This is a genomic window from Hornefia porci, assembly GCF_001940235.1.
In the GTDB taxonomy this organism is placed as follows: Bacteria; Bacillota; Clostridia; order Peptostreptococcales; family Anaerovoracaceae; genus Aminicella; species Aminicella porci.
Genome location: NZ_MJIE01000001.1, coordinates 2,014,562 through 2,129,904 on the forward strand (window position 1 = coordinate 2,014,562; position 115,343 = coordinate 2,129,904).

The following is a 115,343-nucleotide window of genomic DNA, read 5'->3' on the forward strand; positions in this document are numbered from 1 at the left end:
CTATGATTTTCTGTGTTGTGCTCCGCCAGGCGGTCGAGGCCCTTCTGCATGCCGTAGGTGAAGATGCTGGCAACGCCCAGGACCTCCGCACCGGCTTCTCTGAGGATCTCGACGGTTTCGCAGCAGGAGCCGGCAGTGGAAATCAGGTCCTCGATGACGACAGTTTTTTCTCCGGGAACGAGCTTTCCTTCAATCTGGTTGGTGCGGCCGTGATCCTTACGGCTGCCCCGGACGTAACCCATGGGAAGATTCATCAGGTGGCCGACGATTGCTGCGTGGGCGATGCCTGCGGTGCTGGTTCCCATGACCAGCCGGCAGTCAGGGTAGCATTCCTGAATGATGCGGACCAGACCCTGCTCGACCTTAATCCGCACGTCCGGCGCGGTCAGCGTCAGCCTGTTGTCACAGTAGATGGGGCTCTGAATGCCGCTGGCCCAGGTGAAGGGCTCCTCCGGCCGCAGAAAAACAGCTCCGATGGACAGCAGTCCCCGTGCGATTTCTTGCTTACTCATGTGTACTCCTTCCGTGTATCTGAATTAACAAATTGTCAGTCTTTCCTCTCGCGGGTCCGGCGCGCACTTCGCACATCCGTGCGAGCCCGGCGTCAGCCGAGGAAATCCGTCAGGCACCGCTCGTAGGCGGCGACAGGATCCTCCGCTTTGGTGACGGGGCGGCCTACGACGATGTAGTCGCTTCCGATTTCCCTCGCTCTGGCGGGAGTGGTAATTCTGGACTGGTCGTCTGCGGCGGCTCCGGCGAAACGGATGCCCGGGGTTACGGTCAGAAAGTCTTCACCGCATGCCTCGTGGATCACGCCGGCCTCAAGGGGTGAGCAGACCACGCCGTCCAGTCCGGCCTCTCTGGTGTTCCGGGCGTACTGTGTGACCACCTCCGCGATAGGCGCGTGGATCATCAGATCCTGTTCCATCGCGCTCTGGCTGGTGGAGGTCAGCTGGGTGACGGCGATCAGAATCGGACGGCTGCCGTCCGGACGGGTGAGGCCTCTGCGGGCGGCCTTCATCATTTCAATGGTGCCGGCCGCGTGGACGTTGGTCATGTCCACATCCAGGCGGGCCAGCGAGGCCATCGCCTTCTCCACCGTGTTCGGGATATCGTGGAGCTTCAGGTCGAGGAAGATTTTGTGCCCCCGCGCCTTAATCTCCCGCACGATGTCGGGACCTTCAGCGTAAAACAGTTCCATGCCGATTTTAACAAAGGGCTTCCGGCCGGTGAACCGGTCCAGGAAAGCCAGGGTTTCTGCTTTGCCCGGAAAATCGCAGGCGATGATGACGTCTTTGGCCATTATTCAATCACTCCTATTATTTCTTCAAGATTTCTGATATTCAGCTTTTCCATCACGGCAGGGAGGGTCTCGATGATGTCGGGGCAGGCGAACGGATCCACCAGGTTCGCGGCGCCCACCTGCACCGCCGTGGCGCCGGCCATCATCATTTCAATGACATCCTCTGCCGTGGAGACGCCGCCCATCCCGATAATCGGGATCCTGACTGCCCGCGCCGCCTGATACACCATGCGGACCGCCACCGGGAAGATAGCCGGTCCGGAATAGCCCCCCATTTTATTGGCCAGCACCGGTCGCCGGCGCTGAATGTCGATACGCATTCCCAGAAGGGTGTTAATCAGCGACAGACCGTCCGCGCCGGACGCTTCGCAGGCGCGGGCGATTTCGGCGATGTCGGTGACGTTCGGTGACAGCTTCATGAACACCGGTTTGTCCGTGACGCGCCGGACCGCCTTTGTAACCTGGGCCGCGGAAGCGGGATCCGTTCCGAAAGCCATTCCGCCGTTATGAACGTTGGGACAGCTGATATTGACCTCGATGATACCCACCTGCTCCTCCCGGTCCATGGCTCTCGCGCAGGTCACGTAATCCTCGACGGAGAATCCGCTGATGTTGGCGATGACAGGCTTGTGATAGATTTTCGCAAGCTCCTTCAGCTCGCGGGTGCAGACCTCCTCCAGCCCGGGGTTCTGCAGTCCTACGGAATTCAGCATTCCCTGCGGGCATTCCGCGATGCGGGGGAGGGGATTACCGCCCCGTTCCTCCGGCGTCGTGCCCTTGAATGAGATGGAACCCAGGATATCCAGGTCGTAGAGCTCCGCGAATTCCCTGCCGTAGCCGAAGGTGCCGCTGGCGGGGATGACAGGGTTGTCCAGGGTGAGGCCACAAAGATGAACCTGTGTGTTTACCATATGATCTCCTCCTTTTGCAGAACCGGACCGTCTGTGCAGATCCGCTTGTATCCGTATTTCGTTTTGCAGCTGCAGCCCATGCAGGCGCCGAAGCCGCAGGCCATGCGGGCTTCGAAGCTGAACTGTCCGTCGCCGCAGATGTCGTAAACTGCTTTCAGCATCGGCTCCGGACCGCATGCGTAGACGTAGCCGGTATCGGCGTCCGCGGCGGCATCTGTGACTGTGCCCCGCAGTCCTTCGCTTCCGTCCATCGTGGTGATGACCGGTTCAATGCCCAGGAAGTTGAAGTCCTTTGTCAGAATCACATCATTCTTTGTGTTGAACCCGGCGATGACCCGGGGCGTCATGCCCTCCTGCACCATGGCGCGGGCCAGCCCGTAGACCGGCGGAAGTCCGATGCCGCCTCCGATGAGGAGGGGACTGCTGCCGCCCTTTGTAAGGTCGAAACCGTTACCCAGAGGCATCAGCACGTCCAGCGATGTGCCCGGCTCGACGCGGGAAAGAGCCTCTGTTCCGGCACCCACCGTCCGGAAGACGATGGTGAGGCTGGCGGCGTCCCAGCTGGCGATGGAAATCGGCCGCCGCAGGTAAAAGCCCGCGAGGCGGATGTTAATGAACTGTCCGGGGGCGGAAATTTCCGTGCAGTTGCCGGAAAGCTTCATCTTATATATATTTTTCTGGATTTCGTTGACCGATCGGACGGTCAGATATTGCTGCTTCATTGTTCTACCTCATATACCGGCGTTCCGGCGCGGAAGGTCATCAGAACCTTCCCCTGAACCTCCCAGCCCTCAAACGGCGTGGCTTTTCCTTTGCTCCGGAAGTCTGCCGGGTTTATCACAAAGGAAGCCTCCGGGTCGATGACAGTCACATCCGCGCGGGCGCCGTCTGTGATGGGACCGCCCGGGAGGGGGAAGCGCTGCCTCGGCGCGAGAGCCATCAGATCGATTAATTTTTCTGTTGTAATGAGTCCGTCCTGCCGCACGAGCCGGCTGTACAGGACGGGAAAAGCGGTTTCCAGTCCGACGACGCCGAAGGCGCTGTCCAGGATTCCCCGGGATTTCTCTTCTGCGCTGTGGGGAGCGTGGTCGGTGGCGATCATGTCAATGGTGCCATCCGCGAGACCCTCCCGCAGAGCGTCCCGGTCGTCCGCACTCCGGATCGGCGGATTCATTTTGAACCGTCCGAGATCCTGCAGCTCCTCATCGCAGAGAACCAGATAGTGAGGACCGGTCTCACAGCTCACGTCCACGCCGCTTTTCTTTGCCTGCCGGATAATTTCCACGGTTTCCTTTGTGGAAATATGGCAGACATGATAAGCGCAGCCGGTCTTCGCCGCAAGCTCCACGTCCCGTTCCACCTGCCGCCATTCACTCTCCGAAGAAATTCCGCGAACGCCTAGTTTCTTCGCATAGACGCCGTCGTGGATCGCGCGTCCGCCCAGCAGGCTCTCGTCCTCGCAGTGGGCGACGATCATGCGATGCAGAGACTTCGCCAGCCGCATGGCCTCCTCCATCCGTGCACCCGACTGCACCCCCCTGCCGTCATCGGTGAAGGCGCAGACGAAGGGAGCCAGTGACTCCATGTCGGACAGACGGCTGCGGCCGTCCTGCTCAGCGGTGATGGCTCCGTAGGGAACAATGTCGATGAGTGAATCCCTGCGGATCAGGTTCAGCTGGACCTGCAGACCTTCCTTTGTTGAAGGCGCCGGATTCAGATTCGGCATGGTGCAGACGCAGGTATAGCCTCCGGCAGCTGCCGCCGCGGAGCCTGTGCGTATGGTCTCTTTATAAGAAAACCCGGGTTCACGGAAATGTACGTGTACATCCGCTAAGCCGGGAATAATGAGCTTGCCTTTACAGTCGATTGTACGGTCTGCGTGACGGAGGCCGGGTTTTTCAAAAACGAATGACCGTCCTTCTGAAATGAGAAGGTCCGTCCTCTGAAAACCTCTGTCACAGTATACGTTGCCGTTCGTCAGCAGAATTGCCATGTCGTGTCCTTTCTGTTCCGAAAAAACTCAAACTTTTAATTTTATATCACAAACCCGGGTCACTGTCAAGCCCTTCTGCAAGAAGAACTGTCAGCTTCAGGTGAACAGATTCCGGAGCAGGGGCAGCAGCGGGTTGTTGGTGTACATGCTGCCGGTCACAAAGGAACTGTCCAGCGTGCCGGACAGCGCAGACGCGATACCCGACGGGAACAACGCCATCAGCGCCAGCAGCATCGTCAGCGCCAGAAGAACATAGATGACGCCCATTCCGGTTCCGCAGACGACTCCCGTCAGCCGGTCGAAGAAGCGGCGGATCCCGTCATAGCTTTCCTGCGGGAAGATTTTGCAGAACAGCCACAGCAGCAGCTTCACCGCGGCGATGATTACAAAAAAGGACAGAATCGCCAGGACAATCTGAGTGATGTCCGAGGCTCCCGGATTGGAAACCATCTGGGAATTGCTGCTGATATAGCCGTGGAACACATCGTATACCGACTGAACCTGTGTGTGGGGGCTGCCGGCGGAGGCCAGCTTTTTCTCGAATATGCCGTTCAGAAAGCTCCCCGCTCCGGTGTGTCCGGTCAGGAGCCGGGTGGCGTTATCACAGAGCAGCAGTCCGACGACGATGCAGAGAAACCACTGAAGCATATTGATGACTGATGCCGCAAAACCCCTGCGACAGTAAAAGACTGCCGACAGAACGACGATAATACCCGCGGCGATATCCATAATCATAGGGCAGAGCCCTCCTTTTTTGTTTTCTTTACCGTATATGTTACTAAAAAACCATAAAAAAAGCAATGCCGTGTTGCTCCGTAATGCACGGAATTCTGTACAAAAACATCTTGAATACTGTATGGAAGTGTTGTATACTTTTTAGATGTATGAGTAAGTACGAATATATGAAAGAAGCTTTGAACGAAGCGGAGAAGGCGTTCCGGCTGGGGGAGGTTCCCATCGGTGCGGTGATCGTCCGGAACGGCGAGATCATCGCCAGGGGACACAATCTGACAGAGACCCGGAAGGATCCCACGGCCCACGCGGAAATGAACGCCATCCGCCAGGCGGCAGAACGGCTGGGAGGCTGGAGACTTCCCGGCTGCACCATGTATGTCACCTGCGAGCCCTGCGCCATGTGCGCAGGCGCGCTGGTCTGGAGCCGGATGGAGAAGCTCTGTATCGGCACGATGGATCCGAAGGCGGGCGCCTGCGGGTCCGTATTTGACATCGTGGAGGAACCGCGGCTCAACCACAATATTGAGGTGGAGACGGGCGTTCTGGAAGAGGACTGCTCCCGGATCCTGAAAGAGTTTTTTTCGGATCTCAGAAAATCAAGAAAACAGAATCGGAGGACTTTAGTATGAAAAGAACAGGCGCGATAGCGTGTCTTGCCGCGCTTATGGTAATGCTTGCTGCGACATTCAGTTTTGGGGCGTCATCGTTCCAGGTGACCAACACATACCCGAAGAACGGGGCGAAGAATACGACCAAGGACAATATGTGCGTCAAGGTCTACTTCAATCACGCAGTCGGAAACAAGGCCTCCAGGGCGGCGAACAAAGACAAGTTCAAGATTACAGATTCCACGGGACACTCCTATCCGACGCTGATTTATTACAACAGCAAGGAACCGAAATACGTTCTGATGCTGATTGACACCAATAAAGTCAAGACCACCGGAAAGGGCAAGAATACCATCAAGGACAACACCGTCTACACGGCCACCATTTCGGGAGATTTTGTTGACAACGACGGAAACAAACTCGGAAAAGACGTGAAGATCAGCTTCCGCACGATGAACCAGGGCCGCAACACAGTCATCTACATGGTCATGATGTTCCTGATGTTCGGCGGAATGATGGTATTCTCCATGCGTCAGCAGAGAAAGAAGAGCGACGAGAACGAGAAGGACGAGAAGGAAGAGCCGTTCAATCCATATAAGGAAGCCAAACGCACCGGCAAGTCCGTGGAGGAGGTTCTCGCCAAGCATGAGAAGGAGGTCGCCCGCAAGAACGCCGCTAAGGAGGCCCGCGCCAGACGTGACAAAGAGCTGGACGAGTACTACGCCAGAGAGGACGACGGCTGCTATCATGTAAAGGGTCCGCGGCCCATCGCTGCGGCAGGCTGCACCTACAAGACCGGACGGAAGGCTCTCGCTGAGGCGAAGAAGGAAGAGGAAGCCCGGAAAAAAGCGGAGCTGAAGGCTACAAACTACGGCAAGAACCCGAAAGGGAAAAAGAAGAAATAATCATGAAAGAGATTACAGTCCGGTCCTTTGCCAAGATAAACCTGTCTCTGGACGTGGGAGCCTGCGACGCGCAGGGGTACCATGAAGTGGATATGATCATGCAGCAGCTGGCGTTTCATGACGATGTGCAGCTGCGCTTCGTGAGATTTCCCGGCGGAAAGAAGGGCGATATCGGGATTTCTGTCCGCACCAACCGCTATTATCTGCCGACTGACCGGCGAAATCTGGCCTGGCGTGCGGCGGAGCTGATGATTGGCCGGTACGGGAGCTCCTGGGAATCCGGAAGGCTGGAAATCAATATTCTGAAGCGGATTCCGGTCGCGGCGGGACTTGCCGGCGGGTCCGGAAACGGAGCGGCAGTGATTCACGGACTGAATGTCATGTTCGGGTTGAAACTGACGCTGGGAGAAATCTGCAGTCTCTGCGGGGAACTGGGGTCTGACGTGCCCTTCAGCGCGGTGGGGCAGGCCCGGGGAAACAAAGGCTTTCCGGCCGCGGTTCGCCGCGATTCCATGGCGGCATCCTGTGTCAGGGCAACCGGCAGGGGAACTGTGCTGGAGCCGCTGCGGGGGATCGACCGCCCCGTTGTCATCGCGAAACCGGCGCTGAGTGTTTCAACGGCGGAGGTGTACCGGGGCATCGACAGCTGCGGTATTCCGGAGCGGCCGGACAACCGGAGACTCGCACGCAGACTTGAGGAGGACGGCGGCAGGGACGGGAGCGTCTACGAGGACTTCATCAATGTCCTGGAGAATTATACGCTCGCGGCCTATCCGAAGGTTGCGGAATTAAAAGAAAGAATGGAGCAGCTGCATCCGGAGAAGGCGCTGATGAGCGGAAGCGGTCCCACTGTTTTCGCAGTGTTCCGACGGATGGAGGACGCTCAGAAATCATGCAGGATCCTCCGGAAACAGGGGTATGAGGCCTACTGGACCCGGACGATGAAGTAAAGTGTGAGGGAAGAGAATGATAGACTTTGAATTACAGAACCACAGGCCCCTTCGGGAAATCGTGTACGAACAGCTGAAGCGGCAGATCCTGACGGGACGTATCGCGCCGGGCACCCGGATGATGGAGGTGGAGCTGGCGGAGGAAATGGGAGTCAGCCGGACGCCGGTCCGGGAGGCGACCCGTAAGCTGGAGAAGGACGGTCTGGTTGTAATCGAGCCGCGGCGCGGCGCGTATGTATCGGACATTTCGGTGAAGGATATGGTGGACACGCTGGTGGTTCGCGAGTCGCTGGAGGGTCTGGCGGCGGCGCTCGCCTCTCAGCGCATCACCCGGGAGGAGCTGGACAGACTGGATGCCATGACGACGGAATACAGCGATGCCATTGCTGCCGGAGATATGGAGAAGATCATCCATGAGGACGAGGGTTTTCATCGGACGATTGTTGAGATGTCGGGGAACAAAACCTTGAGCAGTCTCTTTGAGATCATCCAGGAACTGGCGCTGCGCTTCCGGTATCTGTATTACGATGATTTCACCCGGTACGAGAATATGCCGACCGAGCATATGAATATCGTTGAGGCGATTCGCGGAGGCGATCCCGAGAACGCCAGAGAGGTGTCCGACAAGCATGTCAAGAAGCTGAAGGATTTCGTCATCAACGAGGGGAAAGACGCTTTCCAGGAGCACAGTAAACGGTAAACTCCTGTTGTGAACCGGATAAGCCAACGCCTTATACTAACAAAAACCGAAAAATGAAGAGACCGCCTTCGGCAGCGGTCTCTTTTATATATATGACACGGTGCTCCACGGCAGCAGGTTTCGGCGACAGCCGAATCCCGGAGCACGGTTGCCGGCTTAATTGCTGGCGGAGGTCAGCCTGACGCTGACAGTATGTTTCTTACCGTCGCGCACGATCGTAATCTTCGCCTTGTCTCCGGGCGAATGTTTTTTGAGTGCGCTCTTCAGAGCGGTCAGACTGGACACAGACGTCCCGTCCACGGCCGCGATGCGGTCGCCGGACTCCAGGCCTGCGGACCGCGCATAAGCGCTGGTGACGGAGGAGATGTATACCCCCGCCGCATCATAGCCTGAGCTTTTCGCTTCGCTTTCAGAAAGCTCCGTTACCGTGACGCCGATGGCCGCGTCTCCGGATGTGCTGGAACTGTTTGAACTGCCGGAGCTGGTGCTCTTTCCTGTCTTGATAATCTGTTTTGCGATTTTCGCCGCCTTGTTGATGGGGATAGCAAACCCCAGTCCTTCCACATCCGAGCCGGAGGACTTCGCCACGACGATGCCCACCAGATTGCCGGAGGAGTTGAAGAGCGCTCCGCCGGAATTGCCCGGGTTGATGGAGGCGTCTGTCTGCAGCAGATTCAGCTTTTTTCCGTCAATCGTCAGATTCCGGTTCAGTGCGCTGATGATGCCGGTTGTGGCTGTGTTGCTCAGCTCGCCCAGCGGATTTCCGATCGCTACGACCTGGTCGCCCACCTGAAGCTTGGAACTGTTCCCGTAGGTGGCGGCGGACAGCCCCGTTGCCCGTATCTTCAGTACGGCGATGTCGTTGTCAGAATCGGTTCCGACGACAGTTGCCGTATAGGTTTTTTTGTTCTTCAGCGTGACAGTAACCTTGCTCGCACCCTCGATGACGTGGTTGCAGGTTATGATGTAGCCGTTGGACTGAATGATGACGCCGCTGCCGGCTCCCTTTGTGACATAATTCTGCGCCCACGCGTCTGTGGACATGGATTCTGTCGTGATGGACACTACGCTGTCGCTGGTCTTGGAGATGATGCTCTTGTAGGAGAGTGACTCCGTCGACGAGGACAAAGTGTAGTTCGTCGCCTGATTTGCCCCTGTTGCAAAATGATTGTCGTACAGCGCGATGCCTCCGACAGTGAGGAGGGAGGTGACCAGCATGGCCAGAATCAGGATGAGGACAAAGGCTTTTCTGGTAATCTGCATCGGCTGTGCAGCCTTCTTCTGCCCGCCTCCCGGCGGAACAGTGTAGCCGTAGTTGTATCCGCTGCCGTTTCCGCCGCCGTCGAATCCGCCGCCGTATCCGTAGGCTGTGTCGTTCCCGCCTGCTTCGGTGCTCCCGTAGGCCGCGGCGTTTCCTCCGGTTTCAGTGTACCCGTAAGCCGATGAGTTTTCGGCTGTGTTTCCTGCTGTGTCGTTCCAGTCCGTCCATCCGGAACTGCCCGCGGAATCGGTGTCCGGCCCGGAATCACCGATGCTCACGCTGCCTGCCGTATTTTCGACGGATGAGCCGAAGGCGCCGGCTCCCGTATCGGAGCCGGTCTCCTTAACACCGATGGGACCGGCATTTGTGCCGGAAAAAGGATCCGGCGCCTCGGACGGAGCTGCGCCGGCCCGGTCGGCGTCCCCGCTGTATTTTGTGCCTGCCGCGTCGGTCGTGTCTGCTGCGCCGGCCCGGTCGGCGTCTCCGTTATACTTTGTGCCTGAAGCTCCGGCGGAGACGGCATCCGAATCATGCTTTGTGCCGGAAGAGAAAGCGTCCGCTCCGGAATCCGTATTACCGGGGGACTGTGACGGTCCGTCCTGCCGGGGAAGGGTCTCCTCCGGGGACCTTCTGAATTTATAGTCATCCCATTTGTCCATATATGTATACCTCCATGAATTAAACGACAGTGAGATATCTGTGGATATTGCTGATGGTATTATACCACCCGATGGCTAAATTATGGGTCCGGTTCGTGTTTTTTATGTGTGCAAACCGTCAATGTTATGGTAAAATAAGTTGTTAAAGCAGCGTTATGACAGTGAGGTATCGAAATGAAAGAGATCATGCTGAAAATCGTCGGAAAGCAGTATTCCGGCGATGAAGCGGAGGAGCAGATGGAGTTTGTCACCGAGGGACAGCTCTATGAAAGAAACGGCGCCACCTATCTGATCTATGAGGAAAGTGAGTTTTCGGGATTTCCGGGCTGTAAGACCAGCCTGCGGCTGAAGGACGATTCCGTGAGGATGAAACGGATCGGCCGGGGCGCGGGATACGGCATGGAAATGGAATTCCGGAAGGGGCAGCGGTTTTTCGGCAAGTATGAGACGCCCTACGGCACCATGGACATGGAGGTTCTGACGAACCGCGTGGAGAACAATCTCTCTCCGGAGGGACTCGGCGATATCAGTGTGGACTACCATGTGAGCCTGGAGGGGATGGCGGAAGGCCGTAACGAGCTGCATATAGAAGTAAACGAAGCAAACAGTGGCAAATAGAGTTCTGGAGGAAAGATGAAGATCGGGTTCAGCGCAGAGAAGTATATTGAAGAACAGTCAAAATATATCCGTGAGAGAATCAGTCACGCCAGCGGCGAGCGGCTGTATCTGGAATTCGGCGGCAAGCTGGTGCATGACAAGCACGCGGCCAGAGTGCTGCCGGGCTTCGATGAAAACGCCAAGGTCAAGCTGCTGCAGCGGCTGAAGGACGAGGCGGAGATCATCATCTGCATCTACGCCGGCGATATCACCACCAGCAAGACACGTCATGATTTCGGGATTACCTACGATCTGGAGGTTCTTCGGCTGATCGACAATTTCCGCCGGTATGATCTGCAGATCAACAGCGTGGTGGTCACCCGGTATGAGGACGCGCCGGCGGTGAACATGTTCATCAACAAGCTGGAGCGCAGGGGGATCCGCACGTATAAGCATTTTTTCACAAAGGGTTATCCCACCGACGTGGATACGATCGTCAGCGACGAGGGCTACGGTGCCAACTCATACATTGAGGTGACAAAGCCTCTCGTGGTGGTTACCGGTCCGGGAGGAGGCAGCGGCAAGCTGGCCACATGTCTTTCCCAGCTCTACCACGATTACCGCCGCGGCATCCGGGCGAATTACGCCAAGTTCGAGACGTTCCCCATCTGGAATCTGCCGCTGAAGCATCCGGTGAACATCGCCTATGAGGCGGCGACCGCAGATCTGAAGGACGTGAATCAGATCGATTCCTATCATCTGGAGGCCTACGGCGTGCCCGCGGTAAATTACAACCGGGACATGGAGGTTTTCCCCGTCGTCCGCCGGATTATTGAGAAGATTACCGGAGAAGCTCTGTACCAGTCGCCGACGGATATGGGCGTTAACCGCGCAGGCTTCGGAATCACCGACGATGAGGTATGCCGCGAGGCGGCCTGTCAGGAGATAATCCGCAGATACCTTATTGCGAAGGTGGATTATAAAAAAGGAAAGATCTCCGAGAGTTCGCTGGAACGTTCGGAGCTGCTGATGAAAGAAGTCGGTATGGAGGTTGAGGACCGGCCCGTGGTGCTGCCGGCCCGGGAATACGCGGAGCAGAAACGGGAGTGCGATTCCCGGTACGAGAATGTTGTGGTCATGGCGATGGAGATGCCGGACGGGAAAATCATCACCGGAAGAAGCTCCCGCAGGATGGTTGCCGCAGCTGCGGTGCTCCTGAACAGCATCAAGTATCTGGCCGGACTGCCGGACGGAATGCTCCTGATTACCAAGCAGGTGTTTGACGCGATGCAGAAGATGAAGGATGAGGTGCTCCGGTCGGATCGTTCCTCTCTGACCTGCGAAGAGGTTCTGATCGCACTGACCGTGTCCGGAACGCAGAATCCGGCCGCGGAATACGCTGCCCGCAAGCTGGCAGAGCTGCGCGGCTGCAAGGCGCACTGCACCGCGATTCTGAGCGACCAGGATGAGCAGGTGCTCCAGTCGCTGGGCATCGATGTGACCTGCGATCCGGAGTATGTCACGACGAACCTCTATACGAACTGATGTACGGATATGAAGAGTAAAGCTGAACAGGCAATTGAAAGAATTTCAGAGATCCGCTATCCGCTGATCCTGCAGGGCTGCTGTATAGGCGTCCTTACGGGGATCGTCGTGTCGTTTTTCCGGCGGATCCTGATTGCTGCAGAGTCCCTGAGGGACTCTGTTTTGCGTGAGGCCGCCGGGGGAGCGGCGGAATCGGCGGGAATGTCGGGCGTGCCGGATATGCAGCCGCCCGGGACGGCGATAATGCAGCATCCCCGGATGGCGGTGCTTCTGCTGCTGGTTCTGGCGGGATGCTTTCTGGGCACCTGGCTCTGCGTGCGTCTGGTTCCGCTGTGCGCCGGCTCGGGAATCCCCCAGGTGGCGGGAGAACTGAGGGGACGGGTGTTCCAGCCGTGGTGGAAGGTGATTCCGGCCAAGATTATCGGCGGCACACTGGCTATTGGCGCGGGGCTTTCCCTTGGAAGAGAGGGACCCAGCATCCAGCTCGGGGCCATGGTGGGCAAGGGCTTTTCCTCGCTCATCGACCGCCTGGCTACGGAGGAGAAACTGCTGATGACCTGCGGTGCGGCGGCGGGGCTGTCCTGCGCCTTCAGTGCTCCGCTGGCCGGAGCAGTGTTTGCGCTGGAGGGCCTGCACAAAAACTTTTCCACTGACGTGCTCCTGGGGAGCATGGCGGCGTCCATCGCCTCAGACTTCGTGGCGTTCTATGTCTTCGGACTGACGCCGGTCTTCGACCTGAGCATCCGTCAGGCGCTGCCCCTGTCGCTGTACTGGACTCTGGCGGTGCTGGGCGTGCTGCTGGGCTTCTTCGGCATGATCTACGGAAAATGCATCGCGTTTACTCAGGATCTCTACGATTTAATCCCGTCGAAGGCAGGGCGTCTGGCGGTGCCATTTTTGCTGCTGATTCCCCTGGGTCTCTGGTACCCTCTTGCGATGGGAGGAGGATACCGGCTTGTAACGCAGGTGGCGGATGAGAAATTTGTTCTGTCGGCTCTGGCACTGCTTCTGGTGATGAAGTTCTGCTATTCGATTCTGAGCTTCAGCGCCGGAGCACCGGGCGGGATATTCATGCCGCTGCTGGTCATCGGCGGAGTCGCAGGAGGTCTGTACTTCACAGCGGTGACGCAGATCCTCGATATTCCGCAGTATTATATCGACAACTTTGTCATCTACGGAATGGTGGGATACTTCGCCGGAATTGTCCGGTCGCCGGTCACCGGCGTAATCCTGATTACGGAGATGGTCGGAGATTTCACCAATTTCCTCGCACTGAGCGTGGTGGCGCTGGTGGCGTACATTACGGCGGATCTCCTGGGGAGCGTGCCGATTTATCAGCAGCTTCTGGAAAGGATGCTCCGCGGAGATCCGGACTGCGGCATGACGGACCGTCTGCGCAGGAACAAGGTGCTGATTGAAAGCGACGTCTATATTTCCAGCGTCATGGACGGACGAAAGCTGAAGGAGATGAAGCTGCCCCGGGGCTGCCTGGTGGTCTCAGTACTCAGGGGACCGGAGGAGCTGGTGCCCGGAGGAGATACGGAGCTGAAGGGCGGAGACAGGCTGACAATTCTGTGCAGCCAGGGAAGAATGGATGAGGCGGACCGCGTTCTGAAGAAGCTGTGCCGCACGGAAAGGATACGATAATGGGAATCAGAGCAGATAACAGCAGAGCGGGTGATGAGGCGGAAATCCGTCTGTGGAGAGAGAAGAGCGGAAAGGCGCTTGACGAGCTCTGGAAACGATCCTGGATCCGGAAGGGAATCAGTCCCGGAGAGGGGCGCCTGAAGGAGCTGGAGCTGCAGCTCAGCGAGTTTGCGGAGCGCTGCGACATGATTGTACTCGCGGCGGAGGGGAGCATGGCCGCCATGCTCCGCGGAATGCTCCGGGCGCTGCCGCGGAACGGACGGAAGAAGCTCGCGGTTTTCAGCGGGACGCTTTCGGCCTGCTCGTACCGGCGGCTGTTCCGGGAAATGGAGAAATACAGCTGCGGCATGGTCGCCTTCTCCTGCGGGGAAGAGACGACGGCTCAGCGGACGGCCTTCGCGGCGGTGCGGAAGTTCCTGCAGGATCGGTACGGGACCGGGGAGGCGGAGCATCGCATCCGGATCGTGCTGAGCGGCGGCTCCCGGTATCTGGCGGAGGAGGCGTCTGCCGGCGGACATGAGATTCATCTGCTGGAGGAGGACGTCCGGGAGGCGGAGGCTTCAGGAACAGATGCGATGCTAGTCCCCGCGATTCTGGCAGGCGTGGACGTTTCGGCGTTTACAGACGGCTTCCGGCGCATGCTGGCCAGCACGTGGTGGGATCGGGACGCGGATCTTTACAGTCTTTATCTGGCGCGCTGCGGCGCTGAGGATGTTGTGTACTGGCAGGAGGAGCTGGCGGGCGCGGCGGAATGGCTCGCCGCCCTGCACAAAGCTGCGGGGATTGACGCGAGAGCGGTGTTCATGCCCCGGGAGGGGGATGCGCTCCGGGGGGACGTGTTTTGTACGCAGATCTTCTGTGAGGGAGAGGACGCCGACATCATGCTCCCGCCGTTTCCCGGCGCGGATCCGGACGGCTCACTGAACGAGATGGCGAGATCGTCGATGAGGACTTTGTGGAAGGAAAGGACAGGAACACTGATTACCCTGGACGCAATGACGCCCGGGGACTACGGGGAACTGCTCTGCTATCTTCAGATTTCCTGCGGAATAACCGAGTTTATTTTACAGAATTAGGGTTTACATTAGTTTGGAATGTGTTATAATTTAATTGCGACATAAAGTTAATTTTTTAACAGATTCGCCCAGTAAATATGTGTGATTAACACAAATATAGGAGGTTTTCTGAAATGAAAAAAATTGGTGTATTAGGAACGGGCACCATGGGTGCCGGAATCGTACAGGTACTGGCTCAGAACGGATATGAAGTGGTAATGAGAGCCAGACATCAGGAATCCATTGACAAGGGCATGGCCAAGGTTGAGAAGAACCTGTCCAAGCTGGTTAAAAAGGAAAAGATTTCCGAGGAGGATAAAGCTGCGGCTCTCGGCAGAATCAGCGGTTCCACAGAACTGAGCATCATCGCTGACGTCGATCTGGTAATCGAGGCTTCTACAGAGAATATGGAAGCGAAGAAGGCTCTGCTGAAAGAGGTTGACGAGCTGACCAAGCCTGAATGCATCATCGCGTCCAACACTTCCTCGCTGTCAATCACCGATATCGCAATGTCCACAAGCAAACCGGACAAGGTTGTCGGAATGCACTTCTTCAATCCTGTTCCGGCCATGAAGCTGGTTGAGATTATCAACGGACTTCTGACCTCCGAAGAGACCAACAAGACGGTTACAGAACTGTCCGAGGCTCTGGGCAAGACGCCGGTTCAGGTTAAGGAAGCGCCGGGATTCGTCGTCAACAGAATCCTGATTCCGATGATCAACGAGGCGATCGGAATCCTCAATGAAGGAATCGCATCCGCAGAAGACATCGACACCGCGATGAAACTGGGCTGCAACCACCCGATGGGACCTCTCGCTCTGGGCGATCTGATCGGTCTGGACGTCTGCCTGGCCATCATGGAAGTGCTGTACACGCAGTTCGGCGATCCCAAGTACCGTCCGAACATCCTGCTCCGCCAGATGGTAGCGGCAGGCAAGCTGGGCATGAAGACCGGATCCGGATTCTTCGATTACAGCAGATAAGAGTAGCTGAATAAGCAGATTTTACAGAGCTGTCGCTATGCGGCGGCTCTTTTTTATACAAAGAAAAATCTCCGCGGAGTGTGCCGCGGGGATGGGATCTGTGCAGCCGGAGCGGATGTCCTCATGGCGGGGAGTCCGCCGCATTCGGGTGTGTCCGCGTTCTACCTCGCATCCGGCGCCATCGTCATCTATTGCAGATGCATATACACGGAGGAGCGGAAGACCGTCCCGTCGGCATCGAACCGGGCGTCGCCGCTGTACATCCGGGCGATGCCCCGAATGGAGGAGAGCCCGATGCCCACCTCGCCGTTGTCCCGTTTGCCGGAACGGAACAGCTCGCCGGAGCGTTCCGCCTTCCCGTCGTAGCTGTTGTCCATCACGATGGTGAGGGTATTGAGATGACAGATGCTGTTCAGCGTGACGAAGCGTCTGCCGGTCTCCATGCGTTCACAGGCCTCCAGCGCGTTTTCCAGCAGGTTTCCGAACACCGCGCAGAGATCCACATCCTGAATCTGCATCGCCGTATCGTCCGCGGCAATCGCCAGATGCGCTTCGAACTCGATTCCCTGCTGTTCACAGGCCGATGCGTAGTAGGAGACAATCGCGTTAATCATCGGATTGTCGCAGTATGTGCGAACCGTCGAAGGGATGTGATCGACGAGGGAATCGATATAGCGGATCAGCTTCGCTGTATTGTTTTGTTCAGCGAGGGACTTTATCGCGATCAGGCTCTGACGCATGTCGTGACGCAGCGCCCGTGTCTTCCGCTCGTTCTCCATGATGAGCAGGGAGTGTTTCTTTTGTTCCCTGGCCTCGATGGTCATCATCCGCATATCCGTCTCCATCTTCTTCCTCTGCCGGCTGGTCATATAGAAATAACGGACGCTGAGGAAGCCGGAGTACAGGATGAATATCGTCATGCCCGCTTCAAAGAGCAGCGCATTCTGCCAGAGGAGGCGCAGATAGTAGTTCAGCGCTTCCAGCGTGGCGGAGGTGAAGAGAATCAGCAGTGAGAAGACGATGTGGAGAGAGTTGCTGTCCCGTTTTCTGCAGTATTCCCGGAGGCTGTGGAACAAAATATAAAGGAACCCTGTCGGGATGAGTATATGAAAGAACTTGATGCTCTGATACAGAGGAACGGTTCCGGTGAGCTGCAGCGTCAGAGATACGATGGGTGCGGCCGCGGCGAGGCAGTCCAGAGGAACGATGAGCCTGGCCCGTGTCAGGTCGAGGATGCACCGCAGGAAGCGGATGAACGGGATCAGCAGGCATTCCAGCCCCATGAAATCCAGAATATACAGCAGGGCCGGCTTGTCGAAGAGCAGGAGGGTCAGATTGTTCTCGCCGAGCTCCCAGATTCCGGCACAGAGGGAGAAGAGTCCGAGCCAGAAGACGGCGCGGATGTCTGATTCCCTGCGAAGCGCGGAGGCGGTGACGAGCATGACACTGACGCCGATGAAGATCTGCAGCAGGGCCAGCGCGAACGGAAACTGTCGGTCCTGACGCAGCACCGAGGTTACGGGACCGACCTTCCCGATTATCGGGGCGTGCAGCGCGATGTAGTCCCGGCCCTCCGGAGAGAGGTATGTAAGGGTGATCGTCCGTTCCCCGGCGTCGCTCGGCAGAGCCACAAAACGCACCTCCGTCGCGGGATCGCGCATAAAGGACGGGTAGTAGCTCAGGTCGCCCAGCTGCGCCAGAGTCCGGCCGTTGAGGGAAACCGTGAGCGGGCAGTAGACGGTCTTTACGTACAGCATATCCCGCGCCTCTGCGCGTTTCGGCACCTGAAAGGTTACAGTCACCTGCGTCCGGGCTTTTTTTGTCCGGATCGTGCACGGAAGCTGCATGTCCTTTGTCTTCCCGTTCACCGTAATCGTCACGCGGCTGATAACCGCCGCTTCCTTTTTCGGATATGACTCGAAGTCACGCTGGGGAGCCAGCGTGAGAATGATGCTCAGCAGGATCAGGAACAGAAGAACAGCCCGCAGTGCGGCGGAGACTGTCCGTATATTATTGCGGTTCAGACGGATTTTTTCTTGCTTTGCTGAAGAGGTGATTTTCATAGCGTTTCCTGACTTTCGGATAGATTTCCCTGCGAACAGGGACGTTCGTGCCGTTCTTCATGACGAGACACCGGAGCTCCGGGTTGACGGAGCGGATGAAATCCATATTCACACAGAAGCTTTTGTGGGTGCGGCAGAAAAGGTCATCGTCCAGCTGCAGCATCATGTCGGCGATTTTGCCGTAGACCAGAACAGATCGCCCGTCGCTGCACACGATGCTGACCTGGTGACGCTGCTGCTCCAGATACTGGATGTCCCGGAAGGGCACACGGATGGTTTCGTGATTTTTCTGTGCGTAAAGAGAAGGCGTGTTGATCTTCAACGTGCGGGCGAGATTCAGGATCTTTTCGATTTCCTCCGGCTCATACGGCTTTTCGATATAGCCGATGGCAGAGAGCCGGTAACTGTCCAGCGCGAAGTCCAGACTGGACGTGATAAACGCAACCGGAACGCCGGGATCCTTCTCACGGATTTTCGCGACGGCGTCGATTCCGTTTATGCCTTCCATATAGATATCCATGAGAATCAGATCATATGTATTCGCCGAGAATTTCTCCAGCAGATCCTCTCCCCGGCTGAAGAATACCGCCGTGACCGGCGGCGCCTGGATTTTCCGCAGTATTTCTTTCAGCCTTTTCTGTTCTTCCTCCTGGTCATCGCACACCGCGATCTTCAAAGCTTCCATTCAAAACCTTTCTTTATCTTCCTGATTTGATTTCTGACATCACTATCTTAAACGATGAGAAAAGACTTCGTCAATGAGATTTAAAAAAATCGGGCTTTTCCGGAGAGGACACGGCTCCGGAAGGATTTCTTCCATGCATTGTAATTGCTCTGTGAGCAGAAAACATATGCTTTGTCAAGTACGAATTATGTCAACGAAAATGGCATTTTTCGTTATTTTCATGCGGGTAAAAAAATAATAAAATCAGGTAAAAGAACTCCCGCAGCGATATGCGGAAAAGGAGAAACCGATCCTGCCCGCAGGTTTTGTGGCGGGAAAGAGGTTTTGGTACCGCATTTTCGGTCATTGGTTCCGAAACTATTGAAAATAAAAAGTCGACCGAGTAAGATAAAGAAAAAAATTACCGAATTATCCGCTTTGCCGCGCTCTCTGGTTCAGGGTGCGGATTCGGTTGAAAAAGGGCGGAGATGCGGGCTGCTGCAGACCGGCGAACTCACAGCTCACCAGCCTGCGGAATTAATATGAGCCACAGAACGAACTCCGGCAGCGCGCCGGGGATTCTGTGATATATATCGTTATTATTACCCGTTAATCGTTTTCACACATGAAAGAGAGGAGACATTCTATGAAAGCGTTGAAAACAGCCGGCAAACAGGCAGGAGTTGCTATCCTGGCCGTCATGCTGGCAATCTCGATGCTGACGATCATGCTGCCGCAGACCACATATGCGAACACAGCTCCGAAGCAGCCGGTCGCAAGCATCAACGGACAATCTGGCACTAATGTCAGTTTTGTTTACAGCGGGAAGACAAAGAAGGTGAGCTGGGATTCCGGCTCATACGAGAACGACCCGTCGATAAGTTATACTAAGAAAGGGGACACGACCGTTACGGACGAGCAGCCCACAGATGTAGGCAGCTATACCCTGAGACTGCATTTCCCGTCTGACCCGCTGGGAACGGTGACTTATGATGCGGTAACCGTGACGCAGGATTTCACAATCACGCAGGATACCAACACCGTGAGCGGACTGACCATGGCGGACTTCACATACGGAAATACGCCGGGCAAACCGTCGGCATCCTCCAAGTATGAGTCCGGCGCGATCACCTATGCATATTATGAGGATGCGGCCTGCACAGTTCCGGTCGCGATTTCCTCCACGACCGCCGCGGGAACCTACTATGTCAGGGCGACGTCAAAGGGCACCGATAACTACAAGAGCGACTCCGCGACAGCGTCCTTCAGGATCCTGAAAAAGAGCGCCGTGTCAGTTCCGGGAACGGTAACAAAGGATTACACCGGAGCGGAGATCACCGGTCTTACGGACAGTGACGCCTATACAGTCGCGAATGCGGTCCACACTGACGCCGGCACCTACGACATCACCCTGACTCTGAAATCAGGATATACATGGGAAGACGGATCCACCGATCCCAAGACCGTGAAATTCACCATCAACAAGAAGAAGGTGGCTGTGCCGACCGTCGCTTCCAAGGAATACAACGGCGAGGCGCAGAAGGCGGACATCGCGGATACCGCTGAATACGCCGTCACCACGAACAACGGCGGAAAAGACGGCGGATCCTATGATGTGGTTCTGACGCTGAAGGATACGAACAATTACGTCTGGGCCAACGGAGACACCAAGACGACCACCGTCAAGTTCATCATCACCAGGACAGAGAACTACTGGATCGAAGGTCTGCAGATCCAGAGCTGGAGAGTCGGTGAAACCGCACAGGAACCCACCGCCAAGGCGAAGTGGGGAACCGTTCAGTACAAGTATTACGATGAGAACGGCAGCGCCATCGCCAAATCAGAGGTCAGCGCGGCGGGAACCTACTATGTCGAGGCTTATGTAGAAGCGACCGACAGCCTCAAGGCGCTCACCTCCGGCAAAGTCAAGTTCCAGGTTTACGACAAGAAGACCGGCGTGGTTCTTCCGGCAGCAGCCGACAAGGCGTACACCGGTGAGAAGCAGACCTCCGGACTCAAGGCAACCAAGGATTATACCATCGTCAGCGACGAAGGCGGCACAGATGTCGGTACCTATACCGTCACTCTGCGCCTGAGCGATCGTGCCAACTGTACATGGGCGGACGGAACCAGCGAGGACAAAGAAATCTCCTGGAAGATCACCAAGGCGAAGAACAGCTGGGATACCGCTCTCAGCATGGCAGACTGGACCTATGGCGACAAAGCCTCTTCACCGGCCGCAGAACCGCATTTCGGTAGAGTCAGTGAATATAAATATTACGAGAAGGACGGCAACAGCTATACCCGGATTTCCAAACCGAAGAATGCCGGCACCTACTATGTCAAGGCATTTGTAAACGGTACGGACAATTATGAGGCTCTGGAGTCCGGATATGTCAAGTTCAATATCGAAAGACAGGCCGTCAAGGTTCCGACTCTGAAGTCCAAGGTCTACAACGCCAAGGCGCAGACGCCGGACATCGATTCCGAGCTGTACGGGCTGTACGACTATGAAGCGGTGACAGGCGCGGGTACCTATACCGTGAAGCTGAAGCTGAAGGATTCCGCGAACTATCGCTGGTACGGCGGCAAAGGCAGCATCGCGACCACAGAATTCAAGATCACCAAGGGTGAGAACGAGTTCACAAAGGCTCTGAGCATCGAGGGCTGGGCGTACGGCAAAACGCCGAACGAGCCGAGCGCCGAGGCGAAATGGGGCAAGGTGGAATACCACTACTACACAGACAAAGCCTGCACCAATGAAATCGATATCGATGAGGAAACAGGCGCAGGAACATATTATGTGAAGGCAGTCGTTCCGGGGAACGGCAATTACGATGAGATCTCGACTTCAGTGTCCTTCAAGATTGCTAAAGCCAAGGTCGAAATTCCGACCCTGAAAGACCTCACATACACGGGCAAGGCACAGAAGGCAGACATTCCGAAGAGCCCGTACTACAACGAGGTTCCCTCCAAGAACGAGGAGCACGTCAATGTTGGAACCTATACCGCTTACATCGAGCTGACGGAAACCGACAACTTCACATGGGCGGACGGCACTCTGACGAAGCAGCATGAGCTTGAGTACAAGATCGTTCAGGCGAAGAACGAATGGACGGAAGAACTCAAGGCTACGAGCAAGAATTGTGACGGAGATCCGGCGGAAGTGACTGCAAAGGCGAAATTCGGCGATGTCGAGTACACCTACTATGACAGCGATCTGAAGAAGCTGGACAGCGCTCCGACCAGACCGGGCAAATATTTTGTGGAGGCTTCTGTCGCAGGAACCGATAACTACACCGGTCTGAAATCCGACAAGGTATCCTTCCGGATCACTCAGGCCGACAACGAGTGGACCGGCGAACTGAAGGCGGAGAGCAAGGATTACGACGGAGATCCGGCTGAGGTAAGCGCGGCTGCAAAGTACGGAACGGTCACATACAAGTACTATGACACCGATATGAACGAGCTTGACCAGGCTCCGACCAAACCGGGCGCCTACTACGTCAAGGCGATCGTCGAGGAGACCGACAACTATAAGGGGCTGGAATCCAAGACTGTGAAGTTCACGATTAAGAAACTCGTTGTGGACATTCCGGCTTACACGAAGGCCTCCAAGTACAACGGAAAGCTGCAGACCGCGGAGATTCCGGAGTCCGGGCTTTACGAGGTCGTTGAGAACAAGGGCGGAATCGACGCCGGTGAATACAAGGTTGTTCTGAAGCTCAAGGATCCTTCCATCTATGCGTGGAATGACGGCGATCAGGACGGCGACGGAACGATTACGCTGCCTTATCTCATCACAAAGGATGATAATGAGTGGACAAAGGATTTGTCCATCGACAACTGGACATACGGAAAAACTGCGAAGAAGCCGGTCGCCGAGGCGAAATACGGAGACGTCGTCTACACGTATTACAGCAGCAGCAAGAAGCAGCTCAGCGCCGCTCCGACCATGCCGGGCACTTACTACGTCAAAGCGACGGTAACCGGCACCGAGGGCTTCAGCAAGCTGGCTTCCGGATACGTGCAGTTCAAGATTTACAAGCCGGCGCTTGTTCTGAAGGCTGCGCCGCGCACAAAGACGACGGAGACTCTGAAATGGAGCAAGCTGACCAAGATTGACGGCTACATGGTTTACTATGCGAAGTGCGGACGCGACATGAAGTGTTACAAGACCTACAGCAAGTCCCGCACCAGCACGGTGATGAGAAGCCTGAAGAAGAATACGGCGTATAAGTACAAAGTCAAAGCGTACAAGGTTGTTAACGGCAAGAAGGTTATCGTTGCTTCCGCGAGCGTTGCCCACGCGCTTACAGGCGGATACAGCAAGAAGTACACTGATGCGAAATCCATCTCTGTACCGGACAAGTATGTCAACCTCTCTGTTGGTGAAAGCTACAAGGTCAAGGTCAAGGTGACCAAGCTCAAGAAGGGCCGCAGCCTCCTGGACTACGACCATGACATGTACGTCAGATTCAGCTCTTCGGATTCGTCCATCGCATACGTGGCGGCTGACGGTACGATAAAGGGCAAGCAGGCGGGAACCTGCAGAATCAATGCTACAGCTTTGAACGGTATGACCGCGGTTGTATATGTTACAGTCGTGAAGTAAACCGTTTGAATAAAGTCATAACACACAACCTTCAACTCACCGCGTCCGCTCCTCTGTCCCCCGACACGAACAGGACGCGGTGAACCAGAGGGCAGCGCAGAAGCTGCCGCGGAAAACCTGCCGCACGAAGCATACGAAGTCAGTGAAACTGATTCCCGACGCTCCGTGCGGCAGGTTTCTTATTGTTAAAAAGGAAGGCGCCGGCTCTGCCGGCCGCCCGTTAAATTTTGTACGCGCAGAAGACTCCGGCAACCGGCCTGCAGCCCGCGGGACGCCGACCGCCTCCGGGGCTCGACGGGCTTGACGATTCTCCACGACGCACCTATAATCAAAGCAGAAAAAAGAGCCGGGGCGGTTCGTCCTGTCCGGCTTATTAAAGGAGATGATTGTATGAATAAAATGCCTGTAGTGTTCTCCGGGCACGGAGATCCGATGATTGCCCTCCGCAGGGATGCACTGACGGAGGAAATGGGTCATACAGGGGATCGTATTCTGAAGGAGCACGGCCGGCCGCAGGCGATACTGTCCGTTTCCGCGCACTGGTACACGAGGGGAACCTTCGTGCAGACTGCCGAAAATCCAAGGCAGATTTACGATATGTATGGTTTTCCGGAGGAGCTGTATCAGGTCCGTTATCCCGTATCCGGATGTGAAAAGCTGTCTGACCGGGTGCGGGCGTTGCTCGGCAGCAGGGTCGCGGCGAATGACGAATGGGGAATCGATCACGGCACCTGGTCGGTTCTGGTTCATATGTTCCCGAAGGCGGATATTCCTGTGGTGCAGCTTTCAGTGGACAGTACGGGAACCGCTGCGGACGCGCTGGAAATCGGGAGAAAGCTTGCCGTGCTGCGGGAAGAGGGTTATCTGATTTTCGGAAGCGGAAACGTGGTTCACAACCTTCGCCTGGTCGACTGGGACAATCCCGGCGGAACCGGGCAGGCGGAGGCCTTTAACCGATATATCGCAGACGCGGTTCTGACAGGGGAAACCGACAAGGTCGTGAATTATGAGTCCGGTCCGGAAGCGGCGTATGCGGTTCCGACGCCGGAGCATTTTCTTCCGCTGATATACTGCCTCGGCGCGGCGGACGGCGACAGCGCCCGGATATTCAATAATGTCTGCAGCCTCGGCTCCATGGCGATGACAGGCTTTGTGTTCGGAGAGAGATAAAGTTTTGTGACTGCGAGGAGAATTGGACGATGAATATAACAGATAAACTGAAGCAGTGCATGGATGAAAACGATATCGACCTATACGGAATCGCGGATGTAGAGCTGATGAATGAGAAAGCGAGGCCGGGGCGCAGGCCCGAGGATATGTTCCCGTCAGCCAGGGCTGTCATCATAATCGGAGTAGGCCTGCCGGACACATTTCTCCGGGGATGGGTGAGGAACGGCCGGAGCGGGAAATTCTATTCCACCGCGCTGTTGGAGCTGGATCGAAGAGTTCTGCTTGTGAAACGTTTTCTGCGGCAGCAGGGGTATCACACCTTTGGGGGACAAAGCTATGGCGGAGGTCTTTTTTCTACCGGCGTCCGCTTTGGCGATGCTGCCGCCAGCTGCGGCATGGGCTACATCGGAAAGAGCAACGCACTGATAACGCCTAAATACGGACCCAGAATCAATATGATCTATCTGGCTACGGACGCACCTCTGGAGCCGACAACGCCGGCCGGAGCTGAAACTGCTGCAGAGGACAGGAGCCCCGCTGACATCGATACGGTGACGGAGAAAGGCGAAGCCTCGCCGGATCCAAATGCGGCGGCAGTGTCCGGCTGCGGCGACTGCACCGCCTGTCAGAAAATCTGCATGAGCGGAGCAATCCTGGGAGACGGCTTTTTTCATGCGCGTCAGTGTGAGGCGATGATTAACGCCCGCCCAAACCAGCAGTATTACAGTGAATTTGTCAGCAGGGACTGCGACCTGTGCCTGGCTGTCTGCCCCAAAGGCGAGCTTAACTGGCGGAAAGAACCGGGCGGTCCGCTGAAGTGGGAGGGAACAAAATGAAGAAAGACTGGAAATCTCCAAGAAGCAGGGAGCAGGTGACCGCGCAGATTCCGGAGGAGTACCAGCGCCGGGACGCTGAAACGCAGAACCGGCGGGAGCTGACATTTCTTCTTCAGGAAGCGGCCTTCTCAGACCATATTCCGATTTACTGCGCGATAGATCTGACGCGTCTTTCCGATGAAGAGAGGGCGATGTTCGACGGCTTCCGCTTCACACCGCGCGGCGCTGTTGTACTCGGACAGACGATTCGTGATATGTTTCTTTATGCGGAGCAGGACATCCCCGGGAACAAAGGTTTCCGACCGGTGACTGCCGCTCAGCTTATTGCTGAGAACTACCTGATGGAGTATCGGGAGAAGCTGGAAATACAGGGTTATCAGACGGAAATCATCGCACCGGAAGCGATACCTGATCCGACGCTCTCCGCGATGCTGGCCGCCAGCCACAAAGGCTATGCGGGCAGGAACGGGCGGTTCCTGGCCGGCGCTTACGGGTGCCGTGTCAGCGCCGGTATAATCGTGACAGACGCTCCGCTGATGGGAGGCGATTACCGTTTCCCGGATGTGGATCCGGCGGACAGTCCGTGCCGAAGCTGCAGAAAATGTATCGACGCATGCCCCGCAGGGGCCCTCACCGGGACTTCCTTTGTACGCGAAAAATGCGTAAATTACCGGAACGACCCGGCGCATTACAGCAGCCCCGGGACCCACACCCGCCTGAAATGCATGGCCTGCATGACCGCCTGCCCCGCAGAATAGGAGGAAGAAAAACTTCTGGGAAAGGGAGCGGAGATCCTGTATTTCAGTTGTGCCCACTGATCGTCCTCTTCGCACCCCTGAATATCACAGACAAGCAGTTTCTGCCGATCAGGTGTTTCTCGTGAAATTCGACGGCGAACACACCGGATTGTGATAGCGAAAATCATAACCGGATTCAGGCGGAATCTGCGTCCCGGTTTCAAAGCTACCTGGGTTCTCGGCAGCATTAGCCGCATTTTGCGTATTTTTTCAGAAACAGTTTGATGAATAGCTTGGAATTTATTCATCTGATTTATCTAAATTTGCCCAGCCATAACGCATTATAGAAATAAGCATTGATGCTTCACTTACAATTTCATCAAGGATTCCGGCCCAAGATCCGACAATAACATTATATATAATCCAAAGAGGAGAATTTATAAGCATATTTACAAGCCTGATTTTCTGAGCATTATGCGTATAACCTCCAATCGTGGCAGCTATGTTCGCAATAACCGGTAGCATAGAAATCCAGCCATTCCATGTAAAGCGGAGTGCAACGCACTGCATAAAACAGATAAAAACACACATAGCTTTTTTGTGAGCGAATTTCCAGTTGCTCCCAAGACAAAAAGATCTAAATACATTGATGATATAACTAATTCCGCCGGTATATGCTCCAAGTAAAATTAAATGAATCGTATAAAGGACATATGAGAACAGTTGCGTGCGAAATAAATTCTTGTTATTTCTACATTGGAAAGAAAAGAAGAATAATATAGTTCCACAAAAACCTATTATCTGAACAAAAATGAATTTATCTAACACCATTTCCGAGCCCTCCTGCAAATTACGATTGAGATTTCACATGTTCAAAAGAATTTAAGAACTGCTATATTTTCATCACAAATATTTTTACTCACCTACGCTCATTCCTCTTATTTAGTGTCTGCTCATTAAGTTTCCGTCGAACTTAATGGGCGCTGACGACAGCTTATCAACATCGCCGCGGCGTACAATCCAATGGGCGGGTGCGCCGGCAGACACTAATTGATGCTTGTGCTCAGGGATTCGGTCGTTCCCGAATCCCACTGCTGCAAGGTTTTCGGATGAAACGTTTGAAAACCTTGCAGCAGGTTACCGAATATGCTCCCTGCATTATTGATATTTCAAGCATATTCGATAGCTGAGCACGCATTATTTAGTATCCAAACTTTTCTTTAAGCCCGTCCTGTAAAACCTTTGACAAGCTCACATGCTTTTCTTCGGCTTCTTCCGCAAGCCATGCCGGTATGGATAACGTCTTCTTAACGGCTTTTGTATTGCGACGGTACTTGTTTACATCGACACTTACATAGTTCGCAAAGCCATCAGAGACAGTTAAGTTTGAAATATCGGTTGCTGGTGGAAGTTCCTTGCCATTTTCGACAAGATCGGCCAGATACAAACCTAATGCCTCTGTTGCCATTTCCATAGTTTCCTCAAGTGTAGCTCCACAGGATTGGCAGCCTGCGAGATCGGGAAATTCTACCCAAAAGCCATCTTCTCTGTGAAATATAGCGGGATATACCTTTAACATAATCTATTCTCCTTTCGTGGAGAGAACTATTTAAGCCCTCTCCGTTTCATTATTGCATTTAATAAACCTTTTGGAATGCCCGTGTTATGAACGGGAATTGTTTCAGTTTCATTGCTCTTTTTCATAATGTAGTGGTTGCCGTGGATTCTGTCGATTTCCCAGTCATTACGTTGAAGAAGTTTTACAAGTTCTTTTCCCTTCATTTCGACTCCCTTACAAATCTATTATAATACGTAAATTACGTAATGTCGATAATAAATACGTAAATTATGTAAAGACATATGTGCCGATGACCACCCATGCTAGAGCCTCCCTTGACACCTGTAATAATTTATGTGTAAAATAAGGCGGGTGGTTTAACATCTGCCCGCCTGCTTGAATAGCTTATTTAGGTTTAATGGTTATTACGAGTTTGTCGACAATTTCGCTAGCCAATGCCTTTTCAAGAAGTTTAAGCAGGTCTTTTCTTTAAAAGTGCGTTGCTAACGACGGATTGTGAACAAATATAAAAGGGTACGACGCAGGGTACGACACCTTTATACACACTTTTCCTCACTTTTTCGCTGATTTATGTAAGATATTACCACAGAACACATAAAACAAAGCCTTGCATGGACGTTGAAATTTCAGCATTTGCAAGGCTTTTAAGAATGGTGCCCCAGAGGCGATTCGAACACCCGACGCACGGTTTAGGAAACCGACGCTCTATCCCCTGAGCTACTGAGGCTTAACAACATTTATAATACCATTCTTCAGGCTGTTTTTCAAGGGCGGAATCAATGACGACGGTAAAATTGTAGAAGCTATAGAGATGTGGATTCGCGGTCGCAGGGAGTCATCTCCCGCGCCAGCCCCGGCAAGTTCATCAACTTGCGCCGGTACATGTATTTCCTGTCGGCCTCGTGCGTCTGACGGCGTGAATTACGCGCCGCCCGCCGACCCGGCACATTGTCCCTGCTGTCCGGCAATTCTCGCGCCGACCCCGCCGATATTTTTCAGAACTTTAACTTTGTGCCCGTCGGAGATTTTACAGAAATCCGTTATCATGAGTGCAGAGGAAAGTTGGTGACAAGAAAGGAGATGACGAATGAGTAAGATGAGGAAGGCGTCGGCTCTGATGCTGGCGGCCATGATGTCTGTGACTGTTTTACCGGCGCAGGCGGCGTTTGCGGACACGTCCGCAGAGGCTCAAGGCTTTGACAACGGCAAGGGAGTGAATCTGACGAAGATCGGCTCCTGTGTTTCGGGAATTTCAGACAAGGACGGCGGCGTAGCTGAGATAGTTGCATACGACAAAGACAACAACAACGCGTGGGTGGTCAACGGCGCTACGGGAAAGCTGGATATCCTGAGCATGGGGAATGTGACCGGAGCCAGGTCTGATGCGATGACCGCAACGTCCATCGACATCAGCGGGAAGGCGGCGCAGGCCGAGAGCACGTTCACCTATGGAGACATGACCTCTGTTGCGGTAAGTACAAAGGACGATCTGGTGGCGGTGGCGCTGCAGGACAAATCGTATGACAAGCGCGGGTATATCGCGTTCCTGAGGAAAAACGGAGACTTCCTAGGAATGGTTCCGGCGGGATTCCAGCCGGATATGGTGACCTTCACGCCGGATGGCAATACTGTGCTGGCGGCAAATGAGGGAGAGCCGAGAAACGGAATCGGCAGCGGAATCACCGATCCGAAGGGTTCCGTGTCTGTGATTCGTGTCAACCATGAAAACCCTGCGGCAAGCGAATCCGAGGATGCTGACTTCACAGCTTTTGACAGTAAGAGAGACGAGCTGGTGCAGCAGAATATCATTCTGAGCAAGGGCACCGCCCCTTCCGAAGATCTGGAGCCGGAATACATTGCGGCGAGCAACACCAGGGCCTATGTCACTCTGCAGGAGGCCAATGCAGTCGCGGTGCTGAATCTTGAAACCGGAAGCTATGACGGTGTGTATTCCCTGGGATATAAGGATCTGAGCAAGGAAAGCAACGCCATCGATGTTCTTGAGGACGACAAATACGAGGCCGCCGTCTATCCGGATGCGGTCGGTGCGTACATGCCGGACGGCATTGCAGCCTGGGAATCCGGCGGGCAGCAGTACATCGCGACGGCTAATGAAGGAGACGCCAGAGAATGGGGAGATTATACGAATGAAGATAAGGTGACCATTACTTCCGCAGCCGGAACCGAGGCGAAGAAAGTTCGCGCGATTAAGGCGGATGTTACCGATGGACTTCCTGAAGGGAAAACAGTTTTGTTCGGCGGCCGGTCCTTCTCGATATACAAAGTTGAGGACAGCGGTCTGAAGCAGGTTTATGACAGCGGAAATGAATTCGAGAAGAAGACAGCAGAGACTCTGGCTTCCTACTTCAACTGCTCCAATGACGATAACCTCATCGACAGCCGTTCCCGCAAGAAGGGACCGGAGGCCGAAAACGTAACCATTGGAACTGTGAACGGAAAAACCTATGCGTTCATCGGCCTGGAGCGGATCGGCGGCATTATGGCTTACGACGTGACAAATCCGGAGAAGGCGCAGTACAGTAATTACATCAACAGCCGTGATTTCAGCGAGGATCCGGCGAAGCTGGGCGAGGGCGTCGAATCCCTGAAGGGAGACGTCGCGCCGGAAGGACTTGCCTTTGTGAGCGCATCGGATTCACCGTCCAAAACCCCGATTCTGCTGAGTGCATTCGAGGTAAGCGGCACCGTGGCGGCGTATGCCGTAGGAGAGCTGCCGAAAGCGCAGACCGCTCCCGCAGTGAAGAAAAGCGTCATGTCGTTCCGTACTCTGAAGGCGGCTTCGGTGAAGCAGACAGCGACCAGCGTGAAGCTTTCCTGGGAAAAGGTGAGCGGGGCGGAGAAGTATACTGTCTACGCTTCCGAATACGGCAAAACGAAAAAGCTGGAGAAGCTGACGACAACGTCAGGGACCGGTCTCACAGTGAAGCAAATCACATCCGGGAAGCTGAAGAAGGGTAAATATTACAGATTCGTTGTAATCGCAACAGACGGCGAGGGAAAGGCGATTGCGAAATCCAGACCCGTCTATGCGTCGACAAAGGGCGGCCGTTACACGAACGTCAGCAAGGTGAACATCCAGAGCCGCACGAAGGCCAAGACGGCCCTGAAAAAGCTGAAAGCCGGAAAATCCTACACGATTAAGGCCCGGCAGACCAAAGCGTCCTCCAGACTGACGCTGAAGAACTGCCGCGGAATCAAATACGAGACTTCCAACAGCAAGATTGCTGCTGTCAGCAGCAGGGGAAAGATCACCGGTAAGAGCAAGGGCGTGTGCTACATCTACGCATATGCACAGAACGGAGTGTATACAAGGCTTAAAGTAACCGTTCGCTGAACCAGGCACAAACTTCAGCCGGTTCGATTCAGCGCGCAAATGCGACGCGCTGAAAAACCTCAAAGCTTCTGCCGTCTGTCGATGTACAGACGGTGGATTTTTTTATGAGATATGTCTTTCTGTTTCCTTTGTCATGGTATATTATAGGGGATGGAGGTAGGAAATGAAATACAATTTTGATGAGATTATCGATCGGAGCAACACAAATGCGCTGAACACCGACGGATGGCGGAGCTACATTTTCGGCGCAGATAAGGACAGAAAATTCCCTTATGAGGATGACGAGTTCGTTCGCATGTGGGTGGCGGATATGGAATTCGCAACGGCGCCACCGATCCTCGACGCGATTCGGAACCGGCTGGACAGGCGGATTCTCGGGTACACCGGACTTACCACGGACGATTACAGCGATGCTTTGTCCGCCTGGTGCCGCGACCGCTATGGATGGGACTTCCCCCGGGAGCAGCTCGTGATTACGGGAGGCGTGATCCCCGCGCTTTATCAGGCCATCGAGGATCTGACCGAGCCGGGGGACAAAGTCCTGACCCTGACCCCGTCCTACGGTTTTTTCGCTCACGCCGCCGACTACAACCAAACAGAGCTGGTTGTGTCTGCGCTTCACAATGAAGACGGGTATTATTCCATTGACTACAGAGATCTGGCCCGCAAAGCGGCGGATCCGGCGGTGAAGGTGCTGATTTTCTGCAATCCCCATAATCCGACGGGGCGAGTCTGGAATGAGGATGAGTTGCGACGTCTGGCTGATATTATTGTTTCCAATGATTTATGGGTGATTTCTGACGAGATTCACTGCGACCTCGTCCGCACCGGGATTACGCACATTCCGCTGGGGAAAATCATGCCGGATTATCCGAGACTGATTACCTGCATGTCTGCCAGTAAAACCTTCAATATGGCGGGGATGCTGTTTGCCAACGCGATTATCCGGGATGACCGAGAGCGCCGGAAATTCCGTTCCAGAAACAAGCTTGCCGGGAACCTCAATCCGCTGTCACTTGCCGCACATAAGGCGGCGTATGAAGAGGGAGGCGAGTGGCTCCGCCAGCTGAAGGAATATCTGGACGAGAACTTCCGGTTTGTAAAGGAATATTTTAACAGTGAACTTCCGGAGGCGGTCTGCGGAATCCCCGAGTCAACTTATCTTGACTGGGTGGATCTTCGTCCCTGTTTCCGGAACGTTCAGGGCGGTTTCGACGGTACGAACCTGCCGCTGTTCTTCGCGGAAAATGCCGGCATCCTGCTGGAAGGCGGAGACCGGTTGTTTGTAGGCAGCGCAGAAGGCTTCGTCCGACTGAATCTCGCAATGCCCCGGAGTATTGTCGCTGCCGGTGTACAGCGCATGGTCGGCGCAATAAAGCGCAGATAGGCTGCGGGGCACAAAAGACAACGAAATGGAATTAAAATGGAATACCACGGTTGACAAATGGAATCAACCGTGGTATTCTTATGGAAAGAAATGGTAAGAGGAACAAAGGAAGAAAGGAACAAAGATGTTAAAGATTCAGGAACTGAAGGCGCTGAAACGCGAGAAGGGTTATACGAATGAAATGCTTGCGGAGCTTTCGGGTGTTCCGCTGGGTACTGTTCAGAAGGTGCTGGGCGGAACAACCAAAGCCCCGCGCCGGGAAACACTGATGAAGCTGGAACACGCGCTGACATCGGCCGGTTCCGCTTTGCTCCGGGAGAGTCCTTTTGCATATGACGCCGGGGCAGAAGGGAAACAGGGAAACTATACATTAGAGGATTATTATAATATGCCGGATGAACGTCGGGTCGAGCTTATTGATGGAGTGATTTACGATATGACGGCGCCGTCAACAGTTCATCAGTTCGTTACAGGAGCGGTTTTTAATCAGATATTCAATGTGTTCATGGAGCATGACGGAAACTGTCTTCCGATTCTTTCACCGATTGATGTGCAGCTCGACGGTGATGAACAGACGGATGAACGGGAAATGAGGAAACAGACGGTTGTACAGCCGGATCTGATTATACTCTGCGACCCGCGGAAAAACGCAGGCGGGAGGATCTGCGGAGCACCGGATTTCGTCATGGAGGTCGTTTCTCCCGGGAGTCGCCGAAGGGACATGGTGATTAAACTGAATAAATATATGAATGCCGGCGTCAGAGAATACTGGATAGCCGACCCGTGTGAGGAACGTGTTATCGTGTATGATTTCAGCGGAGAGGATTTTCCGCGTTACTACACCTTTGACGATTCGGTTCCCGTGATGATTTCGGGAGGAGAGCTTTGCGTTGATTTTCATCGAATAAAGGAGAAAAAGGACCGTTTCTTCCCTTCTGAATAACTTCTGCCCGTGAGTTACTGTGATGCGCGCCCCACGGCGCAGTCAGCCGGCCTTTGTCCGCCGGTCGGCCGGTGAGTGATTCGTCTGATTATGCTCATTCGGCTGTATGATTCCGCAAGGGAGGCATCAAAAAAACTGCGGAGCGCCGACAAACCATATAGGCCCGCCGTGCTCCGCAGCTCCCGTTAACCGGCTGCAGGCCGGAAAATGCTTTCAAATGAGGGCTATTTCACGAACACCTTGGGCAGTCTCTGACCGAACGCACAGGTGATCTCGTAGTTGATGGTTCCCGTCGCGTCTGCGATATCGTCTGCGGAGATGGTGTTGACGCCGTCGGTTCCCATGACGATAACCTCGTCGCCTACCTTGACGCCCGGAACATCGGTAACGTCAACCATGAACTGGTCCATACAGATGTTGCCGGCAACGTTGCAGATCTGTCCGTTGACGATGACTCTGGCCTTAGCCGAGTAAGGACGCGGGTAGCCGTCAGCATACCCCAGACCGACTGTCGCGATGGCGGAAGGACGGTTCGCGATGAATTTCCGCCCGTATCCGCAGGAGAAGCCCGGCGGGACATACTTCAGATGAACGATATTGGCCTTTACCTGCATGACGGGTTTGAGACTCAGCTGGTTCTTGTCCACCTCGTGGGAGGGGTACTGGCCGTACAGAATGATTCCCGGGCGGCATCCGTCGAACAGAACCGTCGGAAGCTCCATGATGGAAGCGCTGTTTGCCAGCGTCCGGAAAGGAAGGGGAATTCCTGCCTGTGTTACGGCGTCGTAGAACCGGTTGTACCTTGCCTCCTGCTCATGGGAGAAGGTTTTGTCGAAGGCGTCTGCCGTAGCCATATGGGAGAACATTCCCAGGATGCGGATGTTCGGGAGCACCGCGATGCGACGGATGTCCTCGATGGCATAGTTGAGGTCGTCTGCCAGATAACCGATGCGGCCCATACCGGTATCGACGGCAATCAGGCAGTCGATGGTCTTGCCCCGCGCGGCTGCCGCGTCGCTGATGGCGCGGGCGTTTCTGGAATCATCCACGACAGGGATGATGTCGTACTGCGCCAGAATATCGACATACATATCCGGCGTCAGGCCCAGACAGATGATGCGCTCTGTGGCTCCGGCCTCTCTCAGCGTGATTGCCTCCTGAAGAGTTGCGATAGCGAAGGTTTTGACACCGTTTTCGCGAAGAACCTCAGCACACTGAATGGCGCCATGACCGTAAGCGTCCGCCTTGATGACCCCGATAAATTCTCTGTCGTTTCCCATCTTGGCGCGAATCTGCTTTACATTGTAGTCGAAGTTACTCAGATTGATTTCGGCCCATGCGGGTCTGATTGCTTCTTTATACATATGCTGTACCTTCTTTCGTATAACAAATAATAATTGAGACTAGATCAGCGGCTTGCGGAGAATGATGTCTTCGCGGGCCGGGCCATTGGAGACCATGGTAATCGGGAAGCCGAGCTGACGCTCGATTTCATTCACGTACTCCCGGCATTCCGCCGGCAGTTCTTCAAAGGTCCGGATGCCTGTGATGTCAGACTTCCAGCCCTTCATCATTTTATAGATAGGCTTGCATTGTCCGAGGTCGGTGACGTGCGGGAAATCCTGAATTTTCCTTCCGTCGATCTCGTAGCCGATGCAGAGCGGGATCTCGTCCAGATAGCCGAGGGGATCCACGACCGTCAGGGCAACGTCGGTGGCGCCCTGAATCATACAGCCGTACCGGGAGGCGACGCAGTCATACCAGCCGACTCTCCGCGGGCGGCCTGTGGTCGCACCGTATTCACCGCCGTCTCCGCCGCGTCTGCGCAGCTCCTCGGCTTCTTCGCCGAAGATTTCAGTCACAAAGTCTCCGCCGCCGACGCTGGAGGAATAGGCTTTTGTGACAGCGACAATCTGACGGATCTCATAAGGCGGAATGCCGGCTCCCGCGCCGCCGTAGCCGGCGATGGGGTTTGAAGAGGTGACCATCGGATAGATTCCGTGGTCGATGTCCTTCATGGTTCCGAGCTGGCCTTCCAGGAGAATTGTTTTGTTGTCGCGGATAGCCTGATTCAGGAATGCGGCGGCGCTCCCCACATAGGGACGGATCTTCTCCCGCAGATCCAAAATCTTCTCGTACACCTCCTCCGGAACCAGAGCAGGCTTGTGATAGAGGCTGGTGAACAGGGCATTCTTGATGGTGCACACGTTGTTCACCCGCTCTTTCAGCGGTTCCTCAGGCATGAAGAGCTCGTTGACCTGAAAGCCGATCTTGGCGTATTTGTCGGAATAGCAAGGTGCGATTCCGGACTTGGTGGAGCCGTATGCGTGACCGGCCAGACGCTCTTCCTCGTACCCGTCCTGCAGGATGTGATAGGGCATGACAACGTGCGCCCGGTCGGAAACCAGAATGTCCGGCTGCGGAACGCCCTTCGAGACGATGTCCTTCACTTCATTGACGAATTTATCGATATCCAGCGCGACGCCGTTTCCGAGAACGCAGGTGGTGTTCTCGTTGAAGACGCCGGACGGCATCATGTGAAGAGAGAATTTTCCATATTTGTTCTTGATCGTGTGACCGGCGTTGGCGCCGCCCTGGAACCGGACGACTATATCCGCCTCCTGTGCCAGGACATCGGTGATTTTGCCCTTGCCTTCGTCACCCCAGTTTGCTCCTACGATTGCTTTGACCATAAAACGTTTCCTCCTGTCAAAGATCCTCAGAAATGAGGATGCTATACATTGATTTCCGCCTCGACGCCCAGTACGTCTCTGTTGGCGGACAGAACAGGCTTTATGACCCCGTCAAGAAACTCGAGTGTCTGCTCCGCAGACCTTCCAATGTAATTCTCTGGCTTCATAACCTTCTGTAAAGCCTCTTTGCTTATGTGGAAGGCGGGATCGGCCGCGATGCGATCCAGAAGATCGTTGGGCTTTCCCTCCTCCTTGACTGTTTTTCCGGCCTCCATCGAGAGCTCGCGAATGCGTTCGTGGAGCTCCTGCCGGTCGCCGCCGGCCTTGACGGCGTCCATCAGAATGTTCTCCGTCGCCATGAACGGGAGCTCTGCCGTCAGGTGCGCCTCGATGACCTTCGGATAAACCACGAGACCCTCGGAGATGTTGATGTACAGCTCGAGAATGCTGTCCGTGGCGAGGAACGCCTCGGAAACGCTGATTCTCTTGTTGGCGGAATCGTCCAGCGTCCGTTCAAACCACTGGGTCGCCGCCGTCAGCTGCGGATTCATGGCGTCGCTGATCACGTAGTTCGCCAGGGACGCCATGCGCTCTGAGCGCATGGGGTTCCGCTTATATGCCATGGCAGAGGAGCCGATCTGATGCTTTTCAAAGGGCTCTTCGACCTCCTTCATATGCTGCAGCAGACGGATGTCGTTACTGAATTTATGCGCGGACTGCGCGATGCCGGCCAGCACGTTCAATACGCGGCTGTCCACCTTCCGGGAGTAGGTCTGCCCGGAAACCGGGTAGCACGCCTCGAATCCCATTTTGTCCGCGATTTTCTGGTCCAGCGCCTTGCATTTCTCGTGGTCGCCGCCGAAAAGCTCCAGAAAGGAAGCCTGTGTTCCCGTCGTTCCCTTGGAACCCAGCAGCCGGACGGTGCTGAGAACATAATCCAGATCGCCCAGATCCATAACCAGGTCGTTCAGCCACAGTGTCGCTCGCTTGCCCACGGTGGTGGGCTGGGCGGCCTGATAGTGCGTATAGGCCAGACAGGGCTGCGAACGATATTTTTCCGCAAAATCGGCCAGGTGGTCGATGGCGTTTATCAGCTTGGCGCGGATCAGCTTCAGCGCTTCTGTCATGATGATCAGGTCAGTGTTGTCGCCGACGTAGCAGGATGTCGCGCCGAGGTGAATGATTCCCTTCGCCTTAGGGCACTGTACTCCGTATGCGTAGACGTGAGACATGACGTCGTGCCGTACTTCCTTCTCCCTTGCTTTGGCAACATCATAATTGATGTCGTCCTTGTGGGCGATGAGTTCGTCGATCTGTTCCTGGGTGATGTCCAGGCCCAGCTCCTTCTCCGCCTCCGCCAGAGCGATCCACAGCCTGCGCCAGGTACGGAACTTCATCTCCGGCGAAAAAAGGTACTTCATTTCCGCACTCGGATACCGTTCCGAAAGTGGACTTGTATAGCCAGTATAATCTGCCATTCATTTTCCTCCTGTACATACAGTTTAATCCATTTTTGATTATAGCATCTGAACCATGCATTTTCAACCCCGATTAGGCAATGGAGTCGCGGGAAAGTGGCATGAAATGAGTGCTTCGGACCGATTCGGCGGAGCTGAGCGATAAGAAAACGACCATGCCGGAGTATTTCTGCTCTGACATGATCGCCGTTTTCTTTGTATAATGCCCGGAAATGCCTTTGTTCATGCCCGCGGCACACCCGCGCCCGTCCGCGTCCGTCTTTGCTGCGGCTCGCGATCCGTTCACATGACCTTTGCTGCCGCCTCTAGAACGATGTTTTACTGGTGTATTTCCAGATGCCCATTTTCTCCGCGTTCTTAATCAGGTCCTCGCGGAAATCGGGGTGGGCGATGTTAATCAGCGCTTCTGCCCGCTCCCAGGTGGACTTGCCCTTCAGGTCGGCGGCGCCGTATTCGGTGACAATGTAATGCGTGGCCATACGCGGCGTGGTGACGATGGAGCCCGGCTTCAGCATCGGAGCGATGAGGGATTCCACGGTGCCGTCCGGCAGTGCCCGCGTCGAGGGGGTACAAATGAAACTTTTGCCGCCTTCCGACTGGAAGGCGCCCATCACGAAGTCCAGCTGTCCGCCGGTGCCGGAGATCTGCTGGTGCCCTACGGATTCGGAACATACCTGTCCGTACAGATCGACCTGAATGCAGCTGTTTACTGATACGAAATTCTTAATGCTGGAAATTATGTGCACATTATTTACATAGTTTACCGGCGCATTGCAGCAGATCGGGTTGTTGTCGATGAAATCGTACAGCCTCTGCGTACCGCCGGCAAAGGTATAGAGGGCCTTGCCTTTGTCTACGTTTTTGTTCCCGGTGAGCTTGCCTGCTTCGAAGAGATCCACGTAGGCGTCAACGAACATCTCTGTGTGCGCGTTGATGTTGCGGATGTCTGACTGTGCCAGCATCTTTCCGATGGTGGAGGGCAGAGCGCCGATTCCCAGCTGCAGTGTACTGTGGGACTTGATGCGTTCGACGACGTGGGAGGCGATCATCCGGTCGATTTTGCTCCCCGGCTTGTCCGGCATCTGGGCCAGAGGCGTGTTGGAGCCTTCCACCACATAGTCGATGCCGTACAGGTTCAGCTGAGTCTGGTGCCCCAGCGCGATGGGCATGTTTTCGTTGACCTCGACGATGATCTTCTTGGCGGCCTTGATTACGCCCCACATGTCCGCGACCTGGGGACCCAGGTTGAAGTTCCCGTGCTTGTCCATGGGCGCCACCTGAAACATGGCGATGTCGATGCCCGACGGATTGTTGATCCAGTATTTCGGCAGCTCGGAAAACAGCATGGGGATATACCAGCAGCGTCCGTTTTTGGACATCAGCCGGTCGAATCCGCTGAAATGCGCCGACGCGAATTTCACCTGATCGTTGGAGGAAGTCGCCTCGTAAAGGGCGAAGGGCTTCTCCCGGATGGATACGGTACTGATCACCTCTACGCCGTGAAGCTCGTCCGCACGCTTGGCCAGCGCCTCGTCGATGTCCACAACCGCGCCGCAGCCCAGTCCGTAGTGGATCCGATCACCGGGGCGCACCATCGCAGCCGCTTCATCTGCCGTGATCAGTTTTTTCTTATATTCTTCCGCTAAAGTCGAAACCTTGTACATTCAGGCCTTCCTTTCTTCTTCTGTGGCGGCGTGCCGTCTGCGCCGGGCTCGTGCTTTGTACAAAAATCGCCGTACCCCGGCAGCGTGTCCTTCCGGCCCGCCGGCCGCTTGTTAACTTTCTAACAATCCAATTGTACTACATTGGCGGAAGGTTAGCAACCTGTTTATTCAAAAATATCCGGCTTAATCGCGCATCATTGACGGAGCCCCTGCCGAGCCGCCGGATGAGCTCGCGACCGCGCCGCCGGATGAAGCTCCGAAGGTTTCGCTGTTCAGTTCGCGGAGTTCTCTGGCCAGCCGCATTCCGGTTTCTGTGCCTGAGAAGGTGTGGGAGCCCAGTCTGCGAACGGGCATGGCCCCCATCAGTGAATTGGTCAGAAACATTTCCTCGCATGCGGCGGCGTCCTCCGGCCGGAGGATTTCTTCACGGATTTCGCACCGCTCCATGAGAACCTCCCGGGCGATGCCGGGCAGCAGACCGCAGGAGACAGGCGGCGTGACGATGCTCCCGTCCCGCACAAAAAACACATTGGACACCGCGCCCTCTGTAATTTCGCCGCGGGTGTTCAAAAAGACGGGCTCATCGACGCCCCGCGCGGCGGCTCGTCTTTTTTCGAGGATGCAGTCTCCGTAGTTCAGAGTTTTGCGGAAGACCAGCGGAGAGGTTTCGTTCCTGTGCACAGAGGAGTATGCGGCGACAAAAGCTGATTCGGCTGTCTGCCGGTCGTAGGGGTTCGGCCGAATCGTCGTCAGTATATTTTGTTCTGAAATCGTAAGCTTCAGCGCATAACGCCCATGCCGCAGCCGCGGCTCCTCCAGCGCCGTTCCCAGGGCTTTGCCGATTTCTCCGCCTGTCCGGGCGATTCCCAGAAAGATCAGCGCCTCCGCCAGCCGCCGCAGGTGCCGGTCTGCCCAGACGGGCTTTCCGTACTCGACCGCAATAGTTTCAAATGCTCCCAGCCCGAAGAAATATCCTTCGTCTTCTTTTATCATTCTGATCCCTCCCGCGCAAAGCCATCGGCGGTATCGCCGCCGAGGCCGTCGGATAGTCCGCGAGCGCCGGCCTGCCCACGAGCGCCGTCGCCCGGCCACAAAGCCTCCCGCATTGCCTTTGCCTTCTGCAGGGTTTCTTCGTACTCCGCCTCCGGGTCGGATTCGCAGGTGATGCCTCCGCCGACGCCCAGATGCCACTGGTTCCCGCGGCATATCCCGGTCCGGATCATGATGTTAAAGTCGCAGTTCCCGTCCAGCGAAAAGTACCCAAGTGTACCGGTATACAGATTTCGTCGCTCCAGTTCCAGCTCATCGATGATTTCCATGGCCCGGATTTTCGGTGCTCCGGTTATGGAACCGCCGGGGAAAAGGCTGTGAAGAAGCTCCGGAACATCAATATCCTGCCGCCGCCTTCCGATGACCGTGCTCACCAGGTGAAAGACAGTGGAATAATCTTCGATGACAAAATGCTCCGGAACCTGTACGCTGCCGGCTTCGCAGATGTGATTCAGGTCGTTGCGCTCCAGGTCTACGATCATCAGGAGCTCGCTGCGATCTTTGGCTGAGTGCCGCAGTTCTTCGCGGAGCATGGAGTCTTCCTGCTCCGTGCTCCCGCGTTTCCGGGTACCCTTGATGGGCCGTGTTTCGACCCGGCTCCCGCGAATCCGCACAAAACGCTCGGGAGAGGCGCAGACTACCTGAAAATCCACGCCCTGCAGGAATCCGCCGAAGGGGGTCGGGTGGTGTGTGCGGAGGTAGCGGTATACTTCATAGGGCTCCCGGCTGCTGCTGAGCCGGAGCTGCTGCGTCATGTTGGCGATATAGATGTCGCCGGCTCTGATGTATTCAATCAGTCGGCGAATCGCCTCCTTATAGGAAGCCTTTGTGAAAGCGGAGCTGAAGGGAGCAAGCCCTTTGTGCGCGGGGGAGCAGGAACAAAACATGGTTCGCGCAGTTCTGCCCGATACTTTGTGAGCCTGGCCCCGAAGTCCTCCGCTTCCTCGCGCATCGTCAGATACAACGCGCGTTCCTCCCGGTCCTCGATAATCAAAACATCATAAAATGCGAAAAAAGCGTCCGGAACCTGTACCGTTCGGGGGTGGCGGCTGCAAATGTTTTCGAACTTCCGGCAGAAATCGTAAGAGAAATAACCGAAAGCGCCGGCGATCAGAGGCAGGTGCGTCGGGTTGTCTTCGCGGTGCTCCTCCAGCCGCCGCGACAGACGCTGCTCAAGCGGCTCCGGGCAGGCCGCCCCGTTTTCCGTGCAGCGCCCTTCTGTCTCCGTCAGAATCAGGTACGGCTCCAGCGCGATGACGGAATATCGTTCGTATTGCCGGGAGGACGAGCCGCAGCGACCTGCAACCGGCGTCGAAGGCGCCTGCGAAGAGCCGGCGAACTGCGCCGAATTGCGGCAACCCGCGACCGGCGTCGAAGGCGCCTGCGAAAAACCGGCGAACTGCGCCGAACTGCAGCGACCCGCGACCGGCGTCGAAGAATCCAGGAAAATCGCAAAAGGTTCCTGGTGATACCGCTCGAAAATCTCTGCTGCGGGCCGGTAAAAGTCGAGTTTTTCTACGTGTGTTGTCATGATCTGATTTCCTCCTTTTCGGCGCCGGAGGCTTTTCCGGCATTGTCTGCGATGGCTGCCTGCGCGTATTTTCCGGAGGCTTTTCGGCCGGATATTTCTCTGCTGATCTGAATAAAGTTGTAGAGCAGCTCGTGGCCATACTCGGTCAGCACAGCCTCCGGATGAAACTGAACCCCGAAAATGGGCAATTCCTTGTGATGGAATCCCATGATGACGCCGTCTCCGGTGCGCGCGTCGACCTCCAGCTCATTCGGCAGATTTTGTTCGCTGACCACCAGCGAATGGTACCGTGTCACCCGATAGAAGGCCGGGAGCCCGCGGAACAGACCCTGCCGGCTGTTGTGGATGAGGCTGATTTTTCCGTGCATGGGGCGCTGCCCGCGCTGAACGGCGGCTCCGAAAACGCGGCCGATAATCTGGTGGCCAAGGCAGACGCCGAGAATCGGAATCTGGCCGGCCATTCGACGAACTAGCTCCTGACTGAGCGGGCAGTCGTCCGGCCCCTTCGGTCCCGGGGAAATAACGATGCCCTCCAGTGCTCCGGACCGTGCAAGTGCTTCTATCTGCACAAGATCAGCGTCGCCGCTCCGGACTATCTCTACTTCCGCGCCGCATTCCCGCATGTAGCACACGAGATTGTATACAAAGGAATCATAGTGGTCAATCATAAGATACATAACAGCAGATACTTCCTTTCTGATTTTCTTAAGGTCTCAGTTTTCCGGCAGACGTCCTGCTTCTTGACTTCGGGCTCCCGGCTCCCGGGGTTTTGAATTTCCTGCCAATGCGCTGCCCTTCATGCCGACCGTGCCGGCACGCCGCATGCCGGAAGGCTGCGGCATAAAATAAGAAAACTGTCAGGGAAAGATTCTGTTAGAATCTTTTCCTGGCAGTTTTCCGCTTCGTGGACACACCATCGCAATTAATATAACATGGCGGAGCAGGTTTTGTCTAATGTTTTTTAGGCGGGGGTTTACAAAGCGCGGTGCAACATGTTGCGAAGGTTGCGAAGCACGGTGCGAAGTTTAAAAATGATGCGGTGGCGGCTCTTTTAACTGGACTGCCGCGAAGCCGGAGTACAATCGCGGATGTCATATCGTAAATTGACGATTACAAAGCCGCTTAAAAGGACATTGGTTGGAAAATCTGCCACAAAACGCAAAAAAAATCAAAAATGTGGCAGAAAAGTGTACTGTACGTTTAAAAATTGTCTTTCCTGAGGGGGGATCAGCCGATGACAGGGTCGACAAAGGTCGGTAGAAGTCGGTAAAAGTCGATTTTTGGTATGTAAATGTATGTAGATACTGAAATCGGAATAATATTGCATGTAATTCTGCCACATTTCTCGAAAAAAATCAAAAATGTGGCAACTCTGAGTGCCGTCTAACTCGTCTGTCCGATTTGCCCCTTTATCTCCGCCCGTTCCGCCTTTCTCATCTGCCCGATTTATCCCGTCCGCCGCATCTGTTCCATTATCCCCGTGCGACTCGTCGGCCCGAGCCGGCCAGCCGGGCTTAAAATCTCCTGACTATAGTTTTCATCAGTATTCGTTGCCGTTCTTCGACATTCAGCGGCGTTCCTTCAGCCGCTATTCGTTGCCGTTCTTCGACATTCGGCGGCGTTCCTTCTTTCGTTATTTGGTAGCATTCCTCCACCCACCATTTGACCGCATCTTTTCATGCACTACCGAAATTTTTCTGTACTCTTCTCGACCTTGCAGGCATTCTGTGGATGTGCGCAGACATTCCGTGGATATCGATTGACAGACTATAATCTGAATGATAATATTGACTATAGTCAAGAGTGTGCTGGATGCATTTTGTGAAATCCAAAAAAGATACAAAAATAAAAGAAATATCGTTTTGGTACTCGATTTAAGGTCATTGGTTCCGAAACTATTGATAGACCGTATAGACTTGGGTAAAATATAGCAATTCAGGAACCGTATTACCTGAAATTCCGCAAACTCTTGGAGAATGAGTTCCTTGGAATTTGCCTTTCCGGAGGCGTTCGGAGCGGCTGGCTTCGCCGATGCTTCGAGTACCGGTTTCTTGCAGCGCGTCGCCAACCCTTGCGACCCTCGTCGTTCGTCGGGAGCCGTCGCCGGTCCCTTCCGAACCTGCTGCATTTTCAGGAGTTCAGGAGTTATTAAGTTAGTGCCTGTTCATTAAGTCCCCGTCGGACTTAATGAGCGCTGACGGCAGTTTGTCAGCAGCGCCGCGGCGCACCATCCTATGGAAGGGTGCGCAGGCTACCGAACATGCTCTTTGTATTATTGAGATTTCAAGCATATTCGGTAGCTGAGTACGCATTAAGTTATTGTGAAGTTACAGTGTATTATGATTTTGAGAGAGAGGCATCTATGAGTATGAAATTTCATTTCGTCCGGATGACAGACGGGCGGGGCAGAAAATGGGTCTGCAGCGCGGTGATTGTGCTTGCGGTGATTTTGTGCTTCGCAATGCTGAATGTCACTCCGGCACACGCGTTATCGGACTCCACCGCTATTGTGCTGGATACAAATGGCGGTACAGGCGGAGGCACAGTAAAGGTAACGGATAAGAAAAAAGTGGCGGCGCCGCTGCCCACCGCACAGCAGAACGGATACGTCTTCAACGGCTGGTGGACCAAAAGCGGCTCGAGCTGGGGCAGCATTCTGAAGGTGGGAGACAGTGAACCCGCATCAAGCACTACCTACTACGCTCGCTGGACGGAGATCAGCGAGACGACTTCCAAGACCGCAACCTATTTTTACGGAAAGGCGACGGACGACAGCGCCGGGAGCGTGACCTACAATTACGGCGAGATCGGCACGGCGAACAAAGGCTTTACCTATAACTACGGGACCATCGGCACAGTCCCCGCGACTGCGAGCAGCGGTACATATAACTACGGAACGATTGAGAACTACGCTTCCACGAAGAGTTCCTGGGGGTTGACCTATAACTACAGCGTCATTAAAAACAACAGCGGGAATGTAAAGAGTAACTACGAAATCATCGAAAACAGCAGCGGAACCGTGGATACCAACTACGGAACCGTGAAGAACAACACCGGCACCGTCAAAACCACAGAAGAGAACTCCGTAACATACAACGACGGCGGAACCGTTGAATCTGCTGAGGAAGGCGTTATTTACAATTACAGCGGCACAGTAAAGCAGTACTGGGCGAGCGGCAGCCCGAAGGTGTATAACTTTGCGGGCGGAACTTTTGTATACAACAGTAGCAGCGGCGGCGCCACCATCTACGACTTGGGCGGCACAACCTCCGGAAAGCCGGGACGCTATGACAAAACAATCTCCTGCTACAAGGTGGAGCTGGGCAGTGGCCTGGTGAAGAGTGTCGGCGGAGATTTCATCGAGGCGAAGGACGGGAGTGTGTACCTGCCGCAGGGCGGCAAGGGAACGCTGACTCCGGCGGATGGCGTGGACAAGCTGTACATGACCGGAGGCAACCTGACTGAGAACGGAGACGGAACCTATACAGTTTCCAACGTCAAGAGGGATGCTGCCATCAGCGATGTTCCCACATATTCCATCAGCTACGATCTGGACGGCGGGGTGCTGGCGGACGGTGACAGCAATCCGATTGCCTACACATCGAAGGACACGATCACGCTGAAGAATCCGCAGGACAAGAAAAACAGCGAATACACCGATTACCTGTTCGCAGGCTGGATCGGGACCGGACTGGACACTCCCGCGATGGAAGTCACCATTCCGGCGGGCAGTACGGGAAATCGCAGCTATAAAGCCACCTGGAAACCTAACCCCGACCTGATCAATGTAACATTTAAATTCGATGTGGACTCCAGGGGAGTTGTGAAGAAATACGACAAGAGCAAGGCCGGAACCGCCTTCGGAAGCTTACTGAGCGACCCCGCGCTGGACAGTTACGTCGCCAGAACCGGATATGATTTCACAGGCTGGTACACCGAGGAAAAGAGCGGAGAGAAGATCGACAGCGACACGGCGAGACCTTCCGAGGACACCACCTACTACGCCCGCTGGCAGATCCGTACCGTGACCATCAGACTGGACGGCAACGGCGGCACAGACGGCGGCACCTTCACAGGGAAATACAAAGAAACCATTGGAGTGCTCCCGATGAGCACCCGCAGCGGCTACATATTCAACGGCTGGTGGATCAAGGATAAAGACGGAAATTGGGACGGCGTGCTGAGCGCGCGCGATGGCTTCCCGGCACAGGATACCACCTACTACGCCCGCTGGACGAAAAAAACCGCAGAGAACACCACGACCTTCATCAACGGAGTTTCAGGATTTGACGGCTTCTTCACCGCGACTGATGAGAACAGAGGAAACGTCTCCGAGAATTATGGAGAAATCGGCTTGGTGACGGAGGGCGGAACCGTCGGAAAGAACTACGGATATATCGGCATTTACAAAGGCAGGTCCATTTCCGACAACTACGGTCTCATCGGCAACAACAAAGGAAAACTCAACTATAATTATAATCTGCTGAAGGAGAACAGCGGAGAACTCGATTACAACGAAGGTCTGCTGGAACTGAATACCGGCATTCTTCACAGCAATCGCGCAGGCGTTGAGACCAACAAAGGATCCATCGACTACAGCTACGGCGTTCTCAAGGTTAACGATGAGACCGGTACCGTGGCGACCAACTACGGAGAAATCCGGTTCAACGCCGGAACCGTGGACAGAAACTACGGAAAAGTGAACAATTTCGGCGGCACCGTCAAAGATAACAGAAGCGGCGCGGAGGTCACCGACTTCTATAAGGTGGTTCCGGGCTCCAGAGTGAAGAAGATTACCTATGAGAAGGGCTTCACCGATTTCCAGAACGTGGGATGGCTGGAGAAGGAGAAGGGAACCGGCGTCATCCGGGTGCAGCTGACCGACGACGCGCTGGACGAGGCCTTTGTCGTCAAGGCAGACGGCTGCGACATTCAGAAAAATGAGGATGGCAGCTATACCCTGAGCAAGGTGTCCGGGAACGTGACGATCAGCGCCGAGCCGACTGTCTATGCAATTACCTATGACCTGGGCGGCGGCGAAGCGGAGAACAAAGCGACGTACACCTATGACGACGAAGCGTTCACGCTGAACAATCCAGTCCGCAGAGGCTTCGAGTTTACCGGATGGAGCGGAACCGGCCTGCAGGGCGAGAACAATATGAAGGTCACCGTGCCGAAGAACAGCTACGGCAGCCGCAGCTATAAAGCGCACTGGAAGAAGATCACCTATACGATTACTTATGACCTGGCGGGAGGCAGCGTGAAGACTGCGAACCCCGGCAGCTACGATGTGGAAACCGCGGCGTTCTCACTGCAGAATCCGGAGAGAGAAGGCTATGTGTTCACCGGCTGGACCGGCACAGGTCTGACCGGAAATACCAGAACCGTCACAGTGGCGACAGGAACCACCGGCAACCTCGCCTTCAAGGCGACCTGGAAGAGACCGGTTCTGCTGCTGACGGTGAAAGCCGGCGGCAAGAAGGCTCAGAAACTGACTTGGAACAAAGTCAGCGCCCATCATTATGAAGTGTACGGGACTTTGTGCAGCAAAGACAATTTCAAAAAACTCGCTTCTGTGAAGGGTACGTCCAGAACATTCCGGAAGCTCCGGGGGAAGGACGCGTACAAATATTACGTCGTCGCTGTGGATTCACAGGGAAAACGCATCGCGAAGTCGGCAGCACAGCACAGCATTACCGGTAATGACAGCGGCAGAAAGACAAATGCGAAGTCTGTCAGCGTCAGGGTCGGAAAGACGACGCTGCGTACAGGTCAGACGACTAAACTGAAGGTTTCCGTCAAAGCGGCGCGGAAGGGCAGAGCGCTTCTGTGGAAGGGCCACACCTCCCAGTACCGGTATGTGGTTACCGATGCGGAATACCCGTACAGCACTTCCAAAGCAGTGAAGGTTACCGCAGGCGGAACGGTCAAAGCAGTGTCGAAGGGGCAGGCCAGAATTTTCGTGATGGCGGCCAACGGCGTGCGGGCCAGCGTGGTCATCACCGTGAAGTGATAAGAGACTGACGCGGATACGGCGAATTTACCGAAAACGGCAGTCGATATAAATCATATATGAGCGGCGGCGTGCAGAAAACTGCGTGTCGCCGCTCTTCAGGTGTGCGTTTATGCGGCTTTCCGGACGCCCTATATCCGTTCACCCGGTCTGGTACAGAATCGCTCCCGAACATGCATAGTACTTCTAAGGAGACGGAAAATCGCTCCCCAATATGCTTTATGGGCATTCTCAAGTTCCGGTCAACTCTTTTCGGGTATACAAAGAGTACAAGTTGGGTTTTTGTTCCGGCTTTATTGACAGTCAAAGTTGACTGGTCTAAAATAGAAATCTGTAAGGTTGTATTATAATTAAAGTAACCAGAACGCATCCGGCCGCTTTAAGGGACCGGGATTTTAAGTTGGATTAGGAGAGAGACAATGTTTGACATGAAGCAGAACCCGCGAAAAAAACGCTGGTCAAGACGTCTTTTCTGGGTATTATCACTTACGCTTATCATTTCTATGATTCCTGTAACTCCCGCTATGGCGACGGACACCGATGCCGCAGCCTCCGGGAACTCGACAGCAGTTACACAGTCGGATGGGAGCGGAACCTCCGGTTCCTCCGATAACAGTGCAGCATCGTCTGATACGGAAAAGGACAGCACGTCCGCATCTTCATCTGATACAAAGAAAAAGAGTGCGGCTGCGCCGCGAAGAGCACCGGCCGCAACAACTGTGACAGTGACGTATAAAGAAAACGGGGGAAAGTTTACCTCCGGATTTTCGAGCACTGTTTCTGCCGGCGCGGGCAGCACTGTTACGTTGCCGACATCGAGTAATGTTTCGTTGGCAAAAACGCGTCTCGCCGGCTGGTCCACGAATCCGTGGGCTAAGACTCCGACTTATGAGCCGGGGGCAACTTACACGGTGCCTTCGTCGGACGTGAAACTGTATGCGGTCTGGCAGAAAACATATACTCTGGCGCCGAATCTTGAACATATGTCAGGATATTATATGGTAGTCGATCCTGCCGGAACGGTGCAGTCGGAAGGTAAACTGGAAGGTCCGACACAGGTTACTGTAACGGTATCTGCGAATGTCAAAGAGTGTTTTGTTAACGTATTTGTCAAACCGGATGCGAATTATCTGATTACCCGTCTGGATACTGCAGATGTGAACAACTTCATCTATCCTCTGGGCGGCGACTATCTGGGGCGCCCCGGCAGCTATGTGAAAGAGACGGACGTTGAGCGGATGCTGGACGAAGGCTATGTCGCCACCTTCGGCTGGGGCTCCGGATATAACAGCGATGGAGCAACTCTTTCTGTAAATGCGACGGCATTTCAGCCCACTCCGAATGCGAGTATTACGCCGGACAAAACCCAGAACCTCAACGAGGGAGATGCGATTACGCTGACGGTCACGCTGAAGGCCGGCGATATTCTCAACCAGTACTCGGCGGCGCTGGGCGGAACCCCTGTCGTCCATATCGGTACAGGCAGTGGTGATAGCGTTGCTGACTTGCCTTTGTCCAATGTGACCGCCTCTGACAACGACACCTATACCGGTACAGTGCAGTATACCCTGACGGCAGATGACATCGCCAGGGATAAGCTGAGTGCACAGGTAGAGGCGACATTTAATTACAGCTATAAATTTCCATACAAAGGTGCGAATGGAACGTCAGCGACTCTCGATACGACGGCTACCATCGATTCGCAGAGTGAAACTGTTACTATCAACGGATACAGCACCCCTCATAAAGTGAGTTATTCCTACACCTATATCGGAGGCGTAACGCCGCCGGATACGTTCCCGGCCTGTCCTACGGATTCGGCGACCTATTCCAAGGGAAGCACGGTCAACATCGCTGCGTCGCCGGCCAAGGGCGACACCGTCAGAGATGATGCGAACGGCGGAACCTGGGAATTCCTCGGCTGGTTCCTCTACGACAGCGAAACAAGCGGAACTGCCACTATGGGAGACGATAATCTGACCTTTGAGGGGAGATGGCAGTTCAATGCGGATCCCGATTCCCTCACCTATGACGCGAACACCAACGGAGAAGCCTATGAGGGCGAGACGGAACCGTCGAAAGGCTTCGTCGGCAATCTGGTGGTCGTGGCGAAGAATGCCTTCAGCCGCATCGGATACAAGTTTCTGCACTGGAACACACAGGCCGACGGAAAGGGTACGAGCTATCTGGCCGATGTCGACCGTTACAAGCTGACGCCGGGCACGGATATTCTCTACGCCCAGTGGGAGAAGGCGCGCCACGTGACCTATGCTTTGTCGTACAAAGGTGCGGACGGAATCGATACTTCCGCATATCCGGCAGCGATTACGACAGTCCCGCAGGATGCGAAGGACTACTATATGAATGATTCTGTCACGGTTTCCACAGATCCGGCGCAGCGCACAGTCGATGACCCGGACAATCACGGGACCTGGACGTTTGAAGGCTGGATGAACGGAACGCTGGCGGCCGGCGAGAAGCTGACGATGGGAATCGACAATATTCAGCTGACCGGAACCTGGACATTCACGCCGTATGATACTTTGACCTACGACGGCAACGGCGCAGACAGCGGCTCAGTCGCCACAACAGAAGCGGCTTCCGGAACAGATGTTACTGTTGCTGAAAACGGCTTTAACCGCAGCGGATATCGTTTCATCGGCTGGAACACCAAAGCCGGCGGGAACGGCGGCGAATACAAGGCCGGCGACAGCTACACCCTGAAAGCCGGAACGGACGATGTTCTGTACGCCCAGTGGGAGAAGGCCCGCAGCGTGAGTTACAAACTGGCCTACAGCGGGGCGGACAAGCTGGACGCAGACAAATATCCGGCAGCAGTGAAGAAGGCGCCGGAAGACACGAAGGAATACTACAAGGGTGACGCAGTCACAGTTTCCACAGACCCGGCAGACCGGACAATTGACGATCCGGACAACCACGGAACGTGGACCTTCGGCGGCTGGCAGACCGGCGGAAAAGACGCCGGCAAGACCGTCACCGTGGATGCGGAAGACATTACGCTGACCGGCACCTGGACATTTACGCCGTATGATACTTTGACCTACGACGGCAACGGTGCAGACAGCGGCAAGGTCGCCGGAGCGGAAGCGCCCTCCGGAAAGGACGTCACCGTAGAGAAGAACGGATTTACCCGCAGCGGATATCGTTTCACCGGCTGGAACACGGCAAAGGACGGAAGCGGAGACGTTTACAAGGCCGGCGACAGCTATACTCTGAAAGCCGGAACAGATGATGTTCTGTACGCCCAGTGGGAGAAGGCCCGCAGCGTGAGCTACAAGCTGACCTACAGCGGGGCGGACAAGCTGGACGCAGACAAATATCCGGCAGCAGTAAAGAAGGCGCCGGAAGACACGAAGGAATACTACAAGGGTGACACAGTCACAGTTTCCACAGACCCGGCAGACCGGACGATTGACGATCCGGACAACCGCGGAACGTGGACCTTCGGCGGCTGGCAGACCGGCGGAAAGGACGCCGGCAAGACCGTCACCGTGGATGCGGAAGACATTACGCTGACCGGAACCTGGACCTTTACGCCGTATGATACTTTGACCTACGACGGCAACGGTGCGGACAGCGGCTCAGTCGCCACAGCGGAAGCACCCTCCGGAAAGGACGTCACCGTAGAGAAGAACGGATTCAGCAGAGACGGTTACCGCTTCACCGGCTGGAACACGGCGAAAGACGGAAGCGGAGACGTTTACAAGGCCGGCGACAGCTACACTCTGAAAGCAAGCGCGGACGATGTTCTGTACGCCCAGTGGGAGAAAAACAAGACGCACAAGAAGGGCGGCGCTGACAGGCATTCCAGCGGAGGAAATCCGGATACAGGAGATGTCACCGGGCTGTACGGATATGTGCTGCTGCTTGTGACCTGCGCGGCCGCGGGGATTGTTCTCCTCCTGATCCGGCGCAGAAGGAACGCTGACCGGGCGGAATAGACCGGCGGCATGCTGCGAACGACAGACAACAACAGATACTGTTACCGCGGAGTAACAATCGACCGGAAGGGTAACGTTACCGGACGGTAACACTCTTCACCATCAACAAAAAGCCTTGGGGCAAACAAAGCGAAGGACGTTGGAATTCCAACGTCCTTTTGCTATGGGAAAATTCTGAAGACTATGGCACGGATATCGCAATAGATATCGGTGCTATTTTTTATCACCCCCGATTCAGAATGGAGGAAATGAATGAAAGTCAATGATAAGTATCTGAATTTCTATTATGAGACGATGGGCGAAATCGACGAGCCGGTCATCGACCCGAAGAAGACGGCCCTGCTGCTGGTGGATCTGCAGAATGAATTTGTTCTCCGCGACTTCGGTGAAGCACTGGAGTATAAAGCGGCGGGCGAATGGGACCGCTGGATTCCTTTTCACGACAGGCTGGACAACATCGTCGTTCCGAACAACAAAAAACTGCTGGACTTCTTCCGTGCGAACAAGATGGCGGTGACCTACGGACGAATCGCCTGTCTGCGGGAGGACGGCGAGGATCGTTCGCCTGTGCAGAAGTCAGAGGGCTGGAACAATATGCTGATGCCGGTGGACAGCTATTCCGCCCAGATGATCGATGAGCTCGCGCCGATGAAGAACGAGATTGTGGTCAACAAAACAACGGACAGTGTATGCAACGGGACCAACTATCTGACGCTGCTCCGGTTCATGGGAATCGAGACCGTTGTGGTCACCGGAATCGTGACGGATCAGTGCGTTGCCTGCACCGTCCGGGATCTGGCGGACGCCGGGTTGAAGGTAATCTGTGTAGAAGACGCCTGTGCGGCGGGAAGCATGGAGCTTCATGATGCGGAGCTGAAAATCATGAATGTGATTTACTGCAATGTGATGAGCACAGACGATACGATTCAGTTAATCAGCAGAAATCTGCAGTAGGAGAAATCTGCAGTAGAGGAGGACACTATGGAAAAGAAGATGAATCAGACTGGGCTCTGTAAAAAGCTGACGCTGTCTGATTCTGACTCGGACATGACAGGAGGGATTTTTCATGAGTGAAGTTGCGGTAAAAGCGGTAAAAGAAGATACTACCCTGAAGAAGGGGATGAGCTTCTGGCAGATCTGGGCGTTCGGCGTAGGATCTGTGGTCGGAGACGGATTATTTATTTATCTGGGACAGGGCGTTCAGACGGGAGGCCCGGTGGCGATTCTCGCTGTCGCGTTTGCGGGATTCATGCAGATGGCAATCATGCTGGCAATGGGAGAGCTGGCAGTCGGAATGCCTTCAGCCGGTGCGATGACATTCTGGTGCTCCAAATATCTGAACCGGTTTTGTGGTCTGTTCGCCGGAATGACCTTTTCAGTAAGCTGGATTGTGTTCGGCGGTTCGACGAGCATCGCACTCGGGACGATTATGGCGTACTGGGCGCCGATTGGCGGACAGGCCTTCGCGACTCTGTTCTGGGCTGTGATCTGGTGGTCGGTGTTCGCTGTTCTCAATATCGCCGGAGTTTCCATCGCGAGTAACGTTCAGCTGTTCCTGGTGGTCGTGCTCGTCGGAATTATGGCCGTATTCGGAATCGCAGGCGTGGTGCACGGACTGAATATGGATAATTTCACGCCTTTCGCCCCCTTCGGGTTTAAGGGTTTCGCGAACACGATTCCGATTGCGTGCTTTGCCTTTATGGGAGCAGCCACCATCTGCACCTGCGGAAATGAATGCAGGGATCCGAGGGATCTCGGCAAGTCTCTGTTCTGGGCGTCTCTGACCTTCATCATCGTATACTGTCTTGCGATGGTCGTCGTCATCGGTGCGGTGAACTGGAAAGACCAGTCTCTGGACGTCTCTTTGTTCACTCTCGCGGCGAAGACGCTGTGGGGACCTGTCGGAGGAACCATCCTGAATATTGCCGCGTGGATCGCGGCGGCCACCTGCCTGATCAGCGGATCGCTGTATACTCCGTCGAGAGTGTTCTTCGGAATGGCGGAGGTCGGTTATATGCCGAAGGTGTTTGCGAAGGTCAACAGCCGGACGAGGACTCCGGTAAGAGGGCTTGTGATTATCTGGGCGTGTGGTATGATATTAATCCTGGCAGGTGCAAAGTGGGGTGCGAGCCTCGTTTACACCACCCTCGTCAATCAGGGAGTGGTCGCCTGGACGCTGGGCTGGATCCTGGCCATCATCGCCGGCATCAAATACCGCAGGAAGCTGCGGACGCAGGGCGTAAAAGACATCAAGGCTCATATAGGGTGGAAACAGCCGCTCTATCCTGTGACGCCGATTATCGCGCTGGCGTCATCCGTGTATCTTTTGTATCTGTGCCTGAACGGAGTAGTCGCAATCGTCGGCATGTGCATCTGGCTTGCGGCCTTCTGCCTCTACTACTGGCGCATAAAGACAAAGGTCAGGGCGGGAGAACTTTCGGAAGACGTATATTTCTGATATGAGCTGTGTCTGCCCGTTAAGCCCTGTCGGATTTAACGGGCGCTGAGCACTCATTAAGCAGGGAAGGAGGAACCCTCCGGCAAAACGGACGGGAAATACAATGAACAGAAGTACCGAATTATTTCAGCGGGATGCGGATGCTGTCAGCGATGTGATGAAGCTCAGATTTTATCCGATGGTTGCAAAAGCTGCCGGAGGCGCGCTGATCCGGGATGCGGACGGCAGGGAATATCTGGACTTCAGTGCGGGCTGGGGCGTTGCTAATACCGGTTACGGTCACCCCCGCATTGTGAATGCGGTATGTAAAGAAATGAACAGGCTGTCATTTTCCCCGACAATATCTGTGCTGAACGAGGAAAGCATAGAACTGGCGGAAAGGCTCAGGGAAATGACGCCGGGGGATTTCGAGAAAGCGGTCTGGTACGGTCATTCGGGATCAGATGCAAATGAATTTTTGTACAAAATGATCCCGGCCGCGACCGGCCGGAGCAGGATTGTTTCCTTTGTCGGCTCCTATCACGGACAGACGATGGGTTCATATTCCATGTCGGGGCACCCTGCACAGGGAAAATTCACGGGCGGCGGAAATGTAACCAGGATCCCGTATCCGTACTGTTACCGCTGCCCCTTTGAAAGGGACAGGGAAACCTGCGGACTGTTCTGCCTGAAATATGTGGAAGACTTTGTTTTCGCCTCACAGGTTTCTCCCGCGCAGGTCGGGGCGCTGATTGCGGAGGCGGTGCAGTGTGACGGCGGTGATGTGGTCCCCCCGGACGGTTATCTGCAGGGGCTGGAGCGGATGTGCAGAAGATATGGAATACTGTTTATTCTCGACGAGGTGAAAATCGGATTCGGGCGGACCGGAAAAATGTTCGGCTTTGAAAACTGGGGTGTGACGCCCGATGCAGTTGTCATGGCGAAGCCCATGGGATCCGGACAGCCGATCAGCGCGGTGACCGGAAGAAAGGAGCTGATGGACGCCGGCGTGGGGATGCATATGTTCACCACAGCCGGGAATCCGGTGGCCTGCGCCGCATCGCTCGCTACAATTGACGTGATTGAAGAGGAAAAGCTTGCAGAGAATGCTGAGATACAGGGGGAATATCTTCTCGGCAGACTTCGCGAACTGCAGGCCGGCTGTCCCGTAATCGGCGATGTTCGGGGAAAGGGGCTTGTGATTGGGATTGAGCTTGTGGAGAATCCGGAAACGAAGAAACCGGCGTCGGAGCTGGCGGCGCTGGTTGTCTACCGGTGTTATGAGCTGGGGCTTCTGCTGTTTGATTCCGGTATCAGCGCCAATGTGATTGAGCTTACGCCTCCGCTGATTATCACAAAACAGCAGTGCGACCGGGCGGTCGAGGTCCTCCGGCAGGCAATCGAGGATGCGATGACCGGCAGAATTATCCGGGAGGATCTGGGAGATTTCGCAGGCTGGGGCTGATGCTCCGGCCGCGAATCCACAGTCTGTCGACCGGAAACGGATTGGCAGACGGGTCGGACGAAAAACTCCGGACGACAGCGTGATTCGGAAACGGCCGAAAATCCCCGGCCGGCAGATACTGATTCTAACTAACAGAAAAGCGCGTCATAGTATATACTGTTATCATGAGAATGGAGGGATGCCGATGAAACTGCCGGAAATACTTTGTTCCCTTGCGACGCGCGTGATTGTTATTTTCCTGCTTTGCAGTATACTGTACTTGGCGATTTTCATTACACTGTCCGCCTGGCAGACGAAGAATAAATCGGCGCAGTACAACAAAAACAACCTGCAGGAAATCACCAGGGAGAAAAGCCAGCTGATTTCTGCCGGCTTTACACAGATCGAAAACGACACGACGAATATGGGGATCTGGTACCAGAAGCTTTACCGGCAGTCCGGGGAGGAGATGTACAGCACGCTTCCGGACGGCTATCGGGTGAATCGGGACGGGACGATCACCCGGCTCCGCGACAGGAGTGTCAGCCGGACGCGGCAGAGCGCCATCTATGTGGCGGGTACCGCGAAGAAGAGCGCCGCACTGTACCGCGACATCGCGATTTCAGAGCAGCTGGACGACGCCTTTGCCGAAGTGGTGAAAAACAAGGTGGTCACCTGGGCGTACCTGGTGGACAAAAATAACATCCTGCGCTGCAGCCCGTACAGCGATCTGAAGGCGCAGTTCGAGACGGATCATGACCAGCGCAGCGATCCATTCTATCTCGACGCCAGCGAGAAGAATGATCCCGACCGTGTGGCGGTGTGGACAAAGCCTTATTCGGACTATTTGCGGACAGGTTGGATGATCACCTGCTCCTATCCGATTTACGATGAGAAGGATCGTTTCTACGGCGTCGTGTGCATCGACCTGTCGCTGAACAAGCTGATGAAGAGGTACTTCAGCGATTTCTCTATCGGAGATACCGGCAGGATATACTGGCTGACAAAGGACGGCGGCATTTATTATCAGTCGGATATGAAGGATTCCGAGGAGCAGGGGGAAATTTTCTCCAAAAATATTTTTGAGAAGGGGGACGTGGGCTCCGCGAAGGAGAAGGCCATGCGCGAAGCGCTGAAGAGCGGCCGCGGTATTTACGAATACAGCGAGCGGCGCCGGGAAAAGATTTTGTTCTGCTCAAGAGTCAGCGACACGGACACCGTGCTTCTCATCGAAGTAAACAGAAGCGAGATCGTGCCCCGGAACCGCATCGACCTGCCCACCGTGCTGATCCTCATCCTCGTCACCATCCTGATGTCCTTCATCTTCCTGATGTGGCTGCGCTACAATTTCTCTCATCCGATGAATGACCTGGTGGCCCGGGCCAACCGGATATCGGAGGGGGATTACAGCCTGATCCGGCGCGCCGCGGATGAGAGCGAGCTTCGGGAGATCCGCGACCTGGACCGGGCTTTTACCACTATGAACGCCAGGATTGAGGAGTATACCCGCTCGATTTCCAAGAGGAACAAAGAAATCAGCACGATTCTTGAGACTATCGAGGGCACTCTGCTCATTGTCAACCGGAACGGGGAGGTCGTCGTTTCCTCCCGCGAATCGGAGTCGGTTTCGCCTGAAATCGTGATGAGGGAGCTGGAGAAGCTGCGGAAGGAACCTCATCCCCGGATGGATTCGGAGCAGATTATCCTGGGAAGCGAGGTGTACCGCAACACTTATTATCCGATCTGCGGCGAAGGCGGTGAACTGTCGGAGGTGGTCATCAGCAGCGACAAGGTGACCCAGAGCGTTCTTCTGGAAAAGGAAGTGCAGCAGATGGAGAAGATGGCGGGCATCGGTCAGTTCGCGGCTGCGATTGTCCACGAGCTTAAGAATCATCTTGCGGTGATGAAGGGCGCCGCGTACATTCTGAAGCTGGAGGGTGTGAACAAAGAGGAGGTCGGCCGCATCGAGCGCGCCGCAGACGAAGCGGAGAAGGTCATCTATACGCTGCTGGATTATTCCAGGGACGATGATGAGAGGATGGAGATGGTGCATGTGGGCACCTTCATCCGGCAGATTCTTCTTCTCTCCAACAAAACCCTGATCCGGCAGAATATCGAGGTCATCGAGAATATCGACAGCAGCTGCTATATCCATATGGGAAGCCCCGAGGCTCTGAAGGTGATTCTGCAGAATATCATCATCAACGCCATCCAGGCGATCGGTGCGGACGGGCGCATCGAGATCGACTGCCGGCGGGACGGAGATAATGTTGAGATTTCCGTGAAAGATGACGGAGAGCCGATACCGGCAGACCTGCGGGAGAAAATATTCGAGCCCTTTTATACCACAAAGGAAAACGGCAACGGCATCGGCCTGTGGATTACGAGGCGGCTGACGGATTCCCTGGGCGGAACAGTAACAGCGACAACCGACGAGAATTCAGTGACGGAATTCGACATCATCCTCCCGGTAAACACCCCGCAGGACAACTGAACGCTCGCCACGCTGCACGACAGTTTCCACACCCGGCGAGCGCGCCGCACGACGGCACCTCGCACGGCCTCTACACGACGGCACTCACGCCTGGCGAGTGCGCCGTGAATGAACAGCGAAGGGACGACGAGTGACACGCCGCGGATGAGATAGGAGAAAAAAGAAATGAAAAGCAATTCGATACTTCTGGTGGATGACGACCGGGAATTGCTTGGCGTCTATCAGAAAATATTCACACTGAAGGGATTTCAGGTGCAGACGGCGGACAACGGCTCCGCCGCGCTGAAGCTTATGTCGCGAGGCGGGATATCCGTGGTGATTCTGGATATTATCATGCCGAAAATGGACGGGATGGAGGTCCTTCTGCGGATTAAGGAAAACTGGCCCGCCACTGAGGTCATCATGCTGACGGCGGAGGGCTCTATCTCCGGCGCAGTGGATGCAGTGAAAAAAGGAGCCTACACATACTTTGTCAAACCGGCGGATATCGACGAGCTGATTGTGAATGTCACAAAGGCACAGGAGCTGGCGGAGGTCCGCAGGGAAAATCATCGCCTGAAGCAGCACATCGACACGATATCGGTGACGAACCGTCTGATCGGGGAAAGCGACGCTGCCCGCAAAATGCGGGAGGAAGCGGTAACCATCGGGAGGACGATGGCGTCCGTACTGATTACCGGAGAAAGCGGAACCGGAAAAGAAGTGATGGCGCACATGATTCATCAGTGCAGCGAGCGCGCCGACAAGCCCTTCGTCTCTGTCAACTGCGCCGCATTCAATGAAAACCTGATAGAAAGCGAGCTCTTCGGCAGTGAACGGGGAGCATACACCGGTGCGGAGAAGCGTCGCAAAGGGCGGTTCGAGATTGCCGACGGCGGGACTATTTTCTTCGATGAGATTGGCGAGCTGAGTCTGAACATGCAGGCCAAGCTGCTGCGCGTGCTGCAGGAGAAAGCGTTTGAACGGGTCGGCGGAAGTGAGACAATCCAAAGCGATTTCCGTCTGATTTCCGCCACAAATGCAGATCTGAAGCAGGCGGTGGAAGAGGGCCGATTCCGCCTGGATCTTTATTATCGCATCAACATTCTGCCCATCGAAATCCCGCCGCTGCGGACTCGGAAAGAGGACATTCCGCTTCTTGCCGTTTACTTCCTCGACCGCATCTCAAAAGAAATGAACCGTCGAATCGCCCCTCCGCCCGAAGCCCTGATGAACTGCCTGTGCAATTACGATTGGCCTGGCAACATCCGCGAGCTGCGCAACATTATCGAGCGCCTGGTCGTCATGGCAAAAGACGGCCGCGTCTCCGTATCTGACCTTCCGCCCGAAATCCGAACCGGGTCCGCAGTTTCAACAGGCGATAGCCGAGGCATGCCAGCCGCTTCAACGGGCGATAGCCGAGGCATGCCAGCCGCCCCTCCGGACGACAGCCGAGGCATGCCGGTCACCTCGGCGAGCGGTCATCCCGTTGGGCACGAAGCTCTGCGGAGCGCCACACACAACTTTGAAAGAGATTATATCACCGAGGTGATGCGCCGCAATAGCTGGAACGTCACAAAGGCTGCCCGGGAAATGAACATCGCCCGCAAGACACTCTACAAAAAACTCAACGACTACGGCATCAAATACCGGTAGCCTGCGTCATCAGATTCCGGCAGCTTCCGCCATCAGATGCCGGCGGCATCTTGACCGCCGGCAGTTTGTGCCATCAAATTACGGCAGTATCTTGACCGCCGGCAGCCTGAGTACAAAAAGATGTTCACAGTCATTCATCCGCCGCCGACTGCGAAGGAACGCCCGCCGTCGGCTTATCCGCGGGCAGCACTGTCGCCGCCGACTGCGAAGGAACGCCCGCCGTCGGTCTATCCGCGGGCAGCACTGTCGCCGCCGACTGCGAAGGAACGCCCGCTGTCGGTCTATCCGCGGGCAGCACTGCTGTCATCAGAAATCCCGGCTTCGGCGCGAGAGCGATACGGGTTTGACCGCGCGGGCGCCGTGCCATTACCGATCTGCTTGCGAGCGCCGAACAGATACGCCCGTGATGTGCCGCTGTTCGCACTTGAGTGGTTGATGGGCGCATCGATGAGCCCGCGATGGGAGATGACGAAGAGAGAGCAGCCGACGAACTCGAAACGAAGCAATTCTCATGAGAGTCAATGACGAACTATGACTGGTGTTGGACTTCATATCGTAAATTAACGATTACAAACCCTCTTAAAAGGCCGTTATTTTGAAAATCTGCCACAAAACGCAAAAAAAACCAAAAATGTGGCAGAATGTGCGCTAAAAATTTACATATTTTACCATCATAACCAAAGAAATATACATGCAGACTAAATTTTGCGTTATATTTTTTATAAAATACGGTACGAATGACTTATTTTCGATACTCTAATTTTGTAATATATGTTATACATATCAAAAACGCCATGAGATCTGCCACATTTCTCGAAAAAAACCAAAAATGTGGCAAGTCTGACCACTCTCTAACTCAGAAATTAAAAAATGGGATCGAATAATAAAGATTTGCAGGCAGCAATTGATGAATCGGGGTTTATATGATTATCCTGACTCAAATATCTTTCATTCGTATTGCTCTCGGTATTGCTCAACTCGCACTTTTACGTAGTTTGCCCATGACTTAGCCCGCGGCTCGCTGCTCGCCGTCACCATTCGACACACCTTAGCCCGCGGTTCGCCGTCCGTCGGCACCGTTTGTTGATCCTTCGCCTGCGACATGTCACTCGTTGTTAACATGTCGCTCCTCTTCCGCCCACGACCCGCGGCTCGCCGCTCATCCGCTTGTCGGCGCTGCCGTCACCGTTTGCTGTACCTTCCCCTGCGGTCATTTGCAGGATCCGATTTACAAATTTTTTCAGCCGTAACAATTGTTACGGATTTCTTTGCTGTCCTTCGCCATAATAGCATCAGAAGGTGAAAAGCGGAGCCCCCGCAGAGCCGGTGGATGCGGACTTGCGAGAGATGAAGAGCAGAGCCTTCGCAAACAATGAAAGCGGAGCCTTCGCAGGTAATGAGGGCGGGACCTTCATGAACCGGGAAATCGAAAAACCAAAATTTATAGCAGTATTGCAGGAGGTATAGAAATGGATAATGTAATGAATGCGACGAAAGTGACAAAGGATATGCTGGTGGGGGATATTGTGGCGAATATTCCGGGTGCGGCGGAGGCACTGATGAATGCGGGGATGCACTGTCTGGGGTGCCCGGCTTCTCAGAGTGAGTCGCTGGAGAACGCGAGCATGGTGCACGGGCTGGATCCGGATAGTGTTGTGGAAGCCGTAAACGCGGCGATTGCGGAGGCGTAACGATGAGTGCATTTTTGGGACCGATTCATTATTGGCTTTATAACAAAATCAAGGTTCAGGAGGATCTGACGGCAGCGATTGCGGAAGCCGGCAGCCGGAACGGATGGGCGGCGCTGAAGGACGGCAGACTGAAGGCGGAGTGTGTGGACAATGACCTGGCGCCGCTGGAAACGCAGATCGACACCGCAAACATTCACGGATGGCTGCAGGCCCGGATTGATGATGCGGAAGCGCGGTATGCCAGGCTGGTTACGGAAATACTGAAACAGGAGCCGCGCCTGGAGGAAATCACAGAGGCTGCATTTTTGTACGGGAAAAGCCTCCGCACGACGACGGAAACCGCCATGGATGCGTATCGCCTGCTGGACGAGTCGCTGCTGGACGGAATGCCCTGCGACAATGTCAATCAGGTGACGCAGAACGACGCCGGGGACTTCCGCTGGCAGCGCACCGCGGACCTTCACGGTAAGTACTGGACGGATCCTGCCGCGCCGCCGGACGTCTACTACCGGATTCGCGAGGCCATGATCCGCGGGATGCTGGAAGACACCGGATTTGATTTTGTTGACGAGGGCGGCAGCTGCCGCATCGCATAGTAGGAGGAGAGTTATGTACGCGACAGATGTGATGGTGGAGGAGCACAAAAACATCAACTATATGCTGCGGGTGATTCGGGAGATCTGCTGCGGAATCCTGGAGGGCGCGCCGGTTGATGCGGACGAACATCGGAGGATTATTGATTTTGTGCGGAACTACGCCGATCGTTATCATCACGGGAAGGAGGAAAAGTTTCTTTTTCCTGTTATGGAGAGCAGACTGGGGGTTCCGGGACAAAGTCTGATTCGCCACGGCATGCTGGTGGAGCACGATCTGGGACGCGCCCATGTGGCCGACTGGGAGAATGCGCTGGAGCTTTATGAGAAGGAGCCCCTGACCACGCACAAGCTGGATATTCTGACCGGCGCGATGGGTTACGCCGACCTCCTTCAGCGGCATACCGAGAAGGAGAACAATGTGGTTTATCCCTACGGCGAGGCGCACCTTCCCGCTGACGACAAAGCCGTAATTGACGGGCAGGCCCGGGAATTTGAGGCCCTGCCGGAGTCAGAGGACGTTCGCGAAAAACATCTGACGTTCCTGAGAGAAATGATGGAAAAGTACGGAGTAGAATACAGCCGGTAACGTACAAGACCGGCAGCGCCTATGGTCGCCGTTGTCTGTGACTGGCGACAGCGACATCCACGCCGCCGACATCCGAGGCCGATAACGTACACAATCTGTGGCAGACAATCTGCCGCAGTTTTTTTTGTTCAGGCTTCATGACTGAATATCCTTTTTCGCTTCTGCACCCGGTTCGTCATCGGACAATGTGTCGGTGCCCGTCTCCCCTGAATCAGGTCGATCTGCTGCGGAACGCTCAGAACCCGGAGGCGAACAACACTCAGAGCGCGGAGGCGAACAACACTTAGAGCCCGGAGGCGAACTTCGTATTGAATCCGGCGGTGAGTGCGTGTAGAATATTGGTAGAATTACAGTCTTGAGAGCGAAAGGATGCCGGAGCAGAAGGAGACCGGAATGGGGAAATTCAGCAATTTGGAAAAGTCATTAAAGATCGGGGAACTTACGTCCCGAAACCGGTTTTGTGTACAGCCGATGGAATGCTGTGACGCAGAGGAGGACGGGAATGTTTCGGCTCGCGCGCTGAAACGATACGCCCGGTACTGCGACGGCGGGGCCGGAGCTGTTGTGATTGAGTCTGTGACACTGCAGTATGCCAGCAGGAGTACGCGCCGCCAGCTGCTGCTGAATGTCCACGACCCCGTGAACCGAAGAGGATGGGAGGATTTCTTCCGGACACTGAAAATTCTTCATCCCGGTACAGTGCTCATCATGCAGCTGAATCATGCGGGCGAATATTCCTCTGACGAGTGGTCAGAGCGGGTTTGTGTCAAGCCGAAGGAGGGCTTCGGAGGCCGGCAGATCGATGCGGAATATGTTGACGGCGTGATTCGGGATTATATAGAAGCCGCGGATTTTTTGTACCGGATCGGATGCGACGGAGTGGATCTGAAATTCTGTCACGGATATCTGGGTTCACAGATCCTGCGACCATATAATGACCGGAAGTGGAAGTACGGCGGAAGCTGGGAGAACCGCAGCCGGTTTGCATTCGATATGTGTGCGGAGATACGGCGCAGAATTCCGGACCATCGTTTCCTGGTCGGCGCCAAGATTTCCGTAGTCGAAGGGATCTGGCAGGGTCAGGGGAATCGCGGAAATGAAACCGATGTGACGGAGTCCGTCGCTTTGTGTCGGGGGCTTGAAGAGCGCGGAGCCGATTTCATTATTGAATCGCTGGGAGCTGCCAGAGAACGATGGGATCTTATGGCGCCGAATCACGGCTGTCCGGAACACGTCTGGCTTCATGTGGCGGCCGCTCAGGCGATCCGGAACGCATTGAAACCGGAGACCGCGGTTGTCTGCGGAGGACTTTCGGTGCTGGGCAGAGATTACGGGAAAATTACGGACTTCTGCATAGGCGACGGAATGTTTGATATGGCGGCAATCGGGCGACAGGTTCTGGCGGATCCGGATTTCCCGGCGAAGCTTCTGAGCGGGAGAGCGGCGGAGATTAACTATTGCAGATGCTGCGACGCCTGCGGCGAGCTTCTGATTCGGCAGAAGCCGACCTGGTGTATCTACAGCAGACTTTGACGCGGCATGACAGCGCGCGTCGTGAGGAACAAAGGAAGGTCCGCGGATTTTGTCTGCGCGGCGCCTCTGCGGATATCGACGCCCGGCATGACAGCGCGCGTCGCACAGCGGGAAGGAACGGAAGGAGAAGGGCATGTCTGAAAAAGCAAGCCGGCTTGTTCGCGGGCTTCGGAACGGAGAATTTCAGGAGCAGCTGAGGCGCATCGATCCTCATGAGAATGCGATGAGCCGCAGCAGAGCACGATATATCAGTGCGCTGGAAGAGTTCCGGAGACTGTATGGCGACCGGCAGGTGGAGATTTACAGCGCTCCGGGCCGTACAGAAATCGGAGGGAACCACACCGATCATCAGCGCGGCCGGGTTCTGGCGGCCTCCGTGAATCTGGACATCATTGCAGTGGTATCGCCGACAGAAGATAATCGGATTACGCTGAAATCGGAAGGATATTCTCCTGTCTGTGTGAATCTCGCGGAGCTGCAGCCGGTGCACGGGGAAAAAGGAACATCTGCGGCTCTTATCCGGGGAGTTGTGAGCGGACTGGAAGCGGCCGGATTTCAGGCGGGAGGCTTTCAGGCCTATGTTACCGGAGCCGTACCCGGAGGGGCGGGACTGTCGTCTTCAGCGGCCTTTGAGATCCTGACAGGAACTGTTATCTCCGGACTTTATCACGATATGCAGATTCCGGCGCGGATTCTGGCCCGTGCGGGACAGGAGGCGGAGACACGGTATTTCGGAAAACCCTGCGGACTCATGGATCAGATGGCCTGCTCCGCGGGAGGACTCATTTACATTGACTTTGCGAACGAGCCCCCGGAGGTCCGGCGGCTGGAGACAGACTTTGAAAATTTCGGGCACGCACTTTGTATCGTGGAAACGGGCGGATCGCATGCGGCGATGACGGACGAGTATGCGGCGATTCCGGCAGAGATGTGCCGGATAGCAGGCTTTTATCACAAAGAAGTACTGGCGCAGGTGGAGCCCGAGGCCTTCTGGAGGGATATTCCCGCACTGCGAAAACAGTTTGGAGACCGGGCGGTGCTGCGCGCGATTCACTGGTTCGGGGAAACCTGCCGCGTTTCCGCGCAGGCCGACGCACTGGAGGCAGGGGACTTTCCGGAGTTCCTGCGACTGATTCGGGCGTCCGGGAATTCCTCCTTTCAATATTTGCAGAATGTCAGTTCCCGAAGGGATCCGAGAGAGCAGCCGATTGCCCTGGCCCTTGCCGTCAGCGACAGAATTCTGGACGGACGCGGGGCCGCCAGGGTTCACGGGGGAGGCTTTGCGGGAACAATACAGGCCTTTGTTCCTGAAGACCTCGTGGAGGAGTACAAAAAAACGCTGGACTGGATTTTCGGAGAGGGCGCCTGTCATGTGCTCCGGATCCGGAAGTACGGCGGAATGAAGGTGATATGAATGGAATTGATGAAGGATATCGGACTGCTGACGGAATATGGAATCGCAAAGGGACTGATTGAACCGGAAGATCGCAATTATACGATTAACCGGCTGCTAGAGGTATTCGGGCTTTCGGTCTATGACCCGACCCCCGCGCCTGCGCGGGGGTCGGAAGCGGAACGGTCGGACGCGCAGACGGACTGCCCGGAAGTCCGGCCGGCGCCGCCGGTTCTGCGAACCGGCGAAGGCGGCTCCGCCGCTACGACGCCGCAGGCGTCGGCGCCGGCCGGGCCGGACCTGGCGGGGCTGCTGGACAGACTGTGCGACGAGGCTTACAGCAGAGGACTCATTCCGGAAAACAGCGTGACATTCAGAGACCTTTTCGACACCAGACTTATGGGAATCCTGACGCCCCGCCCCAGCCGGGTTCAGAAACGGTTCCGGCAGCTTTATGCCCAGAGCCCGAGACTCGCTACCGACGGATTCTACCGGTTCTGCAAGGATACCAATTACATTCGCACAGACCGGATTGCCAGAGATCTGAAATGGAAAGTGGACAGTGATTATGGGATGATTGACATTACGATTAACCTGTCCAAACCCGAAAAAGATCCCCGGGCTATCGCGGCGGCGCGCAGCGGAGAGCAGGAAGCGGGCCGGCTTGCGGACCACTCGCCCGGCTCCTTCGCAAGTTGTCAGGATTCTTCATCCAGCCGGCTCGCGGACTGCTTGAAAGGCTCGCTCGCGGACCACTCGAAAGGCCGGCCCGCGAACCTCGCAAGCCCTTCGCCCGACGGACGGATCGCCTATCCGCGATGCCAGCTCTGTATGGAGAACGAGGGCTACGCCGGGCGGCCGGACCATCCGGCCCGGCAGAATCTGCGGATTATCCCTCTCGAACTGCAGGGGGAACGGTGGGGATTCCAATATTCGCCGTACGTCTATTACAACGAGCACTGTATCATCCTGAACGGCCGCCACGTTCCGATGAAAATCGACCGCGGCACGTTCCGGAAACTGTTTGATTTTCTGCGGCAGTTCCCTCATTATTTCATCGGATCTAACGCAGATCTGCCCATCGTGGGAGGTTCCATTCTGACGCACGACCATTTCCAGGGCGGACGGTACACGTTCGCGATGGAGCGGGCGGAGCCGGAGGAAACTTTTTGTGTCCCCGGCTATGAAGAGGTATCAGCTGCGATTCTTCACTGGCCGCTGTCCGTCATCCGGCTTCGTCACAGCGATCCGGACCGTCTGACAGATCTTGCGGATCATATTTTGTGCGCGTGGAGAAATTACACGGATGAAACGGCGGGGATCTTCGCGGAGACCGGCGGCGAGCCTCACAACACGATCACGCCCATCGCCCGCAGGCGCGGCGGCGATTACGAGCTGGACCTGGCGCTGCGGAACAACATCACGACAGCGGAGCGGCCGCTGGGACTGTTCCATCCGCGGCCGGAGTATCATCATATCAAGAAGGAAAACATCGGTCTGATTGAAGTGATGGGGCTTGCGGTTCTGCCGTCCCGGCTGAAGAGGGAAATGGAGCTTCTGGCGGAGTGTCTGATTCGCGGCGGTGATCCGGCGGAGCATCCGTCGCTGACGAAACACGCCCGGTGGGCTTCGGAGCTTCGCGACAGATATGCGGTGATTGGTGAATCGAATGTCCGGGATATTTTGAAGGAAGAGATCGGACGGGTCTTTGTCGGCGTGCTGGAAGATGCGGGTGTGTTCCGGTGCACAGAGGAGGGACGGCGTGCCTTCCGACGGTTTATTTCGACGTTATAACGGAGGTAAAACAATATGAGGATTCTGGTTCTTGGCGGAGCGGGTTATATAGGCTCGCATACCGTGTATGCGCTGGCGGAGGCCGGCCATTCTGTGGCGGTGATTGATAATCTGGAAACCGGACACCTGGCGGCAGTGCATCCGTCGGCGACGTTCTACCAGGGAGACCTGCGTGACCGGGATTTTGTGGACGGCGTACTGGAGCAGGAGACGGAGCTGGACGCGGTGATTCACTTCGCGGCGAATTCCCTGGTGGCGGAGAGCATGCGCGATCCCCTGAAGTATTATGATAATAATCTCTGTGGCACAAAGACCATGCTGGAATCAATGGTGGCGCACGGGGTCGATAAAATTGTCTTTTCGTCAACGGCGGCGACCTATGGAATTCCCGAGCGCATTCCGATCCGGGAGACGGACCGTACTGAACCGGTGAATCCGTACGGAGAGACCAAGCTTTCCATGGAGAAGATGTTCAAATGGGTCGGAAAGGCTCACGGACTCCGGTTCGTGTCGCTGCGGTATTTCAATGCCGCAGGCGCGCATGTCAGCGGTCTCATCGGTGAGGATCATCATCCGGAAACGCATCTGATTCCTCTGATTCTTCAGGTTCCTGCCGGCAAAAGAGAGTTCATCAGTATCTTCGGGACGGATTACGCCACAGAGGACGGGACCTGTGTCCGGGATTACATTCATGTGACCGATCTGGCTCAGGCACACATCAAAGCGGTGGAGTATCTGATGGAGGGCGGACGCAGCGAAATCTTCAATCTGGGCAACGGCGTCGGGTTTTCGGTGCGTCAGGTGATCGACGCCGCCCGAAGGGTTACCGGACTGCCTGTCCCTGAAAGGGAGGAGACGCGCCGGCCCGGTGATCCGGATGTTCTGATCGCCTCCAGCGATAAGGCGAGGGAACTCCTGGGATGGAAGCCCGAGCATGACAGTCTGGAGGACATCATTGCCACTGCCTGGAACTGGCATCGTCGTCACCCCGACGGATACCGGGATTAAACCGCGCATTCCCCGCGGCTATGGTAAAAGCCCTGCAAGTATGGTATAATTCGGACATGCAGGGTTTTTTAGTATACATTTATAATATCGCATTCATCATCCTTTACATGAAGGTCATGGAGGTATGCACACGGGCGGAGGGCAGCACAGGTCTGCGCTGGATCCGGGATCTCCGGTTCCTGTTTCTGATGCTGCTGGTCCGGACCGTTATTAATTTTGCCTTCGATATGGGGCTGATCCAGGCGGATGTGCAGGGGATGGGGCGTTTTTATCTGAACCTGAATACCACGGCAGACGCGTTGATCTGTCTTTTTTATATCTGGTTTGTCACCGATTTTCTGGGACGGAAGGAGCGCGGCGGACTGTATTTTGTTCTCGCCGTCTGCGCGGGTCTGGAGTTTGCCGCCATCGATGCGTCCTCCTTCACCGTGCTGGCGCCCCTGGGGCAGTCGGCGATTTTCCTGTCTGCCGTTGCGACATTTGTATACGGCGTTGTTTCCTCCCGGGGAAACAAAGAAGAATCCGCCGGCGTTTTCCGCAGGCTGTGCATGGCGGCGACGGGGTTCGCGGCTGCGATTTTCGTGGAGAACATCTGGGTCTATCTCGCGAACGGCAAAGGCTGGTTCGATTTCGGTTACCGGGTGAATCCTGTGGATTACCTGTTCAGCATTGTGATGGCTGTCTGGCTGGTGCGCTGGATCCGCCGCATCGACGCCAGTGCGGAAAACAGTGCGATCGCGAGGAACCTCAGTCGTGAAAAGGGCGGGGAACCGCTGCGGAGTCCTGTGAACGAGCAGGAGAAGATGGAACAGTTCTGCAGCTATTACAAAATGACCGGCAGGGAGACGCAGGTGCTGGGTCTGATTCTGGGCGGCAGAAGCAATCAGGAGATTGCGGACGCTCTCTTCATCACGGTGGGAACGGTCAAGCATCATGTGCATAATATTTTCACCAAGCTGGAAATCGAGCGGCGCAGCCAGCTGATGCGGATGTTTATCGATTTTCAGGAACCGGAGGAGTGAATCGGCAGGCGGCCCGTTTCGTCTGAGGATGCGGGCCCGATCCGGAGAAAACCGGTCAGAGGGAACCGGACCCGCCCGGCGGCCGTTTGAGCGGGGACATATATTTGACTTGGAGGCGACTGTTTATGTGGGGACACATATTTAATCTGAAGGACCCCCTGGTGGGGGCGGACAACACGTGGGCGCTCTGGACAATCTGCATCGTGGGGGCGTCTGCCGCGATTATGCTGGAACAAAGATATCAGTGGGCGTCGAAGGTCACCGGAGCGCTGATTGCGCTGGTGCTGGCGGTGGCGCTTTCCAATTTCGGGATCATTCCGATGGAATCGGGTGTGTGGGACGCGGTCTGGGACTATGTGGTCCCGCTGTCGATTCCGATGCTTCTGATGAAATGTGACATTCGCAGGGTCGGTCGTGACTCCGGGAGAATTCTCGGGATTTTCCTGATCGGCTCGGTGGGCACCGCCTGCGGCGCCATGATCGGATACGGGCTTTTGCGGCAGTATATTCCGGAGCTGGCGAAGCTGGCCGGCGTATTCACCGCGACCTACATCGGCGGAGCCGTAAATTTTACCGGCGTGGGAAAGGCTCTCGGCGTCTCCGCCGGGACGATGTCCTCTGCGACAATGGCGGACAATACGATGATGGCTATCTGCTTCCTGGTTCTGATGCTGATTCCGTCCGCCGGTTTTTTTCTGAAGAGGTTTTCGCATCCGCTGATCGACGATATAGAAGCGGTGAAGCGTTCCGTCGGTAACGGCGGAGAGGAGGAGTACGAAGGGGCGTTTGCCCGTCCGCGTGAAATCTCTCTGAGGGACATCGCTCTGACCGTTTCCGCCGCGTTTGTGATCGTCAGCATTTCCTTCTTCATGGCGGATATGCTTGGGCGGGTGATTCCCAGAAGCAATTCGGTTCTGATGATGTTCAACACGCTGCTGGGAAACGACTACATTTGGCTCAGCACGATTTCCATGGTCTGCGCCACAGTGAAGCCCCGATTTTTCGGAGGCATCCGCGGGACAGAGGAGATAGGAACATTCTTAATCTATATTTTCTTCTTTGTTATCGGCGTTCCCGCATCAGCGCCGGGAATCATCCAGTCACCCGTCCTGCTCCTTTACGCGGCGATTATCGTCGGCGTGAATATGCTGTTCTGTTTGGTGGCGGGGAAATTCCTGCATTACGATCTGGAAAGCATTATCCTGGCGTCCAACGCGAACATCGGCGGTCCGACGACGGCGGCGGCCATGGCGGTGAGCAAGGGATGGAAGTCGCTGATCGGCCCATCGATTCTGGTGGGGATTATCGGATACGTTCTCGGCACATATATGGGGCTGCTTGTCTGGGGAATTCTGGAATTTTAGCGGGGAACAAAATCACTGTCCGGATTTTTTCCCGGCGCTGCCCGCAGTTTAATTGTGCCGCACTGATGTCCTTCGCGCGGACTGTCGCCGGCAAGGATGCGCGAAAGCCGGCATCGCAATCACTGATATCCTGTCCGTGCGGAGAAACCCGCGCAGCGTCCCTGATTGAATAAATTCTGACGAAACCGCAAAAAAATCCCAAAGTTATAACTAAAGTTCATTGCATAATCCGTGTAAAAGTCTGATAATACAGATAAAAGCTTGCCGGGTTTTCCGGCACGGGCGCGGATTTCTGCCGCATGCCGCCTCCCGTTTGTGCTCGACTTTTTTCAACCGGGGCGGATGGCGGAGGAGCCGTGCAGAAAGGAGTTATTATGTTAAATTCATTTTTTCAGAGTACGCTCGGAAGACCGTCGCTGATCTCACCGGACGACACATGGGCCCTGCTGTTCGTGCTGGTCGTCAGTGTGGCGCTGGCGATCTATCTGGAGCAGAGGTACACCTGGGCGTCCAAACTTTCCGGCGCGATTATCGCACTGATCTTCGCTCTGGTTTTGTCCAACATCGGGATTCTGCCGACGAACAGCACCCTGTATGACGATATCATCTGGGGCTATGCGGTGCCGCTGGGTATTCCTCTTCTGCTACTGCAGTGCAACATGAAGAAGATCTGGAAGGAGACCGGACGCGTCATGATCGTTTTCCTGATCGGCGCGGTGGGAACCTGCCTGGGCGCACTGCTGGCATATCAGCTGCTGCATGACGCGGTGCCTGAGGCAGCCGGCGTAGCGGCAATGATGACCGGTTCCTATATCGGCGGCGGCGTAAACTTCGCCGCGCTGGCGACGCAGTTCAAGGTGAGCGGCGGAACCATCGGAGCGACGACTGTTGCGGACAATCTGCTGATGGCGCTGTACTTCTTCGTCCTGATTTTGTTCGCGGGACTGAAATTCTTCCGCAGCCACTACACCCATCCGCACATCGACGAGGTGGAGAAGAACGGGCTCGGCGATTCGCAGACACAGGCAGCTGCTTACTGGAGCCGCAAAGACATCTCGCTGAAGGACATCGCTCTGAATCTGGCTTACGCTGTGGTCATCGTGTTCTTCTCGAACCTGATTTCCATGGGCATTGCCAATGTCATCCCGACAGACAACGCGATCCTGAAGATGTGTAATACATTCTTCGGCTCTCAGTACGTCTGGATCACCACGCTGTCCATGATCGTCGCCACCTATGGAGAGACGCAGGTACAAAAGCTGAACGGTTCGCAGGAAATCGGTACCTATTTCATCTACCTGTTCCTGTTCGTCATCGGCGTTCCGGCCTCCATCTATCAGATCATCACACAGACGCCGGCGCTGCTGCTGTTCACTGCGATTATGGTAATCGTCAACATGCTGTTCTGCTTCATCGGCGGCAAGCTGCTGCACTTTGACCTGGAGGACTGCATCCTGGCGTCCAACGCGAACATCGGAGGACCGACCACCGCGGCCGGCATGGCCATTTCCCAGGGCTGGAGTCAGCTGGTCGGACCGATTATGCTGGTCGGAACCTTCGGCTACGTTATCGGTACGTATCTCGGCGTTGTTATCGGCGGAATTCTGGGCGCGTAAAGCTGAGGGGGCGATATTATGGCGAGTTATACTGAAACGCCGATTCCGGTTCTTCCGGATCTGGAGCAATACACAAAGACAGCCTTTATCGACTCTCCGCTGACAGAAGTGAAGGAAAGCGAAAAAATTGACATCCGGATGCAATATCCGGTTCTCGGATTCAAAAACGGGGAGCAGAGATGTTTCCTGCGCAGGGAAGTATATGAAATGCTGCAGAAAGCGGCGGAAAGCCTCCCGGAAGGATACTGCTTCCGGATCTGGGACGCCTGGAGACCCTTTGCACTGCAGGAGGAGCTCTTTGTCTCATACAGCGCCAAAATCATACGGGAGTTTCATCTGGAAAACATGTCGGAGGAGGAACAGCACCGTTTCATCGGCAAATTCGTCGCCAATCCTATTCCGGACAGGACTCTGCCGCCGGCGCACACCACGGGCGGAGCTATCGATCTGACGCTTGTTGGCCCGGACGGGAAAGAGCTGGAGATGGGATGCGGCTTCGACGCCTTCACCGACAAAACCAGGACTGCTTTCTTCGAGACAGAGGAGGCTGCGGGACTGCCGGATGCGGCGCTCATACGAGACAATCGCAGACTGCTCTATCATATCATGCTGGAGGCCGGCTTTACCAACCTGCCTTCCGAATGGTGGCACTTTGAATACGGGGACAAAAACTGGTCCGCCGTTGTCGACAGACCCGCTCTCTACAACGGGATCTTCGAGCTGGACTGAAGCTGATGTAAGCTGAAACCATATACTGATGCGGGCTCCGGGAAATCCGGAATCCGCATCAGTTTTGTTTGCCCAGCATGTGTGTCCGTCGCACCTCTTGACACCTTCAGAAACGGTTGATATAATTTCAGTAGAGAAAATGACAATTGAAATCCGTTCAGTGCCGCAGAATCCTTGTGGTTAAAAGGGAATCAGGTGAGATACCTGAGCGACTCGGTCACTGTAAACAGGAAGTACATCACAATAAGCCATTGGATCCTGAACCGATGAAAGCGGTGAAATCCGCAGAACCGTCGGCGGATCTGAGAAGGCGTGGTGTGCGGTATTACCTGTGAGCCAGGAAACCTGCTGAAGGGAGTGGAATTGGGGAATGACTTCCAGAGAAAGCTTCACCAATATCGCCGGAATGTGGATATGCTCTTCCATTTTTTGGCGTGTCAGGCCTGCTTTCCAAAGCGGGTTTTTCTTTTGCGATCAACAAAGGAAGATCCGGCGGGCCGCAGAGAACATCTCTCTCATTGACAAAAAAGAATTCTGCGAACCCGGGTACAGGAATGAGGCAGGGATTTTGTGGCAGGAAGTTTATGAATCGATCCGTTGATTGCCATTAAAAAAACTATTGGTGTTTTATTTGTGAGGAGGAAAACATGACGAGTAGTTTAAAAAAACTGGCTGTGCTGATTCTGTCTGCACTGATCCTTATCTCCTTCAGCATCATCCTGACGCCTCAGACATATGCGGCTGACGGTGATGAGAACAGTGTGGAGCTGACAGTAAAAGCCGAAGGCATGTTCAAGCCGGATTCTGCGACTCTGGTCAAATCCGGCGGCAAGAAGACGCTGATCATCAGAGACGACAGCACATCTTATGACAAGTACTATGTGGGAAAAGCTTCTGCTGCGCGCCTGTACGGATACGGCAGCGGCGCGGTCAACCCGACTCAGGAGACGATCGACGGCAAAAATTATCAGGTCTTTACTGTGGATGTAACCGGTATTGACCTGAGTAAATCATTTATCATCTCTACCCACTCAAAGAAAAAGCTGACATGGTATGAAAGAACGGTAACAGTCAATGAAAAAGAAAAGATACTTGATACTGTCGCCGGTGACGGAGCCTCGGTTAGTGCGAAGGACGGAGTTGAAAACGCGACACTGAAGGAGACCACAGAGAAGATTGAAACTGAAATGACAGAAGAGCAGGCAAAGGCCTATGTTGACGCCAACGACAGCCCTCTTCTGGTTGCAGGTCTGATCGGGGAAATCTATATCCATCCTAAAAAGACTGCTGAGGAGCAGGCAGCGCAGGCCGTTCTGACAGAGAAGACAGCGAAGATCGCGAAATATGCATATGATAAGCTGTCTGACGAGGACAAGAAAAATGTTCCGGAGATTCCGGACGGGCTCGGCTATGAATACCCGGGAGCAGGCGGAGCCGATTACTTTGTCAGCACCGGAGATGCGAGCAAGGACGATCCGCTGAATACGAAACCGGACAAAAAGAAGGAAATCCTGGTCTGCAGCTTCGGCACCAGCTATACTGACAGCCGTGTTGCCACCATCGGCGGAATCGAAAAAGCTCTGGCAAAGACTTACACCGACTACAGTGTAAGAAGAGCCTTCACATCTCAGGTAATCATCAATCACATCCTGGCCAGGGATGAAGAGAAGATCAACACTGTCAGAGAAGCCATGAACCAGGCTAAGGAGGCAGGCGTCACCAATCTGATTATTCAGCCGACCACATTGATGAACGGTGAAGAATATGACCAGATCAAACGGGATGTTGAACAGAACAAATGGGACGGCGTGACGATCACCTTCGCTGAGCCGCTGCTGGGCATGGCAGGCGATTCCGCAGACACCATCAACGAAGACAAGACCGCGGTCGCCAGAACTGCCGCAGAAGCAGCAGTAAAAGACGACGGAAAAGACGTCAGCGCGCTGACCGGCGACAGCGACACTGCTTACGTGTTCATGGGTCATGGAACCGGACATGCGGCAAATATCACCTACACACAGATGCAGACAGCGATGACCGGCCTCGGCTACAAGAATGCGTTCGTCGGAACCGTTGAAGGGGAAGAACGCAATGATCCTAATAATGCAGTTTCCGCTGTCCTCAAGAAGGTAAAAGACGGTGGATATTCCAGAGTTGTTCTGAGACCTCTGATGGTTGTTGCCGGCGACCACGCTAACAACGATATGAACGGGACCGATGAGGATTCCTGGAGAACCATTTTTGAAAAGGCAGGATTTAAGGTAGAAGGTCAGATCGCCGGCCTGGGTCAGATCGAAAGCGTTCAGAAGCTTTATGTGGCACACACACTGAAGGCTATGAGTGAACAGGTCGACCAGATGAAGAAGGACAGTGATGCAACAAAGGCAGAGCTGGAAAAAGCAAAGGCAGAACTGGCCAGGGCCAAGGCGGAGTATGCTGACTACAAGGCTAAGGTGGAACTCGCAGCGAGCTCAATTTCCGGTGTCAAAGCCAAGGCAGGCAAAGGCAGGAAGATCACGGTTTCCTGGAAGAAGAATTCTAAGGCGGAAGGCTACAAGGTCTATCGCTCCACCAAGAAATCCAAAGGCTTCAAGGCCGTGGCTACCGCGAAATCTGGCAAGACTGTGAAGGTCACTGTCAAGAGCGGACAGAAGAAGGGTAAAACCTATTACTTCAAGGTCAGAGGATATAAGAAGATCGCCGGAAAGACCTGCTACAGCAAATACAGCAAGGTTGTAAAGGTCAAGGCGAAATAAGGATCTGAAGGCCGCATCGCACTAAAGATCCTGAGTAACTGAATAAGGTAAAAGAGCATCTGAGGGAGGCTGGCGCACACGTGTGTAATCGTGGCAGCGCCGGCCTCTTTTAGTACTTTTTTTCTTGCGGCCGGGATAGTAATAGGGTAAACTAAACATACGACGAGTTTATATGAAATGAGCAGAGTATGGTTTCATAAGTCCTGTCCGGACGCTGAAAGCATATGATCAGATAAAGGGATGAAAAGAATGAACGACAGAAGAATCCTCCGAGATCTTTGTATTATGACTGTACTGGGGCTGCTGCTTGGACTGGCCGCCCTCGGCTTTGTGTACCACAGAGACTGTAAGGGAATTTTCCTGCGGAGCACGAGAATCAACGGCGTGAACGTTGCGGGCATGACGGCGGAACAGGCGGAGGATGCTGTAACAAAGAACTATTCGCTGAAGGTTTTGTTCAGGGAAGGAAAAAGGGAAACCCTGAAGGGTACGGCAATAGATTATGAGCTGGAAGAGCCTTCGATTATAAGACACCAGCTGAAAAGACAGTCCTTCGGGGAGTATCTGTCTTCTCTGTATCTGCATGGACAGCATTCCATGACTCTCAGGGGAAACTTCTCCGAAAAAAAGCTGCGCAAGGCTGTGATGAAATGGCCGGAGATGCAGGAAAAGAACATGAAAAAACCGAAGAGCGCCCGGGTATCCTATGAGGACGGGAAATTTTTTGTGGTAAAGCCCGCTAAAGGTACTGTGGTGAACAAGGGCAATGTTCTGGAGGCGGTGGAGGAGGCAGTAAGTGTTTCCATGACCGGTCTGGACATCAGCGGGGGATCCGGGTATTACAAAGATAAAGCGCCTGCCGTCAGTGAGAAACAGCTGAAGGAGGACTGCCGGCAGCTGAGCGGAATGTCCTGGAGCTCTGTGACCTATGAACTGCCGGACGGAAGTAAAAAGGTTCTGGACGCCAACCAGATGAAGGACTGGCTGGTCCGCGGCGAAGACGGACGACTGAAGCGGGATGATGAGGTCTGGGAGCAGAAGCTGACTGCCTTTGTGGCGCGGCTGGCCGATTCGGTCGACACTGTGGACAGCCCGCATAAGTTTAAGACGCATTCCGGAAAGGTGATCCGCCTTCAGGCCCGAGGCTATTACGGCTGGAAAATTGACCGGGAGGGTGAAGCCGCAAGGCTGTCGAAGGATCTGAAAAAGGGAGCGGACGTGGAGAGGAAACCGGTCTACGCCCAGACGGAGGCGGCTCCTTACAGCGATAATTACGGATTTGGAGATACTTATGTAGAGGTGAATCTCAACGCGCAGCACCTCTGGATGTACAAAGACGGAAGGGTTGTGTTCCAGACTGATGTGGTTTCCGGCACCCGCGGAGTCCACGAAACGCCGGCGGGCGCATACTTTCTGCTGACGAAGGCGCGGAATGTCGTTCTGCGCGGACCGGCAAAGACCACAACAGAGAAAAAAGGAAAGAAGACCGTCACGAAAACGTCTTATGAGTGGGAATCTCCGGTGAGCTACTGGATGCCGATTAATTATGAAGGCGTCGGTATGCACGACGCGAACTGGAGAGGCGTCTTTGGCGGCAGCATCTGGACCTATAACGGATCTCACGGCTGTATCAATCTGCCTCCTTCTAAGGCCGCCCGGCTGTTCAGCCTGGTTCAGACCGGAATCCCTGTGGCCGTGTACTACTGAGCATCTGAAATATGCCGCAGCGTATAGTAGTCGGAATGCGGCGCGATATGGGACGCCAGGCGTGCCGCGCCGGTGCCCAGCCGCGTCATCAGGGCGAGACCCCATCGCCGCCGTCCGTATTCTTTTCCGAAAATCCGCCGGATGTCTTTCGCGGATGAAAACGTGTAGAATTTCCTGCACGCTCTGAAAAATTCCTCCTGCAGTTCCCAGGGGGACATTTTGGTCGGCTGAAACACCACATTCATCATATCGAACCGGCTCCAGCTTCCGGGCAGGATGCGGCCCTGCGCCTCATAGTCTCTGTACACCGGCGTTCCGGGAAACGGCGTGAGAATCGCCGGCTGAAGCTGATAAGCGTGAATGGACTCGGCAAATGCGATGCTGCGGTCCATGTCGGACAGACCGTCCTCGTCCAGCCCCAGCACGATGCTTGCGATGACGCGTATCCGATGCCGCTTGCAGGCTTCTCCGGCGCGACAGATCGCCTCGATGTTCTGACCCTTCTGAATGCTGTCCAGCGCCTTCTGATTCAGGGACTCGATTCCGATCAGAACACGCGTCAGATGAGCCTGCGCCAGCAGCTCCAGCAGTTCCTCGTCTTCTGCCATATCCGTCCGCCCGAAGAAAAACGTTTCTCTGAAGGTCAGCCCCTCCGCGATCATGCGGCGGCAGATTTCCTTCGCCCGTTCTTTGTCTGCCGTAAAGTTATCGTCCTCGAAGTTCATGTACCGGAAACCCATTTCTTTGTAGCGGCGTATCTCAGCGAGTACATTGTCCACGCTGCGTTTCCGGTAGGGGTGAAACATTCTTGAGGTGGTACAAAAGCTGCATCGGCAGGGACATCCCCGGGTCGATATGACGTTGGCCGCTGCACAGGGCGTTTTCAGGATGGAATAATCCGGAAAAGGGACCTCGTCAATATTTTCAATCAGGGGACCCCGAACGACGGGTTCAGTAATGCGTCCTTCCACCACATCCAGAATCACTTTTTCTCCTTCACCGGTGATAATCTGATCTGCGTGCTCAAGCGCCTCCTCCGGCATCCAGGTGGGGTGCATCCCGCCCATCAGCACCCGTGCTCCGCTACGGCGATGAATCATATCGGCCAGCTCGTATCCGCGGGGAGCATTGGAGGTCATAAGGGAAAAGCAGAAGATATCGGTATCTTTCAGCAGCCGGTTGTAGGGCACTCTGCCGTTCAATTCCTCGTACACTTCCACCTTGTGACCGGCCCGCTTCAGGATTTCGCCCAGAATAAGCGGTCCCGTAATCGAATTCGGCTGACCGTAAATTCTGCCCGCCCAGCGATAGGGCGGAAATCTCTTTAATCCTGTTGTCGGGACGATAAAAACAATTTTCATTTTCTTCCTCCGCGCCGCAGTTTCTTTTGTACGGCATGCGACGTTCGCCGTAGCGTTGCCGCATCGCCGTGCTTTTTGTACGACGTCTGACAACCGGCGCATCGCCGCGTGCTTTTCTGTGCGACGTTTGACAACCGGCGCATCGCCGCGTGCTTTTCTGTACGACGCCTGGCAACCGCCGCACTCACTGTACAACCATTATCTTATCTATACACTTGTTCATCTTCTTAAAATGTATTATAATAAATCAGCGAACAAAAGCAAGGACAGATAAAAATGTGTGTGACAATATCGATACAGAAAGGATTTTTTGTACAATGGATAAGAGGATTTTGAAAACAAAAAAATGTCTGAAGGAATCGCTTAGAGAACTGATGTGTGAGAAGCCGTTTGAAAAGATCACGGTGACCGAAATCTGCAAGAGAGCCAGCACGGGCCGTGTAACCTTCTATAATTATTATGAGGATAAATATGATCTGATGGAGGATTGCTTTGAAGACCTGTATGAGCAGATTCGGGTCGGATTCCATGAACTTCAGCAGAAGAATAATCCTCATGACAGCTTTGAACTGCGTTTCCGGAATTTCCTGGATTCAATTCATGATGTGAATCAGGAATACGCAGATATCTGGGTCGACGATTCCTATACGTTTCTTATGATGTACTATCGCTTTGTGACGCAGACGCTGAAGAAGCTTGAGCTGTACGGAAAGGAGCAGGTGAAGACCAGGTACGATGTGGACAGGCTGAATTCTTTTCTGGTGCTGGGCTTCTGGGGATTTTTCCATGTCGGCGGCGGCGTCGCCAGCGCAGCAGAGGATGAGGAAATACGAAAGAGCGCCCATCAGCTCGTCAGGGATCTGGCCGCAGGAGGACTCTTCCGGAACTGATGCCGGATGAATCATCTCGACTCCCGTATTCCCGGATGAGTCGGTCTCCGCGTTCAGTTGAAAAGGGAGAGACGAAAAGCCTGTTCAAAATGCCAATAGAACGTTACGTTTATTAATACTTTCCCAAAATGCCGGACTATAGGTTAAGCCTGTAATCCAGCCAAATATACCGTGTTACGCCTCAAAGCAAGGCACCAGTTGACAAGCAACCCTGGAAAACAGCTCCTTTTGGCGGCGCAGCACCCCAGAATCTGCGAAAGATTCTTGTAAAAAAGTGCATAAAGCACTACCATATATAGTCCAGATATGATATAATAGGACTATATAAAGGAGTTGATTTTTATGCCAGTACCAGCTGAAATCAGAGCGGTCCCCCGGCCAGTCAATACCGTTGTAGATGACAACGGTGGGGATGGCCCCAAACGCTATGCTGTCCGGCAGCGAGGATCCTCGAAATACGTTCCCGGCGGCAACCCGCAGCCAAAAAACGGCAAGGTTATCGGTCACATTATTGACTACAAGTTTGTTCCTCTCCCCGAAAAGGATCCGGGTGCAGACTTGCCGGACATGTTGTCCTACGGAGCATCTGCTCTGGTCAAGTCTGTGACTGCAGACCTTAAGGAGGATCTGCTTGCGGTATACGACGCATCCGATGTCTATGCAATGATGTCTCTGGCTACCCTCCGGGTTATCAAGCCAGCCATTACAGCGGATCGAGCGCGGACGCATTACCTCAGGACGTTCGTATGCAAAGATTATCCCGGTGCAGCCATGTCCAGGAATTCCATCGGCAGTCTGCTTCAGCGGATCGGGATGAACGGATCCAGACGAAGACAGTTCTACCAGTTGCGAATGAAGGCAACGGCTGCCGACCATCACATTGCCATCGACGGGATGCTGAAGCAGGACAACAGCAAGGTCAATGACCTGTCTGCGTACTCCCGCAAGGCAAGAGTGCGCGGCATCTGCGAGGTATCCGTCCTGTATGCCTACGACATTGAACGGATGGAGCCGGTGTGCGCTGAGGTCTTCCCCGGCAACAGCATCGATGCTAGCAGTTATCCGGCGTTCATCCGTGACAATGACATCCGCAAAGGGATCATTGTCGCTGACAAGGGATTCCCACCAAGCAAGATCAAGGAGGAACTACAGGAACGTCCGGATCTGCACTTCCTCACACCGATCAAGCGCAATGACACACGTATATCGAGCAATGACATGCTCGCTTTCGAAGGCGTGCTGTCCGGCATCGATGCCCATGTGGTCTACAAGAAGAAGCAGATCAAGGGTGGCCGATACCTGTATGCCTTCAAGGATGCCAGGAAGGCATCCGCCGAAGAAGCCTCGTATCTGGCGAATGCTCAGAAGAAAGGAACCTTCTCTCCTGAGAAATATGCTAGGAAGCAGGCAACTTTCGGAGTGATCGTTCTTGAATCCGATCAGGATCTGGAACCAAAAGCCGCATACCTCTGTTACGAAGACCGCTGGCTTTTGGAGATGGTCTTCAATCGGTACAAGAGCGATGAATGCCTGGACCACACCGATGTTCAGGGAGACTTCTCCGTCATCGGCAGCGAATTCATCAATTTCATATCAACGGTTGCCACCTGTCGGATTATCCGCAAGGCCCAGAACGCAGGATTACTCGAGAAGATATCCTACGGCGAGCTGATGGATGACCTGGCATCTGCCTGGCGAAAGGCAGATGCTCCGGAGGAGCCGGCGACTGATGATGGCTATTGGGTTCACACGTTGCAACTCGTATTCGATGAGCTTGAAGCACTCGGTCTGTCAAGGCCTGTGCCGAAACCGGCACCGAAGAAGCGTGGGCGTAAACCCAAGCCCAAGGATGAAACCGAGCCGAAGCCTAAGCGCAAGCGCGGTCGTCCCCGGAAGGATTCAACCCCGTCTGCCGGTACTGTATAGTCCGGCAGATTGGGAATGTATTAGTTTATATAAAAATAAATTTACTCACTGATTTACTCATGCCATAGAGTAAATTAGACCAATTTAGCACCGCGAAGGGGCAAAAAACAGGAGGAAAAAAGACACGAAAAAACCCTCGATATCGTTGAAATATCAAGGGCTTTCAACTGGTCGGAGAGACAGGATTTGAACCTGCGGCCCCTTGACCCCCAGTCAAGTGCGCTACCAAACTGCGCCACTCCCCGACGTGCCTGTCTACTATTATGCGACATTTGCACGGAGAATTCAAGTAGAAAATATCAAAAACAACGGAATTTTAGTGCGGGAAAGTGAGAAAAGCGCGGGGCGACCCCCGGCCCAATGCGTGCTCAGCCATCAAATATGCCTGCAATATCAATAATACAAAGAATACATTCGGCAGCATACCGCAGTAATTTCGGGAGTTTTATCCTGAACGCTTTCGGCAATGAGATTCGGATGCGGTCGCATCCCCGGTCATGCACTATAAAAACAGGGCGTTTCTTCCGCACGGTCGAAATGCCCTGTTTCTCTGTCAAGACGTTTGTTCGGTTTTACGTCTGTTCGAGGCCGCGATGCTCTGTCGTGCCGTTGCTCTCCGCTATCGGCTGTCGTTTTCCGGCGGCTGTCGTTCGCCGGAGGAGAATACTGCGGCCCGCAGTGTTACGCCGCCGCCTCGGATTTTTCTTTGTGCTCGGCAAGCAGGGTACGCACGCCGTCTATGGCCAGCACCACTGCCAGGATGATCAGCAGGACGTCGAGCACGCTCATCGCGATCGCCCAGCCGGTGGCCTGCACAGACAGCTCGACGATTTTTCCCTTCAGGGTCAGCACCAGAGATGTGATTGTCACCACCAGCATGAATGCCATCGGGAACAGGAACATCTTGTTGTTCTTTCCGATTTTGCCGAGCCAGGTGGCCACAGTCAGCAGTCCGAGCGCCGCGAGGAGCTGATTAGCCGCGCCGAACAGCGGCCAGATGTTCGCATATCCGTGCATGCCCAGGAGGATGCCGCAGACTACAGTGATGAGAGTCGCGACGACAGGATTCGTTATGATTTTGCGCCAGCCCGTGGCTTCCTGCCATACCTGACCGCTTTCCAGGAAAAACTCCTGGAAGATGTAGCGGGCCAGTCTCGTGGCTGTATCCAGCGAGGTTAGGCAGAACACCGACACCGCCAGTACGAGCATTGTGAAGATCACGGATTCCGAACCCTTCAGGAAGGGAATCGCCGCGCACATTTTGGAGATTCCGGTTGCGAAGACGACCGTCGGGGTGATGACCTGTCCGGTCTTGAAGCTGCTCCACACATATCCTACGGCGATCAGAGAAATCACAGCCAGTGCACTCTCTACCAGCATTGCGCCGTAAGCGATGGGCCGGGCGTCTTTTTCTGTGTTAATCTGCTTGGCGGTTGTGCCGGAAGCGACCAGCGAATGGAAGCCTGAGATCGCTCCGCAGGCAATTGTTACGAACAGTGCCGGGAACATGTAGCCGAGGGAGGTTCCCTGTGCGAAGCCGTTATCCGCGTACAGCGTATCTTTGAAGCCGGTGAACGCCGGAATGTCCAGGTGCGACTGTCCCATGAGCGACGCGCCGACGATGCCGACCGCGGCCACCGCCATCATGAAATACAGCAGAAATGAACTGAGGTAGTCTCTCGGCTGCAGCAAAATCCAGACCGGCGTGACTGACGCCACAAGGATGTAAATTCCCAGGATGATCATCCACGTTGAATTGCTCAGGTACAAAGGATGCCAGTTCAGTCCGATGGCGATGATCACTACGATGCCGACGATGCCGAGAATCGTGGAGAGCAGCAGCGACGCTTTTTTGCGGTAGACAAAGAATCCAAACAGAATCGCCAGCACGATGAACAGCAGGGAAATAATCGCTGTCGACGCATTGGAGGCGCTGGCCGCGTAGTCTACGCTGCCGTCTGCCCGGAAGGTCGCCATAAAGGTGTTCGCCACAATAGACGCGAACGCCGCAACGACCAGAAGCAGTGTCAGATAGGCGAAAACCAGAAACATCCGCTTTGCCTTGCCGCCCATGGTGTCCGCGACAACCTCGCCGATGGACTGGCCTTTGTGCCTGATGGAAGCAAACAGCGCACCGAAATCATGCACCGCACCGAAAAAGATGCCGCCGATCAGAACCCACAGAAGAACCGGCACCCAGCCGAACACGGCCGCCTGGATCGGTCCGTTGATCGGCCCCGCGCCGGCAATCGACGAGAAATGATGTCCCATCAGCACGGGCGCCTTCGCCGGGCAGTAGTCCAGACCGTCCTCCATGGTATGAGACGGAGTCGGGCGGGACGGATCCACGCCCCACTGGTCCGCCAGCCATTTGCCGTAGGTTACATATCCTATGACAAGAGCGGCGATCCCGATCAGAAAAATAATGATTGCGTTCATAAATCAACACTCCCTTACAATACTACAAAATGCATATTGAAATAAAAAATGAAAACCCTGTTATCAGACTGCTCTGCGGAGGCCGCGAACGATGTCCCGCGCCGCGGCGTTGCCATAAACCCTGCGCCGCGCCAGATCCACGATCACGAACCTTCCCTGGCAGAATCCGCGGAAGGACAGACTGTAACTGCGGTAGAACTTCATGCGTCTGAGTCTGCGTATCGTTTCCGGTTCTACCGGCTCTTCGCTCAGAAAAATCCCGGTCACGAGGCTCGACATATGGTCCCTTGGCATGGTTCGTTGTCCCTGACGAATCAGCTGCGGCTCGATCACATCGTTCACCGCCGTCAGAAATTTTGTCAGATCCTCTTCCATCACCTTTCGGCGCCGGGCGAAAAACACGTGCTCATGATTCAGCGTTCTCCACAGCTCCGCTTTCTTTAACAAAACATACCTGGCGCTGGACGCGTCCAGCCGTGCGTATGCGTCGAAGACATGATCACCAGCGCGATATTCTCTCACAATATCGTAGCTGTCCTGATAAGTCGAAAGCAGTCTTTCAAAAAAATTTCTGTCCATCTACATTTCCTCTCCTGATAACGCCGTAATAATATCACTGCTGGGCAAAGAATGCAATAGTTTTTTGTTATTTAAAACAATTTTTTTTATTTATTTTTGTTGCGATGTTTTAACTCGTGCGGAAGAAATATTGCCATCAGTATTTTTAATCCTTCTGTGGAGAACAGAGCCGGAACGAGACTGACCGGAGCCGGCGCCTCAGCAGGTAAAAAATTACCTGCTACAGACTGGGAGCTTACTTTTCTGTTGCACAATGACGAAAAAGTCAATAAAATAGAAACGCAGCCATAATATTACAGCGCTGTCCGTCTTTCTTTTGTTGCTTCCCGGTATTGAATGGATAAATCGCTATAGGGGTGTAACGAGAGTTTCCCTTATATGGTCGTAGAGCGGTAAGCACGGGATGATCTGTACATAGATGTGGAATATTGGAGAGTAACAGACATATGGATTTTAAGGAACTCATGAACACGGCAGAGTATGATTTTCTGCGAACGAATAAGCGTCTGGGAGACAGGATTATGCTGCTCGGTTTGGGCGGCAGCTATGCTTACGGCACAAATAACGAAGGCAGCGATATCGATTTTCGCGGTGTCACGCTTATGATGCCGTCCGATCTGCTGGGACTGACAAAATTTGAGCAGTATGAGGATGATAAGACTGATACAGTTATTTATGGATTCAACAAGATGGTAAAGCTGCTTTTGGAGTGCAATCCGAATGCCTGTGAAATGCTTGGGTTAGATGAGGAACAATATCTGATCAAGTCGGAATTGGGGCAGGAACTTATCAATAACAGCAGGCTTTTCCTTTCCAAAAGAGCGGTTAAATCCTTCGGGGGATATGCGGGCGCGCAACTTCGCAGGCTTCAAAACGCTATCGCGAGAGATACACTGTCACAGAGTGGCGGGGAAAAGCATATCCTGAGATCAGTAATGAATGTGCTGGACGATTTTAATCGCGGATATGCAGGTAAAGAAAACGGGAGCATCCGGCTGTACATTGACCGGGCGGAGAATCCTGAACTGGAAACAGAGATTTTTGCAGATGTAAGCTACAGACATTTTCCTCTTCGGGATTATACGAATCTGTGGGGAACCATGAGGTCGGTAGTCCGTGAGTATGACAAGATCGGCAGGCGTAATAAGAAAAAGGATGAGGATCATCTGAATAAACACGCAATGCACCTGATCAGACTGCTTCAAAGACAGACCTGCCGGACAGTCCTGATATGAAGAAGGTGGAAGCTTTTGTGGAGCGAATCAACAGGAATGCTATGATCGGGATCGCGACTTTTGTGACCTGCAATCTGGCATAAATGTCGTTGAGTGAGATGGAACAGATCATAAGCTCTGATCAGGAGTGGTACCTCAAGGAGAAATATCTGGAACTGAAGAGGTGGTAATATGGCTTGATTTGTGATTCTTCCTCTCAGACGGCTGTCAAAGAATAATTATGGAAAAGAAGGGATCAATTTGCTGAAATTCAACAATCTTGAAGAACTGATCGGTGAAGCAACAAAAAACAGGCGGTGGAGCTTAAGAAGCCCAAAAGCTGGTGCAAAAGCGTCAGTGCCTTTGCCAATACATCAGGAGGCATTCTGATCTTTGGAATCGCCAATGACAATTCTGTTATTGGTTTGCCGGATGCAGAGCATGACGCGGAAGCAGTCAGTGAAATCATGAAAAACCGTCTGTCCCCTGTTCCGGAGTTCCACCTGTCTTTTCATGTGGCAGAAAATGGGAAGAAGCTTTTGCTGCTGCATATTTTCAAAGGGGAAGAGACACCATATTACTACTTGAGGCGGCGGATTATTCTTTTACCAAGCTGAGAGAACGGTTCAAGGTCTGGATCGGGAAGAGTTTAGTGGAGAAAGACTTATCATCCTTTGGGATGATCGGCACAAATGGGAACCTCACGAATGCAGGCGTCCTCCTTGCGGATGAATCCCCCATTCGATGGTCAAGAGTATTCTGCACCCGCTGGAACGGCAAAACAAAAAGCGGCGGCATTGTAGATGCGCTGAATCATGCCGAGTACGCTGGAAGCCTCATCTCTCTTTTGAACGACGCAGAATCGTTTATAAAGAATAACTCTAAGACCATTTGGAAGAAATTGCCTGACTCAAGACTTGAACTGCCGGAATTTTACCACAAGGTTGTGCCTCAGCTGAGAGAAATGACAGAGCTTTCCGAGCCGGATGATGAGGAAATACAGAGATACCTGCCGCCTGAAGCGAAGATATTCTATTATCTGGATGCAGAGGAGGATCAGGTGTTCGGCCGCGGGGTTGCTTTGTACAACACAAGGAGGCATAGCCTGTCGGAATCGCTGAATAACAGGCCCCTGGAGCCTTACCGTGATCTGGATGCGGAAATCAGAGCGCGTGATGCGATGGAAGCCTATTTCCCATACTATGATGAGGAGCGGGATCTGTTTTATAACGATCGGGAGGACGGGATCTGCCAGTTTCTGCAGGACGGCCTCGACCGGCTGTTCACCATCGGCGAGGTGCGCAGTACTGAGCGTTTCCAGAGCCTCGGCGTAAAGCGTACCATTCCGCTCAATATCGGTGTCTCCATGGAGAACAATCTGCTGGATCTGAAGGTGACGAGCGATGAATATTCGGAGGAGGAGCTTCTGGATATTCTTCAGGCCTACCGGGAGAAAAAGAAATTTTTCCGCCTGAAGAACGGGAATTTCCTGCTGCTTGCTGAACAGGAAAATAATGCGGTGGCGGAGCTCAGCATGATGCTGGATACGATGCAGGTGAGTCTGAAGGACTTCGTCCGCGGGAAAATGCAGATCCCTGCGTACCGTGCTTTGTATCTTGACCGGATGATGCAGAGTATGGAGAATGTATATGCCGACCGGGATCGGCACTTCCGTTCGCTGGTCCGGGATTTCCGCACGGTGGAGGAATCGGACTATGAAGTGCCCGAGGCGCTCCGGGGAGTGCTGCGTCCTTATCAGACAGTCGGGTATCAGTGGCTCCGCATGCTTGATCATTGCGGCTTTGGCGGAATTCTGGCGGACGATATGGGTCTGGGGAAAACGCTGCAGATCATTACGCTGCTCGCGTCTTTGCAGGGGGACGGGGTGTCGATGATTGTGACTCCCGCATCTCTGGTTTACAACTGGCGCGAGGAGTTCCGGCGGTTCGCACCGGAATTGAAGGTTTGCACGGTTACAGGAACGGCGGGAACGCGCCGCGATGTGATTGAGGCGGTGAACAAAGAAAACCGGGATGTGGATGTTCTGATCACCTCGTATGATCTTCTGAAAAGAGACATCGATGCTTACGAGGACGCTGAATTTCGCTTTGTTGTCCTCGATGAAGCACAATATATTAAAAACGCCAGAACATCGGCGGCCCGGTCGGTGAAGCTTCTGCGGGGGCAGACCAGATTCGCCCTGACAGGCACGCCTATCGAGAACAGGCTCAGCGATCTGTGGAGCATTTTTGACTTCCTGATGCCGGGTTTCCTGTTCGATTATGAGACTTTCCGGCGGGAGATCGAGACTCCGGTCGTCAGAGGCGGGGATGAGGCGAAGGCGGAGCAGCTGAAAAGAATGGTAACGCCCTTTGTTCTCCGCCGGCTGAAGCAGGACGTTCTGAAGGAACTTCCGGAAAAGCTGGAGGAGATCCAGTACACCTCTATGGAAAGCCGCCAGCAGCAATTGTATGACGCGCAGGTGCTGCATATCCGGAATCTTCTCGCGGAGGCGGACTACCAGAAGGACCGGTTCCGGATTCTGGCAGAGCTCACACGGCTGCGGCAGATATGCTGCGATCCCGCCCTTTGCTTTGAAAATTACCGGAAAGGCTCCGCCAAGCGCCAGCGCTGCATAGAGCTGATCCGGAGCGCGATGGAGGGCGGACATAAAATCCTGCTCTTCTCACAGTTTACCTCTATGCTGGAGCTTCTCGAGGAAGATCTGCGCAGTGAGGGAATCGCATATTACAAAATCACGGGGGCTACGGCGAAGGAAAAACGGATACGGATGGTGAACGCGTTCAACGGAGACGATACGCCGGTCTTCCTGATTTCGCTGAAAGCCGGCGGCACAGGTCTGAATCTGGTCGGGGCGGATATCGTGATCCACTATGATCCCTGGTGGAATTTCGCCGCACAGAACCAGGCGACCGACCGCGCACACCGGATCGGGCAGAAAAATATCGTCAGCGTCTATAAGCTGATTCTCAAGGACACGATTGAGGAACGGATTATCGAGATGCAGGACAGTAAGCAGAAATTGTCGGAAGACATCCTCGGGGCAGAGGATATTTCCAGCAGCGCCATCGACCGGGACGAGCTGCTGCAGCTCCTGGGGTAGTCCGTACCGCTGTCCGGACGCACCTCGCCCGGATGATTCACACCGCTGCCGGCCGCCGCCCGGGAGGATAATCCGTACCGCTGCCCGGCTGTGGCGCGGTCAGAAGTCTTACGCCATCGCCTGAATGTCGTCCGCGGTGAGATCGCGGTAGTCGTTGATGCGGTGAGCCTCATTCGGCCGCAGATCCTTGGGATCGTATAAAAGAGCATGCATGCCCGCGCTCCGCGCACCCTTGATATCGAATTCATAGTTGTCGCCGATGAACAGGATCTCATCCGGCTCCGCCTTCGCTTTCTCTATACAGCACTGGAAAAAGGCGGGGTCCGGTTTGTCGATGCCGATCTCCTCGCTGGTGACGATAAAATCAAAGTATTCTCCAAGCTTCAGCTGATCCAGCTTCTGATACTGAATCAGCGCGGTCATGTTGGTGCCGACGCCCAGCCGGATGTCGCTGTTCCGCAGCATTGCCAGGCATTCCCGGATGCCCGGCTCGCGGATGGCGGTGTCCATCAGCGTTTTCCAATAGAGATTGCTCATGGTCAGCGCGTGGGGGAACACCGGAAGGTCCCGCTCCTCCAGGAACCGCTGGAACCGGATGATCCGGTTGTGGCTCGCTGCGATGGGGCCCATTTCATCAAACTGCTGTTTCATGATTTTGTCGATGCCTTCGGTGGTCTCCCGGGTCGTCAGCCCGAACTCACGCTCGCAATAGGCGCAGATCGCGTACATGGCGATGCGGTGGCTGTCTTTATAGTCATAGAGGGTGTCGTCCAGATCAAATATTACGGTCTTAATCATACTCAGTCTCGCTTTCTCATCGTTCTTACAGCATAATCGAAATCATATCGGTCTTTTCATACCGGACTTTAATTGTATCACAAAGCCATCGCGTCTGTTCCCGTTTCTTATGATGCTTATGTGAATTTTTTCGGCGTTTTTGAACTGAGGACAAAACTGTCGCTGGATTTATACGCATATGTTAGTTTCGCAGGGAAAGGGGCAAATATATGATACACAGAATTGAATTCAGAAACGGAAATGAAACACAGAAGGAGAGTAGAGATGAAGAGAACGATCAGAAAGGCAGTAACAGGTTTCCGTACGGTGGACGGTGCAGGCGTGAGTCTGGTTCGCGTGCTGGGACATGATGATGTGGAGGAATTCGATCCGATCCTGATGCTGGACTCATTTGACAGCACCAGTCCCGAGGATTACACCGCCGGTTTTCCGATGCATCCGCATCGCGGAATTGAAACGGTGAGCTATCTCTATCGGGGGAAGATGGTACACAAAGATACCCTGGGAAATGAGGACTGCATATCCGACGGAGAGGTTCAGTGGATGAACTCCGGATCGGGAATTCTTCATGAGGAGCAGGTGCCGGCGGCTGAGCGTCTGCTGGGCGTTCAGCTCTGGCTGAACCTTCCGGAAGAGGATAAAATGAGCGTCCCGACTTACCGTGCGATAAGGAGAAATGAAATCAGGGAAATTCCCTTTGAGGGAGGGTTCCTCCGTCTGCTTGCCGGCGTTTACGGAGAGTATCAGGGCCACCGCGGAGATCATCTTCCGCTGGACTACTATGACGTACATCTGGATGAAAACGCGGAGCTTGTGATTCCCACAGAGGAGGATGAATCCGTGATGGTATTCACCCTTCTGGGAGACGCGCTCGTTGCAGATGAGCCGGTCAGAGAGAAGACTGCAGTGAAGCTGACTGAGGGAGACAGTCTGTCCCTGCGGGGGGCGGCCGGCGGTTCACAGATTCTGGTGATGAAATCCAGAGCGCTGCATGAACCGGTGGCCTGGGCGGGACCCATTGTCATGAATTCCGGACAGGAGCTTAGCGAAGCCTTCCTCGAACTGGAAGAAGGAACTTTTATCAGAGAACGCCCGGACTTCAACACCGGGCGTTGACCGGATCCGAAGGTCTGAGAGAAGTGTCTGCCGATGCGGCAGGCACTTTTGTTGTGGCTGGGTTTTCCGGAGAATAAACAAATAAATATGACAGCTGGTGGAAACGTAAGAACTCTGAATATTACCTCTTGACAAATGTCACTTCATAACAGTGGAAGGGTATAATTTCTGAACCGGAGAAAATGTAAGAAGGGTATGATTTTGTACGGCATATTACGGGATTTTTCTGTGTAGACTCTCTATCGCAATCAAATTTTTACGGGTAGGATGATAATCTGATTCCATTTTTTTATATGTAATGGTATACTTGGAACTGGAAGTTCAAGGGGAATATGCTTCCTTATATCGTTAGTGGAGGTGAGTGACATTGAAAGAATTTGAAGGATATCTTTTTAAACTGCACGAGCTTGAGAAGATACTCGAAGCGTCCTTTGACGGGATCATGGTGACGGACGGAGAGGGAAACTGTCTGTTGGCGAATTCTTCATACACGAGGAATACAGGCATACGACATGACGATATCGTGGGTCACAACCTGAAAGAGCTTATCAATCCGGTATGGATGAAACGATCTGTCGCTCTGGAGGTGATCCGGGCGGGGGAGCCGATGAGTCTCGAGCATGACACGCAGAACGGGAATCATATCATCGTAACCGGAACGCCGATTTTCGATGAGAATCACAATCTGGTCCGTGTTGTAATCAATACCCGCGACATTTCGGAAATCAAGCAGATGAGAGCCAAGCTCGACGAGGCGCAGTCGATGGAGAAGCTGTATCTGAAAAGCCTCGGACTGAGCAAGGAGCTGATCTGCATCAATGACGAGCCGGTGGTGATCAACAACAGAATGAGAGATATTTTCGAGGTGGCAAAGCGAGTCAGTTCTTATAACACGACGGTTCTGATCACCGGGGAATCGGGAACCGGAAAGGAAATCGTCGCGCGGTACATCCATAAGATGGATAAGTGCCGCAGAAGCAAGCCGTTCATCGTGATCAACTGCGGTGCGATGCCGTCGAACCTTCTGGAATCGGAGCTCTTCGGATACACCGAAGGTGCGTTCACCGGAGCGATTAAGGGCGGAAAGAAGGGTCTGTTTGAAGAAGCGAACGGAGGAGTCCTGTTTCTGGATGAAATCGGAGAGATGGAGCATCAGATGCAGGTGAAGCTGCTCCGCGTGCTGGAGGGGCGTAAAATAAAGAGGATCGGTCAGGCAGAGGAAATTCCTGTAAACGTGAGGATCATAGCGGCCACAAACCGAAACCTTGAAGAGGAGGTCGCAGCAGGAAGATTCCGGGAGGATCTGTACTATCGGCTGAACGTCGTATCTCTGAAGGTTCCGCCGCTTCGTGAACGGGGAGAGGAAATCGTTCCGCTTGCAATTAAATTCATCAATTATTTTAATAATCTTTACGGGACACAAAAGCAGCTGACCTATGATCTGATGCGGGGATTTGAGCAGTATGAATGGCCGGGAAATATCCGGGAACTGAAAAATGTCATTGAGAATCTGGTGGTAACGACAGAGGACGACTATATATACAGCACAGATCTTCCCTGGGAGAGAGACAAACGGATTCACATTAAAGAAGCGGACGCGGGCGGAACGATTACGCTGAAAGATGCAGTAGCTAATTTTGAAAGCCGGTTCCTTGCAAATGCAAAGGAGAAATACGGAACGACGGAAAAGATGGCGGAGATTCTTGACGTGAACCAGTCGACGATTTCGCGGAAGCTGAAACGCTACGGGATCAATTAATGCAAAACGGAATAACCGGCAAAACAGAAAAAGCAAAAGTGCATTACATATAGCTTTACAGACGCACTTATCGACGGAGCCAATGGCGGGAACGTTGAAAATTCAACGAACCCGCTATTTTGTTGCGCTTGGCACGGATAATGCTATTACATAGAGGTGTAAAAGCATCGATCGAGCATAATTGAAACCCACTGTTTATGTGATGGAGGATGGAAATGAGAAATGTTGTGATAATTGCCGGCTGCAGAACGCCGATCGGTACGATCGGCGGGCAGTTCAGGACTCTGACATCGCTGGATTTGTCGATTCCGGTGATGCAGAATCTGATCACGCGTTCGGGAATCGATCCCGGAACGATCAATGATGTGATCTGGGGATGTAACTATCAGCGCACGTACAAGGAAAATAATCTGGCCCGGGTCGCCGCATATAAGGCAGGGCTCCCGGAAACCGTGCCGGGAATCACGATTCACCGGAACTGTACCTCGTCCATGTCGGCTATCCAGTTCGCCTATTACCAGATTAAGGCCGGAGAGGCTGACTGTATCATGGCCGGCGGCGCAGACAGCATGAGTACAGCGCCCCACATGGTGTTCGGAGCGAGATACGGGAAAAAGTTCGGACATATGGAGCTGAGAGACTCCATGTGGGATTCTCTGACCAATCTCGGAATCGGACCGGCGATGGGAATAACGGCGGAAAACGTGGCGGAGGAATACCACGTTACGCGGGAAGAGATGGATCGGTACGCCCTGCGTTCGCAGCAGAGAGCGGTCGCGGCGATTGATGAAGGAAGATTCAAGGAGGAAATCATCCCGATTACCGTCAGCGGCAAGAAGGGTGACAAGACCTATGATACAGACGAGTACCCCAGACGGGACGCGTCCTATGAAGCACTGGCGAAGCTGAAGCCCACTTTCAAGGAGGGCGGAACTGTGACAGCCGGTAACGCGTCGGGCATGAACGACGCCGCGTCAGGAGTGATTCTGATGTCTGAGGATCAGGCCCGGGCTCTGGGAGTTCCGATTATGGCGAGGATCGTTTCTGTCGCTACGACCGGAGTCGCACCGGAGATGATGGGAATCGGCCCGATCAGCGCAAGCCACAGCGCCCTGGCGAAGGCCGGAATGACCATGGATCAGATGGATCTGGTAGAGATTAATGAAGCGTTTGCGGCGCAGTGTCTGGCGTGCCAGAAGACTCTGGGAATCCCGGACGAAAAACTGAATGTCAACGGCAGCGGTATTTCACTGGGACATCCTGTGGGAGCAACCGGTTCCCGGCTTGTGATCACCCTGATGTACGAGCTGAAGAGAAGAAAGCAGAAATACGGACTTGCCACACTGTGCGCCGGAGGCGGCATGGGAACGGCAGTTATCATTGAAATGGCGTAAAGCCGGAAAAAAACAGCAGAGCAGAACGAGAACAGCAACAGCAGAAAGGAAAAAGAAAATGAGTAAGGATTTTGGATTGTTCGCACCGGTAAACGGTATCTATGATGAATACAAAAGCAAGCTGATTACGGCGAAGGAAGCCGCGTCAATGGTCAAATCGGGCATGTATCTCCATTTCGGCCTGATGAACGGAATTGTCGTGGACATTCAGGAAGCCCTGGCCGAAAGAACCGAGGAACTGGAAGACGTTACGATTATACAGACTATGTGGTCCTACGGGGAAAAACCTCCTGTATTGAAAAATGACCCCCATGCGGAGCACTTCCACTGCGCCAGCACTCACCTGACCAAGCAGGAGCGCGCAGCGAACAAAGACGGAAACTTCTGGTTCCTGCCGGTTCAGTTCAGAGAGAACCCGAAACTGCACAGAGAGTGCAGACCTACTTATGACATTGCATTCCTGCAGGTCGCGCCGATGGATGCTTCAGGAAACTTCAATATCGGACCGCAGGTTGCAGAATACTGGGGTGTTTTCCAGAACTGCGACAAGATCATCGTCGAAGTGAATGAGAATCTGATTGTGACGCACGGCGTAGGGAACTATCTGAATATCAATCAGGTGGATTACATCGTGGAAGGCAGCAATACTCCAATGCCGACTATCGGCTCCAAAGTGCCGACTGATATCGACAGGAGAATGGCGGAAAACATCGTGGAGCATCTGGAGGACGGAGCGACTCTGCAGCTGGGGAACGGAGCGTTCCCGAACTGTGTGGGAAGCCTGATTGTGGACTCGAACCTGAAGGATCTGGGATGTCATACGGAAATGTTCGTAGATGCGTATCTCAAACTCTATGAGGCGGGTAAACTCACCAATATGAAGAAGGGAATCAACCAGGGGAAGATGACATTCACCTTCGCGCAGGGAACTGAGGATCTTTACAAATGGATGGACAACAATCCGATGATGATGTCCGCTCCTGTGGATTATGTCAATAATGTAGATGTCATTGCGTCAAACCACAAAATGACTTCAATCAACAGCTGTCTGCAGATTGATCTGTTCGGGCAGGTGAATTCCGAGTCCTCCGGACTGCAGCACATCGGCGGAACCGGCGGCCAGCTTGACTTTGTGATGGGAGCCTTCCAGTCGGAAGGCGGCAAGAGCTTCCTTTGTACTCCCTCAACACGCACGCTGAAGGACGGGACAGTGGAATCTCTGATCATGCCGACGCTGCCGCAGGGATCCATCGTATCGACACCGAGAAGCGGCGTGCACTATATCGTGACAGAATACGGCGCGGTCAACCTGAAGGGTAAGACTACCTATGAAAGAGCGAAGCTGCTGATTTCCGTCGCTCACCCGGATTTCAGAGCCGAACTGGAGGAAGAGGCGCAGAAGATGGGTATCTGGCCGACGAGCAGCAAGGTGATGAAATAACCCGAATCCCTGAGCGCAGGCATCAGAGAATGAATGCAACAGAACCTGAACAGAGCGGATTCGCAATGAATACAGAAAGCGTTGGTGACAATTATGATTAAAAAAATAGGTGTAGTCGGAGCCGGTATGATGGGCGCGGAAATCGCACTTTGCTTCGCGAGGAGCGGGTACGAGACCATGCTGAACGACATCAGCCTGGAATTCGCGGAACGCGGAAAACAGAAAATTGCGGGCGTGATGGACAAAAACATCAGAAAAGGCAGAGCGACGGAGGAAGATAAACAGGCAGCTCTGGACAGAGTGCATCCTACCGGAGCGCTGGAGGACCTTGCAGACTGCGATCTGATCATTGAAGCGGTACTGGAGGTCTGGGATGTGAAAAAGGACGTCCATCAGACGCTGGATAAGCTGTGCAAGGGCAGCACGATTATCGCGAGCAACACATCGTCCATGTCGATCAGCAAGCTGGCATCCTGCGTCGGACCGGACAGAAAAGGGCAGTTTATCGGAACTCACTTCAATTCGCCGGCGAGTGTGATGAAACTGGTGGAAGTGATCCCCGGACTTCTGACAGAGGATGAAACGGCAGAGGAGGTTACAGAACTGCTGGAAGAGATCGGCAAGGTGCCGGTCCGGGTGAAGGATGTGGTCGGCTTCGGGCTGAACAGGATTTTTCACTGCATGTACGGCGAGGCATGCCGCCTCGTTGAGGAGGGCGTCTGCTCGGTAGAGGACGTGGACAAAATATGCAGGTATGGTCTGGGACATCCTATGGGAATTTTCGCGCTGCTGGATATCACCGGACATGATCTGAACCTTGAGGTGGATGAAATTCTGTTCGAGGCGTACGGCGACCGCTTCCGCCCGAGTCCGCAGCTCCACCGTCTGGTGGATTCCGGAAGGCTCGGACGGAAGACCGGCGCCGGGTTCTATGACTATGAGGAGAAATAACCATGGCAGGAGTCAGACTGACGAAAAAAGACGACGGTATCCTGGTTCTCAGCATAGACAGGCCGGAGGCACTTAATGCGTTGAATCGCGGCATCGTAGATGAGATTGACGAGAAAATCGATGAAATAGAAAAGGATTCGGGCGCGCGCTGCCTGATCCTGCACAGCGATAAAAATTTTGCCGCCGGCGCGGACATTAAAGCGATGGCCGAATGTGACGAGGAAGGCGCAAAAGCGTTCGCATTTTCTCCCACATATAACAGGCTGGCAGCCTTGAGGATACCCACTGTTTCCGCAATCGAGGGCTATGCCCTCGGCGGCGGAATGGAACTCGCCCTTGCGACGGATATACGAATCGCCGGCGAAGGTGCGAAAATGGGTTTTCCGGAAGTGTCTCTGGGAATCTTCCCCGGAGCCGGAGGAACCATTCGCGCCCCGAGGCTGATCGGAGCCGCATTCGCTAAGGAACTTATCTTTTCCGGAGAGGCGGTCACAGCCGAAAGGGCGCTGCAGATGGGACTGGTGAACCGCGTAGTGCCGGATGATCGGGTCTTCGCGGAGGCATACCGCCTTGCGGGTAAAATCGCGAGACGGGGGCCTGTTGCGGTCCGGAGGGCTAAGGAGGTAATCGACCGGGGAACCGCTATGAACGTGGAATCCGGAATCGAGCTTGAGGCGGCGGAATGGGCGAAGCTGTTCAATACCCGTGACCAGAAGGAAGGAATGCAGGCGTTTATCGCAAAAAGAAAACCGGAATTTGAGAACCGTTGAGTATATTGACAGGGAGGAAAAATATGTCTGAGGAAGGTAAGAAAACATCATCCCGGCTGTTGAAGGAAATACAGGATAATACCTATGCCAGAGCCTGGGAAGCAAAAGAAAAAGGCGAACCGGTGGTGTGGGCGACCTCCATCTGTCCTGACGAGCTGCTGAATGCAATGGATCTGGCGACGGTGTATCCGGAGAATCAGGCCGGAGTCATCGGCGCCCGGAAGGAGGCAATGAAATTCATCGATCAGGCGGAGGGCGTCGGATACGGTCCGGACACCTGCTCCTACGCGAGAGTGAACATGGGCTATGTGGATCTGCAGCAGTCGGATTCTCAGGATATTCCGCTTCCCGACCTGATTTTTTCCAGCACAAATATTTGTTACACCGTACAGAAATGGTATGAAAATCTGTCGAAAAAGCTGAATATCCCGATGATTCTCTTCGACATGCCGTTCAACCATGAGTACGAGGTGACCGATGAAGCGACCGCGTACATCCGTGCGCAGCTTGAACATGCGATCACCCAGCTGGAGGAGTTCACCGGACGGAAGATGGATTACGATAAGCTTGCCCACGCGATGGAGATCAACAATGAGACCTGCGAGTGGTGGAAAAAGGCAACGGATATGGGACGTTTCCGCCCGTCGCCGCTGGACGGCTTCAAGATGTTCAACTATATGGCTCTGATGGTGGCGAACCGCAGTTTCGAGGACAGCCGCGACTGCTTCCGTCTCTGGTACGAGGAGCTGGAGCAGAGGAAGGCCGAAGGGAAAGGCCCGTGGAGCAGCGCCGAGGAGCAGTACCGGATCATCTGGGACGGAATCGCCTGCTGGCCGCATCTTTCCACAACCTACAAGCTGCTGAAGAAATACGGCATCAACATGGTGACCTCCACTTATCCCCAGAGCTGGTATAAGGTTTATGAAACTAACGATCTGGACGGCATGGCCAGAAGCTATACCGGAAATTACGCCAACCGCAATCTGGATTTCGGGGAAACGAGTATGGAAGAGCGGATAAAGAATTTCGATATCGACGGCGTTCTGTTCCACACGAATCGCAGCTGTAAGCTGATGGACTTCCGGACCTATGAGGTGCAGCGGCGCATTCTCGCCAAGACAGGATGCCCATCGGTGGTGTTCGACGGCGACCAGACGGATCCCCGGGTCTTTTCCGAGGGCCAGTATGAGACGAGAGTCCAGGCGCTGATGGAGATGATGGACAAGTACAAAGAGCAGAAGAGAAAGGGGGAACTGTAATGAGTTACCGGGATATCATAGCGGAGCTGACCGAGGCGGGGCTCCATCCGGCGCGTACGATTGCTGCGACGCAGAAGGAAACAGGAAAAGAACTCGTCGGATGTGTTCCGTATCACACTCCGGATGAAGTGATTTATGCCGCGGGAGCGGTTCCCGTCGGACTCTGGGGCGGAGCTCCCGAATTCAAGCTGGCGGACCGCTACCTTCAGAGCTTCTGCTGCGGTCTGCTGCGGGCGGTTGTGGAATATTCCCTGAACGGGACGTACGACTGCCTGAAAGCGGTTGTGGTTCCGACCTTCTGCGACTCCATGAAATGTACGCTTGAGAACCTGAAGCTTTCAATGCCGGAAGGTATTCCCGTGTTTGGAATGTCCTACGGACAGCAGCGGAAAATCAAGGCGGGGAGAGATTTCACGATCAGCGAGTACAAAAGAATCCGCCGGGAGATGGAAAAACTTCTGGGCGTTGTCATCACCGATGAGAAGGTGGAAGCGGCGTTCGGGATATATGAGGATTATCGTGCGGCGATGAGGCGGTTTGAGCGGGAGGCGGCACGGCATCCGGAAATCGTGTCTTCCCGTGAGAGAATGATGATCATCAAGGCGGGTCTGTTCATGGACAAGGCTTTGTACACAAAGAAAATCGAGCAGATCTGTCAGGGACTGGAGGAAGAGCCGGAGGGAACCTTCGACGGCAAGAGAGTAGTCATTACCGGGATCATGGCAGAGCCGCCGGAAATCTTGGAAATTTTCGATGAAAGCGGACTGGCTGTTGTTGCGGACGAAATGTCGCTGGGCTCCCGACTCTGGAGAGCACCTGCGAGAAACGATGTGGACGACATTTACGAGCGTATGGCGTACCGCTATGCCGATACGGAGGCAGACACGTTCATGTACGAGCCTGAGAAAAAGCGGGGACAGTATATGCTGAAACTGGCCGAGCAGTACAATGCGGACGCGATCGTGGTGATGATGATGAAGTTCTGTGATCCGGAGCAGTATGATTATCCGATCTACAAGGCAGAGCTGGAGGCCGCCGGGATCCCGTTCCTGTATATGGAGGTGGATCAGCAGACGACGGGATTCGAGCAGCTGCGGACACGGATTCAGAGCTTCTGTGAGATGCTGATGTAGTGGCAGGGCGAGGAGATAACAAATGTTTTTAGGCGTTGATATAGGGTCCTCATCGTCCAAGGTCGCGATTCTGGATGGTGATAAGAATTTGAGGGCGGTTCAGATTATCAATCTCGGAACCGGAACTGACGCGCCGGTGGAAGCCCGGCGCCGCGCTCTGGAGGAGGCCGGGATCACAGAGGCAGAAATCGAAGCCGCGGTTGTTACGGGCTACGGCCGGATCAACTACAAAAAAGCGGACAGGCAGATTACGGAGATCAGCTGCCATGCGAAGGGCGTCACTTATCTTGCACCGAACGCCAGAACGATTGTGGACATCGGAGGACAGGACGCCAAGGTCATCAAGCTGGGTGAAGACGGCAAGGTCCGGAACTTTGTGATGAATGAAAAATGCGCGGCCGGAACCGGACGTTTCCTGGAGGTGATGGCCCGCGTGCTGGGATGCGAGCTTGGGGAGTTATCCGATCTTGCGGAAAAGTCCACCAGAGAGGTTGCGATCAGCAGCGTCTGCACAGTGTTTGCAGAGAGTGAAGTGATTTCCAGACTGGCGTCGGGAGAGACGACCGCAGATGTGGCGAGAGGCGCGCATGTGGCGATTTCAAAGCGCGTGGCCGGATTGTGCAACCGGATCCAGTATGAGCTGGAAATTGTAATGACCGGAGGGGTCGCGCTGAACGGCAATGTTGTAGACGCTCTTTCTATAGAGCTTGGCTATCCTGTGCATGTGGTGCCTCACTGCCAGGCGGCCGGTGCGATCGGCGCGGCGTTGTTTGCTTATGAATCGAAGAGAAAGTAGAGGTGTGAGAATGCCGTTAATGACAGGAGAACAATATATAGAAAGTCTGCGCAGACTGAAGACCAGAGTCTACATGTTCGGCGAGCAGGTGGGGAACTGGGTGGATCATCCGATCATCCGCCCGTCCATCAACAGCGTTGCGATGACCTACGATCTGGCGCAGGATCCGGAGTACGCGGACCTGATGACCGCGAAATCCTCCCTGACCGGCAAGACGATCAACCGGTTCACCCATCTGCACCAGAGCACGGACGATCTTGTTCGCAAGGTGAAGATGCAGAGGCTTCTGGGACAAAAGACGGGCGCGTGCTTTCAGCGCTGTGTGGGGATGGACGCGTTCAACGCGGTGTTCTCCACGACCTATGAGCTGGACGAGGCGAGGGGCACAAAGTATCACGAGAACTTTGTGAAGTTCCTGGAGATGATCCAGGACGAGGATCTGGTGGTGGACGGCGCGATGACGGACCCCAAGGGAGACCGGGGTAAAGCGCCCCACGCGCAGCCGGACAAAGATCTGTTTCTGCGGATCGTGGAGCGCCGGCCGGACGGGATTGTGGTGCGCGGAGCCAAAGCGCATCAGACCGGAGCGGTCAATTCCCACTGGCACCTGATCATGCCCACCATCGCCATGCGGGAGGCGGACGCGGATTACGCGGTATCCTTCGCCTGCCCCAGTGATGCGGAGGGGCTGTTCATGGTATACGGCCGCCAGTCCTGCGACACCCGGAAGCTGGAGGATCCCTGCTCCGTCGATGTGGGGAACAGCCGGTTCGGCGGACAGGAGGCGCTGGTGGTCTTCGACGATGTGTTCATTCCCAATGAGTATGTGTTCATGGCCGGGGAATATGAGTTCGCGGGCATGATGGTGGAACGGTTCGCCGGATACCACCGGCAGAGCTACGGCGGCTGCAAGGTGGGCGTCGGAGACGTTGTCATCGGCGCGGCGGCGCTGGCGGCGGAATACAACGGAGCGGAAAAGGCTTCTCACATCAAGGACAAGCTTATCGAGATGACTCATCTGAATGAGACGCTGTTCTGCTGCGGCATCGCCTGCTCGGCTGAAGGGCATCCCACCAAGGCGGGAAACTACCAGATCGATCTGCTGCTGGCGAATGTCTGCAAACAGAATGTGACGCGCTTTCCGTACGAAATCGTCCGTCTGGCGGAGGACATTGCCGGAGGGTTGATGGTAACGATGCCGTCCCAGAAGGATTTTGAATCGGAGCTGCCGGCGGGAAGAGGAGGAGAATCCGTTGGTGAGATCTGCCGGAAGTACTTTGCGACCCGGGAAGATGTGGATGTTGAGGACCGTCAGAAGGTGCTCCGGCTGCTGGAGAACCTGTGTCTGGGAACCGCCGCGGTGGGGTACCGCACAGAATCCATGCACGGTGCGGGATCGCCTCAGGCGCAGCGCATCATGATTTCCCGGCAGGGGAATATTCAGGGAAAGAAAGACCTTGCCAGAGCGATCGCCGGAATAGAAAAAAGATAGAAATGCGGTGCGGAAGCGTCGGAATGCATGAAGAGGGGCTGTCTCACAGTTGATTTAAATATCAGCTGGAGCGACGGCTCCTTCTTTTTGATAGTTGTGCGACAGCCCTCCCTTTGTTTTGCCGGGACAGCCGGAACAGTCAGGGCAGTGCCATCGCTTTCTCCTCGTCACTAACGTCCTCTGTGCGGTTAAAAATATAACAAAATGAATAACAATTCATAACAAGCAATACTTCGCCAATGAATTGTCAAGCTGTTTGATGCAGATTTAACAAGCGAACGAAGGATAGACGATTGTTTGTCATTTGACTATCGAAAATGCATAAAAATTCACAAAAACATGACTTTTTTTGAGATAAAGTACTTGCATTCTTCCTTTCGAGTGGTATAATGCAGAAAATTCAGGTACGGATATGAATAAATATAAAATCGTATCACAGAAACGAAGGGAGAATCAGTTATGTCGATGTATTATTATTTACCCGCGCGAAATGTTTTTGGCGAAGGAGCTGTAAAGGAGTGCGGCCGTCTGCTGGCCACCATGCATGCGAAAAAAGCGATGATTGTCACTGACGCATTTCTCGCCACGCAGCCGATGGCCGCAGATATTCAGGGCTATCTGAAGGATGCGGGAATCGATTCGGTGATTTTCGGCGGAGCAGAGCCGAATCCGAAGGATACGAATGTTGAAGCGGGACTGAAGGTTTTCAACAAAGAGCAGTGCGATGCTATCGTCACTCTCGGCGGCGGATCTTCTCATGACTGCGGAAAGGGAATCGGCCTTGTGGCCGCCAACGGCGGAACAATTCATGATTATGAAGGAGTTGATAAAGCGGCCATCAGTCCGGTGCCGATCCTTGCGATTAATACGACGGCGGGAACCGCATCGGAAATTACCCGGTTCTGCATCATTACCGATACCAGGAGAAAGGTGAAGATGGCCATTCTGGACTGGAGAGTCACTCCGGATATCTCCATCAACGACCCGGAGCTTATGATTGGCATGCCGCCGTCGCTGACCGCTTCAACCGGAATGGACGCGCTTACTCATGCGATTGAGGCCTATGTTTCCACGATGGCGACTCCGATGACGGACGCCACTGCGCTTCTGGCGATTACGATGATCACGCAGTACCTTCCGAAAGCGGTGGCGAACGGCGAATACATGAAGGCGAGAGACCGAATGGCCTACGCGCAGTATCTGGCCGGCGCTGCGTTTAATAACGCTTCTCTCGGATATGTCCATGCGATGGCTCATCAGCTGGGAGGCTTTTACAATCTGCCCCATGGCGTCTGCAATGCGATTCTGCTGCCGTATGTGGAGGAGTTCAATATTATCGGAAACCTGAACCGCTTCAGAGATATCGCGAGAGCGATGGGTGAAAAAGTGGACGGGTTGTCCACGGATGATGCGGCAGTGAAGGCGATTCGGGCAATCAGGCGGCTGAGCTGTCAGGTCGGTATTCCGGCGAACCTGAAGGAGCTGGGCGTCCGGCGGGAGGATTTCGATATCCTGGCTGAGAACGCCATGAAGGATGCCTGCGCGGCGACGAACCCGCGGAAGGCGACAAAGGAACAGATTATCGATATCTTCGAGAAGGCGTATGAGGGCGCGGCGCGGTAGCGCCCTCTCGCCCTCTGCTTCATCCATCGGGCTGCCTTCACCGGCAGCTCCGATGGTTTATTTCTTGTTTTTATTTACTTCTTTTTCAAGTGTTTTTACCGTGTCCAAATATGCTTCCTCAACCGGCGAAAGGGTCTGTACCTGCTCCCCTGTACTGCTAAGTACTTTATCTAATTGCTGTACATAGTCGCTCATGTGCATCAGATTATGACGCATCGCCTGAATTTCTGCGAAATCAAAATATCCGGAAACCAGATTGTTTAGTATCTTCAGCTCATCTTCATCCAGATAATTTTTTGCAATGCTAATATCGGCCCTCGCAGGGAAATCCCCTTTCCGGGTTATAATAGGTCATTTCTCTTGAAACTGTCCTATAATATTGGTCTGCTCATTAAACCTCGTCAGCGCTCGATTCCGTCCCGGGCTTCTACGCCCGCTTCATAATAGTGGCGGATCTCCTTCATTTCGGTGACCAGGTCTGCCTTCTCCAGCAGCCATTCCGGTGCGTAGCGTCCGGTCATGACCAGCTCGGTGCCGGAGGGCTTTGCCTCCAGAATGTCTTCCAGGTCTTCTCGCGTGATCAGATTGAAATACAGCGCGATGAATATCTCATCCAGAATCACCAGATCACAGCTTTCGGAGCGCAGTATCTCCAGCGCACGCTTTACGCCGTCACGGGCGGCCCGGATATCGGGAATTCCCGCGTCACGGTCCACGATGCAGCCCATGCCGAACAACTCGACCTGAATTTCCGGAATACGCTCCTTCAGAATGCCGATTTCGTGGTATTCCATGCTTTTCATAAACTGCCCGAGATAAACCTGAAGACCTGCGCCGGCCGCCCGAAGGGCCAGGCCTAGGGCAGCTGTGGTTTTCCCCTTGCCGTTGCCGGTATAAATCTGAAAATATCCTTTGTTCATGCTGCGTCCTCCTCGTGTTGTGTGTCGTGTCTGCGATGTGGTGCGCGCATCTCGGCGCCATGTGTCGCGTCTGCGATGCTCTGCGTGCATCCCGGCGTTGTGCGCTGTGCGCCGCGGTGCTGGCGATGCGGTGTGTGCCCGTACGTGAGGCTGTTTTTTTGTACATCACAAAGTATACCACAAAAAAATTATTTTGACTGATGTATACACTTATCGGGGAGGGTTTTGTGCTATAATGGAAATGTTATTTTGAAATCGCGGGCGGAATGGAACGCTGTGAAAGGGTATAAGGATGCATTTAAATATCGATGGCTATGAAATTAATTATACAATGACCGGAGCGGGGGAGCAGACTCTGGTGATCCTGCAGGGCTGGGGCACGGAGCTGACGGTGTATGATTCCGTCGCGGCCTGTGTATCAGACCGGTACCGCGTGGTGCAGTTTGATTTCCCCGGATTCGGAAAGAGTACGGAGCCGGCGGAGCCCTGGTCGGTGGAGGATTACGCTCAGTTTTTCATTAAATTCATGGATGCGCTGCAGATTCGCAGGGCGTCGCTTCTGGGGCATTCCTACGGCGGACGGGTCATCATCCGGCTGGCGGCGAAGGAGAGTCTGCCCTTTGAGATTGACAGAATCGTTCTGGTAGACAGCGCCGGCGTGCTTCCGGAGAAAACGGCGAAGCAGAAATGGAGCGTTCGCCGGTATAAATTCCTGAAGAAAATAGTCAGCATGAAGCTGGCGCAGGCGATCTGTCCGGAGCTCATCGAGGAGTGGCGGAACAGTCAGGGGTCTGCGGATTACCGGAACGCCACGCCGATCATGCGGCAGTGCCTTGTGAAGGCTGTCAACGAGGATCTGACGCCTCTGATGCCGAAAATCCGGCAGGATACGCTGCTGATCTGGGGGGATCAGGACGATGCGACGCCGCTTTCGGACGCGAAAATCATGGAAGAAAGGATTCCGGAATCGGGGCTGGCGGTGATCCACGGAGCGGGCCATTACTGCTTTCTGGAGCAGCCGCAGGTATTCCGGCGGATTATGCAGTCATATTTTCAGACAGAGGATACAGACAGAAAACAGATAGAAGAGAATCAATAGAAGAGGAGTAGGGAGCATGGAGTTTTTTCAGATCGTTGTTTCCATCGTGATGCTGCCGGCGTTTCTGCTGGTCATGCGATATAATATGCATATGTTCCAGCTGAACGGATATTTCAACGGTGAGCATCGGAGCTGGCTGAAGCAGAAGCACGGCAAGCAGCGCAGCCTGCTGTTTCTCTGTGTGTTCGGCGTGCTTTCCGCGGTTTTTCCGACCGCGCTGCCGCTGACCGCGCTGCTGGTGACAGCGCTGGTGGTTTTGCGGTATTATCAGTTTCTGAAGAAGATTAATACAAAGAAGAACATCGTCTACACCCATCGGGTGCAGCGGATGATCGGTGCGGATATCGTGCTGGCGGCTGTCATTGCCGCGGCGGCGGTCCGGGGATTGGGAATTTCTGTGCTTCCCGGGACGCTGGCGGTGCTCACGGCGCTGCAGATGGTCGTTTTCCTGTTCATCAACGTCCTGATGAAGCCTTTTGAGAAGATGATCAAGGGCCGTTATATCCGGGACGCGGAGCGGATCCTTGCGGCGAATCCGGATCTGAAGATCATCGGCGTCACGGGAAGCTACGGCAAGACCAGCGTCAAATTCTATCTGCAGACCCTGCTGTCCAGCCGCTTCAGCGTGCTGGTCACTCCGGAAAGCTACAATACGCCGATGGGCGTCGTGAAGACCATCCGTGAATCGCTGCGGTCCACCCACGAGATCTTCGTCTGTGAGATGGGAGCACGAAAGACCGGAGAAATCAGGGAAATCTGTGATTTCGTTCATCCGGATCACGGTCTGATTACATCCATCGGCCCCGCACATCTGGAAACATTTCATTCCATCGACAACATCGTGAAAACCAAGTTCGAGCTGGCAGATGCGCTGCCGGAGGGCGGAACGCTGTTTCTCAACGGAGACAATGAGTATCTGAGTGAAAACAGCGAAAAATATCCGAACGTCGTATTTTACCGGAACCATTCCGCAGGCGCAGGCTACTGCGCGGGGAATATACATTTGTCCCAGAAGGGAACGGAGTTCACGGTCACAGCGCCCTCGGGGGAGACGGAGAAATTTCAGACCCGGCTTCTGGGGGAGCATAATATCATCAACATCGCCGGGGCCATCGCGGTGGCGAATACCTTCGGAATTCCGCTGAAGGAGCTGCGGGTTCCGGTGCGCCGCATCCGGCCGGTTCCTCATCGTATGGAGATGATTGAGCGCGGCGCGGTTACGATTATCGACGATGCATATAATTCCAATCCGGTAGGCTCCAGGGCAGCGGTGGAGACGCTGAAAAGCTTCGACGGCATCCGGATCCTGATCACGCCGGGCATGGTGGAGCTGGGAGACCGGGAAGATGAATATAACTATAAGTTCGGAGGCTATGCGGCGGACTGCTGCGATTACGTCCTGCTCATCGGACGGCGGCATACGGCGCCGATTGAGAAGGGGCTGCTGGAGAAGGGCTTCCCCGGAGAACGCTGTCACGTTTATGAGCACCTCCGGGACGCTCTGGACTTCGCATACGGGATCAGGGCAGAGGGACACAAGTTCATCCTTCTGGAAAACGACCTGCCCGACAACTATTAGGGGGCTTTCATGAAGACGAGAATTGCGGTTCTGTTTGGCGGAAACAGCGTGGAGCACGAGGTCTCGGTGATTTCGGGCATCCAGGCGATCATGAGCATGAACAAAGAAAAATACGATGTGACGGCGGTGTATATCACAAAGGATTCTGTGATGTATACCGGGCCGGACATCAGTGAGATTGACGCATACAAAGACATTCCGGGGCTTCTGTCCCGGTCGCAGCGGGTGATCTTTGTCAATGAAGGAGGAAGGGTCAGGCTGGAGCCGTACCCGAAAAAGCGCTTCGGCGGCGGCAGCGTGGAAATCGATCTGGCCTTCCCCGTCGTTCACGGAAAAAATGTGGAGGACGGAACGCTGGCGGGATATTTCAGGACTCTGGGGCTTCCCTTTGTGGGCTGCGACGTGGGAGCCTCCGCTCTCGGTATGGATAAATACGCCTCCAAGGTTGTCCTGAAGGAGAACGGCGTGCCTGTGCTGGACGGGATCATCTATACGACGGCGGACTATGGCGACATCGACGGGATCATCGACGGCGTGGAGGAAAAGCTGGGATATCCTGTCATCGTCAAGCCTGTCGATCTGGGCTCCAGCGTGGGCATCAGCGTGGCAAAGAACCGGATGGAGCTGGTGGATTCCATTGACGACGCGTTTACCTACGCCCATCGGATTATTGTGGAGCACGCGATCACGCAGCTTCGGGAAATCAACTGCTCGGTGCTGGGCGATGAGAATCACGCCGTCGCTTCGGAAATTGAGGAGCCTCTTCATACAAAGGATATCCTGAGCTATGAGGACAAATATCTGAGTGGCGGAAATTCCAAGGGCGGCGGCTCCAAAGGAATGGCCGGAGTCTCCAGGAAGATTCCGGCAGAGCTTGCGCCTGAGCGGCGGGAGGAGGTCAGACAGCTGGCGGTCCGCTCGTTTCAGACACTGGGATGCAGCGGCGTGGCCAGAATTGATTTCATGATCGACGAGGCCGACGGGAAGCTGTACTTTAATGAAATCAACACGATTCCGGGCTCGCTGGCGTTCTATCTCTGGGAGCCGCTGGGAATCCCATATGAAGAGCTGCTGGACCGGCTGATCCGGCTGGCGCTGAAACGTGTGCGCGAGGAGGAGGCGCTGACATTCAGCTTCGATACCAATCTGCTGGATCAGACATCCCTGTCCGGCTCCAAGAGCAAGCTGGGGTAGGGAGCACGCATGAAAACAGGAGGAATGTGTGTACAGTATGAGCAGAAGACGGAAGCCTGCAATGAATATGATTGAGGGATCGCTGGGGGACAAGGTTCTCCAGTTTGCTGTGCCGCTGGCGATTACCGGCGTCCTTCAGCAGATCTTCAACGCCACGGATGTGGCGGTCGTCGGACAGTTCGCCGGCAAGAACGCCATGGCCGCAGTGGGCAGCAACAGCCCGGTCGTCGGTCTGATGGTCAATCTTTTCGTGGGCGTATCGCTGGGCGCGAATGTGGTGATTTCCAGGTTTACGGGACAAAGAAATCCGGACGGGATCCGGCGGGGCGTTCATACGGCGGTTCTGGTCGCGTTGGTCACCGGAGTGATTGTCGCAGTCCTGGGGATACTGATTTCACGGCCTATGCTTGAGCTTCTGGGAGTACCGTCGTCCATCATGCCGATGGCCCTGGCCTACCTGCGCATCTATCTGCTGGGAATGCCGGTGATCCTTCTGTATAATTTTGAATCGTCCATCTTCCGCAGCCAGGGTGATACCAGGACGCCGTTGTTCTGCCTGATTACGGCGGGGCTGCTGAACGTGGTTCTGAACCTTTTCTTTGTACTCGTCCTGCACATGGACGCCGACGGCGTCGCCGCCGCCACAGTGATTTCCAATACTGTGAGCTCAGGTCTGATGTTCCTCGTGCTGCGCCGGACCGGGGCGCCGATCCGGATTCGGTTCCGGGACTTCCGTATTGACCGGGGAATCCTGAAGGTCATGCTGCAGATCGGACTGCCCGCCGGGCTGCAGGGAATGGTGTTTTCGATTTCCAACCTGTGCATCCAGTCGGCGCTGAACAGTCTGGGGCCGGACATCATCGCGGCGTCCTCCGCGGCGTTCAATATCGAAATCGTGGCGTATTATATTATTAACGCCTTCGGGCAGGCGGAGACCACCTTCATCGGACAGAACAGCGGAGCGAGGAAGCCGGACCGCTGCAGGAGGGTGATTCGGATCGGGCTGGCGCAGGATCTGATTTTCACGGCGATTCTCTGCACCGCTATTATTTATTTTGCTGTTCCGCTGCTGAAGCTGTTCAACACGGATCCGGAGGTTGTCCGGTACGGCCAGATCCGCATCGTGTATATTTTGTCGTTCGAGGTGATAAACGCGCTGATCGAAGGATTCTCCGGCGTGCTCCGGGGATTTGGAAAGTCGCTGGCGCCTGCATTGGTGGCGCTGGTCGGGATCTGCGGCACCCGGATCGTCTGGGTGTTTTTCGTGTTCCCAAACCATCCCGACTTCCGGCTCCTGATTCTGTGCTTTCCCATAAGCTGGGCAATTACGGCGGGGATTCTGATCCTTTATTATCTGCTGATTCGCAGACGGCTTTTTGCCGGAATCGCGCCGGCAGGCGTTCACTGAGCCGAGGCCTGCATGTTTGCGTCACAGCATTCGCAGGCGGCGGAGAAGGAAGAACAGAACGGCGCAGATGGCCAGGATGATCAGACAGATGATGCCGAACCCGTTGACCATGGCGGCGAAGGGCATGCCACGGCCGTTGACGTTCATGCCGTAGAGCCCGGAAATGACTGTGGGGATGGCGAGAATCAGAGTGATGGAGGTCAGGATCTTCATCACATTATTCAGTCGCTTGTCCAGAATCGTGGACATCAGATCACGCGTACTGTCGATGATGCCCTGATAGATCTGGGTCATCTCCATCGCCTGCTGATTTTCCACGATAACATCGCCCAGCAGGTCTTTGTCCTCCGGGTACTGCTCAATCCTCTCGTATCGGGTGAGACGGTTGAGCACGTTTGAATTTCCGCTGAGTCCGGTGGCGAAGTATACCAGAGTGGATTCCAGCTCGTGAAGTCCGATCAGGTCATCCTCTCCGGTGCGGCTGCCGATATCCTCTTCGATCAGGCGGCGCTTGCGGTCGATATCACGCAGCCCGTCCTGGAAACGCAGCGTGTTCTCCAGCATGATCTGATAGATAAAGCGCATTCTTTTCTTTGTGGAAAAACCGCGGTAACGCCCGTCGGCGAAGGCCTGAAGCACCGGCGTCTGTTGAATGGTGACGGTAACGATATGATCTCCGGTCAGCATGATTCCCATAGGAATCGTGTTGTATACCTCCTTTTCGTGTCGGATTTCCTCAGCCGGGATATCGATGATAATCAGCGTATAGCCGTCGGCAAGCTCTACACGGTTGTTTTCGTCCAGATCTGTGGCGGCCAGAATGTCGTCAAGATCGATTCCCAGTGTACCGGCGACCTGCTGCGCCTCTGCCTCGGTGGGATCGGTCAGGCGGATCCAGGAACCCGGAAGCGGTTCTGAAATCTGCAGAATCCGGCTTTTTTCTGTAATATAATATCTCAGCATGACCTTGCTGCCTCCAAATACAAAAATAATCTCTGAGAATAATTTAACACATTTGCGAAAAATTACAATGCCATATCGTCAGGCTTTACAAGAATATAACCCTTTCCGGAGGGATGCAGGGCGTTCAGACAGATCCCTCCCAGAATCAGCAGGAAACCTGCGATTATCATTCCGGAGGAGTATTCATGCAGGAAAAGGGCGACCCAGACCGGCCCCAGAATCATCTCCCAGAGCGCGAGAATAGACGCCCGCTGCGGGGAAACGTATTGAAGTCCGAGATTGTAGAGACCGTAGCCCATAGCCACCTGCACGACGCCGAGCACCAGAAGAAGTCCCCACTGGGACGGCGCCATCGACAGGGCTTCGCCCGCCGTCTGCGGATGAATCAGCAGAACCAGAGCGCCGGTGAACAGATTTGCGATACAGGTCAGACCCAGAGGGTTCTCCTGCCCCGCCCGTTTCCCGCTGGCGGTCATGACGGCGAACAGGATTCCTTCAGAGGCGGCGGTCAGGTTGCCGGTGAGGGAACCGGCGCTGCCGGAGCTCATGAACAAAAGAAGGCCTGCCAGGATCAGGAACACCGGACCCCAGGGCTGTCCTCTGAAGCGGCGGGTCCGGAGAACCGCGGTCAGTGTCAGCCAGATCAGCGCGGTGTACTGCATTCCGACCGCGATGGCCGCGTCAGTCATGGAGAGCGATGCGATGACGGTGATACATACGCCGGCAAAGGAAAGAAGATAGACCGCCGTCCAGCGGTCCGGCTTCAGCCGGGAGGGCCGGAGAAACGGAAGCAGCACAACGCCGGCGATCAGCGCTCTGAGACAGCAGATGGTCATCGCCGAAGCCGTCATGTATTTTACCAGCGGGGAGTTCAGACTCCAGCATACCGCCCCGAGGAAGACGAGAATCCAGCCGTGCTTTTCGATGATTTTCATGGTTTTGCTCCGTTTCTTGAAATATTCCGTCAGTTATTATATAATCGGAGCGATAAGAAGTAAAACTAAAATTATTTATGCCCATATTAAGTTGTACTTAATGCGTGCGCCGCTGCTGACAATCTGCTGTCAGCGCCCATTAAGTCCGACGGGGACTTAATGGGCAGACACTGCTTAAAGCGTGCTCAGTCACCGGATATGCTTAAAACATCAATAACACAGAGAGCATATCCGGCGGCCTGCCGCAGGGAGTTTCAGTCGGATTATCCGAAAACCCTGCGGCAGCGGGATTCGGAAACGGCCGAATTCCTGAGCACAAGCATCAAGCAGTATCTGCCGGCGCACCCTTCCATTGGACTGTGCGCCGCGGCGCTGCTGACAATCTGCTGTCAGCGCCCATTAAGTCCGACGGGGACTTAATGGGCAGACACTGCTTAAAGCGTGCTCAGCCACCGGATATGCTCAAAATATCAATAACACGGAGAGCATATCCGGCGGTCTGCCGCAGGGAGTTTCAGTCGGCTCGAAAAGGAGGAGTTATGGAAAGTGCGAGATGCAGAGCATTTGTGGCGTCGGCGGAATGCGGGAGCTTCACTGCGGCTGCCGGAAAACTGGGATATACGCCGTCGGGCGTCAGTCAGCTGGTTACGGCTCTGGAAAAAGAGCTGGGGTTTCCGCTGCTGGATCGGAGCCGGCGGGGAGTGACGCTCACCGGAGAGGGCGAGAGGTTCCTGCCCGAGATCCGCGGATTTCTGGGGAAGGAGGACCGCATTTACGAGCTGGCGGCGGAGGTCCGCGGGCTGACGGTGGGAAGCGTCGCGATCGCCTCTTATCCCAGTGTCGCGACCTACTGGCTCCCCGCGGTGATCCGTGAATTTCAGACGGATTACCCGGAGATAGAACTCCGGCTGATGGAGGGGATCCGGCAGGAAATGCTGGAATGGATTGACCAGGGAATCGCGGACATGGGATTTTTAACGTATACGGAGCCCATGGATTATGAGTGGATTCCGCTGGCGGAGGATCGGATGGTAGCGGTGCTCCCTGCGGAGCATCCCCTTGCGGAGTGTGAAGCCTATCCTTTGTCCCGGTGCGAAGAGGAGGATTTTATTATGCCTGCGCTGGGGCATGACGTGGACGTGGAGGCGCTGCTGACGGAAAACCGCATCCGTCCGCATATTAAATTCACCACCCTGGAAAATCCGGCGACGCTGGCGATGATTCAGAACGGGCTGGGAATGAGCATCATGAACGAGCTTTGCACCACCGGCTGGAACAGAAACCTGGTCAAACTCCCGCTGGAGCCGGAGAAGAATCTGACCTTCGGTATCGCTGTTCCGTCGGTCCGGCATGCATCGCCGGCGTCCAGACGGTTCCTGGAATACGCGGTTCGTATGCTGACACGGCCGGAGCGCGGGGAATAGGGGTCTGCTTTCGCTGGGGTACAAAAGACGGTTCGGGGGCTTCGCCGGAGCACAAAGGCTAATCCATTCGTCTCAGCCAGAGTACTCCGTACCCGGGAATTTCAACGGAGCCGTCCAGTGCAAGATCCTGTCCGCTGATGAGCTCACGGAAGTTACCGCGCAGTTCATCGGAACCGGCGGTGAAGGGGCTGTCCGCCGCGTTGATGCAGACATAGATCTGTCCCTGTCCGTCGGTTCTGGCGAAGACCAGCTGCAGACCGGTGATGACAACATTGCGGTAGTCGCCGAAGCAGAGCGGATGAGCCTCCTGACTGTGGCGCAGTGTCAGCAGACGGGTCACGAACCGGACAGTTTCGTCATCGGAACGGGGCGCACTGAAACAGGGGCGCAGATCAGCATCAGAGTCGTCATGGCGGACGCCGGCAGCGCCCCACTCGGAACTGTAGTAGATGCACGGGATTCCCGGCATTCCGGTCATCAGACCGTAAGCCGGCTTCAGATGAGACGGATTGATCAGAGTGGAGGCGATACGGTTCACATCGTGGTTGTCCAGAAAAGAAACCATATGCATTCCCCGGTACAGGCACCAGTCCTCAGGCCCGAACTGGCGGTTCAGAGAATGGGCGATTTCGAACATGTTTCCGGAATTAAAGGAAGAATACAGCCCCTTATAGCATTCGTAGTTGGTGCAGGAATCCAGCATATCGCCGTTGACGATGCGCCGGTAGTCGCCGAACAGGATTTCGCCGATCAGCGGAAAATCCGGATCTGTTTTGTTCGCGAGCACTTCCCGGAGAGGCTCCCGGACGAACCAGTGCAGGTGCCGCAGAAAATTCTCGTCCAGGCAGTACGCCACGTCCAGCCGCAGACCGTCTATATCGAAGGCCTCGACCCAGAACCGGATGGAATCAGTCAGATAATCCCGCACCTCCGGATTCTGCAGATTCAGTCTGACCAGTTCGAAGTGCCCTTCCCAGCCCTCGTACCAGAATCCGTCGCCGTAATTCGAGTCTCCGCCGAAATCAATATAGAACCAGTCCTTGTACGGGGAATCCTGTCTGTGTTCGCGCACATCCCGGAACGCCCAGAAGCCCCGCCCCACATGATTGAACACGCCGTCCAGAAGGACGCGGATGCCGTGAGCGTGCAGGTCGTCTGTGACCGCCCGGAAATCCTCATTGGTCCCCAGGCGGCAGTCCAGCCTGCGGAAGTCCCGGGTATCGTAGCCGTGGCTGTCAGATTCAAAGACGGGATTGAACAGAACCGTGTCAATTCCCAGAGCCTGCAGATATCCGCTCCACTCCGTAACCTTCCGGATCCGCGGAACGGTGTTCCCGTCGTTTTCCTGCGGCGCGCCGCAGAAGCCGAGGGGATAGATCTGATAAAGGCTGCTTTCGTTAATCCACATGAGAAACCTCCGTTTTGGATTTATTCGTTATCCTGCCGCAGTGCTGATCTGGACGCGGCGCGCCGCGGGTGCTGTTCCCGGTGCCCGAGATACGTCATCAGATACATTTCATCTCCGGTGACATGGAAGCCGAACCCGAGATTATTGCCGGAATCTGTGGTGTGGCCGCAGACCTGGGAGCGGTCGAGGGCGAACCCGGAGCGGGCGAGCTGCTGCCGGAACCAGGGAAGGGAGAAATTGTCCGGGGAGCTTTCCGGATAGTCCTGCTTCAGGAGCTTCATGGAGCGCTGCCCGTTTTTAAAATAGAACCAGGTGCCGAGGATCTGTCCGTCCGCCTTAAGATAGGGGGAAAGGCGGTCCAGCAGGAAATCGTCATGATAGAACAGGTGCTCGTTGACAGCAAAGAAATCGAGGTTCAGATCCACGATCTCTTTCTTCAGCGGGTAATCTGTCGAGGAGTCTGCCAGGTACAGAATCGGCAGATTGTAATTCTCCTGTTCGATCAGCGTCTTGTACATCTGCAGCATCTCGGGGAATTTATCCACGACGATGTAGAAGCCCTGCGGGCTGAAATACTGCTGATGATTATGCAGAAAAAACCACGCGTTGATATAGGTCTCCATGACCACCCTGCCGGTCAGATCCATTTCAGACAAATCCTTTTTCATGTTGTTATAGGAGCGCTGGAACAGGCTGATCAGCGACGGGGGCAGGTCCTTGTACAGATCCCGGTCGAGATCGGGGGTGTCAGCCTCTCCCGCATATCCGTTCGGCGTGATCAGGATTCCGTCGTCGATGCGCGCCTCGTAGCCGCAGTCGCAGTGCAGGCTTCCGTCGTAGATGTATTTCATGTCCATCGTCACGTCGCCGATGGTCAGTTCTCTGCCGCAGCGGGGGCAGCAAAGGAGATCCAGCATCCTCAGAGGAACGCCGGTATGTGCGGGCGTTTCT

89 protein-coding genes, 2 tRNA genes and 1 riboswitch (2 of these 92 running past the window's edge) are annotated in these 115,343 nt (G+C 54.6%); of the genes, 58 read left to right on the forward strand and 33 right to left on the reverse strand.

What is annotated here, in order from left to right; translation table 11 throughout:
• The 6 genes from pyrE to BHK98_RS09470 form a co-directional block, all read right to left on the reverse strand.
• A protein-coding gene (pyrE, locus tag BHK98_RS09445; protein ID WP_075713695.1) for an orotate phosphoribosyltransferase crosses the window boundary here: on the reverse strand, positions 1-512 show its 5' portion. The gene continues 127 nt to the left of window position 1, outside the view; the window shows 512 of its 639 coding nt (coding positions 1-512); its start codon is at positions 510-512; its stop codon lies off the left edge, out of view.
• Between the two features lie 92 nt (positions 513-604).
• Positions 605-1,303 carry an orotidine-5'-phosphate decarboxylase gene (gene pyrF, locus BHK98_RS09450; protein WP_075713697.1) on the reverse strand — a complete coding sequence of 233 codons (699 nt, stop codon included), beginning with the start codon at positions 1,301-1,303 and terminating at the stop codon, positions 605-607.
• A complete protein-coding gene (locus tag BHK98_RS09455; protein WP_075713699.1) occupies positions 1,303-2,214 on the reverse strand; it encodes a dihydroorotate dehydrogenase in 912 nt (303 codons plus the stop codon). The genes pyrF and BHK98_RS09455 overlap by 1 nt, the downstream gene beginning before the upstream one ends.
• Positions 2,208-2,936, reverse strand: coding sequence for a dihydroorotate dehydrogenase electron transfer subunit (locus BHK98_RS09460; RefSeq protein WP_075713701.1), 729 nt, complete (start codon positions 2,934-2,936; stop codon positions 2,208-2,210). Before BHK98_RS09460 ends, BHK98_RS09455 begins: the two co-directional genes overlap by 7 nt.
• Positions 2,933-4,207, reverse strand: a complete 1,275-nt coding sequence (locus BHK98_RS09465) for a dihydroorotase (protein WP_075713703.1) — start codon at positions 4,205-4,207, stop codon at positions 2,933-2,935. Before BHK98_RS09465 ends, BHK98_RS09460 begins: the two co-directional genes overlap by 4 nt.
• Before the next feature lie 96 nt (positions 4,208-4,303).
• Complete coding sequence (locus tag BHK98_RS09470; protein ID WP_075713705.1) at positions 4,304-4,942, reverse strand: CvpA family protein; 639 nt, start codon at positions 4,940-4,942, stop codon at positions 4,304-4,306.
• A gap of 149 nt (positions 4,943-5,091) precedes the next feature.
• Here BHK98_RS09470 and tadA point away from each other — a divergent pair, with 149 nt between their 5' ends.
• The 4 genes from tadA to BHK98_RS09490 are packed head-to-tail and all read left to right on the forward strand — an operon-like array spanning position 5,092 to position 8,105.
• Positions 5,092-5,571 (forward strand): tRNA adenosine(34) deaminase TadA, encoded by a 480-nt coding sequence (tadA, locus tag BHK98_RS09475; protein ID WP_075713707.1) that lies wholly within the window; start codon positions 5,092-5,094, stop codon positions 5,569-5,571.
• Positions 5,568-6,455, forward strand: coding sequence for an Ig-like domain-containing domain (locus BHK98_RS09480; RefSeq protein ID WP_075713709.1), 888 nt, complete (start codon positions 5,568-5,570; stop codon positions 6,453-6,455). The genes tadA and BHK98_RS09480 overlap by 4 nt, the downstream gene beginning before the upstream one ends.
• A 2-nt stretch (positions 6,456-6,457) precedes the next feature.
• A complete protein-coding gene (locus BHK98_RS09485; RefSeq protein ID WP_075713711.1) occupies positions 6,458-7,405 on the forward strand; it encodes a 4-(cytidine 5'-diphospho)-2-C-methyl-D-erythritol kinase in 948 nt (315 codons plus the stop codon).
• Between the two features lie 16 nt (positions 7,406-7,421).
• Entirely contained in the window at positions 7,422-8,105 is a 684-nt protein-coding gene (locus tag BHK98_RS09490; RefSeq protein ID WP_075713713.1) for a GntR family transcriptional regulator, read from the forward strand.
• 156 nt (positions 8,106-8,261) lie between these two features.
• Here the strand turns inward: BHK98_RS09490 and BHK98_RS09495 are convergent, their stop codons facing one another.
• The gene (locus BHK98_RS09495; RefSeq protein ID WP_075713715.1) at positions 8,262-10,025 is read right to left on the reverse strand and encodes a S1C family serine protease; all 1,764 of its coding nucleotides are present in this window, start codon (positions 10,023-10,025) and stop codon (positions 8,262-8,264) included.
• Between the two features lie 174 nt (positions 10,026-10,199).
• Between BHK98_RS09495 and BHK98_RS09500 the strand changes: the two genes are divergently transcribed.
• From BHK98_RS09500 to BHK98_RS09520, 5 genes are all read left to right on the forward strand, one after another.
• Complete coding sequence (locus tag BHK98_RS09500; RefSeq protein WP_075713717.1) at positions 10,200-10,643, forward strand: YwiB family protein; 444 nt, start codon at positions 10,200-10,202, stop codon at positions 10,641-10,643.
• 15 nt (positions 10,644-10,658) lie between these two features.
• The gene (locus tag BHK98_RS09505) at positions 10,659-12,167 is read left to right on the forward strand and encodes a DUF1846 domain-containing protein (protein WP_075713719.1); all 1,509 of its coding nucleotides are present in this window, start codon (positions 10,659-10,661) and stop codon (positions 12,165-12,167) included.
• Positions 12,168-12,176: 9 nt separating this feature from the next.
• Entirely contained in the window at positions 12,177-13,814 is a 1,638-nt protein-coding gene (locus BHK98_RS09510; RefSeq protein ID WP_075713721.1) for a ClC family H(+)/Cl(-) exchange transporter, read from the forward strand.
• Entirely contained in the window at positions 13,814-14,890 is a 1,077-nt protein-coding gene (locus tag BHK98_RS09515; protein ID WP_075713723.1) for a hypothetical protein, read from the forward strand. Before BHK98_RS09510 ends, BHK98_RS09515 begins: the two co-directional genes overlap by 1 nt.
• A 113-nt stretch (positions 14,891-15,003) precedes the next feature.
• Positions 15,004-15,852, forward strand: coding sequence for a 3-hydroxybutyryl-CoA dehydrogenase (locus tag BHK98_RS09520; RefSeq protein ID WP_075713725.1), 849 nt, complete (start codon positions 15,004-15,006; stop codon positions 15,850-15,852).
• A gap of 188 nt (positions 15,853-16,040) precedes the next feature.
• On the opposite strand, the gene BHK98_RS09525 is transcribed toward BHK98_RS09520, so the two are convergent.
• Positions 16,041-17,915, reverse strand: a complete 1,875-nt coding sequence (locus BHK98_RS09525) for a GHKL domain-containing protein (RefSeq protein WP_075713727.1) — start codon at positions 17,913-17,915, stop codon at positions 16,041-16,043.
• Positions 17,863-18,600: a LytR/AlgR family response regulator transcription factor gene (locus BHK98_RS09530; protein WP_075713729.1), complete on the reverse strand. Its 738-nt coding sequence runs from the start codon at positions 18,598-18,600 to the stop codon at positions 17,863-17,865. The genes BHK98_RS09525 and BHK98_RS09530 overlap by 53 nt, the downstream gene beginning before the upstream one ends.
• Positions 18,601-18,771: 171 nt before the next feature.
• Between BHK98_RS09530 and BHK98_RS13380 the strand changes: the two genes are divergently transcribed.
• The 5 genes from BHK98_RS13380 (at position 18,772) to BHK98_RS09555 (ending at position 25,958) form a co-directional block, all read left to right on the forward strand.
• Positions 18,772-19,125 carry a hypothetical protein gene (locus tag BHK98_RS13380; RefSeq protein WP_143404579.1) on the forward strand — a complete coding sequence of 118 codons (354 nt, stop codon included), beginning with the start codon at positions 18,772-18,774 and terminating at the stop codon, positions 19,123-19,125.
• A gap of 100 nt (positions 19,126-19,225) precedes the next feature.
• Complete coding sequence (locus tag BHK98_RS09535) at positions 19,226-23,194, forward strand: Ig-like domain-containing protein (protein WP_075713731.1); 3,969 nt, start codon at positions 19,226-19,228, stop codon at positions 23,192-23,194.
• A 390-nt stretch (positions 23,195-23,584) separates the two neighbouring features.
• On the forward strand, positions 23,585-24,364 hold the full coding sequence (ygiD, locus tag BHK98_RS09545; protein WP_075713735.1) for a 4,5-DOPA-extradiol-dioxygenase: 780 nt from the start codon (positions 23,585-23,587) through the stop codon (positions 24,362-24,364).
• Between the two features lie 29 nt (positions 24,365-24,393).
• Positions 24,394-25,200: an epoxyqueuosine reductase gene (locus tag BHK98_RS09550; protein ID WP_075713737.1), complete on the forward strand. Its 807-nt coding sequence runs from the start codon at positions 24,394-24,396 to the stop codon at positions 25,198-25,200.
• Positions 25,197-25,958 carry a 4Fe-4S double cluster binding domain-containing protein gene (locus BHK98_RS09555; RefSeq protein WP_075713739.1) on the forward strand — a complete coding sequence of 254 codons (762 nt, stop codon included), beginning with the start codon at positions 25,197-25,199 and terminating at the stop codon, positions 25,956-25,958. Before BHK98_RS09550 ends, BHK98_RS09555 begins: the two co-directional genes overlap by 4 nt.
• Positions 25,959-26,237: 279 nt before the next feature.
• Here the strand turns inward: BHK98_RS09555 and BHK98_RS09560 are convergent, their stop codons facing one another.
• From BHK98_RS09560 to BHK98_RS09575, 4 genes are all read right to left on the reverse strand, one after another.
• A complete protein-coding gene (locus BHK98_RS09560) occupies positions 26,238-26,768 on the reverse strand; it encodes a YgjV family protein (protein ID WP_075713741.1) in 531 nt (176 codons plus the stop codon).
• A gap of 370 nt (positions 26,769-27,138) precedes the next feature.
• Positions 27,139-27,516: a type II toxin-antitoxin system HicB family antitoxin gene (locus BHK98_RS09565; RefSeq protein ID WP_075713743.1), complete on the reverse strand. Its 378-nt coding sequence runs from the start codon at positions 27,514-27,516 to the stop codon at positions 27,139-27,141.
• A 26-nt stretch (positions 27,517-27,542) separates the two neighbouring features.
• Positions 27,543-27,719 (reverse strand): type II toxin-antitoxin system HicA family toxin, encoded by a 177-nt coding sequence (locus BHK98_RS09570; RefSeq protein WP_075713745.1) that lies wholly within the window; start codon positions 27,717-27,719, stop codon positions 27,543-27,545.
• 448 nt (positions 27,720-28,167) lie between these two features.
• Positions 28,168-28,243 (reverse strand) — tRNA-Arg (locus BHK98_RS09575).
• A gap of 360 nt (positions 28,244-28,603) precedes the next feature.
• On the opposite strand from BHK98_RS09575, the gene BHK98_RS09580 reads away from it, so the two are divergent.
• The 3 genes from BHK98_RS09580 (at position 28,604) to BHK98_RS09590 (ending at position 33,201) form a co-directional block, all read left to right on the forward strand.
• Positions 28,604-30,871, forward strand: coding sequence for a choice-of-anchor I family protein (locus BHK98_RS09580; protein ID WP_075713747.1), 2,268 nt, complete (start codon positions 28,604-28,606; stop codon positions 30,869-30,871).
• A 163-nt stretch (positions 30,872-31,034) separates the two neighbouring features.
• Positions 31,035-32,258, forward strand: coding sequence for a MalY/PatB family protein (locus BHK98_RS09585; protein ID WP_075713749.1), 1,224 nt, complete (start codon positions 31,035-31,037; stop codon positions 32,256-32,258).
• 124 nt (positions 32,259-32,382) lie between these two features.
• Entirely contained in the window at positions 32,383-33,201 is an 819-nt protein-coding gene (locus BHK98_RS09590) for a Uma2 family endonuclease (RefSeq protein ID WP_075713751.1), read from the forward strand.
• A gap of 224 nt (positions 33,202-33,425) precedes the next feature.
• Here BHK98_RS09590 and alr read toward each other — a convergent pair whose 3' ends face one another.
• From alr to BHK98_RS09635, 8 genes are all read right to left on the reverse strand, one after another.
• Positions 33,426-34,565: an alanine racemase gene (gene alr, locus BHK98_RS09595; RefSeq protein WP_075713753.1), complete on the reverse strand. Its 1,140-nt coding sequence runs from the start codon at positions 34,563-34,565 to the stop codon at positions 33,426-33,428.
• A 39-nt stretch (positions 34,566-34,604) separates the two neighbouring features.
• Positions 34,605-35,894: an adenylosuccinate synthase gene (locus BHK98_RS09600; protein ID WP_075713755.1), complete on the reverse strand. Its 1,290-nt coding sequence runs from the start codon at positions 35,892-35,894 to the stop codon at positions 34,605-34,607.
• A 41-nt stretch (positions 35,895-35,935) separates the two neighbouring features.
• Positions 35,936-37,372, reverse strand: a complete 1,437-nt coding sequence (gene purB / locus BHK98_RS09605) for an adenylosuccinate lyase (RefSeq protein WP_075713757.1) — start codon at positions 37,370-37,372, stop codon at positions 35,936-35,938.
• 305 nt (positions 37,373-37,677) lie between these two features.
• Positions 37,678-39,036 (reverse strand): acetyl-CoA hydrolase/transferase family protein, encoded by a 1,359-nt coding sequence (locus BHK98_RS09615; RefSeq protein ID WP_075713761.1) that lies wholly within the window; start codon positions 39,034-39,036, stop codon positions 37,678-37,680.
• 183 nt (positions 39,037-39,219) lie between these two features.
• Positions 39,220-40,029 carry an aminotransferase class IV gene (locus BHK98_RS09620; RefSeq protein WP_075713763.1) on the reverse strand — a complete coding sequence of 270 codons (810 nt, stop codon included), beginning with the start codon at positions 40,027-40,029 and terminating at the stop codon, positions 39,220-39,222.
• Positions 40,026-40,973, reverse strand: a complete 948-nt coding sequence (gene pabB, locus BHK98_RS09625) for an aminodeoxychorismate synthase component I (protein WP_075713765.1) — start codon at positions 40,971-40,973, stop codon at positions 40,026-40,028. Before pabB ends, BHK98_RS09620 begins: the two co-directional genes overlap by 4 nt.
• Positions 40,880-41,617, reverse strand: a complete 738-nt coding sequence (locus BHK98_RS09630) for a hypothetical protein (RefSeq protein ID WP_075713767.1) — start codon at positions 41,615-41,617, stop codon at positions 40,880-40,882. The genes pabB and BHK98_RS09630 overlap by 94 nt, the downstream gene beginning before the upstream one ends.
• Complete coding sequence (locus tag BHK98_RS09635; RefSeq protein WP_075713769.1) at positions 41,614-42,294, reverse strand: anthranilate synthase component II; 681 nt, start codon at positions 42,292-42,294, stop codon at positions 41,614-41,616. The genes BHK98_RS09630 and BHK98_RS09635 overlap by 4 nt, the downstream gene beginning before the upstream one ends.
• 1,685 nt (positions 42,295-43,979) lie before the next feature.
• Here BHK98_RS09635 and BHK98_RS09645 point away from each other — a divergent pair.
• The 7 genes from BHK98_RS09645 to BHK98_RS09675 all read left to right on the forward strand — a co-directional run bounded on the left by BHK98_RS09645 (position 43,980) and on the right by BHK98_RS09675 (position 59,602).
• Positions 43,980-47,630, forward strand: a complete 3,651-nt coding sequence (locus BHK98_RS09645) for an InlB B-repeat-containing protein (RefSeq protein ID WP_075713773.1) — start codon at positions 43,980-43,982, stop codon at positions 47,628-47,630.
• Positions 47,631-48,049: 419 nt separating this feature from the next.
• A complete protein-coding gene (locus BHK98_RS09650; protein WP_075713775.1) occupies positions 48,050-51,592 on the forward strand; it encodes an InlB B-repeat-containing protein in 3,543 nt (1,180 codons plus the stop codon).
• A 252-nt stretch (positions 51,593-51,844) separates the two neighbouring features.
• The gene (locus BHK98_RS09655) at positions 51,845-52,546 is read left to right on the forward strand and encodes a cysteine hydrolase family protein (RefSeq protein ID WP_075713777.1); all 702 of its coding nucleotides are present in this window, start codon (positions 51,845-51,847) and stop codon (positions 52,544-52,546) included.
• 112 nt (positions 52,547-52,658) lie between these two features.
• Complete coding sequence (locus BHK98_RS09660; RefSeq protein ID WP_075713779.1) at positions 52,659-54,050, forward strand: APC family permease; 1,392 nt, start codon at positions 52,659-52,661, stop codon at positions 54,048-54,050.
• A 103-nt stretch (positions 54,051-54,153) separates the two neighbouring features.
• Complete coding sequence (locus BHK98_RS09665) at positions 54,154-55,494, forward strand: aspartate aminotransferase family protein (RefSeq protein ID WP_075713781.1); 1,341 nt, start codon at positions 54,154-54,156, stop codon at positions 55,492-55,494.
• A 184-nt stretch (positions 55,495-55,678) separates the two neighbouring features.
• On the forward strand, positions 55,679-57,967 hold the full coding sequence (locus BHK98_RS09670) for a HAMP domain-containing histidine kinase (RefSeq protein WP_075713783.1): 2,289 nt from the start codon (positions 55,679-55,681) through the stop codon (positions 57,965-57,967).
• A gap of 165 nt (positions 57,968-58,132) precedes the next feature.
• Positions 58,133-59,602: a sigma-54-dependent transcriptional regulator gene (locus tag BHK98_RS09675; protein WP_075713785.1), complete on the forward strand. Its 1,470-nt coding sequence runs from the start codon at positions 58,133-58,135 to the stop codon at positions 59,600-59,602.
• A 130-nt stretch (positions 59,603-59,732) separates the two neighbouring features.
• Here the strand turns inward: BHK98_RS09675 and BHK98_RS09680 are convergent, their stop codons facing one another.
• Positions 59,733-59,969 (reverse strand): hypothetical protein, encoded by a 237-nt coding sequence (locus BHK98_RS09680; RefSeq protein WP_075713787.1) that lies wholly within the window; start codon positions 59,967-59,969, stop codon positions 59,733-59,735.
• A 1,102-nt stretch (positions 59,970-61,071) separates the two neighbouring features.
• Here BHK98_RS09680 and BHK98_RS09685 point away from each other — a divergent pair.
• The 13 genes from BHK98_RS09685 to BHK98_RS09750 all read left to right on the forward strand — a co-directional run bounded on the left by BHK98_RS09685 (position 61,072) and on the right by BHK98_RS09750 (position 77,397).
• Positions 61,072-61,293: a DUF1858 domain-containing protein gene (locus tag BHK98_RS09685; RefSeq protein ID WP_075713789.1), complete on the forward strand. Its 222-nt coding sequence runs from the start codon at positions 61,072-61,074 to the stop codon at positions 61,291-61,293.
• A 2-nt stretch (positions 61,294-61,295) separates the two neighbouring features.
• Positions 61,296-61,889, forward strand: a complete 594-nt coding sequence (locus BHK98_RS09690; protein ID WP_075713790.1) for a hypothetical protein — start codon at positions 61,296-61,298, stop codon at positions 61,887-61,889.
• 13 nt (positions 61,890-61,902) lie between these two features.
• Positions 61,903-62,475 (forward strand): hemerythrin domain-containing protein, encoded by a 573-nt coding sequence (locus BHK98_RS09695; RefSeq protein ID WP_075713792.1) that lies wholly within the window; start codon positions 61,903-61,905, stop codon positions 62,473-62,475.
• A 393-nt stretch (positions 62,476-62,868) separates the two neighbouring features.
• Complete coding sequence (locus tag BHK98_RS09700; RefSeq protein ID WP_158024490.1) at positions 62,869-64,008, forward strand: oxidoreductase; 1,140 nt, start codon at positions 62,869-62,871, stop codon at positions 64,006-64,008.
• Positions 64,009-64,141: 133 nt separating this feature from the next.
• Entirely contained in the window at positions 64,142-65,422 is a 1,281-nt protein-coding gene (locus BHK98_RS09705) for a galactokinase (protein ID WP_075713796.1), read from the forward strand.
• Entirely contained in the window at positions 65,423-67,195 is a 1,773-nt protein-coding gene (locus BHK98_RS09710) for a UDP-glucose--hexose-1-phosphate uridylyltransferase (protein WP_143404580.1), read from the forward strand.
• A gap of 15 nt (positions 67,196-67,210) precedes the next feature.
• Positions 67,211-68,203, forward strand: coding sequence for a UDP-glucose 4-epimerase GalE (galE, locus tag BHK98_RS09715; protein WP_075713798.1), 993 nt, complete (start codon positions 67,211-67,213; stop codon positions 68,201-68,203).
• 56 nt (positions 68,204-68,259) lie between these two features.
• The gene (locus BHK98_RS09720; protein ID WP_075713800.1) at positions 68,260-69,225 is read left to right on the forward strand and encodes a LuxR C-terminal-related transcriptional regulator; all 966 of its coding nucleotides are present in this window, start codon (positions 68,260-68,262) and stop codon (positions 69,223-69,225) included.
• Between the two features lie 125 nt (positions 69,226-69,350).
• A complete protein-coding gene (locus BHK98_RS09725) occupies positions 69,351-70,589 on the forward strand; it encodes a DUF819 family protein (protein WP_075713802.1) in 1,239 nt (412 codons plus the stop codon).
• 374 nt (positions 70,590-70,963) lie between these two features.
• Positions 70,964-72,205, forward strand: a complete 1,242-nt coding sequence (locus tag BHK98_RS09730; RefSeq protein WP_075713804.1) for a DUF819 family protein — start codon at positions 70,964-70,966, stop codon at positions 72,203-72,205.
• An 18-nt stretch (positions 72,206-72,223) separates the two neighbouring features.
• The gene (locus tag BHK98_RS09735) at positions 72,224-72,934 is read left to right on the forward strand and encodes a M15 family metallopeptidase (protein WP_075713805.1); all 711 of its coding nucleotides are present in this window, start codon (positions 72,224-72,226) and stop codon (positions 72,932-72,934) included.
• A 141-nt stretch (positions 72,935-73,075) separates the two neighbouring features.
• Positions 73,076-73,301: riboswitch (cobalamin riboswitch) on the forward strand.
• A 280-nt stretch (positions 73,302-73,581) separates the two neighbouring features.
• A complete protein-coding gene (locus tag BHK98_RS09745; protein ID WP_075713807.1) occupies positions 73,582-75,690 on the forward strand; it encodes a sirohydrochlorin cobaltochelatase in 2,109 nt (702 codons plus the stop codon).
• A gap of 249 nt (positions 75,691-75,939) precedes the next feature.
• Positions 75,940-77,397 carry a L,D-transpeptidase gene (locus BHK98_RS09750; RefSeq protein ID WP_158024491.1) on the forward strand — a complete coding sequence of 486 codons (1,458 nt, stop codon included), beginning with the start codon at positions 75,940-75,942 and terminating at the stop codon, positions 77,395-77,397.
• Here BHK98_RS09750 and BHK98_RS09755 read toward each other — a convergent pair.
• On the reverse strand, positions 77,391-78,758 hold the full coding sequence (locus tag BHK98_RS09755; protein ID WP_075713810.1) for a B12-binding domain-containing radical SAM protein: 1,368 nt from the start codon (positions 78,756-78,758) through the stop codon (positions 77,391-77,393). The genes BHK98_RS09750 and BHK98_RS09755 overlap by 7 nt on opposite strands.
• Positions 78,759-79,090: 332 nt before the next feature.
• Here BHK98_RS09755 and BHK98_RS09760 point away from each other — a divergent pair, with 332 nt between their 5' ends.
• Together BHK98_RS09760 and BHK98_RS09765 are read left to right on the forward strand one after the other, a co-directional pair.
• Positions 79,091-79,648, forward strand: a complete 558-nt coding sequence (locus BHK98_RS09760; RefSeq protein ID WP_158024492.1) for a TetR/AcrR family transcriptional regulator — start codon at positions 79,091-79,093, stop codon at positions 79,646-79,648.
• Positions 79,649-79,990: 342 nt separating this feature from the next.
• Entirely contained in the window at positions 79,991-81,574 is a 1,584-nt protein-coding gene (locus tag BHK98_RS09765; RefSeq protein ID WP_075711788.1) for a transposase, read from the forward strand.
• A gap of 168 nt (positions 81,575-81,742) precedes the next feature.
• On the opposite strand, the gene BHK98_RS09770 is transcribed toward BHK98_RS09765, so the two are convergent.
• The 3 genes from BHK98_RS09770 to BHK98_RS09780 form a co-directional block, all read right to left on the reverse strand.
• Positions 81,743-81,819: transfer RNA gene (locus BHK98_RS09770), tRNA-Pro, on the reverse strand.
• 436 nt (positions 81,820-82,255) lie between these two features.
• A complete protein-coding gene (locus tag BHK98_RS09775; RefSeq protein ID WP_075713814.1) occupies positions 82,256-84,013 on the reverse strand; it encodes a carbon starvation CstA family protein in 1,758 nt (585 codons plus the stop codon).
• Between the two features lie 63 nt (positions 84,014-84,076).
• Complete coding sequence (locus BHK98_RS09780; RefSeq protein WP_075713816.1) at positions 84,077-84,592, reverse strand: DUF8052 family protein; 516 nt, start codon at positions 84,590-84,592, stop codon at positions 84,077-84,079.
• Between the two features lie 446 nt (positions 84,593-85,038).
• Between BHK98_RS09780 and BHK98_RS09785 the strand changes: the two genes are divergently transcribed.
• From BHK98_RS09785 to BHK98_RS13840, 3 genes are all read left to right on the forward strand, one after another.
• The gene (locus BHK98_RS09785) at positions 85,039-85,827 is read left to right on the forward strand and encodes a DNA polymerase beta superfamily protein (protein ID WP_192846824.1); all 789 of its coding nucleotides are present in this window, start codon (positions 85,039-85,041) and stop codon (positions 85,825-85,827) included.
• A gap of 296 nt (positions 85,828-86,123) precedes the next feature.
• Entirely contained in the window at positions 86,124-86,423 is a 300-nt protein-coding gene (locus BHK98_RS13835; RefSeq protein ID WP_075713818.1) for an AlbA family DNA-binding domain-containing protein, read from the forward strand.
• A gap of 35 nt (positions 86,424-86,458) precedes the next feature.
• Positions 86,459-88,930: a DEAD/DEAH box helicase gene (locus BHK98_RS13840; RefSeq protein WP_245796871.1), complete on the forward strand. Its 2,472-nt coding sequence runs from the start codon at positions 86,459-86,461 to the stop codon at positions 88,928-88,930.
• A gap of 108 nt (positions 88,931-89,038) precedes the next feature.
• On the opposite strand, the gene BHK98_RS09800 is transcribed toward BHK98_RS13840, so the two are convergent.
• Positions 89,039-89,728, reverse strand: a complete 690-nt coding sequence (locus BHK98_RS09800; RefSeq protein ID WP_075713822.1) for an HAD family hydrolase — start codon at positions 89,726-89,728, stop codon at positions 89,039-89,041.
• 264 nt (positions 89,729-89,992) lie between these two features.
• Between BHK98_RS09800 and BHK98_RS09805 the strand changes: the two genes are divergently transcribed.
• The 11 genes from BHK98_RS09805 to BHK98_RS09855 all read left to right on the forward strand — a co-directional run bounded on the left by BHK98_RS09805 (position 89,993) and on the right by BHK98_RS09855 (position 103,462).
• Positions 89,993-90,844 (forward strand): pirin family protein, encoded by an 852-nt coding sequence (locus tag BHK98_RS09805; protein WP_075713824.1) that lies wholly within the window; start codon positions 89,993-89,995, stop codon positions 90,842-90,844.
• A gap of 367 nt (positions 90,845-91,211) precedes the next feature.
• On the forward strand, positions 91,212-92,603 hold the full coding sequence (locus BHK98_RS09810; RefSeq protein ID WP_075713826.1) for a sigma-54 interaction domain-containing protein: 1,392 nt from the start codon (positions 91,212-91,214) through the stop codon (positions 92,601-92,603).
• A 215-nt stretch (positions 92,604-92,818) separates the two neighbouring features.
• Complete coding sequence (locus BHK98_RS09815) at positions 92,819-93,997, forward strand: thiolase family protein (RefSeq protein WP_075713828.1); 1,179 nt, start codon at positions 92,819-92,821, stop codon at positions 93,995-93,997.
• Between the two features lie 58 nt (positions 93,998-94,055).
• A complete protein-coding gene (locus tag BHK98_RS09820) occupies positions 94,056-95,438 on the forward strand; it encodes an acetyl-CoA hydrolase/transferase family protein (protein WP_075715126.1) in 1,383 nt (460 codons plus the stop codon).
• A gap of 93 nt (positions 95,439-95,531) precedes the next feature.
• Positions 95,532-96,389 carry a 3-hydroxyacyl-CoA dehydrogenase family protein gene (locus BHK98_RS09825; protein ID WP_075713830.1) on the forward strand — a complete coding sequence of 286 codons (858 nt, stop codon included), beginning with the start codon at positions 95,532-95,534 and terminating at the stop codon, positions 96,387-96,389.
• Between the two features lie 2 nt (positions 96,390-96,391).
• Positions 96,392-97,159 (forward strand): enoyl-CoA hydratase/isomerase family protein, encoded by a 768-nt coding sequence (locus BHK98_RS09830; RefSeq protein ID WP_075713832.1) that lies wholly within the window; start codon positions 96,392-96,394, stop codon positions 97,157-97,159.
• 23 nt (positions 97,160-97,182) lie between these two features.
• Entirely contained in the window at positions 97,183-98,418 is a 1,236-nt protein-coding gene (locus BHK98_RS09835) for a 2-hydroxyacyl-CoA dehydratase subunit D (RefSeq protein WP_075713834.1), read from the forward strand.
• Positions 98,418-99,551, forward strand: a complete 1,134-nt coding sequence (locus BHK98_RS09840; RefSeq protein WP_075713836.1) for a 2-hydroxyacyl-CoA dehydratase subunit D — start codon at positions 98,418-98,420, stop codon at positions 99,549-99,551. Before BHK98_RS09835 ends, BHK98_RS09840 begins: the two co-directional genes overlap by 1 nt.
• 22 nt (positions 99,552-99,573) lie before the next feature.
• Positions 99,574-100,347 carry an acyl-CoA dehydratase activase gene (locus tag BHK98_RS09845; RefSeq protein WP_075713838.1) on the forward strand — a complete coding sequence of 258 codons (774 nt, stop codon included), beginning with the start codon at positions 99,574-99,576 and terminating at the stop codon, positions 100,345-100,347.
• A 10-nt stretch (positions 100,348-100,357) separates the two neighbouring features.
• Positions 100,358-101,839, forward strand: a complete 1,482-nt coding sequence (locus BHK98_RS09850; protein WP_075713840.1) for a 4-hydroxyphenylacetate 3-hydroxylase family protein — start codon at positions 100,358-100,360, stop codon at positions 101,837-101,839.
• Positions 101,840-102,304: 465 nt separating this feature from the next.
• Positions 102,305-103,462 carry an iron-containing alcohol dehydrogenase gene (locus tag BHK98_RS09855; RefSeq protein ID WP_465250946.1) on the forward strand — a complete coding sequence of 386 codons (1,158 nt, stop codon included), beginning with the start codon at positions 102,305-102,307 and terminating at the stop codon, positions 103,460-103,462.
• 57 nt (positions 103,463-103,519) lie between these two features.
• Here the strand turns inward: BHK98_RS09855 and rhuM are convergent, their stop codons facing one another.
• Positions 103,520-103,810, reverse strand: coding sequence for a RhuM family protein (rhuM, locus tag BHK98_RS09860; RefSeq protein WP_075713844.1), 291 nt, complete (start codon positions 103,808-103,810; stop codon positions 103,520-103,522).
• Positions 103,811-103,863: 53 nt separating this feature from the next.
• Positions 103,864-104,472, reverse strand: coding sequence for a cob(I)yrinic acid a,c-diamide adenosyltransferase (locus tag BHK98_RS09865; RefSeq protein WP_075713846.1), 609 nt, complete (start codon positions 104,470-104,472; stop codon positions 103,864-103,866).
• Positions 104,473-104,674: 202 nt separating this feature from the next.
• Between BHK98_RS09865 and BHK98_RS09870 the strand changes: the two genes are divergently transcribed.
• The 4 genes from BHK98_RS09870 to BHK98_RS09885 are packed head-to-tail and all read left to right on the forward strand — an operon-like array spanning position 104,675 to position 109,662.
• Complete coding sequence (locus BHK98_RS09870; RefSeq protein ID WP_075713848.1) at positions 104,675-105,481, forward strand: alpha/beta fold hydrolase; 807 nt, start codon at positions 104,675-104,677, stop codon at positions 105,479-105,481.
• A 16-nt stretch (positions 105,482-105,497) separates the two neighbouring features.
• Positions 105,498-107,060 (forward strand): UDP-N-acetylmuramoyl-tripeptide--D-alanyl-D-alanine ligase, encoded by a 1,563-nt coding sequence (locus BHK98_RS09875; RefSeq protein ID WP_075713850.1) that lies wholly within the window; start codon positions 105,498-105,500, stop codon positions 107,058-107,060.
• A 9-nt stretch (positions 107,061-107,069) separates the two neighbouring features.
• Positions 107,070-108,254 carry a D-alanine--D-alanine ligase family protein gene (locus BHK98_RS09880; RefSeq protein WP_075713852.1) on the forward strand — a complete coding sequence of 395 codons (1,185 nt, stop codon included), beginning with the start codon at positions 107,070-107,072 and terminating at the stop codon, positions 108,252-108,254.
• Positions 108,255-108,291: 37 nt separating this feature from the next.
• Complete coding sequence (locus tag BHK98_RS09885) at positions 108,292-109,662, forward strand: MATE family efflux transporter (RefSeq protein WP_075713854.1); 1,371 nt, start codon at positions 108,292-108,294, stop codon at positions 109,660-109,662.
• A gap of 21 nt (positions 109,663-109,683) precedes the next feature.
• On the opposite strand, the gene BHK98_RS09890 is transcribed toward BHK98_RS09885, so the two are convergent.
• On the reverse strand, positions 109,684-110,625 hold the full coding sequence (locus BHK98_RS09890) for a magnesium transporter CorA family protein (RefSeq protein ID WP_075713856.1): 942 nt from the start codon (positions 110,623-110,625) through the stop codon (positions 109,684-109,686).
• Positions 110,626-110,687: 62 nt separating this feature from the next.
• A complete protein-coding gene (locus BHK98_RS09895; RefSeq protein ID WP_075713858.1) occupies positions 110,688-111,560 on the reverse strand; it encodes a DMT family transporter in 873 nt (290 codons plus the stop codon).
• Between the two features lie 539 nt (positions 111,561-112,099).
• On the opposite strand from BHK98_RS09895, the gene BHK98_RS09905 reads away from it, so the two are divergent.
• A complete protein-coding gene (locus BHK98_RS09905; protein ID WP_075713862.1) occupies positions 112,100-112,984 on the forward strand; it encodes a LysR family transcriptional regulator in 885 nt (294 codons plus the stop codon).
• Between the two features lie 58 nt (positions 112,985-113,042).
• On the opposite strand, the gene BHK98_RS09910 is transcribed toward BHK98_RS09905, so the two are convergent.
• Positions 113,043-114,392, reverse strand: a complete 1,350-nt coding sequence (locus BHK98_RS09910; RefSeq protein ID WP_075713864.1) for an alpha-amylase family glycosyl hydrolase — start codon at positions 114,390-114,392, stop codon at positions 113,043-113,045.
• A gap of 20 nt (positions 114,393-114,412) precedes the next feature.
• Positions 114,413-115,343, reverse strand: partial view of a MerR family transcriptional regulator gene (locus tag BHK98_RS09915; protein ID WP_075713866.1) — the 3' portion only. Its footprint extends 356 nt past the window's final position; only the last 931 of its 1,287 coding nucleotides appear in the window; its start codon lies beyond the right edge, outside the window; the stop codon is at positions 114,413-114,415.

Bases quoted from the DNA above. Each gene is read 5' to 3' on its own strand.
- pyrF (WP_075713697.1), bottom strand. From the start codon at position 1,303: ATGGCCAAAGACGTCATCATCGCCTGCGATTTTCCGGGCAAAGCAGAA.
- BHK98_RS09455 (WP_075713699.1), bottom strand. From the start codon at position 2,214: ATGGTAAACACACAGGTTCATCTTTGTGGCCTCACCCTGGACAACCCT.
- BHK98_RS09460 (WP_075713701.1), bottom strand. From the start codon at position 2,936: ATGAAGCAGCAATATCTGACCGTCCGATCGGTCAACGAAATCCAGAAA.
- BHK98_RS09465 (WP_075713703.1), bottom strand. From the start codon at position 4,207: ATGGCAATTCTGCTGACGAACGGCAACGTATACTGTGACAGAGGTTTT.
- BHK98_RS09470 (WP_075713705.1), bottom strand. From the start codon at position 4,942: ATGATTATGGATATCGCCGCGGGTATTATCGTCGTTCTGTCGGCAGTC.
- tadA (WP_075713707.1), top strand. From the start codon at position 5,092: ATGAGTAAGTACGAATATATGAAAGAAGCTTTGAACGAAGCGGAGAAG.
- BHK98_RS09480 (WP_075713709.1), top strand. From the start codon at position 5,568: ATGAAAAGAACAGGCGCGATAGCGTGTCTTGCCGCGCTTATGGTAATG.
- BHK98_RS09485 (WP_075713711.1), top strand. From the start codon at position 6,458: ATGAAAGAGATTACAGTCCGGTCCTTTGCCAAGATAAACCTGTCTCTG.
- BHK98_RS09490 (WP_075713713.1), top strand. From the start codon at position 7,422: ATGATAGACTTTGAATTACAGAACCACAGGCCCCTTCGGGAAATCGTG.
- BHK98_RS09495 (WP_075713715.1), bottom strand. From the start codon at position 10,025: ATGGACAAATGGGATGACTATAAATTCAGAAGGTCCCCGGAGGAGACC.
- BHK98_RS09500 (WP_075713717.1), top strand. From the start codon at position 10,200: ATGAAAGAGATCATGCTGAAAATCGTCGGAAAGCAGTATTCCGGCGAT.
- BHK98_RS09505 (WP_075713719.1), top strand. From the start codon at position 10,659: ATGAAGATCGGGTTCAGCGCAGAGAAGTATATTGAAGAACAGTCAAAA.
- BHK98_RS09510 (WP_075713721.1), top strand. From the start codon at position 12,177: ATGAAGAGTAAAGCTGAACAGGCAATTGAAAGAATTTCAGAGATCCGC.
- BHK98_RS09515 (WP_075713723.1), top strand. From the start codon at position 13,814: ATGGGAATCAGAGCAGATAACAGCAGAGCGGGTGATGAGGCGGAAATC.
- BHK98_RS09520 (WP_075713725.1), top strand. From the start codon at position 15,004: ATGAAAAAAATTGGTGTATTAGGAACGGGCACCATGGGTGCCGGAATC.
- BHK98_RS09525 (WP_075713727.1), bottom strand. From the start codon at position 17,915: ATGAAAATCACCTCTTCAGCAAAGCAAGAAAAAATCCGTCTGAACCGC.
- BHK98_RS09530 (WP_075713729.1), bottom strand. From the start codon at position 18,600: ATGGAAGCTTTGAAGATCGCGGTGTGCGATGACCAGGAGGAAGAACAG.
- BHK98_RS09535 (WP_075713731.1), top strand. From the start codon at position 19,226: ATGAAAGCGTTGAAAACAGCCGGCAAACAGGCAGGAGTTGCTATCCTG.
- ygiD (WP_075713735.1), top strand. From the start codon at position 23,585: ATGAATAAAATGCCTGTAGTGTTCTCCGGGCACGGAGATCCGATGATT.
- BHK98_RS09550 (WP_075713737.1), top strand. From the start codon at position 24,394: ATGAATATAACAGATAAACTGAAGCAGTGCATGGATGAAAACGATATC.
- BHK98_RS09555 (WP_075713739.1), top strand. From the start codon at position 25,197: ATGAAGAAAGACTGGAAATCTCCAAGAAGCAGGGAGCAGGTGACCGCG.
- BHK98_RS09560 (WP_075713741.1), bottom strand. From the start codon at position 26,768: ATGGTGTTAGATAAATTCATTTTTGTTCAGATAATAGGTTTTTGTGGA.
- BHK98_RS09565 (WP_075713743.1), bottom strand. From the start codon at position 27,516: ATGTTAAAGGTATATCCCGCTATATTTCACAGAGAAGATGGCTTTTGG.
- BHK98_RS09570 (WP_075713745.1), bottom strand. From the start codon at position 27,719: ATGAAGGGAAAAGAACTTGTAAAACTTCTTCAACGTAATGACTGGGAA.
- BHK98_RS09580 (WP_075713747.1), top strand. From the start codon at position 28,604: ATGAGTAAGATGAGGAAGGCGTCGGCTCTGATGCTGGCGGCCATGATG.
- BHK98_RS09585 (WP_075713749.1), top strand. From the start codon at position 31,035: ATGAAATACAATTTTGATGAGATTATCGATCGGAGCAACACAAATGCG.
- BHK98_RS09590 (WP_075713751.1), top strand. From the start codon at position 32,383: ATGTTAAAGATTCAGGAACTGAAGGCGCTGAAACGCGAGAAGGGTTAT.
- alr (WP_075713753.1), bottom strand. From the start codon at position 34,565: ATGTATAAAGAAGCAATCAGACCCGCATGGGCCGAAATCAATCTGAGT.
- BHK98_RS09600 (WP_075713755.1), bottom strand. From the start codon at position 35,894: ATGGTCAAAGCAATCGTAGGAGCAAACTGGGGTGACGAAGGCAAGGGC.
- purB (WP_075713757.1), bottom strand. From the start codon at position 37,372: ATGGCAGATTATACTGGCTATACAAGTCCACTTTCGGAACGGTATCCG.
- BHK98_RS09615 (WP_075713761.1), bottom strand. From the start codon at position 39,036: ATGTACAAGGTTTCGACTTTAGCGGAAGAATATAAGAAAAAACTGATC.
- BHK98_RS09620 (WP_075713763.1), bottom strand. From the start codon at position 40,029: ATGATAAAAGAAGACGAAGGATATTTCTTCGGGCTGGGAGCATTTGAA.
- pabB (WP_075713765.1), bottom strand. From the start codon at position 40,973: ATGTTTTGTTCCTGCTCCCCCGCGCACAAAGGGCTTGCTCCCTTCAGC.
- BHK98_RS09630 (WP_075713767.1), bottom strand. From the start codon at position 41,617: ATGACAACACACGTAGAAAAACTCGACTTTTACCGGCCCGCAGCAGAG.
- BHK98_RS09635 (WP_075713769.1), bottom strand. From the start codon at position 42,294: ATGTATCTTATGATTGACCACTATGATTCCTTTGTATACAATCTCGTG.
- BHK98_RS09645 (WP_075713773.1), top strand. From the start codon at position 43,980: ATGAGTATGAAATTTCATTTCGTCCGGATGACAGACGGGCGGGGCAGA.
- BHK98_RS09650 (WP_075713775.1), top strand. From the start codon at position 48,050: ATGTTTGACATGAAGCAGAACCCGCGAAAAAAACGCTGGTCAAGACGT.
- BHK98_RS09655 (WP_075713777.1), top strand. From the start codon at position 51,845: ATGAAAGTCAATGATAAGTATCTGAATTTCTATTATGAGACGATGGGC.
- BHK98_RS09660 (WP_075713779.1), top strand. From the start codon at position 52,659: ATGAGTGAAGTTGCGGTAAAAGCGGTAAAAGAAGATACTACCCTGAAG.
- BHK98_RS09665 (WP_075713781.1), top strand. From the start codon at position 54,154: ATGAACAGAAGTACCGAATTATTTCAGCGGGATGCGGATGCTGTCAGC.
- BHK98_RS09670 (WP_075713783.1), top strand. From the start codon at position 55,679: ATGAAACTGCCGGAAATACTTTGTTCCCTTGCGACGCGCGTGATTGTT.
- BHK98_RS09675 (WP_075713785.1), top strand. From the start codon at position 58,133: ATGAAAAGCAATTCGATACTTCTGGTGGATGACGACCGGGAATTGCTT.
- BHK98_RS09680 (WP_075713787.1), bottom strand. From the start codon at position 59,969: ATGGCACGGCGCCCGCGCGGTCAAACCCGTATCGCTCTCGCGCCGAAG.
- BHK98_RS09685 (WP_075713789.1), top strand. From the start codon at position 61,072: ATGGATAATGTAATGAATGCGACGAAAGTGACAAAGGATATGCTGGTG.
- BHK98_RS09690 (WP_075713790.1), top strand. From the start codon at position 61,296: ATGAGTGCATTTTTGGGACCGATTCATTATTGGCTTTATAACAAAATC.
- BHK98_RS09695 (WP_075713792.1), top strand. From the start codon at position 61,903: ATGTACGCGACAGATGTGATGGTGGAGGAGCACAAAAACATCAACTAT.
- BHK98_RS09700 (WP_158024490.1), top strand. From the start codon at position 62,869: ATGGGGAAATTCAGCAATTTGGAAAAGTCATTAAAGATCGGGGAACTT.
- BHK98_RS09705 (WP_075713796.1), top strand. From the start codon at position 64,142: ATGTCTGAAAAAGCAAGCCGGCTTGTTCGCGGGCTTCGGAACGGAGAA.
- BHK98_RS09710 (WP_143404580.1), top strand. From the start codon at position 65,423: ATGGAATTGATGAAGGATATCGGACTGCTGACGGAATATGGAATCGCA.
- galE (WP_075713798.1), top strand. From the start codon at position 67,211: ATGAGGATTCTGGTTCTTGGCGGAGCGGGTTATATAGGCTCGCATACC.
- BHK98_RS09720 (WP_075713800.1), top strand. From the start codon at position 68,260: ATGCAGGGTTTTTTAGTATACATTTATAATATCGCATTCATCATCCTT.
- BHK98_RS09725 (WP_075713802.1), top strand. From the start codon at position 69,351: ATGTGGGGACACATATTTAATCTGAAGGACCCCCTGGTGGGGGCGGAC.
- BHK98_RS09730 (WP_075713804.1), top strand. From the start codon at position 70,964: ATGTTAAATTCATTTTTTCAGAGTACGCTCGGAAGACCGTCGCTGATC.
- BHK98_RS09735 (WP_075713805.1), top strand. From the start codon at position 72,224: ATGGCGAGTTATACTGAAACGCCGATTCCGGTTCTTCCGGATCTGGAG.
- BHK98_RS09745 (WP_075713807.1), top strand. From the start codon at position 73,582: ATGACGAGTAGTTTAAAAAAACTGGCTGTGCTGATTCTGTCTGCACTG.
- BHK98_RS09750 (WP_158024491.1), top strand. From the start codon at position 75,940: ATGAACGACAGAAGAATCCTCCGAGATCTTTGTATTATGACTGTACTG.
- BHK98_RS09755 (WP_075713810.1), bottom strand. From the start codon at position 78,758: ATGAAAATTGTTTTTATCGTCCCGACAACAGGATTAAAGAGATTTCCG.
- BHK98_RS09765 (WP_075711788.1), top strand. From the start codon at position 79,991: ATGCCAGTACCAGCTGAAATCAGAGCGGTCCCCCGGCCAGTCAATACC.
- BHK98_RS09775 (WP_075713814.1), bottom strand. From the start codon at position 84,013: ATGAACGCAATCATTATTTTTCTGATCGGGATCGCCGCTCTTGTCATA.
- BHK98_RS09780 (WP_075713816.1), bottom strand. From the start codon at position 84,592: ATGGACAGAAATTTTTTTGAAAGACTGCTTTCGACTTATCAGGACAGC.
- BHK98_RS09785 (WP_192846824.1), top strand. From the start codon at position 85,039: ATGGATTTTAAGGAACTCATGAACACGGCAGAGTATGATTTTCTGCGA.
- BHK98_RS09800 (WP_075713822.1), bottom strand. From the start codon at position 89,728: ATGATTAAGACCGTAATATTTGATCTGGACGACACCCTCTATGACTAT.
- BHK98_RS09805 (WP_075713824.1), top strand. From the start codon at position 89,993: ATGAAGAGAACGATCAGAAAGGCAGTAACAGGTTTCCGTACGGTGGAC.
- BHK98_RS09815 (WP_075713828.1), top strand. From the start codon at position 92,819: ATGAGAAATGTTGTGATAATTGCCGGCTGCAGAACGCCGATCGGTACG.
- BHK98_RS09820 (WP_075715126.1), top strand. From the start codon at position 94,056: ATGAGTAAGGATTTTGGATTGTTCGCACCGGTAAACGGTATCTATGAT.
- BHK98_RS09825 (WP_075713830.1), top strand. From the start codon at position 95,532: ATGATTAAAAAAATAGGTGTAGTCGGAGCCGGTATGATGGGCGCGGAA.
- BHK98_RS09830 (WP_075713832.1), top strand. From the start codon at position 96,392: ATGGCAGGAGTCAGACTGACGAAAAAAGACGACGGTATCCTGGTTCTC.
- BHK98_RS09835 (WP_075713834.1), top strand. From the start codon at position 97,183: ATGTCTGAGGAAGGTAAGAAAACATCATCCCGGCTGTTGAAGGAAATA.
- BHK98_RS09840 (WP_075713836.1), top strand. From the start codon at position 98,418: ATGAGTTACCGGGATATCATAGCGGAGCTGACCGAGGCGGGGCTCCAT.
- BHK98_RS09845 (WP_075713838.1), top strand. From the start codon at position 99,574: ATGTTTTTAGGCGTTGATATAGGGTCCTCATCGTCCAAGGTCGCGATT.
- BHK98_RS09850 (WP_075713840.1), top strand. From the start codon at position 100,358: ATGCCGTTAATGACAGGAGAACAATATATAGAAAGTCTGCGCAGACTG.
- BHK98_RS09855 (WP_465250946.1), top strand. From the start codon at position 102,305: ATGTATTATTATTTACCCGCGCGAAATGTTTTTGGCGAAGGAGCTGTA.
- BHK98_RS09865 (WP_075713846.1), bottom strand. From the start codon at position 104,472: ATGCACGCAGAGCATCGCAGACGCGACACATGGCGCCGAGATGCGCGC.
- BHK98_RS09870 (WP_075713848.1), top strand. From the start codon at position 104,675: ATGCATTTAAATATCGATGGCTATGAAATTAATTATACAATGACCGGA.
- BHK98_RS09875 (WP_075713850.1), top strand. From the start codon at position 105,498: ATGGAGTTTTTTCAGATCGTTGTTTCCATCGTGATGCTGCCGGCGTTT.
- BHK98_RS09880 (WP_075713852.1), top strand. From the start codon at position 107,070: ATGAAGACGAGAATTGCGGTTCTGTTTGGCGGAAACAGCGTGGAGCAC.
- BHK98_RS09885 (WP_075713854.1), top strand. From the start codon at position 108,292: ATGAGCAGAAGACGGAAGCCTGCAATGAATATGATTGAGGGATCGCTG.
- BHK98_RS09890 (WP_075713856.1), bottom strand. From the start codon at position 110,625: ATGCTGAGATATTATATTACAGAAAAAAGCCGGATTCTGCAGATTTCA.
- BHK98_RS09895 (WP_075713858.1), bottom strand. From the start codon at position 111,560: ATGAAAATCATCGAAAAGCACGGCTGGATTCTCGTCTTCCTCGGGGCG.
- BHK98_RS09905 (WP_075713862.1), top strand. From the start codon at position 112,100: ATGGAAAGTGCGAGATGCAGAGCATTTGTGGCGTCGGCGGAATGCGGG.
- BHK98_RS09910 (WP_075713864.1), bottom strand. From the start codon at position 114,392: ATGTGGATTAACGAAAGCAGCCTTTATCAGATCTATCCCCTCGGCTTC.